The sequence below is a fragment of the Halomonas sediminis genome, assembly GCF_044871105.1.
GTDB lineage: Bacteria > Pseudomonadota > Gammaproteobacteria > Pseudomonadales > Halomonadaceae > Vreelandella > Vreelandella zhuhanensis.
In genome coordinates, this window is the sequence record NZ_CP085246.1 from 512,807 (window position 1) to 628,149 (window position 115,343).

General features: G+C 56.3%; 107 protein-coding genes and 2 tRNA genes (2 of these 109 running past the window's edge). 49 read left to right on the forward strand and 60 right to left on the reverse strand.

What is annotated here, in order from left to right:
* The 8 genes from LG290_RS02535 to LG290_RS02570 form a co-directional block, all read right to left on the reverse strand.
* Positions 1-1,676, reverse strand: partial view of a CocE/NonD family hydrolase gene (locus LG290_RS02535; protein ID WP_499836114.1) — the 5' portion only. It extends 367 nt beyond the left edge of the window; the window shows 1,676 of its 2,043 coding nt (coding positions 1-1,676); its start codon is at positions 1,674-1,676; its stop codon lies beyond the left edge, outside the window.
* Between the two features lie 16 nt (positions 1,677-1,692).
* A complete protein-coding gene (locus tag LG290_RS02540; RefSeq protein ID WP_499836115.1) occupies positions 1,693-2,121 on the reverse strand; it encodes a hypothetical protein in 429 nt (142 codons plus the stop codon).
* A gap of 372 nt (positions 2,122-2,493) precedes the next feature.
* The gene (locus LG290_RS02545; RefSeq protein WP_499836116.1) at positions 2,494-5,355 is read right to left on the reverse strand and encodes a valine--tRNA ligase; all 2,862 of its coding nucleotides are present in this window, start codon (positions 5,353-5,355) and stop codon (positions 2,494-2,496) included.
* 190 nt (positions 5,356-5,545) lie between these two features.
* A complete protein-coding gene (locus LG290_RS02550; RefSeq protein ID WP_499836117.1) occupies positions 5,546-6,745 on the reverse strand; it encodes an MFS transporter in 1,200 nt (399 codons plus the stop codon).
* Positions 6,746-6,912: 167 nt separating this feature from the next.
* Positions 6,913-7,248 (reverse strand): hypothetical protein, encoded by a 336-nt coding sequence (locus LG290_RS02555; RefSeq protein WP_499836118.1) that lies wholly within the window; start codon positions 7,246-7,248, stop codon positions 6,913-6,915.
* Positions 7,249-7,359: 111 nt separating this feature from the next.
* On the reverse strand, positions 7,360-7,794 hold the full coding sequence (locus LG290_RS02560) for a DNA polymerase III subunit chi (protein WP_499836119.1): 435 nt from the start codon (positions 7,792-7,794) through the stop codon (positions 7,360-7,362).
* A 99-nt stretch (positions 7,795-7,893) separates the two neighbouring features.
* Positions 7,894-8,991, reverse strand: coding sequence for a branched-chain amino acid aminotransferase (locus tag LG290_RS02565; protein ID WP_499836120.1), 1,098 nt, complete (start codon positions 8,989-8,991; stop codon positions 7,894-7,896).
* 138 nt (positions 8,992-9,129) lie between these two features.
* Complete coding sequence (locus tag LG290_RS02570) at positions 9,130-10,650, reverse strand: leucyl aminopeptidase (protein ID WP_499836121.1); 1,521 nt, start codon at positions 10,648-10,650, stop codon at positions 9,130-9,132.
* A gap of 134 nt (positions 10,651-10,784) precedes the next feature.
* Here LG290_RS02570 and lptF point away from each other — a divergent pair, with 134 nt between their 5' ends.
* The 5 genes from lptF to bfr all read left to right on the forward strand — a co-directional run bounded on the left by lptF (position 10,785) and on the right by bfr (position 14,502).
* Positions 10,785-11,864, forward strand: coding sequence for an LPS export ABC transporter permease LptF (gene lptF / locus LG290_RS02575; protein WP_499837006.1), 1,080 nt, complete (start codon positions 10,785-10,787; stop codon positions 11,862-11,864).
* A complete protein-coding gene (lptG, locus tag LG290_RS02580) occupies positions 11,864-12,934 on the forward strand; it encodes an LPS export ABC transporter permease LptG (RefSeq protein WP_499836122.1) in 1,071 nt (356 codons plus the stop codon). The genes lptF and lptG overlap by 1 nt, the downstream gene beginning before the upstream one ends.
* 32 nt (positions 12,935-12,966) lie before the next feature.
* Positions 12,967-13,446 (forward strand): RDD family protein, encoded by a 480-nt coding sequence (locus LG290_RS02585; protein WP_499836123.1) that lies wholly within the window; start codon positions 12,967-12,969, stop codon positions 13,444-13,446.
* A gap of 163 nt (positions 13,447-13,609) precedes the next feature.
* Positions 13,610-13,816, forward strand: coding sequence for a bacterioferritin-associated ferredoxin (locus LG290_RS02590; protein ID WP_114485920.1), 207 nt, complete (start codon positions 13,610-13,612; stop codon positions 13,814-13,816).
* A 203-nt stretch (positions 13,817-14,019) separates the two neighbouring features.
* Positions 14,020-14,502 carry a bacterioferritin gene (gene bfr / locus LG290_RS02595; RefSeq protein WP_160417501.1) on the forward strand — a complete coding sequence of 161 codons (483 nt, stop codon included), beginning with the start codon at positions 14,020-14,022 and terminating at the stop codon, positions 14,500-14,502.
* Positions 14,503-14,569: 67 nt separating this feature from the next.
* Here the strand turns inward: bfr and LG290_RS02600 are convergent, their stop codons facing one another.
* From LG290_RS02600 to LG290_RS02615, 4 genes are all read right to left on the reverse strand, one after another.
* On the reverse strand, positions 14,570-14,809 hold the full coding sequence (locus LG290_RS02600) for a DUF1653 domain-containing protein (protein WP_499836124.1): 240 nt from the start codon (positions 14,807-14,809) through the stop codon (positions 14,570-14,572).
* A complete protein-coding gene (gene tcdA, locus LG290_RS02605) occupies positions 14,806-15,639 on the reverse strand; it encodes a tRNA cyclic N6-threonylcarbamoyladenosine(37) synthase TcdA (RefSeq protein ID WP_499836125.1) in 834 nt (277 codons plus the stop codon). Before tcdA ends, LG290_RS02600 begins: the two co-directional genes overlap by 4 nt.
* 75 nt (positions 15,640-15,714) lie before the next feature.
* Complete coding sequence (locus LG290_RS02610) at positions 15,715-16,497, reverse strand: pseudouridine synthase (RefSeq protein WP_499836126.1); 783 nt, start codon at positions 16,495-16,497, stop codon at positions 15,715-15,717.
* Positions 16,498-16,659: 162 nt separating this feature from the next.
* Positions 16,660-17,280: a class I SAM-dependent methyltransferase gene (locus LG290_RS02615; RefSeq protein ID WP_499836127.1), complete on the reverse strand. Its 621-nt coding sequence runs from the start codon at positions 17,278-17,280 to the stop codon at positions 16,660-16,662.
* Between the two features lie 101 nt (positions 17,281-17,381).
* Between LG290_RS02615 and LG290_RS02620 the strand changes: the two genes are divergently transcribed.
* From LG290_RS02620 to LG290_RS02630, 3 genes are all read left to right on the forward strand, one after another.
* Entirely contained in the window at positions 17,382-17,888 is a 507-nt protein-coding gene (locus LG290_RS02620) for a CIA30 family protein (protein ID WP_499836128.1), read from the forward strand.
* A 72-nt stretch (positions 17,889-17,960) separates the two neighbouring features.
* Positions 17,961-19,730, forward strand: coding sequence for a bifunctional isocitrate dehydrogenase kinase/phosphatase (gene aceK / locus LG290_RS02625; protein WP_499836129.1), 1,770 nt, complete (start codon positions 17,961-17,963; stop codon positions 19,728-19,730).
* A gap of 23 nt (positions 19,731-19,753) precedes the next feature.
* On the forward strand, positions 19,754-20,467 hold the full coding sequence (locus tag LG290_RS02630) for an SIR2 family NAD-dependent protein deacylase (RefSeq protein WP_499836130.1): 714 nt from the start codon (positions 19,754-19,756) through the stop codon (positions 20,465-20,467).
* 4 nt (positions 20,468-20,471) lie between these two features.
* Here the strand turns inward: LG290_RS02630 and LG290_RS02635 are convergent, their stop codons facing one another.
* Both LG290_RS02635 and LG290_RS02640 read right to left on the reverse strand, forming a co-directional pair.
* The gene (locus LG290_RS02635) at positions 20,472-20,681 is read right to left on the reverse strand and encodes a hypothetical protein (RefSeq protein ID WP_499836131.1); all 210 of its coding nucleotides are present in this window, start codon (positions 20,679-20,681) and stop codon (positions 20,472-20,474) included.
* A gap of 82 nt (positions 20,682-20,763) precedes the next feature.
* The gene (locus tag LG290_RS02640; protein WP_499836132.1) at positions 20,764-22,074 is read right to left on the reverse strand and encodes a TonB-dependent receptor domain-containing protein; all 1,311 of its coding nucleotides are present in this window, start codon (positions 22,072-22,074) and stop codon (positions 20,764-20,766) included.
* Positions 22,075-22,512: 438 nt separating this feature from the next.
* On the opposite strand from LG290_RS02640, the gene LG290_RS02645 reads away from it, so the two are divergent.
* Positions 22,513-23,208, forward strand: a complete 696-nt coding sequence (locus LG290_RS02645) for a c-type cytochrome (protein WP_499836133.1) — start codon at positions 22,513-22,515, stop codon at positions 23,206-23,208.
* Here the strand turns inward: LG290_RS02645 and bioA are convergent.
* The 6 genes from bioA to bioB are packed head-to-tail and all read right to left on the reverse strand — an operon-like array spanning position 23,205 to position 28,943.
* Positions 23,205-24,473 carry an adenosylmethionine--8-amino-7-oxononanoate transaminase gene (bioA, locus tag LG290_RS02650; protein WP_499836134.1) on the reverse strand — a complete coding sequence of 423 codons (1,269 nt, stop codon included), beginning with the start codon at positions 24,471-24,473 and terminating at the stop codon, positions 23,205-23,207. The two genes, LG290_RS02645 and bioA, sit on opposite strands and share 4 nt — an antisense overlap.
* Positions 24,470-25,207 (reverse strand): dethiobiotin synthase, encoded by a 738-nt coding sequence (bioD, locus tag LG290_RS02655; RefSeq protein WP_499836135.1) that lies wholly within the window; start codon positions 25,205-25,207, stop codon positions 24,470-24,472. The genes bioA and bioD overlap by 4 nt, the downstream gene beginning before the upstream one ends.
* The gene (locus tag LG290_RS02660) at positions 25,204-25,998 is read right to left on the reverse strand and encodes a methyltransferase domain-containing protein (protein ID WP_499836136.1); all 795 of its coding nucleotides are present in this window, start codon (positions 25,996-25,998) and stop codon (positions 25,204-25,206) included. The genes bioD and LG290_RS02660 overlap by 4 nt, the downstream gene beginning before the upstream one ends.
* Positions 25,995-26,726 carry an alpha/beta fold hydrolase gene (locus tag LG290_RS02665; protein WP_499836137.1) on the reverse strand — a complete coding sequence of 244 codons (732 nt, stop codon included), beginning with the start codon at positions 26,724-26,726 and terminating at the stop codon, positions 25,995-25,997. Before LG290_RS02665 ends, LG290_RS02660 begins: the two co-directional genes overlap by 4 nt.
* Positions 26,723-27,886, reverse strand: coding sequence for an 8-amino-7-oxononanoate synthase (bioF, locus tag LG290_RS02670; protein ID WP_499836138.1), 1,164 nt, complete (start codon positions 27,884-27,886; stop codon positions 26,723-26,725). The genes LG290_RS02665 and bioF overlap by 4 nt, the downstream gene beginning before the upstream one ends.
* Complete coding sequence (gene bioB / locus LG290_RS02675) at positions 27,870-28,943, reverse strand: biotin synthase BioB (protein WP_499836139.1); 1,074 nt, start codon at positions 28,941-28,943, stop codon at positions 27,870-27,872. The genes bioF and bioB overlap by 17 nt, the downstream gene beginning before the upstream one ends.
* A gap of 189 nt (positions 28,944-29,132) precedes the next feature.
* Here bioB and LG290_RS02680 point away from each other — a divergent pair, with 189 nt between their 5' ends.
* Positions 29,133-29,888 carry a tRNA-uridine aminocarboxypropyltransferase gene (locus LG290_RS02680; RefSeq protein WP_499836140.1) on the forward strand — a complete coding sequence of 252 codons (756 nt, stop codon included), beginning with the start codon at positions 29,133-29,135 and terminating at the stop codon, positions 29,886-29,888.
* Between the two features lie 42 nt (positions 29,889-29,930).
* On the opposite strand, the gene LG290_RS02685 is transcribed toward LG290_RS02680, so the two are convergent.
* The 7 genes from LG290_RS02685 to def all read right to left on the reverse strand — a co-directional run bounded on the left by LG290_RS02685 (position 29,931) and on the right by def (position 37,501).
* On the reverse strand, positions 29,931-31,181 hold the full coding sequence (locus LG290_RS02685; RefSeq protein WP_499836141.1) for a TraB/GumN family protein: 1,251 nt from the start codon (positions 31,179-31,181) through the stop codon (positions 29,931-29,933).
* A gap of 39 nt (positions 31,182-31,220) precedes the next feature.
* Complete coding sequence (locus LG290_RS02690) at positions 31,221-32,669, reverse strand: TrkH family potassium uptake protein (RefSeq protein ID WP_160417485.1); 1,449 nt, start codon at positions 32,667-32,669, stop codon at positions 31,221-31,223.
* Between the two features lie 43 nt (positions 32,670-32,712).
* Positions 32,713-34,086 (reverse strand): Trk system potassium transporter TrkA, encoded by a 1,374-nt coding sequence (gene trkA, locus LG290_RS02695; RefSeq protein WP_160417484.1) that lies wholly within the window; start codon positions 34,084-34,086, stop codon positions 32,713-32,715.
* Positions 34,087-34,188: 102 nt separating this feature from the next.
* Positions 34,189-34,395: a dodecin gene (locus tag LG290_RS02700; RefSeq protein ID WP_160417483.1), complete on the reverse strand. Its 207-nt coding sequence runs from the start codon at positions 34,393-34,395 to the stop codon at positions 34,189-34,191.
* A 109-nt stretch (positions 34,396-34,504) separates the two neighbouring features.
* Complete coding sequence (rsmB, locus tag LG290_RS02705) at positions 34,505-35,863, reverse strand: 16S rRNA (cytosine(967)-C(5))-methyltransferase RsmB (RefSeq protein WP_499836142.1); 1,359 nt, start codon at positions 35,861-35,863, stop codon at positions 34,505-34,507.
* Complete coding sequence (gene fmt / locus LG290_RS02710) at positions 35,860-36,843, reverse strand: methionyl-tRNA formyltransferase (protein WP_499836143.1); 984 nt, start codon at positions 36,841-36,843, stop codon at positions 35,860-35,862. The genes rsmB and fmt overlap by 4 nt, the downstream gene beginning before the upstream one ends.
* Before the next feature lie 145 nt (positions 36,844-36,988).
* A complete protein-coding gene (gene def, locus LG290_RS02715; protein ID WP_499836144.1) occupies positions 36,989-37,501 on the reverse strand; it encodes a peptide deformylase in 513 nt (170 codons plus the stop codon).
* 230 nt (positions 37,502-37,731) lie between these two features.
* On the opposite strand from def, the gene LG290_RS02720 reads away from it, so the two are divergent.
* The 6 genes from LG290_RS02720 (at position 37,732) to LG290_RS02745 (ending at position 43,165) form a co-directional block, all read left to right on the forward strand.
* On the forward strand, positions 37,732-38,733 hold the full coding sequence (locus tag LG290_RS02720; protein ID WP_499837007.1) for a LysM peptidoglycan-binding domain-containing protein: 1,002 nt from the start codon (positions 37,732-37,734) through the stop codon (positions 38,731-38,733).
* 65 nt (positions 38,734-38,798) lie between these two features.
* On the forward strand, positions 38,799-39,953 hold the full coding sequence (gene dprA / locus LG290_RS02725) for a DNA-processing protein DprA (RefSeq protein ID WP_499836146.1): 1,155 nt from the start codon (positions 38,799-38,801) through the stop codon (positions 39,951-39,953).
* Positions 39,954-39,994: 41 nt separating this feature from the next.
* Positions 39,995-40,552: an L-threonylcarbamoyladenylate synthase type 1 TsaC gene (gene tsaC, locus LG290_RS02730; RefSeq protein WP_160417478.1), complete on the forward strand. Its 558-nt coding sequence runs from the start codon at positions 39,995-39,997 to the stop codon at positions 40,550-40,552.
* Positions 40,553-40,594: 42 nt separating this feature from the next.
* On the forward strand, positions 40,595-41,533 hold the full coding sequence (gene hemF / locus LG290_RS02735; RefSeq protein ID WP_499836147.1) for an oxygen-dependent coproporphyrinogen oxidase: 939 nt from the start codon (positions 40,595-40,597) through the stop codon (positions 41,531-41,533).
* An 11-nt stretch (positions 41,534-41,544) separates the two neighbouring features.
* Entirely contained in the window at positions 41,545-42,363 is an 819-nt protein-coding gene (aroE, locus tag LG290_RS02740; RefSeq protein WP_499836148.1) for a shikimate dehydrogenase, read from the forward strand.
* Between the two features lie 28 nt (positions 42,364-42,391).
* Positions 42,392-43,165, forward strand: coding sequence for an alpha/beta fold hydrolase (locus LG290_RS02745; protein ID WP_499836149.1), 774 nt, complete (start codon positions 42,392-42,394; stop codon positions 43,163-43,165).
* Between the two features lie 22 nt (positions 43,166-43,187).
* Here LG290_RS02745 and LG290_RS02750 read toward each other — a convergent pair whose 3' ends face one another.
* On the reverse strand, positions 43,188-43,445 hold the full coding sequence (locus LG290_RS02750; RefSeq protein ID WP_499836150.1) for a hypothetical protein: 258 nt from the start codon (positions 43,443-43,445) through the stop codon (positions 43,188-43,190).
* 111 nt (positions 43,446-43,556) lie between these two features.
* Positions 43,557-44,357, reverse strand: coding sequence for a M48 family metallopeptidase (locus tag LG290_RS02755; RefSeq protein ID WP_499836151.1), 801 nt, complete (start codon positions 44,355-44,357; stop codon positions 43,557-43,559).
* A gap of 135 nt (positions 44,358-44,492) precedes the next feature.
* Here LG290_RS02755 and LG290_RS02760 point away from each other — a divergent pair, with 135 nt between their 5' ends.
* Positions 44,493-45,365: an ATP-binding protein gene (locus LG290_RS02760; RefSeq protein ID WP_499836152.1), complete on the forward strand. Its 873-nt coding sequence runs from the start codon at positions 44,493-44,495 to the stop codon at positions 45,363-45,365.
* A 49-nt stretch (positions 45,366-45,414) separates the two neighbouring features.
* Here the strand turns inward: LG290_RS02760 and der are convergent, their stop codons facing one another.
* The 14 genes from der to LG290_RS02830 form a co-directional block, all read right to left on the reverse strand.
* Positions 45,415-46,818 (reverse strand): ribosome biogenesis GTPase Der, encoded by a 1,404-nt coding sequence (der, locus tag LG290_RS02765; protein ID WP_499836153.1) that lies wholly within the window; start codon positions 46,816-46,818, stop codon positions 45,415-45,417.
* Positions 46,815-47,984 (reverse strand): outer membrane protein assembly factor BamB, encoded by a 1,170-nt coding sequence (gene bamB, locus LG290_RS02770; protein WP_499836154.1) that lies wholly within the window; start codon positions 47,982-47,984, stop codon positions 46,815-46,817. The genes der and bamB overlap by 4 nt, the downstream gene beginning before the upstream one ends.
* Entirely contained in the window at positions 47,981-48,640 is a 660-nt protein-coding gene (locus LG290_RS02775; protein WP_499836155.1) for a YfgM family protein, read from the reverse strand. The genes bamB and LG290_RS02775 overlap by 4 nt, the downstream gene beginning before the upstream one ends.
* 80 nt (positions 48,641-48,720) lie before the next feature.
* Positions 48,721-49,995 carry a histidine--tRNA ligase gene (hisS, locus tag LG290_RS02780; protein WP_499837008.1) on the reverse strand — a complete coding sequence of 425 codons (1,275 nt, stop codon included), beginning with the start codon at positions 49,993-49,995 and terminating at the stop codon, positions 48,721-48,723.
* Positions 49,996-50,106: 111 nt separating this feature from the next.
* Entirely contained in the window at positions 50,107-51,222 is a 1,116-nt protein-coding gene (gene ispG / locus LG290_RS02785; RefSeq protein ID WP_499836156.1) for a flavodoxin-dependent (E)-4-hydroxy-3-methylbut-2-enyl-diphosphate synthase, read from the reverse strand.
* Positions 51,223-51,230: 8 nt separating this feature from the next.
* Entirely contained in the window at positions 51,231-52,262 is a 1,032-nt protein-coding gene (locus tag LG290_RS02790; RefSeq protein ID WP_499836157.1) for a RodZ domain-containing protein, read from the reverse strand.
* 56 nt (positions 52,263-52,318) lie between these two features.
* Positions 52,319-53,056 carry a type IV pilus biogenesis/stability protein PilW gene (gene pilW, locus LG290_RS02795; RefSeq protein WP_499836158.1) on the reverse strand — a complete coding sequence of 246 codons (738 nt, stop codon included), beginning with the start codon at positions 53,054-53,056 and terminating at the stop codon, positions 52,319-52,321.
* A gap of 101 nt (positions 53,057-53,157) precedes the next feature.
* Positions 53,158-54,294: a dual-specificity RNA methyltransferase RlmN gene (gene rlmN, locus LG290_RS02800; protein ID WP_160417465.1), complete on the reverse strand. Its 1,137-nt coding sequence runs from the start codon at positions 54,292-54,294 to the stop codon at positions 53,158-53,160.
* 78 nt (positions 54,295-54,372) lie between these two features.
* Positions 54,373-54,798, reverse strand: a complete 426-nt coding sequence (ndk, locus tag LG290_RS02805) for a nucleoside-diphosphate kinase (RefSeq protein ID WP_499836160.1) — start codon at positions 54,796-54,798, stop codon at positions 54,373-54,375.
* Positions 54,799-54,973: 175 nt separating this feature from the next.
* Positions 54,974-55,300, reverse strand: a complete 327-nt coding sequence (locus tag LG290_RS02810) for a HesB/IscA family protein (RefSeq protein WP_499836161.1) — start codon at positions 55,298-55,300, stop codon at positions 54,974-54,976.
* Positions 55,301-55,374: 74 nt separating this feature from the next.
* Positions 55,375-56,553 (reverse strand): aminotransferase class V-fold PLP-dependent enzyme, encoded by a 1,179-nt coding sequence (locus tag LG290_RS02815; protein WP_499836162.1) that lies wholly within the window; start codon positions 56,551-56,553, stop codon positions 55,375-55,377.
* 78 nt (positions 56,554-56,631) lie between these two features.
* Positions 56,632-57,096 carry a Fe-S cluster assembly transcriptional regulator IscR gene (iscR, locus tag LG290_RS02820; protein WP_499836163.1) on the reverse strand — a complete coding sequence of 155 codons (465 nt, stop codon included), beginning with the start codon at positions 57,094-57,096 and terminating at the stop codon, positions 56,632-56,634.
* 80 nt (positions 57,097-57,176) lie between these two features.
* On the reverse strand, positions 57,177-58,016 hold the full coding sequence (gene cysE / locus LG290_RS02825) for a serine O-acetyltransferase (protein WP_499836164.1): 840 nt from the start codon (positions 58,014-58,016) through the stop codon (positions 57,177-57,179).
* 62 nt (positions 58,017-58,078) lie between these two features.
* Positions 58,079-58,855 carry an RNA methyltransferase gene (locus tag LG290_RS02830; RefSeq protein WP_499836165.1) on the reverse strand — a complete coding sequence of 259 codons (777 nt, stop codon included), beginning with the start codon at positions 58,853-58,855 and terminating at the stop codon, positions 58,079-58,081.
* A gap of 270 nt (positions 58,856-59,125) precedes the next feature.
* Here LG290_RS02830 and LG290_RS02835 point away from each other — a divergent pair, with 270 nt between their 5' ends.
* Positions 59,126-59,920 (forward strand): inositol monophosphatase family protein, encoded by a 795-nt coding sequence (locus LG290_RS02835; RefSeq protein ID WP_499836166.1) that lies wholly within the window; start codon positions 59,126-59,128, stop codon positions 59,918-59,920.
* Between the two features lie 103 nt (positions 59,921-60,023).
* On the opposite strand, the gene secF is transcribed toward LG290_RS02835, so the two are convergent.
* The 5 genes from secF to queA form a co-directional block, all read right to left on the reverse strand.
* A complete protein-coding gene (gene secF / locus LG290_RS02840) occupies positions 60,024-60,950 on the reverse strand; it encodes a protein translocase subunit SecF (protein WP_499836167.1) in 927 nt (308 codons plus the stop codon).
* 9 nt (positions 60,951-60,959) lie between these two features.
* Positions 60,960-62,801, reverse strand: coding sequence for a protein translocase subunit SecD (gene secD / locus LG290_RS02845; RefSeq protein ID WP_499836168.1), 1,842 nt, complete (start codon positions 62,799-62,801; stop codon positions 60,960-60,962).
* 135 nt (positions 62,802-62,936) lie between these two features.
* A complete protein-coding gene (gene yajC, locus LG290_RS02850) occupies positions 62,937-63,263 on the reverse strand; it encodes a preprotein translocase subunit YajC (RefSeq protein WP_160417455.1) in 327 nt (108 codons plus the stop codon).
* Positions 63,264-63,319: 56 nt separating this feature from the next.
* Positions 63,320-64,438 (reverse strand): tRNA guanosine(34) transglycosylase Tgt, encoded by a 1,119-nt coding sequence (gene tgt / locus LG290_RS02855; protein ID WP_499837009.1) that lies wholly within the window; start codon positions 64,436-64,438, stop codon positions 63,320-63,322.
* 110 nt (positions 64,439-64,548) lie between these two features.
* Complete coding sequence (gene queA, locus LG290_RS02860; RefSeq protein ID WP_499836169.1) at positions 64,549-65,583, reverse strand: tRNA preQ1(34) S-adenosylmethionine ribosyltransferase-isomerase QueA; 1,035 nt, start codon at positions 65,581-65,583, stop codon at positions 64,549-64,551.
* Between the two features lie 112 nt (positions 65,584-65,695).
* On the opposite strand from queA, the gene LG290_RS02865 reads away from it, so the two are divergent.
* The 3 genes from LG290_RS02865 to LG290_RS02875 all read left to right on the forward strand — a co-directional run bounded on the left by LG290_RS02865 (position 65,696) and on the right by LG290_RS02875 (position 67,720).
* Positions 65,696-65,782: transfer RNA gene (locus LG290_RS02865), tRNA-Leu, on the forward strand.
* A 99-nt stretch (positions 65,783-65,881) separates the two neighbouring features.
* Positions 65,882-67,432, forward strand: a complete 1,551-nt coding sequence (locus LG290_RS02870) for a DUF6538 domain-containing protein (protein ID WP_499836170.1) — start codon at positions 65,882-65,884, stop codon at positions 67,430-67,432.
* A gap of 141 nt (positions 67,433-67,573) precedes the next feature.
* Entirely contained in the window at positions 67,574-67,720 is a 147-nt protein-coding gene (locus LG290_RS02875) for a hypothetical protein (RefSeq protein ID WP_499836171.1), read from the forward strand.
* A 2,586-nt stretch (positions 67,721-70,306) separates the two neighbouring features.
* On the opposite strand, the gene LG290_RS02880 is transcribed toward LG290_RS02875, so the two are convergent.
* Entirely contained in the window at positions 70,307-71,917 is a 1,611-nt protein-coding gene (locus LG290_RS02880; protein WP_499836172.1) for a hypothetical protein, read from the reverse strand.
* A 1,137-nt stretch (positions 71,918-73,054) separates the two neighbouring features.
* On the opposite strand from LG290_RS02880, the gene LG290_RS02885 reads away from it, so the two are divergent.
* The 17 genes from LG290_RS02885 (at position 73,055) to LG290_RS02965 (ending at position 94,896) form a co-directional block, all read left to right on the forward strand.
* Complete coding sequence (locus LG290_RS02885) at positions 73,055-73,519, forward strand: hypothetical protein (protein WP_499836173.1); 465 nt, start codon at positions 73,055-73,057, stop codon at positions 73,517-73,519.
* 231 nt (positions 73,520-73,750) lie between these two features.
* Positions 73,751-73,927 (forward strand): helix-turn-helix domain-containing protein, encoded by a 177-nt coding sequence (locus LG290_RS02890; RefSeq protein WP_499837010.1) that lies wholly within the window; start codon positions 73,751-73,753, stop codon positions 73,925-73,927.
* A gap of 1 nt (position 73,928) precedes the next feature.
* Entirely contained in the window at positions 73,929-77,168 is a 3,240-nt protein-coding gene (locus LG290_RS02895) for a helicase-related protein (protein WP_499836174.1), read from the forward strand.
* Positions 77,165-77,983 carry a DUF4391 domain-containing protein gene (locus LG290_RS02900; RefSeq protein WP_499836175.1) on the forward strand — a complete coding sequence of 273 codons (819 nt, stop codon included), beginning with the start codon at positions 77,165-77,167 and terminating at the stop codon, positions 77,981-77,983. The genes LG290_RS02895 and LG290_RS02900 overlap by 4 nt, the downstream gene beginning before the upstream one ends.
* 41 nt (positions 77,984-78,024) lie before the next feature.
* On the forward strand, positions 78,025-79,974 hold the full coding sequence (locus tag LG290_RS02905) for a site-specific DNA-methyltransferase (protein WP_499836176.1): 1,950 nt from the start codon (positions 78,025-78,027) through the stop codon (positions 79,972-79,974).
* A 1-nt stretch (position 79,975) separates the two neighbouring features.
* The gene (locus tag LG290_RS02910) at positions 79,976-83,008 is read left to right on the forward strand and encodes a type III restriction-modification system endonuclease (RefSeq protein WP_499836177.1); all 3,033 of its coding nucleotides are present in this window, start codon (positions 79,976-79,978) and stop codon (positions 83,006-83,008) included.
* Between the two features lie 69 nt (positions 83,009-83,077).
* Positions 83,078-83,518, forward strand: a complete 441-nt coding sequence (locus tag LG290_RS02915; protein ID WP_499836178.1) for an HsdM family class I SAM-dependent methyltransferase — start codon at positions 83,078-83,080, stop codon at positions 83,516-83,518.
* 5 nt (positions 83,519-83,523) lie between these two features.
* Entirely contained in the window at positions 83,524-84,072 is a 549-nt protein-coding gene (locus LG290_RS02920; RefSeq protein WP_499836179.1) for an N-6 DNA methylase, read from the forward strand.
* Positions 84,062-85,291, forward strand: a complete 1,230-nt coding sequence (locus tag LG290_RS02925) for a restriction endonuclease subunit S (RefSeq protein WP_499836180.1) — start codon at positions 84,062-84,064, stop codon at positions 85,289-85,291. The genes LG290_RS02920 and LG290_RS02925 overlap by 11 nt, the downstream gene beginning before the upstream one ends.
* On the forward strand, positions 85,281-88,241 hold the full coding sequence (locus LG290_RS02930; RefSeq protein WP_499836181.1) for a type I restriction endonuclease subunit R: 2,961 nt from the start codon (positions 85,281-85,283) through the stop codon (positions 88,239-88,241). The genes LG290_RS02925 and LG290_RS02930 overlap by 11 nt, the downstream gene beginning before the upstream one ends.
* 96 nt (positions 88,242-88,337) lie before the next feature.
* On the forward strand, positions 88,338-89,300 hold the full coding sequence (locus LG290_RS02935; protein ID WP_499836182.1) for a class I SAM-dependent methyltransferase: 963 nt from the start codon (positions 88,338-88,340) through the stop codon (positions 89,298-89,300).
* A 323-nt stretch (positions 89,301-89,623) separates the two neighbouring features.
* On the forward strand, positions 89,624-91,015 hold the full coding sequence (locus LG290_RS02940; RefSeq protein ID WP_499836183.1) for an LAGLIDADG family homing endonuclease: 1,392 nt from the start codon (positions 89,624-89,626) through the stop codon (positions 91,013-91,015).
* Between the two features lie 208 nt (positions 91,016-91,223).
* Entirely contained in the window at positions 91,224-91,856 is a 633-nt protein-coding gene (locus LG290_RS02945) for an SHOCT domain-containing protein (protein WP_499836185.1), read from the forward strand.
* A 321-nt stretch (positions 91,857-92,177) separates the two neighbouring features.
* Positions 92,178-92,381 (forward strand): hypothetical protein, encoded by a 204-nt coding sequence (locus LG290_RS02950; RefSeq protein WP_499837011.1) that lies wholly within the window; start codon positions 92,178-92,180, stop codon positions 92,379-92,381.
* A gap of 281 nt (positions 92,382-92,662) precedes the next feature.
* A complete protein-coding gene (locus LG290_RS02955) occupies positions 92,663-93,715 on the forward strand; it encodes a helix-hairpin-helix domain-containing protein (RefSeq protein WP_499836186.1) in 1,053 nt (350 codons plus the stop codon).
* Between the two features lie 369 nt (positions 93,716-94,084).
* The gene (locus tag LG290_RS02960; protein WP_499836187.1) at positions 94,085-94,360 is read left to right on the forward strand and encodes a hypothetical protein; all 276 of its coding nucleotides are present in this window, start codon (positions 94,085-94,087) and stop codon (positions 94,358-94,360) included.
* Positions 94,361-94,449: 89 nt separating this feature from the next.
* Positions 94,450-94,896 (forward strand): DUF2846 domain-containing protein, encoded by a 447-nt coding sequence (locus LG290_RS02965; RefSeq protein ID WP_499836188.1) that lies wholly within the window; start codon positions 94,450-94,452, stop codon positions 94,894-94,896.
* A 508-nt stretch (positions 94,897-95,404) separates the two neighbouring features.
* Here LG290_RS02965 and LG290_RS02970 read toward each other — a convergent pair.
* From LG290_RS02970 to LG290_RS02995, 6 genes are all read right to left on the reverse strand, one after another.
* Entirely contained in the window at positions 95,405-95,839 is a 435-nt protein-coding gene (locus LG290_RS02970; protein ID WP_499836189.1) for a hypothetical protein, read from the reverse strand.
* On the reverse strand, positions 95,806-96,723 hold the full coding sequence (locus LG290_RS02975; protein WP_499836190.1) for an HNH endonuclease: 918 nt from the start codon (positions 96,721-96,723) through the stop codon (positions 95,806-95,808). The genes LG290_RS02970 and LG290_RS02975 overlap by 34 nt, the downstream gene beginning before the upstream one ends.
* Before the next feature lie 46 nt (positions 96,724-96,769).
* Complete coding sequence (locus LG290_RS02980; protein ID WP_499836191.1) at positions 96,770-97,771, reverse strand: restriction endonuclease; 1,002 nt, start codon at positions 97,769-97,771, stop codon at positions 96,770-96,772.
* Between the two features lie 71 nt (positions 97,772-97,842).
* A complete protein-coding gene (locus LG290_RS02985) occupies positions 97,843-99,195 on the reverse strand; it encodes a peptidoglycan-binding domain-containing protein (RefSeq protein ID WP_499836192.1) in 1,353 nt (450 codons plus the stop codon).
* 233 nt (positions 99,196-99,428) lie between these two features.
* Complete coding sequence (locus LG290_RS02990; protein WP_499836193.1) at positions 99,429-99,620, reverse strand: hypothetical protein; 192 nt, start codon at positions 99,618-99,620, stop codon at positions 99,429-99,431.
* 136 nt (positions 99,621-99,756) lie between these two features.
* Positions 99,757-100,665 carry a 3'-5' exonuclease gene (locus tag LG290_RS02995; protein ID WP_499836194.1) on the reverse strand — a complete coding sequence of 303 codons (909 nt, stop codon included), beginning with the start codon at positions 100,663-100,665 and terminating at the stop codon, positions 99,757-99,759.
* A 685-nt stretch (positions 100,666-101,350) separates the two neighbouring features.
* Between LG290_RS02995 and LG290_RS03000 the strand changes: the two genes are divergently transcribed.
* Positions 101,351-101,429, forward strand: a tRNA-OTHER gene (locus LG290_RS03000).
* 277 nt (positions 101,430-101,706) lie between these two features.
* A complete protein-coding gene (locus tag LG290_RS03005; protein WP_499836195.1) occupies positions 101,707-102,213 on the forward strand; it encodes a DUF6647 family protein in 507 nt (168 codons plus the stop codon).
* 132 nt (positions 102,214-102,345) lie between these two features.
* Here the strand turns inward: LG290_RS03005 and LG290_RS03010 are convergent, their stop codons facing one another.
* Positions 102,346-102,693, reverse strand: a complete 348-nt coding sequence (locus tag LG290_RS03010) for a c-type cytochrome (protein WP_499836196.1) — start codon at positions 102,691-102,693, stop codon at positions 102,346-102,348.
* A 551-nt stretch (positions 102,694-103,244) separates the two neighbouring features.
* On the opposite strand from LG290_RS03010, the gene dctP (LG290_RS03015) reads away from it, so the two are divergent.
* The 9 genes from dctP (LG290_RS03015) (at position 103,245) to LG290_RS03055 (ending at position 113,240) form a co-directional block, all read left to right on the forward strand.
* Positions 103,245-104,408 carry a TRAP transporter substrate-binding protein DctP gene (dctP, locus tag LG290_RS03015; protein WP_499836197.1) on the forward strand — a complete coding sequence of 388 codons (1,164 nt, stop codon included), beginning with the start codon at positions 103,245-103,247 and terminating at the stop codon, positions 104,406-104,408.
* Positions 104,409-104,554: 146 nt separating this feature from the next.
* On the forward strand, positions 104,555-106,744 hold the full coding sequence (locus tag LG290_RS03020; RefSeq protein ID WP_499836198.1) for a TRAP transporter large permease subunit: 2,190 nt from the start codon (positions 104,555-104,557) through the stop codon (positions 106,742-106,744).
* A 179-nt stretch (positions 106,745-106,923) separates the two neighbouring features.
* Positions 106,924-107,709 (forward strand): helix-turn-helix domain-containing protein, encoded by a 786-nt coding sequence (locus LG290_RS03025; protein ID WP_499836199.1) that lies wholly within the window; start codon positions 106,924-106,926, stop codon positions 107,707-107,709.
* Positions 107,710-107,810: 101 nt separating this feature from the next.
* Positions 107,811-108,167 (forward strand): RidA family protein, encoded by a 357-nt coding sequence (locus LG290_RS03030; protein WP_499836200.1) that lies wholly within the window; start codon positions 107,811-107,813, stop codon positions 108,165-108,167.
* A gap of 1 nt (position 108,168) precedes the next feature.
* Positions 108,169-109,110, forward strand: a complete 942-nt coding sequence (gene lhpI, locus LG290_RS03035; protein ID WP_499836201.1) for a bifunctional Delta(1)-pyrroline-2-carboxylate/Delta(1)-piperideine-2-carboxylate reductase — start codon at positions 108,169-108,171, stop codon at positions 109,108-109,110.
* Between the two features lie 79 nt (positions 109,111-109,189).
* The gene (dctP, locus tag LG290_RS03040; protein WP_499836202.1) at positions 109,190-110,266 is read left to right on the forward strand and encodes a TRAP transporter substrate-binding protein DctP; all 1,077 of its coding nucleotides are present in this window, start codon (positions 109,190-109,192) and stop codon (positions 110,264-110,266) included.
* 82 nt (positions 110,267-110,348) lie between these two features.
* Positions 110,349-110,894, forward strand: a complete 546-nt coding sequence (locus LG290_RS03045; RefSeq protein ID WP_499836203.1) for a TRAP transporter small permease — start codon at positions 110,349-110,351, stop codon at positions 110,892-110,894.
* Entirely contained in the window at positions 110,891-112,168 is a 1,278-nt protein-coding gene (locus tag LG290_RS03050) for a TRAP transporter large permease (RefSeq protein WP_160417443.1), read from the forward strand. The genes LG290_RS03045 and LG290_RS03050 overlap by 4 nt, the downstream gene beginning before the upstream one ends.
* A 25-nt stretch (positions 112,169-112,193) precedes the next feature.
* The gene (locus tag LG290_RS03055; RefSeq protein WP_499836204.1) at positions 112,194-113,240 is read left to right on the forward strand and encodes a histone deacetylase family protein; all 1,047 of its coding nucleotides are present in this window, start codon (positions 112,194-112,196) and stop codon (positions 113,238-113,240) included.
* A 112-nt stretch (positions 113,241-113,352) separates the two neighbouring features.
* On the opposite strand, the gene LG290_RS03060 is transcribed toward LG290_RS03055, so the two are convergent.
* The 4 genes in view from LG290_RS03060 to LG290_RS03075 are tightly spaced (each overlapping or abutting the next) and all read right to left on the reverse strand, a layout consistent with a single transcriptional unit that may run on beyond the window.
* Positions 113,353-113,697, reverse strand: a complete 345-nt coding sequence (locus LG290_RS03060; protein ID WP_227842113.1) for a Na+/H+ antiporter subunit G — start codon at positions 113,695-113,697, stop codon at positions 113,353-113,355.
* Positions 113,694-113,963, reverse strand: coding sequence for a K+/H+ antiporter subunit F (locus tag LG290_RS03065; protein WP_114486265.1), 270 nt, complete (start codon positions 113,961-113,963; stop codon positions 113,694-113,696). Before LG290_RS03065 ends, LG290_RS03060 begins: the two co-directional genes overlap by 4 nt.
* Entirely contained in the window at positions 113,960-114,466 is a 507-nt protein-coding gene (locus LG290_RS03070) for a Na+/H+ antiporter subunit E (RefSeq protein WP_499836205.1), read from the reverse strand. Before LG290_RS03070 ends, LG290_RS03065 begins: the two co-directional genes overlap by 4 nt.
* A protein-coding gene (locus tag LG290_RS03075; protein WP_499836206.1) for a monovalent cation/H+ antiporter subunit D crosses the window boundary here: on the reverse strand, positions 114,463-115,343 show its 3' portion. The gene runs 643 nt beyond the window's last position; the window shows 881 of its 1,524 coding nt (coding positions 644-1,524); its start codon lies off the right edge, out of view — the gene reads right to left on this strand; the stop codon is at positions 114,463-114,465. Before LG290_RS03075 ends, LG290_RS03070 begins: the two co-directional genes overlap by 4 nt.

Below are 115,343 nucleotides of genomic sequence, written 5' to 3' on the forward strand. Positions count from 1 at the left end.
GAAATCGGCTGCCCACCTTCTGGTTCAGCGAATTCCACCAAGGATTCGTCCTCTTTTCTTGGAGGCCGTATGGGTAACGTTAAGGTGCTGCTTTCGGGATAGATGTTAAGTTTGACCTGTTCGGGAGGAAGCCATGCCAAGGGCCAATAAGAGGTGGAGACCGACACTCTTAGTTGATGACCGACCGGGAAGCGTTGGGCTATTCCATTCAAGGAAACGTTGACGCGATAGCGGTGATGCGGTGTCATCGGTTGAGGGTCGGAGTCGCTGTCACGGTGCGATAAATTGAGCAGCCCATAGGTGACGCGGGTGGCTGTTCCGCTAGGCGCGACATCGGAAAGACGAACCGCCACCATACCTTGAGGTTTGTCCGCGGAAAGTTCCAGCGTCAGCGATGGCATACCGAATATTTCGAGGGGTTCTTCAAGAGGTGCGCTAGTAAAGACAAGCGCCCCCCCATCTTCTTCCCGCTGATCGCCCGGTAAATCAGGGGTAGCAGCATAAGAACACCATTTTCCGGCAAATTGTCCTACGCTCAATGGGGATTGCACCGTCAGTATTTTTTCTTGTGGACCTTCTTTTCCAAGGGCGACGTGGCTTTCACAGCGTGTCAGGGTAGCGTCCCCCAAGGTGTAGTTCGTCTCGTGAATATTAGTCGAGGGCCAGCCGGGCTCACTAATCCACCTGCCTGGACGTTCTTCATATGACGTATCGGGAGGAATACTATCCTGCAGCCAGGCACGTAGCGGTGGCTCCTCCATGATGCCGTTCTCTTTTCCCTTCAGCCAATAGTCCCACCATCTCAACGCTTCCTGGAGAAAACCAATAGCCGGACCGGGTATTCCTTGGTGAGGGTATTTGTGTCCCCAAGGGCCAATAAGCCCTTTGCGGGGCACTTCCAGGTGTTCAAGCAAGCGCAAGACGGTATTGGTGAAGCCGTCGGCCCAGCCACCAATGGCATATACCGGGCATTGAATGGCATCGTAATGCTCACAAAGGGAGGCGCTCGACCAATAATCATTACGCCGCTGATTTTTCAGCCAGGATTCAAGCCATAAACCGCTGGATTCCATCCGCTCGAACCACATGTCGCGCCACCGGTCTCCGACGATATGCGGGTCGGGTGGGAGAGAGTTGAAAGCGAACATGACCGTCGCTTCGGATAAGTTATCGCCGAGAAGACAGCCTCCCATGTAATGCATGTTATCCGCATATAGATCGTCGCTGGAGCAGATACTGATAATCGCTTTTAACTCGGGTGGTTGCTTCGCCGCTACTTGCAGGCTATTGAAGCCGCCCCAGGAAATGCCCATCATCCCGACATTTCCGTTGCACCAAGGCTGCTTGGCGAGCCAGGCGATCGCATCCACCCCGTCCTCTCTTTCCTGCAAGGTATATTCATCCGTGACGATGCCGTCCGAGTCGCCACTGCCACGAAGATCCACCCTGACGCATACATAGCCATGGCCTGCCATATAGCTATGGTTAGTGGCATCCCGAGCTCGGGTAACGTCCCGCTTACGGTAGGGGATATATTCCATTATCGCCGGTAATGGTTCAGCCTGGGCGTTTTCCGGCAACCATATGCGTGCAGCGAGCTGTGCGCCATCCCGCATGGGGATAAAGACGTTTTCTATGATTTCCGTCTTATAGGGATAGGAAGAAACAATCTTCATTATGCCTCCTCGGGATTCATTGATGAATGGGGTCGATCTTGAACTCAAGTGCATCCAGACAAGCCATATAGCGCTCATGAAGTTGTTCATGGCTTTCTGCAGGGACAAATAATGTGCCTAACTGATAACAAAAGGCATTTTGATTAATGAGCACGCTAAGTCGGGTGCCTTTCTTGTCAAGGGCTTCATTAAAGGGGTCACCGAAATGATGAATATGATCATGTATGGGCTTTAACGTTTCGTCGAATTGTTGCTTTTTTTCTATCTTGAAATCCAGCTGTGACGAGAAGGCTTTGATGGGTTTTAACCAGAAAGGGTAGTCTAGGGTGACCTGGGTAAAGGGGTGGTTCGCAACAGGGTTAACGCTGCAGAAGGCAGGCAGGCATTCAGGAATCACCTTGCTCTGCTGCTCTTGCAAGGCGATGATAAATACATTGCGTTTCATCCCTCTATGCTCCTTGAGCAGAATAAACTCCTGAATAAATTAACCTCGTTTTGGTTAATTAATCCTATGCTTATGCAATGCATTGCGAAATAGGCCAAGTAGCTCAAGGTAAAGCAGCTAAGCTGAACCCTGCTCCATTAACGTAGTAAAAGAGGGAGGGGCTTCCAAGCAAAAGAAAGAAAAATCAACCGTTATGCTTGGAAGAAACCCACTACATGCCGAGCATGGCGTAGTTAATTTGCTGTTTTTAAATGGACTATACGCAGGCAAGAGGGAAGGAGGCCTAGCGGTTCAGCGATATGGGTCCATCCAGACCAATACGCCCGCACCAAGGGTGCGAGCGTAAATGCAAGGACAAGGCTGCTGCTGGCTTTACAACGCCTGGATCTTTTCGTGCTGCTCCAACAGTAGCTTACGGGCAGCCTGGAAGTCCTTGAGCTTGCCACGCTCCTTTTCCACTACCGCTTCCGGGGCCTTGGCAAGAAAGGCTTCGTTACCTAGTTTCTTTTCAATGCCACCAATCAACTTGTCCTGCTTGTCGATTTCCTTGACCAGACGTTTGAGCTCAACGTCCTTGTCGATCAGGTCGGCCATGGGCACCAAGACTTCCATCTCACCCACCAGCTGGGTGGCGCAAAGCGGAGCGTCATCCGGGTTGGCAAGCCAGGTCACACTTTCCAGCTTGGCGAGCTTGGACAGGAACATACGGTTGCTCTCGAGCCGTGACTGATCTTCGGGTCTTCCCTTGGTCAACATCACATCCAACGGCTTGCCGGGGGCGATGTTCATTTCGGCACGAATGTTGCGCACTGCGATGATCACGCCCTTGAGCCATTCAATGTCCCGACTGGCCTGTTCATCGATCTTGGCCTGTTCGGCCTGCGGCCAGGGCTGGACCATGATCGAGTCATTTTCGCCTTTGAAGGTACCAGCCATGGGCGCCACGCGCTGCCAGATTTCTTCGGAAATATACGGCATCATCGGATGGGCCAGGCGCAGAATGGCTTCCAATACACGTACTAATGTGCGGCGTGTTCCTCTTTTGGCGGCGTCACTGGCCTCTGCATCCCACAGCACCGGCTTGGAAAGCTCCAGATACCAGTCGCAGTACTCGTTCCAGACGAAGTCGTAGAGCGCCTGGGAGGCGTGGTCGAAGCGGTACTCCTCCATTGCCTTGGTTACTTGGGCCTCGGTTTTCTGCAGCTGGGAAATGATCCAGCGGTCGGCCAGGGAAAGTTCGACTTCACCGCTCTTGTCGTTATCAAGTTCAGCACCGCAATCTTCGCCTTCGGCATTCATCAGCACGTAGCGTGAGGCGTTCCACAGCTTGTTGCAGAAGTTGCGGTAGCCATCCAGGCGGCTCATGTCGAACTTGATGTCACGGCCGGTGGTGGCCTGGGAAAGGAAGGTGAAGCGCAGCGCATCGGTGCCGTGGGCTTCGATGCCGCCGTCGAACTCCTGGCGAGTGACCTTGGCGATCGCCTTGGCTTTCTGCGGCTGCATCATGTTGCCGGTGCGTTTTTCGACCAGCGTTTCAATCTCGATACCGTCGATCAAGTCGATGGGGTCGATCACGTTACCCTTGGACTTGGACATCTTCTGACCTTGGGCATCACGCACCAGGCCATGCACATAGACGGTCTTGAACGGCACTTCGTCCATGAACTTCAGGGTCATCATGATCATGCGCGCCACCCAGAAGAAGATGATGTCGAAACCCGTGACCAGCACACTCGAAGGATGGAAGGTGTTCAGTTCTGGGGTCTTCTCCGGCCAACCTAAAGTGCCGAAGGTCCAGAGGCCCGAGCTGAACCAGGTATCCAGCACATCTTCATCCTGGGTAAGCGTCACGTCGACGCCAAGACCGTGCTTCTCGCGAGCCTCTTGCTCGGTGCGGGCAACAAATATATTGCCCTCGGCGTCGTACCAGGCGGGAATGCGATGTCCCCACCACAGCTGGCGCGAAATACACCAATCCTGAAGGTCGCGCATCCAGGCGAAGTACATGTTCTCGTAGTTCTTGGGCACGAACTGAATGTCGCCGTTTTCCACTGCCTCAATGGCCGGTTTGGCCAGGCTCTCGACGGCCACGAACCATTGGTCGGTAAGCAGCGGCTCGATGACGTCGCCGCTGCGGTCGCCATAGGGCAGGGTATTGTTGACCGCTTCCACTTGCTCCAGCAGGCCGAGTGCGTCCATGTCGGCGACGATCTGCTTGCGTGCTTCAAAGCGGTCAAGACCTGCGTACATGGCGGGCAGGGTGGGGTCGGCGTCCGGTTGCGGCTGGCCCTTGAAGTTGTAAACCTCGGCTCGCTCGAGAATCGCCGCATCCTTGGAGAAGACGTTGATCAGCATGTGATCCTGGCGCTTGCCGACCTCGTAGTCATTGAAGTCATGCGCGGGAGTGATCTTCACGCAACCCGAGCCTTTTTCCATGTCGGCGTGTTCGTCGGCCACAATGGGAATCCGGCGGCCGACCAAAGGCAGTTCGATGAACTTGCCCACCAGCGAGGCGTAACGCGGGTCCGCCGGGTTGACCGCCACGCCGGTATCGCCCAGCAGGGTTTCCGGACGGGTGGTGGCGACCACCAGATAGTCTTTGCCATCGTCGGTGGTGACGCCGTCGGCCAAGGGATAGCGGAAGTGCCAGAAGCTACCCTGCTGGTCACGGTTTTCGACTTCCAGATCGGAAATCGCGGTATGCAGGGTGGGATCCCAGTTAACCAGACGCTTGCCGCGATAGATCAGGCCTTCTTCGTGAAGACGCACGAAGACTTCCTGAACCGCCTTGTAAAAGCCTTCGTCCATGGTGAAGCGTTCGCGGGACCAGTCGACACTGGCGCCCATGCGGCGCAGTTGGCGGGTGATATGGTCGCCCGATTCGTGCTTCCATTCCCATACTTTGTCGATGAATGCCTCGCGCCCCAGGTCATGGCGGGTCTTGCCTTCTTCGGCGGCCACCTTGCGTTCCACCAACATTTGCGTGGCGATGCCCGCATGGTCGGTACCTACCTGCCACAGGGTGTTGCGCCCCTGCATGCGCTTCCAGCGCGTCAGCGTATCCATGATGGTGTCCTGGAACGCATGGCCCATGTGCAGGCTGCCGGTAACGTTGGGCGGCGGAATCATGATCGAGAAAGGTTCACCTTCGCCGCTGGGCGCGAAGCGGCCATCGGCTTCCCAGCGTTCGTACCAGCGGGTTTCGATCTGTTCGGGTTGGTAGGTCTTTTCCATGAATAGCGGCTCGCAACAAAGATACCCCGCGCCAACGGAGCATCGAATCGAATGGGCGGAAACGTTCCGAAAAATGGCGCCAAGTATAGCGCGTGAGAGGTGGCGGCGTCAGGTGGCAAAGCCCAACAGGGGCTTAGGTATGTAGTAAGTAACAGGAGTGCCGATGAGCCAAAGTAAACTTAATCGTCAATCAAGTGCTTGAGATTTCGATTATGCGATTGGAATTGTAAAAGCGCATGGCGATCAGTCCCAGCACTGGACCGGGAAACAGCCACCACAGAACCGTCAGTTGCTGGCTTGACCAGAGCGTGGTGGTGAGGGCAATGGCGGGAATGGTCAGGGCAAAACCGATGGCATTCATGATCGCCAGCGCCGCCCCTAGGCGCTCACGGGGCGCGGTGATAGAGGCCAAAGCAGAAAACTGGGGGGAGTCGGCAATCACACAAAGCCCCCAAATGGCCAATAGCCCAAGCAACAGCAGGGGCGAAGAGCCGCCGAGGAAGGGGTAGGTCAGACATAGAGTGCCGGAAACCGCTAGGGCACTGACGGCCACGCGGTCACTGCCCATGCGACGGCTCAGCCAGCCGCCGCCGACACAGCCGGGAAGGCCAAGCGCGATCACCAGAAACGCAAGCCAGGGCAGCCAGGAAGTGTTCCAGCCTAACCGTGCGACTTCACGACTGACCAGGTAAGGCACCAGCGCCCAGAAGGCATACAGTTCCCAGCAATGGCCGAAATAACCCAAGGCCGTAGCGCGAAAATTGTTGACTCGAAACGCTGCAAGCCCCACCCAGGGGCGTCCTCCCTTGGCGGGACCGGGAAGGTGTGGGCCATCGCCAAGGCGAAAGATCAACACGGCGGCAATCAATGCCAGAAGAGAGGCCAACAGCAGCGGCCACTGCCAGGGTAGTGCCAGGGTGAGACCGCGCAACAAGTGAGGTGAAGCGGTGCCCAGGGTCAACATGCCCACCAGCCAGCCGAGTGCCGCTCCGGCGTGGCTGGGGGTCCAGCTGACCACCAGTTTCATGCCCAAGGGATAAATGCCGGCCAGGCACAGGCCGGTAAAAAATCGCGCAACCACCGCAAGAGAAAGCGATTCGGCCATACCGATGAAAGCGGCATTGCATAAGGCACCGGCCACGGCGGAACAGGCGAACAACCGGCTGGCGTGTATTCTGTCGGCAAACCCGGTAGTGGCGATCATCAAGGTACCGCTGATGAAACCCGCCTGGACGGCGATGGTAAGCAGCCCCAGGCCCCGTTCGGTCAAGCCGACGGCCTCGCTCAAGGCCAACCCCACACCATTGACGCTGAACCACAATGAAGTACCGAAAAGTTGCGCAATGACGATGGTGGCAAGAGGACGGCGCGCGAACAAAGAAACATGCATGGAGTGATGCCTTGAAGCGGGTAGGTCTCACCAGTCTACCCTTCGCCACTTTCGAGAAACACTAAGTCCTTCGAAAACAGGGCCTTCGAAATAGCTATCTTCGAAAACATAAAGCCCGGCAGATAGAACCTGCCAGGCTTGTAGATGAATCAGGCGGCATTCAGCTTTCAGCTGACTTCGAGAGGCTGATGGCCTTTCATCTTTTCGATGACATTGCCTGCAATGTCGTCATTGATGGATGCAATCACCAAGGTGCGGCCCTGGTCGATATGCTGTTTCCACTTCTGGTAGGTATCGGTGGATTCATTCTCGTTGATGACGGCTTCGGGAACCTCATCCAGCGTCAATTCCTTGCCCATCAATCCAGCATGAAGCTCATGAGTCTTCTTTTCCTGACCGATAAGATGAACCTTTTCGCTAGGAATACCCCAAGAAACCAGGTCGCGCAGAGCACCTAGCGCTTGATCGACCGATTCATATACGCCGGCAATATGTCTAACCATAATAGCAGTCTCCTTACAGGTGTCAGCGCCGATTGGCGTCTGTTGAATCACTTGGGTCAGGTGTTTTCCTAACTATAGTCAATCATTCAGCTTTTGCCTGAAGGTAAGGACTCAAGACTTCAGCTGATGGGGAACAACCTCATGGCCGAGCTGCTTGTAACGTTGCCAGCAGGCACGCTTGGTGAGCAATACTTCCTGGTGCTGGTTGATGATTTCCGCAACACGCGCGTAATTACTAACGCCTTCGGGAATTTCCGGATGCAAGTTAAGCAGCGCCGTGGGTTTGGTGGGGGTGGGCAGTGATGCCCAGCCGAGTGTCACGGGGACGCTCCCGGCCATGTCGCTTTCGAGTACCGCATGGGGAAGGTAGGCGTCCGGGCGAAACGTCCATAGCATGTTATCGAGCTGTTCGGCCATGCTGCGGTCTGCGCAATGCAGATGCAGGCGGTAACCTTTGCCATGGATGGTTTCGGCCAGACGGCATGCAAAGGTCAGGCGTGCCTCAAGGGTCGTGTCGGGCAGGATGTAGAAGTCGATACGGGTCATGGGCGCTGGCTTGGCATGAGCTGTCCTGGTAGAGGAGCTTGGAAAATAAATGTCGCCGCCCGCAGGCGGCGATGCCACTGTCATCGCCTCAATGAAGCGTTAGATCAGTTGGGTTAGCCAGCCGCGGGTGTCTTCGCTGCGCCCGTACTGCAGGTCGAGCAGCTTGGTACGCAGGCGCTTGGCGATATCATTGTCACCGCCGGCAGTCAGACGAATGCGTTCGTTTTCACCCACCAGTTCGCCCACCGGTGTGATCACCGCCGCGGTACCGCAGGCAAATATTTCCGTGATTTCGCCGGATGCCGCGCCGTTACGCCACTCATCGATGCTGATATGGCGTTCTTCCGGAGTCAGGCCTTCATCCTTGGCCAAGGTCAGGACGGAATCACGGGTCACCCCTTCAAGAATGGTGCCGGTGAGCTTGGGCGTGACGATGCGACCGTCCTTGAAGACGAAGAACAGGTTCATGCCGCCGAGTTCCTCCACCCATTTGTTTTCCGTGGCATCCAGAAAGGCTACCTGGCCACAGCCGTGGGCTTCGGCTTCTTTCTGTGCCGCCAACGAAGCGGCGTAGTTGCCGCCGCACTTGGCAAAACCGGTGCCGCCGGGTGCTGCCCGGTTGTAGTTGGTCGACAACCAGATCGATACCGGTTCAATGCCGCCCTTGAAGTAGGCTGCTGCCGGTGAGGCGATCACGTAATAATCCACTTCATGCGCTGGGCGTACCCCGAGAAATTTCTCGCTGGCGATCATGAAGGGGCGCAGATAAAGGCTGCATTCGTCGGCGTCACTGGACGGCGTGGGCACCCAGGCGTGATCTTGGGCCAGCAGCGCTTTCAGGGAGCCGATAAAGTCGTCATCGGAAAGCTCCGGCAGTGCCAGGCGGCGGGCGCTGCGGCGAAAGCGCTCGGCATTCTTTTCCGGGCGGAAGGTCCACACCGAACCGTCAGCATGGCGATACGCCTTGACGCCTTCGAAAATTTCCTGGCCGTAATGCAGCACGGCGGCAGCTGGGTCAAGGGTCAGCGGGCCGTAAGGCCGTACTTCATGGCCGTGCCAACCGTTATCCACCGTCCAGCGAACGTGGGCCATATGGTCGGTGAAATAACGGCCGAAGCCTGGATTTTCGAGAATATTGTCACGAATGTGGTCTGCCGTGGGTTGAGTCGACGGCAAGGGATCAAAGCGAGTGGACACGACTGATAATCTCCGCTGTAATCAAACGCCCTTGGGCGTTTTATTATGGAATCCGGGAACACCGAAGGATAATCTTCGGTGTTTGTTTAATTACGCAGGTTTTAAAGGTTGCGGTGCCGAAAGGCAACCTCTAGTGGATCAGGTGCCACTATTTTCTACCTGTACATCGTTTTCCCGGTCCATCAGGTACTGAGTCAACAGCCCGACGGGACGTCCCGTCGCTCCCTTTTGTTTGCCGGAGTGCCAGGCGGTGCCGGCAATATCCAGATGAGCCCAGGGGAAGCTATCGGCAAAGCGCGACAGGAAGCAGGCGGCGGTAATGGTACCCGCCGGGCGTCCACCGATATTGGCCAGGTCGGCGAAATTGGACTCCAGTTGCTGCTGGTATTCGTCCCACAGCGGCAAGTGCCAGGCACGATCCCAGGCGGTTTCCCCGGCATCCAGAAGATCCAGCGCCAGGTCATCATCATTGGACAGAAGCCCGGTGGCATGATGGCCGAGCGCGATGATGGCAGCGCCGGTGAGCGTGGCGATATCCACGACACTTGCCGGCTTGAAACGTTCGGTATAGGTCAGGGCGTCACACAGGACCAGACGGCCTTCGGCATCGGTGTTGAGCACTTCGACGGTCAAGCCTTTCAGTGTGGTGATGATATCGCCGGGCTTGGTGGCGTGGCCGTCAGGCATGTTTTCCGCGGCAGCCACGACGAACACCAGGTTGAGCTTGGGCTTGATGCCGAGGATTGCCTTGGTGGTACCCAGCACGCTGGCGGCACCGCACATGTCGAATTTCATTTCGTCCATACCTTCGCCGGGCTTGAGCGAAATGCCCCCGCTGTCGAAGGTAATACCCTTGCCCACCAGCACATGCGGCGCCTCTTCGCTGTCATCGGCGCCGAAATACTTCATCACGATCAGGCGTGTCGGCTCGGCGCTTCCCCGGCCTACGGAAAGCAGGGAGTTTGCGCCGAGCGCTTCCAACGCTTCCTCGTCGAGAATCTCGACTTCCAAGTCACCCTTGGCGCTCTTGCCGAGTTCCTGAGCTTGTTCGGCCAGATAGCTTGGCGTGCAGACATTGCCCGGCAGGTTGCCGAGGGTACGGGCCAGGCTGGCGCCTTCACCGATGGCATTGCCTATTCGGGCGCCTGCCTGAGCGGCCTCGGTGTTAGCGGATTCGCTGACGACCAGGGTAATGTGCTTGAGCGAAGGCGCTGGGGCCGGGTCGGACTTGAAATGGTCAAACCGGTAAATGCCGCGTTGGCTCGCTTCAAGCACCATGCGTGCTTTCCAGGCACAATCGCGGTTTTCCACCGGCACGTCGGTAAAGGCGATGGTGATATCATCCAGAGGAAGCTTGACCAGAGCGCTGAAGGCACTGTCCAATGCCTTGATAAAGGCGGCTTCCTGACACTTGTCGCGCTTGCCCAGCCCTACCAGCATCAGGCGCTCTGCGCCAAGACCCGGGGCGAAGGGAATCATCTGTACATTACCCAAGGCGGCGTCGAAGTCGCCGCGCTCAAGCAGCTGGCCGATCAGCCGTTCGCTGGCATCATCCAGCTTGGCGACAGCGGGCAGCAATTCACTGTCCTTGAATACCGGTACCACTAAACAGGCAGTTTCGGCTTTGGCCGGATTGGCTGTCTGAACGGAAAATTCCATGACGTCTCCAACAAGACAAGCATCGAGGGATTCAGGATAATGTCGGTTCGGCGATACGCCTTGCCGCATAGCCTCAGTGTACCCAAGGCATGCTTGTATTGCATGGCATCCTGCACGACAAGCCGGAGAGTGCGTTGATTTTATTTCGTTACCTGACTCGTGAAGTCCTGCTGACCATGGCGGCAGTGACAGGTATTCTGTTGCTGGTCATCATGGGTAGCCGTTTTATCCGCTATTTCGGTAGTGCGGCGGAAGGCGATATCCCGGTGACAATACTCGGCAACCTGATGCTGTTTCACCTCCCGGGGTTTCTCGAACTGATCCTGCCGTTGGCGTTTTTCCTCGGCATTCTGCTGGCCTACGGGCAGCTTTACATGAACAGCGAAATCACCGTGATGGTGGCCTGTGGCATCAGCCCTTCCCGGCTGCTGCGAGTCACGTTATTGCCGGCAGCGGTGGTAGCGGTTCTGGTAGGCCTATGCAGCCTGTGGCTAACTCCGGCCGGGGCCTTGCATAATGCGGCGACACTGGAAGAGCAACGTAGCCGCCTGGATGTCTCGTTACTCTCCCCCGGGCGCTTCCAGGATTTCGGGGGCGGGCGTACCGCTTACATCGGCAGTTTCAGTGACGACGGCACGCTCATGCAGGACGTGTTCGTGCATCAACAGGGGCGGCGCGGAGACAACTTCGTTCACAACTATGTTACCCGTGCCCAACGTGGTTACCAGGAAACCAGCCCGCAAACCGGCAGCCGCTTTCTGGTGCTGGAGGAGGGCGAGCGTTACGGCGTCACGCCCGGAAGACAGGAAGCCGAGTACTTGGCATTCGAACGGTATACCCTGCGCCTGGGGCTGAGCCGTGACCGGCGCGAGCTGGACTCGTTGGAATACGCCACCACGGTGGAACTATGGCATGACGACAACCCGCGTGCCCAGGCGCAATGGCAATGGCGAGCCGGTTTGCCGTTGATGGTCTTTGTGCTGGCATTGATCGCTCAACCTCTGTCTCGGGTCAACCCACGCCAAGGACGCTTCGCCAAGTTATTACCCGCGGTATTTCTGTATGTCGCCTATTTGAGCTTGCTGTTGGCGGTGGTGGATGCCGTGGGTAGCGGTGCCTGGCCCATAGCGGCGGGCGTCTGGCCTGTACATGCAGTATTTCTGCTGGTCGGCCTTGGGCTGCTGTGGCACTCGCAACGCAAGGGGATGCGCTGATGCTGACAATAGCTGACCGGCTTGATCGCTATATCGCCCGTAATGTGCTGGTGGCGATCATCGTCGTGCAGATAGTCCTGCTGGGGCTGGACCTGACGATTGCCTACATCGGCGACCTCGGCCATGTCGAGGCGGGTTACAGTGCATTCGACGTGCTGCTGTATCTGTTCATGCGCATGCCCTGGCGCTTTTATCAGTATGCGCCGGTGGCGGTGTTGATCGGCGCCTTGATCGGCCTGGGGGGAATGGCCTCAAGCAATGAACTGACCGTGATGCGCGTCGCCGGGCGCTCCCTGACCCGTATCTTGTGGGGCGTGATGAAGCCGGTGCTGCTGGTGGTGGTCGTGGTCTTGCTGGTGGCAGAATACGTAAGTCCCCGCACCGAACAGTTCGCCGAAGCCTGGCGGCTAGAAAAGCGCCAGGGAGAAGGGGCGTTATTGGTCAGCCGGAGCGGCTGGCAGCTCGAAGGCGACAGCGTTTATCGTTTTGGCGCGATTCGTGCCGATAACGTGGTGCTCGACCTGACGCGTTACCGTTTCGAAGGCCAACGCTTGACCGAGACCTTGTATGCGGAACGTGGCGTATGGGAGCAAGGTCGCTGGACGCTGGAAAATGTCTCGATCACTCAGCTTTCCGATACCCGAACCCAGTCTGAACAGCATGCCAGAATAGACTGGGATACCGCTTTCACACCCATGCAACTTGAACGCCTGCTGCGCAACATCGAAAGCCAGGCGCCCAGCGAACTCTGGGCTTACGCGCAATTTTTGCAGGCCCAGGGCTTACAGGCCGACCAGCCGCTTTTGCATTTCTGGCAGAAAATGTTGATGCCGTTAACCATGGCCTCGCTGGTGTTGATCGCCGCTTCATTCGTGTTCGGCCCGCTGCGCACTGTGGCGGCGGGCACGCGGGTCTTTTACGGCGTAGTGACGGGCCTGGTGTTTAAATACACCCAGGATCTGTTGGCGCCGGCATCGACGATTTTCGGTTTTTCACCCGTCTGGGCGGTACTGGTGCCTACCCTGAGCGTTGCGCTGGTCGGCTTGTATTTACTGCGCCGCAATGGGTAGCGGCGCGCAACTCTCTTGATGGTGTGATGTTAATGATGCAACGACGATTTTCACAGCTGGACAGCGTATGGCCTGCCGGGCTGGCACGACGCTTGGGCGCCATGCTCTACGACGGCTTTCTGGTGGCGGGCATCTGGTTTGTGGTGACCGTGGCCCATGTGGTCTTTGTCCGCTTCGTGCTGGGGTTGGAGGCGGAGCAGGTGGGCCAAGGGCCTTTTCAGGTAGCTAGCTTGCGCCTGTTGCTGGTGCTTTCCGCGATGGCGTTTTTTACCTATTCATGGACGCGTGGCGGCATGACGCTGGGCATGCAGGCCTGGCGGTTACGCGTCCAGACCCCCGATGGCTTTTCAATCAGTGTGATGCAAAGCCTCATTCGTTGCCTGACTGCCTGGGTATCGTTGGCGGCCCTGGGCCTGGGCTATTGGTGGGTGCTGTTCGATGGTGAGCGACGCAGCTGGCCGGACATCGTTTCCGGCACACGCACGGTGGTATTGCCCAAACGCAACAAATGAGCCCAAAGAATAAGGAAAACCAAAAAAGCAGTGACGGCCAGCACATACGCAATATCTTGGATTGGGGCGCTTTATCCGGACGATAAAAAAAATACAATCCCACTTGCAAAGATGCATGCGAATCATTTACATTCACCTTAATGTCTTTTGTGAGGTGAACCACATGTATGTATGCGTGTGCAAGGGCGTAACCGACCACCAGATTCGTCGCCATGTCAGCGATGGGGCCCGCAGTTGGCGCGAAGTGCGTGAAACCACGGGGTGTGCCACCCAGTGTGGTAAATGCGCCTGTGTAGCCAAGAGCGTGACCCGTGAAGCGATCAAGTCGGAAATGCAACAGGCCGATATGGGACTCGCTTACGCCGTGTGATGTTAATCATTTTCACTTGGATTAACATTAACAACCTTATGATTTAATTTGATTTTTCTCTCAATTGTCTATAGTTTTCCTCACGCTGGGAGAGTGGGCCATATTGGCTTATACTCGATCTCTCCATAAATTTTTCTATTGCGTAATGGGCTTCGCCGGCAAAGGCAATCCATCCCTGCAATAGCGCAACGTGAGGTGCCATTATGAAAGGTGATCCGAAGGTTATTGCTTATCTCAACACAGCGTTGGGAAACGAGCTGGTTGCCATCAACCAATATTTTCTGCATGCCAAGATGTACAAGGACTGGGGTCTGAAAGCACTGGCCAAGTGGGAATATGAAGAATCCATTGAAGAAATGAACCATGCGGATAAGCTGATCGAGCGCATCTTGTTTCTTGAAGGGATGCCCAATCTCCAGGATCTCGGCAAGCTCCACATTGGGGAAAACGTCAAGGAAATGCTGGAAAGCGATCTCAAGATCGAGCATGACGGCCGCAATGATTACATCGAAGCCATCACCTACTGCGAACAGGTCAAGGACTATGTCACGCGTGACATCTTCCGCGATATTCTGGCCGATGAAGAAGACCACATCGACCACATCGAAACCGAGCTGGGCTTGATCGATAAGGTCGGCCTTCAGAACTATCTCCAGACCCAGATGCAGACCGCCGGCGACGAATAATCCATCGTCGCGGCAACTGATCAAAGGCAGCCAATTTGGCTGCCTTTTTTATAACACCGCTTGGCAGTCAACCTTTCAGAAAAGGTTTTTCCAGGGCAAAGCGGGCGACTGGTTCCCCTTGAACTTCCGCGCTTTGCATGAACATCTCAAGAGGCCGCACCCAAAGGCCATATTCGCCATATAACGCCCGGTAAACGACTAGGGTTTCCCCGGTTTCGCTATGCTGTGCGCTGCCTATCACTTCATAAAGATTACCCTTGTAGTGCCGGTAGATGCCGGGCACCGGGTATTGAACGGTAGCTTTCATGGGCTGCTTTCCTGTGACTCAAGAGGGGAGAGGGCCTGCGCTTTTTGAGCAAGCCGTGCCAGAACGCGCGAAGCGGCAGTGAAGCCGAAGCTGCCGGTCAAAAACGTCGCCGCGCCAAACCCTTCGGCACAATCCAGCCGGGTGACCTCGCCGGTGCCGGGCTTTTGCAGGCAAACTTCGCCGTCATTTCCCGGGTAAATCAGTTGTTCATCCGAGTAGACGCACTCCACGGAGAAGCGCCGCTTGGGGTTGCGCGAAAAGCCGTAATCGCGGCGCAGCCGAGAACGTACCTTGGCCAGCAGAGGATCGTGTTCGGTACGCGTCAGGTCGGCTATGCGAATGCGCGTGGGGTCGGTTTGTCCACCGGCGGCACCGGTAACGGTAATCGGCAGTTTGCGCCGCTTGCACCAGGCGATCAACGCTGCCTTGGCGATAACGCTATCGATCGCATCGACCACATGGTCGGCGTTTTCGGGAATACGCTCGGCAAGGTTGGTGGGAGTGACGAAAGCCGCATCGGCGACCACGTCGATTCCCGGCTGAATCAAGCGGCAACGCTCAGCCAGTACCTCGACCTTGGGGCGGCCGATGGTGCCGTCCAGGGCGTGGAGTTGCCGGTTGATATTGGAAACGCAGACATCGTCGAGATCGATCAGCGTCAGTTTGCCGATGCCCGAGCGTGCCAGCGCCTCCACCGTCCAGCTACCCACGCCGCCAACGCCCACCACCACGACATGAGCGTGGCGTAAGCGTTCGAAGGCCCGCGCCCCGTACAGGCGACGAATGCCACCAAAGCGAAAAGCATAATCATCGGAATTCACATCAGACATGGCAGCGCGTCTCGCGGAAATCATCAGGGGTTGGAAGAGTTCTGGCGTTAGAAAGTACTGGCGATAGCATTGGCGTTAGATGGCACTGGCGTTGGAAAGCACCTTGGGAGGCTCGAGCGGCGGTGTGCGAACACTATCCAGCGGGAGATGACCAGCCCAGCCGAAATGCTGGAAAAGCTGGGTCATGGTGTCATCCAGGGCGCAGCTCAGCATGACGCGCTTGGCGAGCACCGGGTGGTCAAATGCCAGGCCAGTGGCGGCTAACAACAAACGGGGGGCCTTGAGCTGTTCGGCAAAGAAACGGTTGTGGTTCCCCTTGCCGTGCTTGGCATCGCCGATAATCGGATAGCCGCGTTGCGAAAGGTGGCGGCGAATCTGATGGCGGCGGCCGGTCAGGGGGCGTGCTTCCACCAGGGAATAACGCGCTTGGGGGTAACGGTCCACTCGCACCGGCAATTCGACGCTATCCAGACGGCGAATATCGGTCATCGCTGGCATGGGGGGCATCTGCGCCTTGGGACGGCTACCATCTTCCTCGCGCAGCGGATAATCCAGACGATCCTGCTCCGGCGCCATGCCGCGCACCACCGCCAGGTAACGTTTTTCCACCTGACGCTCGGTGAAGCTTTCCGACAGGGCGCGCGCCACCTCGGGGGTTAAGCCGAACACGATGAGGCCGGAGGTCGGCCGGTCAAGGCGATGCATGGGATAGACACGCCGTTGCAGCTGGTCGCGTAACTGCTGGAGAAGAAACTCGGTTTCTCCGCGAGCGAGCACCGTGCGGTGCACCAGCAAGCCGGAGGGCTTGTGTACGGCAACCAGGCATTCATCCTGATACACAATTCTCAGTGGTGGCATACCGCTCCCCGACGAAAAAAACGAGGCGCCATTGTCGCGGCTTGAGCGTTCGGTGTCATCCCACCTGGGGTACTTATCGCATCGGCAACCCGACTTTGCTGGATACCGACCTCCTCCGGTAATGATTCATAACGTAGGCCGTTACTCTTCGGGACCCAACACCTAGGATGGCTTGTAAGCCAGCAAAGCGCGGAACAGTGTTCCCATCATGACCGGTTGATCTGCGTGAATAATAAACCCGGCGTCTTCCAGAAGTGGCTGGGCCTGGCGGGTAATGTCTGTGGCCAAGGCGGAGGTTAGGGCGTTGAGTGCTCGCCGACCCGCCCCCGCGGGGTGGTCATCCGCCTGAAACTTATCCATCACGCATAGCTGGCCGCCGGGTTTAAGGACGCGGTAGGCTTCCTGGAGCCCCTGTACCGGGTCCGGCATGACCGCAACAATCAGGTGCATGACCACTACATCGAAATATTCATCGGGGTAATCGAGAGACTGAGCATCCATCACGCGACATTCAACGTCACGCGCCATGGCATCGGCGCGTGCTTGTGTGCGTCTTACCATGGCCGGGGAAAGGTCAGTGGCATGCAGTTCGATATCCTTGGGCAGCCAGGGCAAATCCAGCCCTGTTCCGGCACCTACCAGCAGCACCTGCATGCCAGGTTGCCATGCCACTTGGGCAAGCGCTCGGCGGCGGGCCTGGCGAAACGCACGCTCGACAACGATGTCATACAGTGGTGCATAGCAGCTATAACGCAATCGGTTCCAGGCGGTCGTGTTGAACATATAAGCACTCTTGAGGAAAGTGACTAGAGAGTATCTTTAGCCATGAGTCTTTCGATTTCCTTGGATCAGTGCAACGCTATCTCAACGAATTAGGAGACGATATGCAACCAATCGAATTTCAAGACCCAGCGGAAGCCACGCATTGGCAGGCGGTGAATGACGATGTGATGGGCGGTGTTTCGCAAAGTGATTTCCAGGTGGAAAATGGCAAAGGGATATTTCATGGCGAACTCTCTTTGGAAAATGGTGGCGGCTTTGCCTCGGTGCGGCGAGCACCTCATCCACCGCTACAGCAGGCCTTGGCAGGGGCTGTCGGGGTGCGTCTCAGGGTGAGCGGCGATGGGCGCACCTACCAGCTACGCTTGAAAAGCCATGATCTGGATGACAGCAGTGTCTATCGCGCGCGTTTTACACCGAAAGCGGATGCCTGGGAAACCATCGACTTGCCTTGGCAGGCGTTCGAGGCCGTGTGCCGCGGCCGTCTGCTGAGCGATGCCCCCACGCTTGATCCCGCACGTATTCATCAGCTGGGCTTTTTGATTGCCGATCGTCGGGCGGGCACGTTTCGCCTCCAAGTAGCCTGTATCGAGGCACTGAATAGCCATTGAGCGCCACCATGGTCGTCTCGCTTTTGGCTTGCACATGAGGGAAGCTGAGCCGAAATTGCCGGAGTTTTCACTGTGAAATTGACCCCCGCCTATCGCCTGGCAATCACCATTCTGCATGGCTTTGATGAATACCGTGCTCGCTTCAAGGAAATCACCCACGATGCCAGCCGTCGTTTTCGTGAAGCGGCCTGGCGTGAAGCCCAACAGGCTTCCGCCGAGCGGATCAACCTATATGAAGAAAAGGTGCTGGATACCTTAGCGCGACTCAAGCGTAGCTTCGATGACGACGAGATGCTTTCTCACTGTGAGCATTGGCGCGAAGCGCGTAACCACTATGCCGACCTGATCAGCCAGCGGCTGGATTACGAGTTGGCGGAAACGTTCTTCAATTCGCTGTTCTGCTCGATCTTTCATCATCGCCACATCCGTAACGACTGGATGTTCGTTTACAGCTCACGCGAAAGTGCCGCCCATCACTCGGGTATCGAGTTGTGCCGCTCGCGTCCGGTCAATGGCAATTGGCAGGAAGCGTTGAAATGGGCCTTGCTCGAAGCGCCGCTGGATAATCCTTTCGACGATATCGAACGTGATACCCAGCTGGGCACCGACTTCCTGCAGGAACATTTGCCGGCAGTGATTCGCGATGCGCAAGATGCCGAGATCGAACTGCTCAATAGTGTGTTCTACCGCAACAAGGGCGCCTACCTGGTGGGTCGGATTCGCGGAGGGGGGGAGCAGGTGCCGCTAGTGCTGCCGGTGCTGCATGGTGAAGGTTTCGGCGAAAAGGAAGGCGCCAGTGCCGGGCTGCATCTGGATACGGTATTGATAGAGTCGGATGAAGTCTCGATCATCTTTTCCTTTACCCGGGCTTACTTCCAGGTGGAAGTGGTGGTGCCAGGCGAGTTCGTCGATTATCTCCAGCAATTGATGCCGAGCAAGCCGGAGGGGGAGCTTTATGCCTCCATCGGTTTCTTCAAACACGGCAAGACCGAATTTTTCCGGGGGTTGAATTATCAGGTGGCCAAGCGGGAGGATCAGTTCATCATCGCCCCTGGTGTGCGCGGCATGGTGATGGCGGTTTTTGTGCTTCCTTCTTACCGCACGGTATTCAAGATCATCAAGGACAAGTTCGATCCCACCAAAGACATGAGCCGGGAAAATGTGCGCGAGAAGTATCGCCTGGTCAAACGCCACGACCGGGTAGGGCGCATGGCCGACACCCAGGAGTTTTCCAACTTCATCGCCCGCAAGGATCACTTCTCACCCGAATGCCTGGAACATTTGCTGGAAGTCGCTCCTTCCACGGTTTACCTCAAGGGTGACAAGGTAATCATCAAGCACTGCTATACCGAGCGCATGATGATCCCGCTGAACATTTATTTGGAACAGTGCGACGAAGAAGAAACCACGATGGTCCTTAAGGATTACGGCAATGCCATCAAGCAGCTGGCAGCGGCCAATATATTCCCCGGTGACATGCTGTTGAAGAATTTCGGAGTGACGCGCCACGGACGGGTCATCTTCTATGATTACGACGAGATCTGTTACCTCACCGAATGCAACTTTCGCCACATTCCCGAAGCCATGTACCCGGAGCAGGAATTGGCTGACGAGCCTTGGTATTCCGTCGGCCCCAACGATATTTTCCCCGAGGAATTCGGTCCCTTCCTGTTTGCCAACATCCAGTTGCGCAAGTTGTTCTATCAACTTCATCCGGAATTGTTCGAAGCCGCCTACTGGAAAGGGCTCCAGCAGGCGATTCTCGATGGCCGAGTGATCGACGTTTACCCCTATCGCAACAAGCAACGCTTCAGTGGCGCGGGCGAGGAATTGGTATATTGATAGGTACCGACTGAGGAGGGCTAATGACCAGGACACCGCATCTTGTGGTCTTTACCGGCTCCGGCATCAGTGCCGAAAGCGGTATCAAGACCTTTCGCGCCAGCGATGGGCTATGGGACGAACACCCGGTTGAAGATGTCGCGACACCCAGTGCCTGGCGGCGCGATCCCGAGCGGGTATTGGACTTTTATAACGCCCGCCGCGAGCAAATTCGCCGCGCCAGGCCCAATGCCGCCCACAAGGCATTGGCGGGGTTGGAGAAGGCCGGTTTCCAGGTGAGCGTGATTACCCAGAATATCGATGACCTTCACGAACGGGCGGGATCACGTCAGGTACTGCATCTGCATGGCGAAATCCTCAAGGCGCGATCCAGCGTGGATATTCGCATGCAATACCGCCTGGCCAAAGGCGGCATCGCACTGGGCGATCTGTGCGACAAGGGCAGCCAGTTGCGCCCGGATGTGGTCTGGTTCGGTGAGTCGGTGCCGTTATTCGCCGATGCCTGCGATCTGGTCGGCGAAGCGGATTTCCTGCTGGTGGTCGGCACGTCGCTGGCGGTGATGCCCGCCGCCTCGCTGTTGAACCATGTCGCCTACGACACCCCTTGCGCGGTGGTCGACCCCAACGCCACTGAACTCAGCCCAGCCGGCGTGCTGGCGATCAACGACACCGCGGGGAAAGGGGTGCCTGCCCTGGTCAAGCACTGGAAACAGCAGGGTGTCCTCTCGTTGCCGTAAGTGGTCAAAAGGTGTAATTCACACCTAACCAGAAGCTGCGCCCCGGCTCGTTAAGCGGCAGGTTGAGCGTTTCCGGCGCGTCAGCCAGGAAAGGGTCGCTGGCGCTGCGGTTGCGATTCAAGAAGTCGCTATAGGTTTTATCGAGCAGGTTCTTCGCACCAGCGCTCAGCGTCAGCGTGTTCCAGTGCCAGGCAGCTTCGGCGTCCAATACCACGTAACCGGCGGTAGCGACTTCGCTTGGACCCAGGCGGTTTTGGCTGTCGGAGAAACGCGCGGTAAGGCCGGTTTCCCAGTCGTCACGTTGATAAAATTGCCCCAGCTGCTGCGCGCGAAATAGCGCTCGGTAGCGTCGGCGTCACGCTCTGCTCGACTAAGGCTGGTATAGAGTGTCTCTCGGTGGGGCTTAGTCGCACGTCGCCGCGTACAAAGCCGCCCACCAGCCAGGCATCATGATCCAGGTCGCCATCGATTCCGTAGGTATTACGGTAGAAATCCGCCGCTACATTCCCCGTCTCGCTGGATGCATAGGCAGCCTCGGCGTTGGCTTCGGAATAGTCCAGACGTAAACCGCCGCTCAGGATAATGCGCTCGGTCAGGTAGTGGTCCAGCTCGGCGAACACGCCGGACTGGCGGGTGGTGACATCTGGCCAAGAGAGGAACGCCACCTTGCCGGATGTGTCGTTGATGATCCGGGCATTACGCTCATTCTGGAGTACATTGACCCCCAGGCGCGGGTCGCTATCGGCTAGCTGCTGCACGAACATGCTCTTCAAGGTGAAAGTGTCGGATTCGGTGGGCGAGCGCATCTTCATGAGCATCCCCATCGTTACGGGGGGCTTGCGCAGCGAGTAATTGTCCATCACATGATCGATGGTGGTGTATTGCAGTCGGTTTTCCACGCGCCGCGTATCCAAGAAGGCGTGGTCGAGGCGCAGCCGCACGGTGTCGTTGTCACTTTCCGGGGAGTCCATGCCGGCTCCGGCGAACTTGACGTCGCGCTCGCGCACCGCTTCGTAACCCAGCGCCAGCTCGGTGTTCTCGCCGGGTGTCAGGCCAAGGGTCAGCCCGCCGCTGGTGGTCTCGAAGCCACTGTGAATGCGCCGATCGTCGCCGTCTTCGTAGTCGTTGGCCTCCTGGCGCTCGCCGAACACCCGTAGATAGCCTTGCCGATTGCCGGTTTCCAGGCTGCCGTAGAGGCCGACGCGTTCGCCGTTGTCATCGTAGCTGGCACCCACGCTGCCCTGCTTGTCAATCGCCTTGCCCTCAAAGTCCGGTGCGCTACGCTCAAACAGCACCGTTCCACCACTGCCGCCTGGGCCGTGCTGTAGTGTAGTGACGCCCTTGCTGACGATGACTCGGTCAAAGCTGTGTAGTGGGGCGTAGGCGGTGGGCGGGTCCATGCGGTTGGGACAGCCACCGAATACGTAGCCGCCGTCGATCAGGATGTTGAGTGCATTACCTTGCTGGCCGCGAATGACCGGATCGAGACCATGTCCGCCCATGCGTACTGCTTCAACACCGTTAAAACGCCGCAGCCAGTCCGCGGCATCCGCTGCCGGTGCTGGAGAATGCTGAGGCGAAGTGTTGATATCTCCTGGCAGCATCATTTCAGCCTCGACAATCATCGTATCTGACTGAGCATGAGAGGAAGGAGCCGCAGGTCGCTAGTGGCATGCCAAGGAGGCGCGATCGATGCATGGCAATATCCTTGTAACGATTAGTTATTAGATAAGTGCCGGAATCATACGGGTAGCCTTGCTGGTTAACGCGGGACAAAGTGCCGCACTTCGACCAAAGTCACCCACCGCTAGATCAATTTTCTCACATGTTCCTCGTGGGAAATTGATCTAGTGATTCACCCATCAATCGCTATGCTGGATTGAAAGATCTCACACAAACGATCAAGCATCACTTGAGTGTGTAAGGAAAGCGCCGGTTAGCTCACTAACACAGTGCTGCTATAAAGCGGCCTCTGTAAAACAAGGCAACGTGGCGAGGCGCTAATCGCTTTTCTTCAGAACAATAGCTATCCAGGGGTGAATACCATGTCGCTACATAATGAAAAACGCCGGGATTTATTGGCTAAGCTGCGCCGCCAAATGAGCTACACCGCGCCGGTGCTGGCCCTGGTGGCGAGCGGGATTGCGCTAGACGTGACAGCGAATGGCGGTACGCTGTATGTCAATGACGACAGCACACAGTCCAGCACCCTACTGCTGGCAAGCAACCACGCTGAGGCAGAGGCGCAACCTGAAGCACAAGCCGAGGGAGAGGCTGAAGGCGAAGCAGAAGGTGAGGCCGAGGGAGAAGCAGAAGGTGAGGCCGATGGCGGTGCCCAGTCCAGTGCGCGCACCCAAGCAGTCTCTCGCCCGGAAAACTACGTCCCCGGCTACGATGAGAACGGTGACAATCCCACTGAACTGGTCGAGCGGGGCGAGGCGCTATTCAACGATGCTTCGCTGAGTACCAATGGCCTTGCCTGCGCGAGCTGCCATGGCGCCGATGGGCAGTCGGGCTATCAAGCCTCGTTCAACCAACCCTATCCCCATGAAGTGAATATGGGCGTGAATCAATTCGGTATGGATACCGTCCACGCCGATGAAATGGTGCAGCTGTGCATGGTCGCGCCGATGGCGGCCGAACCGCTGGGTTGGGAATCCAATACGTTAGCGGCACTCGCTGCCTATGTGGTAGATGCCAGGCAGCGTTTCGTCGGCGAAGCGGACATCCCTGCTGATTAACGCTGAAACCACGCCTTCATCGTCGAGGTAATCCAGCGGATCTGTTCTTCGGTGGTGATGTAGGCGGGCATGGTGTAAAGCCAGCGGCCGATGGGGCGCAGCCATACGCCGTGCCGGCGGGCGAACTCTCCCACCCCTTCCAGGTTATCGGCGCAACGCGTCTCGATCACGGCGGCGGCACCCAACACCCTCACATCCACCACCTCCGGGTGTCGGCGAAGCTCCGCATCATCACACAGCTCGCGGCGCAATAGCTCGCTTAGCCGGGTGATCTTGTCCAGGTAGTTTTCCTGCTCGAAGACCGCCAGGCTTTCCAGCGCCACGCGACAGGCCAGGGGGTTGCCCATGAAGGTAGGGCCGTGCATGAAGGCGTGCTCAGGGGAATCACCGATGAAAGCGTCGTGAACGCGATCCGTGGCCAGGGTGGCCGCATGCCCCAGGTAGCCGCCGGTCAGACCCTTGGAAAGCACCATGATGTCCGGCATCACCTCGGCGTGGTCGGCGGCGAACATCTTGCCGGTGCGTCCGAACCCAGTGGCGACTTCATCGAAGATCAGCAACACATCGAATTCGTCACACAGCTGCCTGGCGCCTTTCACATAGTGTGGCGAGGTCATGTTCAGGCCACCGGCCGCCTGTAGCAGCGGCTCCATCAACAGGGCCGCTATCTCATGATGATGCCGTTCGAGCACGGCACGCAGCGCTTGCAGGTCGTGGTGTACATCCGCCTTGTCGGCATCGAAGGCGGCAGTGGGCGCCGGGGCGAAATGATGCTGGGGTAGGTAGCCGGAAAATAGCCCGTGCATGCCTTCTTCCGGGTCGCATACCGCCATGCAGCCTGCGGTGTCACCGTGATAGGCCTTCATCAGCGCGAGCATGCGGTGCTTGTGTGGCTTGTCCTGAAGGCGGTGATACTGCACGGCCATTTTCATGGCCACTTCCATGCCCACCGAGCCGCTGTCGGAATAGAACACATGGTTCAGCCCGGCCGGGGTGATGCGTACCAGTTCCCGGGCCAGACGGTCGGCGGGCTCATGGCTGAGCCCGCCGAGCATCACATGGCAGAGTTCTCCGGCCTGGTCGCGAATGGCCTGGATCAGACGTGGATGGCCGTAGCCGTGAATCATGCACCACCAGGAACAGGTGGCATCCAACAGCTGTTCGCCGGTTTCCAGGGTGAAGCAGGCGCCTTGGCCACCGCTGACCTTGGGCGCCGGTGTCTGGGTTTTCAGATGGGCATAAGGATGCCAGATAGGCGACTTCATGGCGACTCCATGGAAGGGGAAGTGGCCTGCCGAGGAAGGTTGAGATAGGCGGCGGCCTTGGCGATGCGCAGCACCTCGGTTGACTCGGCAAGAGGCGGAATTACGCCCAGGCAGGCTGTCGTTGCAGACGCACCCAGCGTCCGCGAAAGCGTCGCCATGTTGGCGTCGAACAGAGCGCTATCCGCGGCAAACGCCGGATCGATGACCGTACCCACCCAACCGACCAGCGTCAGGCCGTCGGCGCGGATGGCCTCGGCGGTCAAGCGCGCATGATTGAGACACCCCAGTTTCAGTCCCACGACCAGAATCACCGGAAGCTCAAGCGCCCGAGGCAGGTCGCTCAGGTCTTCCCGATCATTGAGTGGCACCCGCCAGCCGCCCGCGCCCTCTATAAGGGTGACATCAGGCTGGCTTGCCAGCGTCGGCTCAATCGCCTGGAGTATCCCGGCCACGCTCAGTTCGGCTCCCGCCTGCTGTGCTGCCAGATGCGGGGCAATGGCTGGGGCGAAGGCGAAGGGGTTGATCTGAGCGTACTCAAGTGGCGGGTAGCTCTGGGCTTGAAGGCTCAGCGCATCGCTGTTGCGAAGCCCTTCGGGGGTTGAATGGCTGCCGGAAGCGACAGGTTTCAGCCCCAGGGTACTCAGCCCCTGGGCACGGGCGCGGGCCAAAAGGGCTGCGGCGACCAGGGTCTTGCCGGCATCGGTATCGGTGCCGGTGATAAAATATCGGCTCATGAACGCGGCTTCTCCAGTCTCAGGGTCAAGCGTTGGTAACTGACCGGCAGGCCCTGGGACTCGCGCTGCTCTTCATAGCGTTGGGTGGCTTGGTTCAACGCTTGGCGGGTCAGCCGCTTGCCGGGTCGCGCGACCTGTGCCCCGACCCCTTTGATCGAGGCCATCACTGCGGCCATGTTCGGGTAGAAAAATCGTTCGGCCTGCGTCTGGTGGTGCCCCAGGGCAAGTCCCGCCTCTCGGGCGGCATTCAGGTAGTCCTGCCGGGAATGAAATTGCAGCAAGGCTTGCGGGCGTTGCCAGGCGTCGGCGACTTCCTGGAGAGTGCCGGGCAGCAGGGTATTGATCAGCGCGAGGCCGCCGGGGCGCAATACCCGCTGTATTTCCTGCATTACCGGGAGGAGTGACTTACACCACTGAATGGCCAGGTTGGAAAACACCAGATCGATGGCGTTATCGACCAAGGGCAGCTCGGCGGCATCCCCCTCTTGCCACTGCGCCTGGTTGCCGTAGCGTTGCCGGGCAACTCGTAGCATGCCAGGGGAGATATCCATGCCGGTGACCTGGCTGTGTGCGCCGTAATGCTGTGCTAGCCGTGCGCTCCAGAGGCCGGGGCCACAACCCAGGTCCAGCACCTGCGATGCCGAGACAGGTAGCTGCCCCCAGAGTCTTTCACCCATTGCAAGTTGCGCCATGGCTCGGGTCTCGTAATGCGGCGCGGCGCGGGAAAAGGCGTGAGCCACTTGCTGGTGCCAAGTACAGGCGGAAAACGGCAAGGGGGTCGCGGCACTCATGAATGCGCTTCCAGGGCGGATGAATTAAGCATTGAAGCCTTGGCCAGGCGAGCCAAGGTGAAGGCGAGCCGAGCGGGCTGGGAGACCATGGGGCAATGTCCGACCCCTTCAAGCAACATGCCGTGCTGGCGCTGTTCGGGGCTCACCAGGCGATCACGTCCGCCATAGACACGCTGCACCGGGCATGGTGGCTGTTCGAGTATTCGGGTGGCATCCAGCATGGCCAAGTGGCCGAGACCGGCACGCAGCGTGGCGATATCGGCGCTGGGGCGACTGCCCAGTAATTCCCGCAACCGGCGGTGGGCGTCGCCTGGCTTGGGCTCGCCTTGAGTTTGCCAGCGTAGAAAATGCCGCCAGGTAGCCTCGGGGTCGCGCGCGAAAGCCTCCTGGAAGGCACTCAGCTCAGCGTTGCTTACCCCGCCCGGCTGGCAGAATTTCGGCCCTGTTCCCAAGAGTATCAACGCCTTGGGTGCAGGGAGATGGTTCAATAAACAAGCCGCCAGCAAGCCCCCCAGCGACCAACCGACCCAGATGCTCTCGGCGGATAAGGTATCGCGCATGGCTTCGGCCAGCGCCGCTAGGTCGTGCGCTTGAGGGGCGGCCTCGTGCTCCGCGTAGCCCGGCCACTCCACGGCATTTACCTGGCAGTCGCCGGGCCAATGAGGCGCCAATGGCTGCCACACCCGGGCGTTCACACCCCAGCCGGAAAGCAACGTCAGATGGATCATGAACCGCTTTCGCAAGCTTGGCACTCGATCAGCGCACTGACCAAGCGGTCGATCTCGTGGCGCTGATGGGTGGCTTTCAAGGTGATACGCAGGCGAGCCTGCCCCTTGGGCACGGTGGGCTCGCGGATGGCACCTACCGCTATATGATGCGAGTTCAACCGCTCGGCCCAGCGCATGACCCGCTCACTATCGTGCAACATCAGCGGTTGGATGGGTGTAAATGACGCCGCGAGAGGCAAGTCGGCTTGCGCGGCGGCTTGGCGAAAATAGGCAATGGTGGCGTGCAGGCGAGTACGGCGTTCGGGCTCCTGCTCAAGTATCGTCAAGGCTTCCAGGGTAGCGGCGGCAATGGCCGGCGGTTGCGCGGTGGTATACACGTAACCCCGGGCGTACTGAATCAGGTGTTCGATCAGTGCCTGGCTGCCGGCGACGAAAGCTCCCGCCGTGCCTAGCGCCTTGCCCAGCGTGCCCACCAGAATGGGCACCTGGTCGCAATCGTAGGCCCGGCCCACGCAACCATCGCCGTCGCTACCCAATACGCCGAGGCCATGGGCATCATCGATCATCAGCCAGGCCCGATGCGAAGCGGCGGTGGCGGCAAGCCCGGCAATGTCGGCGCTATCGCCATCCATGCTGAATACACCGTCGCTTACCACCAGCTTGCGTTCTTCTTGGCTGCGAGCGAGCAGCCGGTGCAGATCAGTCAGATCGCGATGATGAAAGCGCCGTGAACGAGCCCCAGCCATGCGTGCGCCATCGAGCAGCGAGGCGTGATTCAGGCGATCTTGAAACACCGCGGTATGCGAATCGCAGAGTGCCTGGAGCACGCCCAGGTTGGCCATGTAGCCGGTGGAAAACAGCAGTGCCCGTGGGCGTCCCACCAGGGCGGCGAGACGCTGTTCGAGCTCCTCGTGCACGGCGAGATGCCCGCTGACCAGGTGCGACGCCCCTGCTCCGGCACCCCAGCGCCTAGCGCCTTCGGCCTGGGTGGCGATCACCCGGGGATCAAGGGCCAGGCCGAGATAATCATTACCGGCAAAATCCAGGTAGCCCTTGCCCATCACCCGGCGTTGACGCCATAGGCCCTGTTCACGCCGGCTGAGTGCCTGCTGATCGAGCCAATGCCGCCAAGGGGAGTCGACGTCAGGCGCCACTGACATCCACCGCCAAGGCCGCCGCGCGTTGCTGGGTTTCCTGCTGGGCGATGGTCTGAGCGAGTTGTGCCTGGTGAAGGTCGTCACTCCGGCAGGTATCGCGACGCTCCGGGTGCAGGCCAAGTTTGGCGAACAATGCCTTGTCGCGATCGACCTGAGGGTTGCCGGTGGTGAGCAGCTTATCGCCGTAGAAAATCGAATTGGCACCGGCCATGAACGCCAGGGCCTGGGTGGATTCGCTCATTTGCTCGCGTCCGGCGGAAAGGCGTACGTGGCTTTGCGGCATGAGAATACGCGCCACGGCAATGGCGCGGATGAATTCGATGGGGTCGAGGTCCTCGACGTCTTCCAGTGGTGTACCGGGTACCTTGACCAGCATGTTGATGGGCACCGATTCCGGATGCGGTTCCAGTTTGGCCAGCTGTTGCAGCAAGGCGCTACGGTCACGGGGAGCTTCACCCATGCCCAGAATGCCGCCGGAGCAGACCTTCATGCCCGCTTCGCGCACATTGGTCAGGGTATCCAGGCGGTCGGCGAAAGTACGAGTGGTGATAATTTCGGCGTAATATTCCGGAGAGGTGTCCAGGTTATGGTTGTAGTAATCCAACCCTGCCTCGGAGAGACGTTTTGCCTGGGCGGTATCCACCATTCCCAGCGTCATGCAGGTTTCAAGCCCCAGCGCCTTGACCCGGCTGACCATCTCCAACACCACGTTCAGGTCTTTTTCCCGCGGGCTTTTCCAGGCCGCTCCCATGCAGAAACGGCTGGCACCGGCATCGATCGCCGCCTGGGCCTGCTCCACGACTTTCTCGATTTCCAGCAGTTTTTCCTTGTCCAGCTTGGTGTTGTAATGGCCGGACTGGGGGCAGTATTTGCAGTCTTCCGGGCAAGCACCGGTCTTGATCGAGAGCAGCGTCGAGATCTGGACCGCATTAGGATCGAAATGCGCACGATGCACCTGCTGAGCGTGAAACAGCAAGTCGTTGAACGGCAGGGCGAAGAGCACATCGATCTCGTCCAGCGTCCAGTCGTGGCGGGGTTGGGTGGCTGCAATGACCGGCATCTGGTAAACCTTTTATTTCTTGGTAGTTGACGGCACCTTAAAACCTGACGGCTTTTCGAGTCAACCTGATTTTTATTTTTGGTTTACGCGATGTGGCCGATTTCTTTCAAACCTGGTCGTCATGGTCTGTTCGTCACGCTCGGGCGTCTGCTTTATACTCGGCGGCCTTTCCTTATGGCTGGAGCCAGGATGCCGGATTCAGAAACCTCGTCAGCAATGTCAAGCGAACGCGACCCCGCCACCGGGCATCCGAAACCGCCAAGCCGAGAGTTCAGGGCGCGGGGCAGCTTTGTCAAGCGTTGCACCGGGTGCAACTTGCCGGTCTTGAACTGCCTGTGTCCTTATCGGGTGGAGGCGCAAAGCGTTGCCCAGGTATGGCTGCTGACCCATTCATTGGAACATAACAAACCCACCAATACCGGGCGCTTGATTAGCGATGTGCTGCCCGAGACCCAGGTATTCACCTGGTATCGCACCACACCGGATGAAGGGCTTCTGGCATTGCTGGCCGATGAGCGTTATGCACCTTTTGTGATTTTCCCGGATGATCAACCAGATTATGCCGATCGGGTGGTTAATATCGAGGCGGCACTAGAGGCCAAGGTCCAGACTAGAATTCCGGTATTCATCATTCTGGACGGCACTTGGCGCCAGGCCCGGCGGATCTTTCGCAAAAGCCCTTATCTGGAAAACCTGCCGGTATTACCGCTTTGTACCCAACGGGAAACCCGCTATCGGCTACGCAAGCCGGCTTCCAGTGCGCACCTGTGTACGGCGGAAGTGGCCATAGAACTCTTGCGACAAAGTGGCGATGTGAACGCAGCGGAAGTGCTGGATGATTATTTTGAAGTGTTCAATGCAAGCTACGCGGCCAGCCGGGGACATCACAAGCTCCATGAGCTTTCCCCGGCGATGCGGCGCCTGCTTGAGCGCCGAGAAGCCTAGTTTTCAAAGCCCAGGCTTTTCAGGCAAGCGCCCAAGGGAGCGCTACCCGAACAGGGCGCCGGCAATGCGGAAGCCTGCGATCCAGGTACCGGCGGCAGACCCCAGCGTTGCCAGCAGGAACACCAGCAGAGTGCGCGAGACCCGGTTGGTCCACCACCCCTTGAGGGCGGTGACATCATGGCGCAGAGACGAGAAATCGCGCACCTTGGGCTTGCGCATGTAGAGCTCGACCCCGGCCGCAACGAAGCCGGCACCCACGGTGGGGTTGAGTGAGGTCAGCGGCGCAGCAAAGAAAGTTGCAATGACCGTGAACGGATGCGCCAGAGCCACTAACGTCGCCGCTGCCGAGAGCACACCGTTGATCAGGAACCATTCGATGACCAGCTGCCAGCCCAGGTCGGTGTCGCGGGAAAAGCCGATGAGAAAGCCGGTGAGCACCAGGGCGGTGATCAGCCAGGGCAGGGCTTTCCAAAGTTTTGACGGCGGCGGCGTTGCCTCGAGGGACTCACGCTCAACGGTAGGACTTTCCGGCAGCGGCGCTTCCAGGTGCTCGCCGGTACCTTTTAAATGTCCGGCACCGAGTACCACCAGAACATTACGATAACGCCCGGGCGGTGCTTCCTCGGCCAGGCGCAGCGCCATGTAACGGTCACGCTCGCTGATCAAGGGAATGTAGAGCGCTTCGGACTGTTCGGCAAACTCGTTGAAGGTGGCTTCGAGCATATCGCCTTCCTTAAGCTTCTCGATGTCGGCACTGGAGATTTCCTGGCGCGAAAGCACGCTGCCCAGCAGGCCGGAAAACAGCGAAAATCGCTGCCACCAAGGCACGTTGCTGTAAATGCGCTTGAGCGTAATGCCCACGTCCCGGTCGATCAGCAGCAGCGGCAGTTCATGGCGGCGAGCCTCTTCCACCGCCGCCCGCATTTCCGCACCGGGTTGAATGCCGGACTGCTCGGCGATGCGCTGCTGAAAGGCGCCCAGCGCCAGGCTGGCCGCGACCATGCCTGCCTTGCCTGCGCGAAAGATCTGAAACAGGTCCTGCTCACCCAGGGCGTCGGGGTTTTCCAGGCTGTGATGCCGGGCATCACACAGCTCGATGGCCACGGCATCGAAGGCGCCGCCTTGAATCAAACCGCGAACGTCATCGGCGCTCTGGGCCGAGACGTGGGCGGTACCCAACAGGGTGTAGCGAGTGTTGCCTACCGTGACCACCTGAAGGGGGCCGCTGATAGTCGGCGTCTGGGTGGTGGCGTCCTGGGCATCGAAAGCCGGCGTTTGGGATTCGTCAGTCATTAACAAGCTCTCAATTCAATACGGGGAATACCGGCCCGTTCAGCGCCGCCAGAAGGCGGGAGTAAACAGCACCAATACGGTAAAAATTTCCAGGCGACCCAGCAGCATGGCAACGACCAGAATCCATTTGGCCAGTGCCGGCAGATTGCCGTAATGGCTGGTGGCATCGCCCAGGGCGGGGCCGAGGTTGTTGAGGGCCGACCCCACGGTCGACCAGGCGGTCACCTGATCCACGCCGGTCGCCATCACCCCAACCAGCATCAAGAAAAACAGTAATACATACACCGAGAAAAAGCCCCAAACGGCCTGAGCGATGCCGTCGGGCACGCTGACCTTGCCTATTTTTACCGCAATCACGGCGTTTGGGTGAATCAGTCGCATCACTTCGCGCATGCCCTGCTTGACGATCAACAGAATGCGGATGACTTTCATGCCGCCACCGGTGGAGCCGGAACAGCCCCCCACGAATGCCGCCATGAACAGCAGAAAGGGCAAGGCGCCCGGCCAGGCGGCGAAGTCGGCTACCCCGAAGCCTGCGGTGGTCGCCACAGAGACTACCTGAAACAGGCCGTGGCGTAGGCCGCGCACGGTGTCATAGGTGTTAGTCAACCATAGCGAAACGACTGTAATAACAGTCAAACTGAGCAGAAACAGCATCAGGAAACGCGCTTCGGGGTCCTGGAAATAATGTGTCAGACGTTTTTCGCGCCAGGCGATGAAGTGCAGGCTGAAACTGAAGGCGGAAATCAGCATGAACCCCACGCAGATTAGCTCGATAAGGGCGCTATCGAAGTAACCGATACTCGCATCGTAAGTAGAGAAGCCCCCAATCGCCACGGTGGAAAAACTGTGGCCCAAAGCATCGAACCAGCTCATGCCGGCGGCCATGTAGGCCAGCATGCAAGTGATGGTCAAGGTGGCATAGATATACCATAGCGCCTTGGCGGTTTCGGTGATGCGCGGGGTGAGCTTGGAGTCTTTCAGCGGGCCGGGGATTTCGGTGCGGTACAAGGCCATGCCACCGACACCGAGGGTGGGCAGAATTGCCACCGCCAGCACCACGATCCCCATTCCGCCCAGCCACTGTAGCTGCTGGCGATAATAGAGAATCGATTCGGGCAAGAAATCGATACCGGTAATCACCGTGGCGCCGGTGGTGGTCAGGCCGGAAAAGGATTCGAAGACCGCATCGGTGATCGTCAGCGAGCCCTCGCCGAACAGCATCAGCGGCAAGGAGCCGAACAGGGCCAGCACCGTCCAGAACATGGCAGCGATCAAGAAGCCGTCGCGGATGCGCAGTTCCTTGTGCTCGTTGCGATTGGGCAGAAACAGCAGCAGCCCGGTCGTCACGGTGATCACCACACCGATAGCGAAGGCATCCCAGACGCCGTCACGAAACCATAATGAAATCAGTATCGGGGGCAACAAGGTCAGGCTGAACAGCATCAGCAGCAGCCCAAGAATGCGCAGAATTACCCGCAGACTCATGGCCTAGGCCTTCTAGCCAGCTGTCTTGAATCAATATCACTCATCAGAAGAAGCTCAATCCGACCTGAAAAAGCCGTTCCACGTCGCGAATTCGGCGTTTATCGATGACGAACAGGATGACGTGGTCGCCGGATTCCACGACCACGTCATCATGGGCGATCAGCACTTCCTTGCCACGCACGATGGCGCCGATAGTGGTGCCTTCCGGCAGATCGATCTCGCCGATGGCCCGGCCGACCACTTTTGATGACTGCTTGTCGCCGTGAGCAATGGCTTCGATGGCTTCCGCCGCGCCCCGTCGCAGGGAGTGGACGTTGACGATATCGCCGCGACGCACATGGGTAAGCAGACTGCCGATGGTGGCCTGTTGCGGCGAGATGGCGATATCGATTTCGCCGCCCTGAACCAGGTCCACGTAGGCGGCGTTATTGATCAGGGTAAGGACTTTTTTGGCCCCCAGACGTTTGGCTAAAAGCGACGACATGATGTTGACTTCGTCGTCGTTGGTCAGGGCACAGAAGATATCGCAGTCTTCGATATTCTCTTCTTCGAGCAGGCGCTTGCTGGTGGCGCTGCCGTGGAGCACCACGGTGCGGTCAAGGCGCTCGGAAAGCTGCGTGCAGCGCTCCAGGCTGTGTTCGATGATCTTGACCTGGTGGCTGTGTTCGAGGTGTTCGGCCAGGCGTTCGCCGATATTGCCACCGCCGGCAATCACCACGCGGCGAAAGTCACGCTCGACGCGGCGCAGTTCGCTCATTACCGCGCGAATATCGCGCCGGGCGGCGAGAAAGAACACTTCGTCATCGGACTCGATCACCGTGCTGCCGCGCGGAATGATCGGGCGGTTACGCCGATAGATGGCGGCCACCCGGGTGTCCACGTTGGGCATGTGACGGCGCAGAAAGGCTAGGTCCTGACCTACCAGCGGCCCGCCGTAAAATGCCTTGACCGCGACCAGCTGGACCAGCCCTCCGGCGAACTCCAGCACCTGAAGAGCACCCGGGTGCTCGATCAGGCGGCGTACATGGTCGGTGACCACTTGCTCCGGGCTGATCAGGACGTCGATTGGCACCGCTTCATGCGCGAATAACCCCTTGCGAGTGAGGTAGGCGGTGGCGCGTACCCGGGCGATCTTGGTGGGGGTGCGAAACAGGGTGTGGGCTACCTGGCAGGCGATCATGTTGACTTCGTCGGAGTTGGTGACGGCTATCAGCATGTCGGCATCGGCGCAGCCGGCCTGGCGCAATACCATGGGGTAGGAACCGGCCCCGGTGACGGTACGAATATCCAGCTTGGTATGCAGCTCACGCAGCCGGGCACCGTCGGTATCCACCACGGTAATGTCGTTTTCCTCGCGGGCCAGGTGCTCCGCCAAGGTGCCGCCGACCTGGCCGGCGCCGAGAATGATGATTTTCATCGTGTCACCCTATCCGTCGCTAAGCACCGACGCGAATTGTGCGGCGCAATAAATCGGCGGCTAGTGTAAACCAGCCGCCGATAAAAAGCAGGTGGGCGACGCTTACTCCAGCGTGAAACCGACCTTGAGGGTGACTTGCCAGTGGGCCACCTGGCCGTCTTCGATATGGCCTCGGGTGTCGGTCACTTCAAACCAGCGCATGTGCTTGAGTGATTGCGAGGCCTTGGCCAAGGCACTTTTTACCGCCTCATCCGAGCTGACTTCAGAGGTGCCGGTAAGCTCTACATGCTTGTAGGTATGATGACTCATGAGCTCTCCCTATTTTGCTAGTGAAATAAGCGCTAGTGAGATAAGCACTTGAACCTACCCTCGAAATGACGCTGTCATAAAGCTCATTTCTGGGCGTTCAAGTCGTCTATCACGCAGGGCGCTTCTCTAGTCTGGCATAGAAGAAGCCATCGTGGCTGCCCTCTACGGGAAACAATTGGCGCCCGCTGCCGCTTGCCTGGCCCCAGGCGACATCCTCGGGTGTGGTGGTCGCAGCATCAGGGGTGCGCTCAAGAAAAGCGCTGATCTGATCGCAGTTCTCCTGCGGCAATACCGAACAAGTGGCGTACAGCAGTGTGCCACCTGGGCGGAGCATCGGCCAGAGGGTATCCAGAAGCTCCGCCTGTAGCTTGGCCAGAGAACGGATGTCTTCCTTGCGCCGCAAGCGTTTGATATCCGGATGGCGACGAATCACCCCGGTCCCTGAGCAGGGCGCGTCCAGCAGGATGGCGTCAAACGGCGTGGCGTCCCACCAATCGTTCTGGGTGGCATCGGCATGGATCAGCTGCGCCTTGAGGCCTAACCTCTCCAGGGTGTCTTCCACTCGAGCCAGGCGGGTGTTGTCGCTGTCGATAGCGGTCAAGGCGCTGTCGAATTGCTCCAACAGGTGCGCCGTCTTGCCACCGGGGGCGCAGCAGGCATCCAGCACGCGTGCGCCGGGGCGCGGCGCCAGGGCCGGGCCGAGCAGGTTGGCGCTAAGCTGAGCCGCTTCATCCTGAACGCTGACATGCCCCTGGGCAAAGCCGGGCAGAGCGCTGACGTCGCAGGGCGTGTGCAAGGTGATGCCGTCCGGTGCATGAGGACATAGCGTGCCGGAGAAACCGTTTTCGGTGAGCATCTCGATATAGGCTTCGCGATCCAGGTGACGGCGATTGACGCGCAAGGTCATCGGTCCCGGCTGGTTATTGGCCTGGGCTATTTCGCGCCATTGTTGCGGCCAAGCATGACGCAATGCATCGAGCAGCCAGGCGGGATGTTCCAGCGCCACGTTTGGGTCCTGGTCGACCTCTTCCTGCAGGGCTTCCGCCTCGCGTTGCAGCCGGCGTAAACAGCCATTGAGCACCCGAGTGGCCCAGCTCTTGCCTAAAAGGCGGGCGGCACCGGCAGTTTCTCCCACGGCGGCGTGAGCGGGAATGCGCAGATACAACAGCTGATAGATGCCCAGCAATAGCAGCGCCTGGACATCACTATCCCGGCGCTTGAGCGGTTGCTTGAGAAGCAGGGAGGCAAGCGCTTCGAGTCGTGGCAGGCTGCGGCAGGTACCGAAACACAGGGCCTTGAGCAGGCTACGGTCGCGAGCGACCACGCTGAATTCATCCAGGGCCGCAAGCGAGCCTTGATCGGTGATCACCGGCACCAGGGCGCGAGCGGCGGCGGCGCGGACTTCCTGGCCGCTGCCCGCCGCAGGAGCGTTATGACGTGAGCTATTATGCGAGCTGTTACGGCTCATGGGGTAACTCCTTGGTCGCTAGCGCCCAGGCGTGAGCCTGGTACCAGCCGTGGATGCCGGGCATTGAGTAAGTCGCGAACAGCCATGGCTTTGCCACCGGACAGTTGGGCGCGGCTGATTTCGAGGGTTTCCTCGCCCTGCGCTCCGCAGGCAACCCGCAGGCAATCGTCGCCGGGTGTCAGCAGCGTTCCTGGTGGAGTGGCTTCCTGGGCAGGCTCCCCCGCTTGCGCCATCAACAGGCGCAAGCGTTCTTCACCCAAGGCGCACCAGGCCACCGGCCAGGGGTTGAAGGCGCGCACCTTGGCGGCCAGGGTGGCGGCGCCTTGGCTGAAGTCCAACTCGGCTTCGGCCTTGGAAAGCTTGGCCGCGTAGGTCACGCCATCCTCAGACTGGGGGCTGGGGGTTATCTTGCCTTCAGCGACGCCTTCCAGGGCATCTATCAGCGCGGTGGCTCCCAAGGTGGCCAGGGATTCGTGGAGCTCGCCACCGGTGGTGGTCGCGGTGATCGGGGTGCGTGCCTCCAGTAGCACCGCGCCGGTATCCAGGCCTTCATCCATCTGCATGATGGCGACACCCGATTGCGGGTCGCCGGCTTCAATGGCCCGCTGAATGGGCGCGGCCCCACGCCAGCGAGGCAGAAGCGACGCATGCACATTGAGGCACCCCAGCCGGGGAATTTCCAGCACCGCCTTGGGTAGCAACAGCCCATAGGCCACCACGACCATGATGTCGGGTTGCAGATCGGCGAGTTGTGACTGGGCTTCGGCGGCCTTGAGCGAGGCGGGCTGATACACCGGTAGTTTATGCTCAAGGGCCAATTGCTTGACCGGGCTGGGCGTCAGCTTACGCCCACGCCCGGCGGGTCGATCGGGCTGAGTGTACACCGCGATGACCTGATGGCGGCTTTCCAGCAAAGCAGCAAGACTGGCGGCGGCGAAATCCGGGGTGCCGGCAAAGACAATGCGCAACGGTCGAGACATGAAAACAAGCACCTGAGGAGTGTGAGCGTGATTATAACGCCTAACTTAACGACAAAGGCCGAGAAAACAAGCTTGAAAGCAGTTTTCTCGGCCCGACAAGAGTCGCGCTTGTTGGATTGGACAGCCTGACGGGTAAACGAAGGGGTCAGGCGTCCTGCAGTTGCTTGTGACGTTTCTGCATTTTTTTCATGATCCGGTCGCGCTTGAGTGGCGATAGATAGTCGACGAACAGCACGCCTTCGAGATGGTCATGCTCATGTTGAATGCAGTGGGCCAGCAGTCCGTCGGCTTCCAGTTCAAACGGCTCGCCGTGACGATCCAGCGCAGTGACATGCACTTTCAATGCGCGGGAAACGTCAGCGTAGTATTCGGGAATCGACAGGCAGCCTTCCTGCAGCGGCTCACGTTCTTCACCCAAAGGGGTGTAAACCGGGTTGATGAAGACCAAAGGGCTGGTGTGGTTGTCGCTGACATCCATCACGATCACGCGTCGATGGGTGTTCACCTGGGTGGCGGCAAGGCCGATACCGTTGGCGTCGTACATCGTTTCCAGCATATCGTCGACCAGCCGGCGTACGTCGTCGTCCACGCTTTCCACGGCAACCGCCTTGGTGCGCAGGCGCTCATCGGGGAATTCAAGAATGGGTAATTTGGCCATGGCGTTGGAATCACCGTTATGCTGATGTCTGTAAGGCATATTCTAGGCAGCGGGGACGTTCAGGGGAACCACCCGATACCTATCATCATGATAGCGTGAGACTATACCATGCCGAGAATGTTCCTTGGAGGCAGGTGCGAGTGAATACATACAGCAAATATTCCATCACAAGGTGCCGGGCGCAGCGCCGGTTGTGCCGGCTGACGGCCTGTCTGATTGCCGTCATCGGCGTGGTGGGAGGAGCCGGTTCGGCGGCGGCGCAAGCTCTCGATTGGGATAACCTGCATCACTCCGCCCCTGAGCGCTATACCGTGGTATCTGGCGATACGTTATGGGACATCGCCGGGCGTTTTCTGGAAAGTCCCTGGCAGTGGCCTGAGTTATGGCAGGATAACTCGCAGATTGGCAATCCTCATCGTATCTATCCCGGTGATCGCCTGACCTTGCATGACTGCGAGGGTAGCCCTTGCGTGAAGCTCGAACGAGGCCGCAATGTCGTCAAGCTGTCACCTCAAATGCGCACGACTCCCGCACGCGAAGCCATCGAACCGATCCCGTTGAATATCACACGCGCCTTCCTGAATGACCATCGGGTGGTGAATGATCCGGAAAGCCTCGATGAACTGGCGTATGTGGTAGCGGGCGAAGATCGGCGCTTGATCAGCGGTGCCGGGGATCGCCTCTATGCCCGAGGCCGTGTCAGCGGTAGCGGGCGCTTCGGTATCTATCGCATGGGGGAGGCCTTTCTGTCCCCGGAAGGTGACTTTCTGGGTCAGGAGCTCGAAGGCATCGGTGAGGCGCGGCATGTACGCACTGAAGGCGATATCGTCCAGCTGGAAGTGCTCAAGGCCCGCCGCGAAGTTCGCAACAACGATATTGTCCTGCCGCTGGAAAGCCGTGCGCTGATAAGCGAATTTCAGCCGCGCCCGCCCCTCAATGACATCGAAGGGCGTATTATCGCCGCCCCGGGCGGGGTGCGCTTCATCGGGCGGCTACAGATAGTCACCTTGAATCGCGGCACTCTGCACGGCTTGCAGCCGGGGCATGTGTTGCGGGTGGAGCAGCAAGGCGAACGGGTGAATGACCCTCGTACACAGGAAGTGCTGCAATTGCCCGGCGAAGAGGCCGGGGTAGTACTGGTATTTCGGCCTTACGATCAAGTGAGTTATGCCTTGGTGATGCGTGCCTCGCACCCGCTCGAAGTGGGCGACCGTGTGCACCGGCCGGATTGATATTGGCATTAGAAGTGAACCCGGCATTGAAGTGGGCTTGGACAAAAACAAATCAAGGAGGACGTATGGATGCCAGGGAATGGTTGGTGGTGGCCTCGCTACCCGGGATGGGGCCATTGCGCATTGCCGAGCTTGCCGCCCGCGAACCCAAATGGCCACAAGGTTGGCTTGCCGGGATGCCCCACAAAGCCGCCCAGGCTCTTCGGCTATGGCTTGAACATCCCGCGCGCAGCCCGCTGAGAGACATCCTCGAACACACCCAAGCCTGGCTGGATGGCGCACCCGGGCGCCATTTGCTGCATCCGGATCACCCGGATTGGCCGACATTGCTCAGGCAGCTGCCCGACCCGCCGGCGGTGCTATGGGCGCAAGGTGATCTCCAGGCACTAGGCCCGCCCACCCTTGCCATGGTGGGTACGCGTCGGCCTACCCAGGAAGGGGCGGGCAACGCTCGGGCTTTCGCCGGGGAGCTTTCCCGACGTGGCTGGTGCATCGTCAGCGGCATGGCATTGGGTATAGATGGCATCGCACAACAGGCGGCACTGGATGCTGGTGGCGCCAGCGTGGCGGTACTGGGGTGTGGTACGGATGTGGTCTATCCGCCGCGCCACCGTGAACTGCATCAACGCCTGGCTGAAACCCCCGGTGGACTGTTGCTTTCCGAGCACCCGCCGGGCACCCAGGCCCGCCCGGCATTTTTTCCTCGCCGTAACCGGATCGTCACCGGCCTGTCTCTGGGCGTGCTGGTGGTGGAAGCGGCGGAGAAAAGCGGTTCGCTGGTCAGCGCGCGCCTGGCGCTGGAGCAGGACCGTGAGTTGTTTGCGCTGCCGGGCTCGATTCATAACGTTCAAGCGCGTGGTTGTCTCAAGCTTATCCGTGAAGGCAATGCCCATCTGGTGCGCGATGCCCAGGATATTCTGGGCGAGCTTGGGCACTGGGCCTCCAGCTTTCTTCCGCATGATGCTCTGACGGCCGCTGGCGAGGCGGGCTCATTATTGACGGCTGAGTCCGTACCGGCCGAAAATTCCGCCGCTGGCGGGGAAGGGCCGCTGCCCGACGATCTGCTGCGGTGGTTGGGAGCCTCGCCGACACCCATCGATGCGCTGGTACAGGCATCCGAAGTGTCGGTCAGCGACTGCCAGCAACGCCTGTTGATGCTTGAACTGGATGGCTGGGTCACGCAGCAAGCCGGTGGCTGGGTGCGTCTGCTGCGTGCGTGATACCATGCCAAAGCGCTTGATTCCAACCCTCAGGAGAAGTGATGAACCAGGCTGTCGACCTTGAAACCGCTGTTCGCACCCTGCGTGGCGGGGGGGTGATTGCTTGCCCCACCGAAGCAGTATGGGGGCTTAGCTGTGACCCGGATAACGATGCCGCCCTGGCTCGGCTGATGCGCCTTAAAGAGCGAGACCCGGCCAAGGGCGTGATACTGGTGGCGGCCCATATTGACCAGTTTCAGCCCTGGCTTGAAGGGTTGCCGCTAGAACTGCATGCACCTCTGGTGGCCAGCTGGCCGGGGCCGAATACCTGGCTGGTGCCCGATAACGGCCGCAGCCACGGACTGGTGCGTGGCGGCCATAGCCGGGTGGCGTTGCGCGTGACCGACCACCCCGGCATGGCTGCCTTGTGCGACGCCTTCGGTGGGCCGCTGGTCTCGACCTCAGCCAACCGTAGCGACGAGCCACCGGCCATGAGCCCTGATGAGGTTCTGGAAATTTTCGGCGACCAACTGGATGGTATCCTGGATGGCAACCTGGGCGGGAACCCTCGCCCCAGCTGCATTCGTGACCTGGTCAGCGGCCAGGTGTTGCGCGAATGATGGGCGCTATTTTGACTAACGGACACTAAGCGAGGAGGCAGCGTGGCTCATGAGCGTCTCGATGATGTAAAACACTACCTGCTGGACTTGCAGGATCGTCTCTGTGAAGGCCTGGCAGCGGCGGATGGTGTGGGGCATTTCAAGGAAGACAATTGGCAGCGTGAAGACGGTGGAGGCGGTCGCTCCAGAGTGATCGAGAACGGTGTCGTATTCGAAAAGGGCGGCATCAATTTCTCGCATGTGTACGGTGCCACCTTGCCGCCCTCCGCGACGGCCGCCCGACCGGAATTGGCCGGGCGCAGTTTTCATGCGGTGGGCGTCTCCTGGGTGATGCACCCCCATAACCCCCATGTGCCTACCAGCCACGGCAATGTGCGCTTTTTTATCGCCGAGAAGGAAGGCGAGCCACCGGTATGGTGGTTCGGTGGCGGTTTCGACCTGACGCCGTTCTATCCGGTGCTCGACGATGTGTTGCATTGGCACCGCGTATCGCGAGCCGCCTGCCTGCCGTTCGGCGAAGAGGTTTATCCACGCTTCAAGGCCTGGTGCGACGAGTACTTCTTTCTCAAGCACCGCAATGAAACGCGGGGCGTGGGTGGTCTGTTCTTCGATGACCTGAACGATTGGGAGTTTGAAACCTGCTTCGCCTTCCAGCGCGCCGTGGGCGACAGCTTTCTGGACGCCTACCTGCCGATTGTCGAGCGGCGGCGTCATGATGAATGGAGCGAGCGCGAACGTGATTTTCAGCTTTATCGGCGTGGGCGTTATGTCGAATTCAACCTGGTATGGGATCGTGGCACCCTGTTTGGACTGCAAAGCGGTGGGCGCACTGAATCCATCCTGATGTCGTTGCCGCCACTGGCTCGGTGGGAATACGACTGGCAACCTGACCCCGAGAGCCCTGAAGCCGTGCTTACCCGAGACTACCTCATTCCCCGCGACTGGCTCGATGAAGCCGCTCAGGGGGAAAAATCAGCCTAGGAGCCTTCAATATGACGGACCGTTACTGCGTATTCGGCCATCCGGTCGAGCACTCCAAGTCACCGTTGATTCATGAGGAATTCGCCCACCAGACAGGCCAGTCCATTGAGTATTCCGCCATTGAGGCACCGCTGGATGGCTTTGTCGACGCTTGGCGGCAATTTGTGGCCGAAGGTGGGCGGGGCGCCAACGTGACCCTGCCGTTCAAGCAAACCGCCTTTGAAATGTGCGATACCCTGAGTCATCGCGCCAAGCGTGCCGGGGCGGTAAATACCTTGATCCTGGGCGGCAACGGGCGCACTTACGGCGATACGACCGATGGCGTGGGGCTGGTGCGGGATCTGGCCTACCACCGGCTGGAACTGGCCGGCAAGCGGATACTGGTGCTGGGCGCGGGGGGGGCGGTGCGCGGCCTTCTCGAGCCACTGTTGCAGAAAGCGCCGAGCGAGGTAGTCATCGCCAACCGCACGGCCGCGAAGGCGCAGCAATTGGCCGATGACTTCACCGATCTGGGCAAGCTTCAGGGCGGTGGGTATGAAGATATCCAAGGTACATTCGATCTGGTGATCAACGGCACCAGCGCCAGCCTTGCAGGCGACTTGCCGCCCTTGCCGGAGCAACTTTTCACCAAGGGTGGCTGGGCCTACGACATGATGTACGGTGTAGAGCCGACGGTGTTTCTGCAATGGGCCGGGCCGCGAGGCGCCAAGCTGCTCGATGGATTGGGAATGCTGGTAGAACAGGCCGCGGAATCGTTTTTTCTGTGGCGCAACGTTCACCCGGATACCAGCATGGTGCGCGACACCTTGCGCCAGTCGCTGAATTACTGAAGCTTTGATATCCAAGGAGTCTTGTGTGGTGAAAGAGCATTGGATCGATGTGCCCCAGGGCCTCGTCTATGCGGTTAGCTGGCATCCGGTCGAGCCTGTCGAAGTCGGCCTTTCTCCCATCGTGCTTTTCCACGACTCCTTGGGGTGTGTCGCACTATGGCGAGACTTTCCGGCACGGCTATCCCAGGCAACCGGGCGTGAGGTGGTGGCTTATGACCGGCTGGGCTTCGGGCGCTCCGACCCCTTTCCGGGGCAACTGTCGTTGAGCTTTGTAAGTGACGAAGCGAAAGGCACCTTTGCCGCCCTGCGCAAGCAGTTGACGCTAGATCGTTTTGTGGTGTTTGGGCATAGCGTGGGAGGCGGAATGGCCGCCGTGACCGCAGGCATTTATTCGGATAAGTGTGATGCGCTGATCACCGAGGCCGCCCAGGCATTTGTCGAAGACCGCACGCTCGCAGGGATTCTCGACGCCAAGCAGGCTTTTTCCGAGGTGAACCAGCGGGAGCGCCTGAAAAAATATCACGCTGAAAAGGCCGAATGGGTGCTGAGTGCCTGGATTGATACCTGGCTGTCGGAAGATTTCCGGACCTGGAATCTGGACTCGATGCTACCTAGGGTGACCTGCCCCACGCTTGCCATCCATGGCGAGCATGACGAATACGGCTCGACCCGGCACCCCGAGCGCATTGCTGGCCTCACGACGGGGCCTGCCGTCACTGAGATAATCGAGGGTTGTGGGCATGTGCCGCATCGTGAAAACGAAGCTTGCGTTATGTCTTTAGTAAAAAGCTTTCTGCGGTGAAAAACTTTATTTTTGCCCCAACTTAACGCTTCTTGACGTAAAACCCGACCATGCACAGGCCGAGACCCACCACTGACAACAGCATGCCGCCATTGACCAGCCACGGATAACGCTCCAGCCAGGACACGAATGGCTGGGGTGTGTCGCTACAAACGCCCACCACATAGTCCCAGTAACCACCTCCCAGCTGACACTCACGCACGTCGCCGAGCTCCCAGAAATATACTCCCAGTAGAATGAAAATCGGCAGTATCAACAGCAATAAACCCATTCGAATCATATAATTACATCTCTTGCGAATGCTTGCGTGTTCACGAAAGCGTTGATGCTTTCGTGAACACTGAAAGGCACTGAGCCCTTGAATAGGCTCAGTGCCGGGAGATACGCGGATTTACGGGCGTGGACAGTTGGGGGTGCGACCGCTGTTGCGCGCCTGATCATACATCTCCAGGGCGCGATCCATATCTGCCTGCAAGCCATCGATGCGTTGGCCCTGGCTGGGGTGGGTCGACAACCAAGCCGGGGGAGAGCCATCGGAAGCGGCCTGCATGTTTTGCCACAGGGTAACGCTGGCACGTGGATCGAAACCCGCTTGGGCCATCAAGTGCAGGCCGATGGTATCCGCTTCGCTTTCATGGCGCCGCGAGAAGGGCAGGATGATGCCGTATTGCGCGCCCATTCCCAGGACGCCCATCAATTGCTGGCCGCCGGGGCCTTGCAAGCCGGAAGCACTGGAAATGACCGACAAGCCCAGTTGGGTAGCGCTCTGAGTGGAGGCGCGTTCGTTGGCGTGGTTGGCTAGCACATGAGCGATTTCATGGGCGATGACCGAGGCCAGTTGATCCTGGTTCTCGGCAATGTCGAACATCCCGGTGTTGACCCCCATATAGCCACCGGGCAAAGCGAACGCATTAGGCTGTTCGGATTCGAAGACCTGAATCTCCCAGCCCTGTTCGCGCTCCTGGGGAGGCAATTCGGCTACCACCGCATCGGCAATGCACTGCACGTAACGCTGTCTGGCGCCACCTGCCGTGGGAAGGTCCTGCTGGTATTGAATGAAGGCCTCACGCCCCATTTCATTGAGCTGTTGATCGGAGAGCAAAAGTAATTGCGAGCGGCCTGTGGGTGAGGTGGTGCAGGCGGCAAGAACAGCGCATAAGGCGCCAATGGCGAGTGGGCGGAACCAGCGCATGGAGAAAATCCTTGGTAGCAAAGTAAAATGCATCAACCGCACCAATGAAAGGCAAGGCGATACGGAATATTCCCCACAAGATACCCGGAAGCGTTGTAAGGTCAACTATCGTTTTATAGTCATGAGGAGATAGTCATGGATGCCGAGTTAAGCCACCGGTTGGCAAAGGTGCTGGAACAGGTCGAGCATTGGTTGCCACCGATACCCGAGGCGATGGATTGGGATATCCATGTGGCGGCGTTATGGCAACGCCACCCCTTGGGTGGGCGGTTGCTCCCGGTGCCGCCGCGTGACGCCCTGAGTCTGGATGATCTACTGGGCATCGAACGTCAGAAGCTGGCGCTGGTGGACAATACCCGGGCGTTTCTCGAAGGCTACCCGGCCAATCATGCGCTTTTGTGGGGATCACGTGGGAGTGGTAAATCGTCGTTGATTCGGGCGTTACTCAACACTCTTGCTCCGCAAGGGTTACGTATCATTCAGGTGGACCGCCATGATCTTGCCGGCTTACCGATGCTGGTGGAACAGCTTCGCCATCAACCTCACCGCTTTGTGGTGTACTGCGATGATCTTTCCTTCGAGGGACATGACGATGCCTACAAGGCATTGAAAAGCGTGTTGGATGGGGCGCTCACGGGGCCGCCGGCCAATATGCTGTTGTACGCCACCTCGAACCGCCGGCATTTGCTGCCGGAATCCATGGATGACAACCAGGACTCGCGCCTGGTGGGCAACGAGCTGCATCACGGCGATGCGGTGGAGGAGAAAATCTCGCTATCGGATCGTTTCGGCCTGTGGCTGGGCTTTTATCCCTTTGATCAGGATGTCTATCTTGAAGCCTGTTGCCATTGGGTGTCGCAATTGGGCGAGCCCCAGGATTGGGGGCCTGAGGCACGTGCCGAAGCGATTCGCTTTGCCACCCTGAGGGGCGGGCGCAGCGGCCGCGCGGCATGGCAGTTTGCGGCACAGTGGGTGGGTCGCAAACGCCTGCATGGACACAAGACCTGATATTGAAACGCCCCGGCATCCCGTGACGTTACCCTTGGGGTATCAGGCATCAGCGACGGCTCTTGCGCGCCTCCTTGGTGCGGTTGAGTTCGCGCTTCTTGGCTTTTTCCTTGTCGCTGGCGCCGGCCATCTGATCGAAGGGGTTTGCACCGGAACGGAACTCGAAACGCATGGGCGTACCGCGCACCTTGAGCACCTTGCGAAAGATGTTGATCAGGTAACGTCGGTACGACTCAGGGACCGAGCCGGTCTGGTTGCCGTGCACCACGATGATCGGCGGATTGCTGCCGCCCTGGTGAGCCATGCGCAGCTTGATACGCCGGCCATGCACCATAGGGGGCGGGTTCTGGCTTACCGCATCCTGCAGCAAGGTGGTCAGGCGATTGGTCGACCAATGGGCATTGGCAGCCTCGAAGGCGCGCTCGATGGACGGATAAAGATCGCCCACCGCCGTGCCGTGCAGAGCTGAAATGAAATGCATCTCGGCATAGTCGGCAAAGCCCAGACGGCGCTTGATCTCACTGCGCATCTTGTCCTTGGCTTCGCTTTCCAGGCCATCCCATTTGTTGACTGCCAGCACCAGGGCACGGCCGGAGGTAAGGACGTAATCCAGCAGGTGCATGTCCTGCTCGACCAGGCCCGTGCGGGCATCGAGCACCATGACGGCAACGTGGCATTCCTTGATTGCCTCGAGGGTCTTGATGATCGAGAACTTTTCCGTGATTTCGCTGACATTCTTGCGTCGCCGAACCCCAGCAGTATCGATCAGCACGAAAGGCTTGCCGCGGCGTTCGAAAGGAATCTCGATGGCATCGCGGGTGGTGCCGGCTTCATCGAACACCACCACCCGTTCTTCGCCGAGCAGACGATTGACCAGGGTCGACTTGCCTACGTTGGGGCGACCGATCACGCCGATACGAATGCCCTTGCTGCCGGTGTCGGCGGGAATGCTTTCATCACGCTCGGGGAAAGGCTCCAGCACGATGTCGATCAAGCTGGAGACATTGCGTCCATGGGCAGCGGCAATCGGGAAGGGGTCTCCCAGGCCGAGTTTCCAGAAGTCGGCCATTGCCGAATGCTCTTCCAGGCCGTCTGTCTTGTTGACCACTACCCAGGTCTTTTTCTGGTTGACGCGCAAATGGTTGGCAATCGCTTCATCAGCCACGTTGAGTCCGGCCCGCGCATCGACCATGAACAGCACGATATCGGCTTCATCGATCGCCGCCAGCGACTGCTCGGCCATGGCGGCATTGATGCCTTCCTCGTCACCGCTGATGCCGCCGGTGTCGATGACTGTATAGGCCTTGCCGCCCAACATGCCGTTGCCGTACTTGCGATCCCGGGTCAGCCCCGGAAAGTCGGCGACCAGCGCATCGCGTGAGCGGGTCAGGCGGTTGAAAAGGGTTGACTTGCCCACATTGGGGCGGCCGACCAGGGCAATGACTGGGGTCATGGTGTTACTTCCAGAGTTTCCAGGCGACCATTATTGGCCAGCACATGAATGATATTACCTTCGGTCACCGGACGTACGCTGATGCCGGACTTGTGAATGCGGGTACGGCCCACTACTTCACCTTCCCGGGCATCGAGTAAATGCAGGTAGCCTTCGAAATCGCCGAATACCAGGCGTCCGTCAGCAAAGGCCGGAGCGGTGAGCCAGCGACCTTCCAATGACTCGTTACGCCAGATTTCGCGGCCGTTTTCGGCATCGAGCGCCAGCACATGGCTGGCATCGTTGACCGTGAACAGGAAGTCGCCCACCAGAATCGGAGTGTGGCGGCTGGAGTGTTCGCGCTCCCAGATCACTTCACCTCGAGTGGCTTCGAGTGCGACCAGGCGCCCGTTGTAGCTGGTGACGTACAAACGGCCATCCGGGGTCAGAACCGGCTGGCTGGTGACATCCACCAAACGGTCGATTTCGCTGCGGCCTTGGGGCGTGGCGATTTGCATGTCCCACAGCGGCTGACCGCTGCGGTTGTCCAGCGTTACCAGGCGGCCATTGGCTAAGCCGGTAAAGGTGACCGGGTCAATGACTTGAGGAGTGGCGGTACCGCGTAACGTTAGCGCAGGCTGTGAGCTGGTATACACCCAGCGTTCTGCCCCGCTTTGCCGATCCATCGCGGTGACGTTGCCATCGACGCTTTGCACGACCAACAACTGCTGGTTGGCCTGAGGCGCTGCCAGTATTTCGCTGGAGACGCGCGAGCGCCAGGTGACGCTGCCGTCCTGCTGGGAAAGTGCCAGCACTTCACCATTGCGGGTGCCCAGGTACAGCTGGCCGGCAACCGCCGTGAGCCCGCTGGAAACGGGAACATCGAGGTCGACCTGCCATTGGCGTGAACCATCATCGGCGTCCAGCGCCACCACTTGGCCTTCAACATCGGCGGCGAACAGGGTGTCGCCCTCGCGTGCCGGGGCGATGGGATAACGCGCCCGACCCAGGCCGCTGTCCATGCCGTAGCGCCACTGGGTATCCAGTTGGGAGGTTGCCTCGATGCTGGTCAGTTCCGCCGGGGTATATACCGGTGCGCCTTTGCTGGCACAGCCGGCAATAAGTCCCAGGGCCAGCATGCCAGCGGTCAGGGTGGCGAAACGGCGGGAAAGACGAAAATCTCTCATAGCGCAGTCTCCTGAGTGCCGAGGTCATCCAGCTTGAGCTGGACACCGTAAAGAGGCTGCTCCTGGTTTTCAGCCAGGTTCAGGGCTTCGTTCCAAGCGTTGCGCGCCTCGTCTTCACGGTTCAGGGCGAAGTAAGCGTCGCCACGCACGTTGGCACGTTGGGCGGCCAGGGAATCACTGATGGGTTCATCAAGTGATTCAAGCGCACGCTCCGGGTTGCCATCAGCCACTTCCACTCGGGCTAGACGCAGCCAGGCCAGACTTTTCACATAAGGCCGTGAGGAGACGGCGAGTACCTGCTCAAGCGTGGCCCGGGTTGTTTCCAGGTCCCCTTGCTGGGCGGCCATGTCGGCCTCCAACAGCAGCGCCATCTCGGCATAGAGGGTGTCCGCGTGGTTATCGGTGATGTCGCTGACCAGACTGCGAGCCTCGCCAAGCGCCTCTTCATCGAGCTCGTCGGTCGTGCTCAGATTGGTCAACTGCTGATAGCGCAATGAGGCAGCTTCGGCCTGGTTTTCCTGATGGGTCTCCCAGGCATTCCAGCCGAAAATACCCGCGGCAGCGAGTGCCGCGCCAACGATCAGGGAGGTGCCGTTTTCCTTCCACCAGCGCTTGATCGCATCCAGCTGTTCTTCTTCGGTTCTCAGCTCCGCCACGGGCGGTCTCCTGTCTTGTCTTATCGTTGGACGTTGAGCGTAGGGTTACGCGACTTCTGTGTGTTGCCGGCGGGCGTACGTTACGCCGGTCGGGTCGCCGTAGCCAGGTTCAACAGCTCTGCCAGGGTCGCGGAAAGCGCTGCCTGTGGCAGGTTTTGCTGATCGCGTTCCTGGCGCAAAAACTTAAGCGTTATGGCGTCGCTGGCCAGTTCGTCGGGTCCTAGCAGCAACGCCAGGGTGGCGCCGCTCTTGTCGGCCTTTTTCATGCGGCTCTTGAAACTGCCGCCACCACAGTGCAACTGCAGGCGCAGACCTGGCACTGCCGAACGCAGCGTTTCCGCCAGGGTAAGGGCAGGAATCGTGGCGCTTTCATCCATCGGCAGCAGGTAGACATCACAGCCGCCAAGCGCCTCTTCCGGTACCAGGTCGAGGGTTTCGAGCAATAGAATCAGGCGTTCGATACCCATGGCGAACCCCACTGCGGGGGTCGGCTTGCCACCGAGTTGTTCGACCAAGCCATCATAGCGGCCACCGGCACAGACAGTGCCCTGGCTGCCAAGGGCGGTGGTGGTCCATTCGAAGACGGTACGACAGTAGTAATCCAGCCCTCGCACTAGACGTGGGTTGAGAACGTAGGCAATGCCAGCGGCATCGAGCATGGCGGTGAGCTGCTCGAAATGGGTACGCGACTCCTCGTCCAGATGATCGAACAACCGGGGAGCACCGTTGAGCATCTCCGCCATGGCGGGGTTCTTGGAGTCGAGAATCCGCAGCGGGTTGCTGGCAAGGCGGCGCAGGGAATCTTCATCGAGCAGCTCACGGTGGGCCTCGAAGTAGCTCAGCAGCGTTTCACGGTAGGCCGCCCTGGCTTCGGAAGAGCCCAGCGAATTCAACTCCAGGGTCACGTGTTCGGTCAAGCCCAGCTCTTGCCACAGGCGGGCTGAAAGCAGGATAACTTCGGCGTCAATATCCGGGCCCTCGAAGCCGTAAGCTTCCACACCGACCTGATGAAACTGACGGTAGCGGCCTTTTTGTGGGCGCTCGTGACGAAACATGGGGCCTTGATACCACAGCCGCTGGGTCTGGTTGTATAAAAGTCCGTGCTCCAGAGCCGCCCGCACACAGCTGGCGGTGCCTTCCGGACGCAGCGTCAGGCTATCGCCGTTGCGGTCCTCGAAGGTATACATTTCCTTTTCGACGATGTCTGTGACTTCGCCGATGGAGCGGGCAAAAAGCGCTGTCTGTTCGACGATCGGCATGCGGATCTCGTCGAACGTGTAGCGCTGCATCAGGTCGCGCACCCGAGACTCGAAGAACTGCCAGCGCGGGCTGACGTCGGGAAGCAGGTCGTTCATGCCACGAATGGCCTGGATTTTCTTGCTCAATGCAAACTCCTTGACGAGCAGGGCTGGGACCTCAATGGCCGGCTAGGCGTGATTCGCTTGCAAGCGGGCCATCGAGAGAAGCTAGACACTGCGGGCTATCGTATCTTGTTGCTTCAACTGTTTTTCGCGCACTTTGTCCCGAATCAAGGCTTCCAGATCATCCACCAGATTGTCATTGCGCAACTTGCTGGCCGGTTTGCCGTCGATATACACCAGATTGGCGGGGCTGCCGCCGGTCAGGCCGATATCGGTCTCCTTGGCTTCGCCGGGACCGTTGACCACACAGCCGATCACCGAGACGTTGAGAGGCGTCATGACGTCTTCCAGACGCTCTTCGAGGGCATTCATGGTACTGATGACGTCGAAGTTCTGGCGCGAGCAGCTGGGACAGGCAATGAAGTTGATGCCCTTGGCACGCAGCTTGAGGCTCTTGAGCATGTCGTAACCGACCTTGATCTCTTCGACCGGGTCGGCGGCCAGCGACACGCGAATGGTATCGCCGATGCCATCCATCAGCAGCATGCCCAGACCGATCGATGACTTGACCGTGCCGGAACGCAGCCCACCCGCCTCGGTGATCCCCAGGTGCAGGGGTTGTTCGATTCGTGTCGCCAGCAATCGATAGGCGGCGACCGCCATGAACACATCCGAGGCCTTGACGCTGACCTTGAACTCGGGGAAGTCGAGCCGTTCGAGATGGTCGATATGGCGCATGGCGGATTCGACCAGGGCTTCCGGCGTGGGCTCGCCGTATTTCTTCTGCAGGTCCTTTTCCAAGGAGCCTGCGTTGACGCCGATCCGGATCGGAATGCCGTTGTCGCGGGCGGCATTGACCACTGCTCGCACGCGATCCTCGCGGCCGATGTTGCCGGGGTTGATGCGCAGGCAGTCCACCCCCAGCTCGGCCACGCGCAGGGCGATCTTGTAGTCGAAGTGAATATCGGCGACCAGCGGCACGTTTGCTTCACGCTTGATCTTGCCGAATGCTTCGGCGGCGTCCATGTCAGGCACGGAAACGCGCACGATATCGGCACCGGCCATTTCCAGCTGCTGAATCTGAGCCACGGTGGCTGCCACATCCAGAGTGTTGGTGTTGGTCATGCTCTGCACGGAAATCGGGGCATCACCGCCGACAGCAACGTTGCCCACATGGATCTGACGTGAGAGACGGCGTTTGATCGGAGAAGGAGCGTGCATAGGAGGGATTACTCTTCCAAGGTGAAACGGGCGACGTTATTGGCGCCGGCGCGGGCAGGCAGATCGACCGGTTCGCCCTGATAACGCAGCTCGACACCGGTGGCGTTGCCTATGGTCAGACGAAACGGCGGTTGACCTTCCACACTGACTTGAGTGTCGGGTGACTGCAAGCCAACTAGGATGCGCTGGTTCGTGGCATCGAAGATCTCCGTCCAGGACTGCTCGTTGAAACTCAGCTCCAAGGTGTTGGCGTTGGTGGCAGGCGCGGTCTCTTGCTCTTCGACGGCCTGGTTAGTTGCCGTCTCAGTCGTTGCCTCGGCGTCAGTTGACGCAATTCCCTGGGTCGGCTCCTTCTCTGCCTGAGGCACGATGGGATCTACCTCGGCGGAGTCGCGGCTTGCCATGGCATCAGGCGAGGTTGGCTGTGTGCCTTGCGACATACCGGTCGCTTCTTCTTCAGCCAGAGCGTTGCTGCGTTCGGCCAACGCTTGCGCTGTTTCGGGCTGCGTTGCCGAAGAGCTTTCTGAAAGACTTTCCGGCACCTCGCTGCCGGTTTGCGAGCCGGTTTCTTCATACTCCGAAGAAGTGCCGCCGAAACCGGGTGGCTCGTTGCCGCCACGGCTTTGCCACCACATCGCAGTGACCACAATAAGCCCAACTATCACCAGTAAGGTGACTAGCTTGAATAACCAGGCGCCCAGGCGTGACGGAGGTCTGGACGCCTGGATCGAGGTCACCTTGCGTTCCGGCTCGCTACTTCCAGCCTGGGCCTTGTAGGCATCGAGCACTTCCTGTTCGTCCATCCCCAAGTGCCTGGCGTAGGCGCGTAAATAGCCGCGCCGGTAGGCAGGAACGGGAATCTCGTCGTAATTGTCGCGTTCGAGACCATCCACGACGGCGGGGCGTAGATTGAGCGCTTCGGCCACATCGCTAAGCGGCAGGCCCAGCTGAGCGCGTTCGCGGCGCAATAGCTCGCCGGGAGAGGGAGACACGCGGCTCACGCTGTTCTCGGGCGTTTCATGGTTGTGAGTCTCGCTCATGGCTGAGCATCCTTCATTATAATAAGCAGTGGTCAGGGCGTAAGCCGTATGCCGGTTCAGCGCAAGGCATCAAGCTGGCGCTGATAGTCGGCCGCCTGGGCGTGTTCGCCCTCGGCGTGAGCGATATCGATAGCCATCGATAATGCCATCTGATTAGGGCCGGCAAGGCGTAAAAAAGTTTCCAGCGGTTGCCGGGCACGTTGGTAGTGGCCCTGAGAATATTCCAGTTCGGCTAACATCAAATAACTACGCGGGTTACGCGGGTCAATCTGTTGGGCACGCTGCAAACTGGTGCGCGCCGCTTCTGTTTCGCCCAGCGCCAGGTAACATTGGCCTAGATTGGTAAATAGCTGGGTGCGATTGGCATATTGAGCGTCTTGCGACGCTTTTTCCAGTTGCTCGCAGGCTTGCTTGAAACGTGCCTGATCATACAGGAAGGCGGCATAGTTGTTGCGTGCTCGGGTAAAATTCGGGTCGGCGCGTAGTGCTTGTTGAAAGTACTCATCAGCCAAGGCGCTTTCCCCCTGGCGCTGGTACACCAGTGCAATCGCTTGCAAGGCTTCGCTATGGGTGGGGGCTATCTGCAAGGCGCGATCCAAGGCATTCAAGGCACGCGAGAGGTTGTCGCGCTCCAGGTAAGCCACCCCTAGTTGCGTGTAGGCTTCGACTGCATTGTTGTTGGCGCCTGGAGAAGGTGTCGCCTGAGCAGCGCATCCACTCAGCCACAGGGCACTCAACAGCGTGAACAGCAAAGGCATCCGCTTGCAGCGCTCAGCGTTATAGCGACGATGCATGATGTAAATCCTCACGGCGTTGGAAGCAAACTGTCGGCCTGATATAAAAAGCCTGTTCAATCAAAGCGCCGTGCCTTGCGCAAGTCAAGGCGGTGACCGATTTAGTCGGCATCGAGTTGAATGGACTGAATATAACGCGCATTGCGCTTGGTGCGGTCCTTGACCCGCCCCACCAATTGGCCGCAAGCAGCATCGATATCGTCACCCCGGGTAGAGCGAATCGTAGCGTTAAGACCCAAATCATATAGCCATTGCTGAAAACGCATGGTCTGGTTACGCGAAGGCTTTTCATAGCCTGAGTGCGGAAAGGGGTTGAACGGAATCAGGTTGATCTTGCTGGGCAACTCCTTGAGCAATGCCGCCAGTTGTTCGGCATGCTCCTGTTGATCGTTAATGTCCTTGATCAGGGTGTACTCGATGGTGATCAGGCGAGCATCGCCACATTTGGCCAGGTAACGATGGCAAGCATCCAACAGCGCACGGATGTTGTATTTGCGATTGAGCGGCACCAGCTCGGTGCGCAGATCGTCGGTGGCGGCATGCAGGGAAATAGCCAGGCTCACGTCGATGTCGTCGCCGAGTTTGTCGATCATGGGCACGACGCCTGAGGTAGAAAGCGTCACCCGACGTTTGGAAAGTCCGTAACCATTATCGTCAAGCATCAGCTTCATCGCAGGCAGGACGTTGTCATAGTTCATCAACGGCTCGCCCATGCCCATCATCACCACGTTGGTCACGGCGCGATTGGCCGAATCCTTCTGCGGACCTGAACTGCGCTGGGCGACCCACACCTGGCCGATGATCTCGGCGGCGGTCAGGTTGCGCTGAAAACCCTGCTTGCCGGTGGAGCAGAAGCTGCAGTCCAGTGAACAACCCACCTGGGAGGACACGCAAAGGGTGCGGCGCTTGCCGTTCTCCGCAGGAATCAATACGGTTTCCACGTAGCTGCCGTCTTCGACTTCGAGTACCCATTTGCGGGTGCCGTCGTTGGAGGTGCCTTCGTAGACGACGCCCGGGCCGCGAATTTCAGCCACCTCTTCCAGGCGCTCACGCAGTGGCTTGGACAGGTTGGTCATGGCGGAAAAATCATCGCAACCTTCGTGATGGATCCATTTCATGAGCTGGGCGGCGCGGAATTTCTTCTCGCCGATGGAAAGAAAAAAAGCTTCCATGCCTTCGCGAGAAAGACCCAGTAGGTTAGTCCTTTCGGGTTGAGTACTTACGGAAACAGTGGTCATGGTGATTAGCGATTCGAAGAGGCGGGGGTGTCAACCCCCGCAAAAGTGGCCGGCAAGACTGCCTTGGCGCGGGCAGTATTAACGCGGGCAGATTTCGTCATTGGTAAAGAAATAAGCAATTTCACGCTCGGCACTGGCAGGTGCATCGGAACCATGGACAGCATTGGCATCGATAGATTCAGCGAAATCGGCGCGAATGGTGCCGGGTTCGGCTTCTTTGGGGTTGGTGGCACCCATCAGATCGCGGTTCTTGGCGATGGCGTCTTCGCCTTCGAGTGTTTGCACCATGACCGGGCCGGAGATCATGAAGCCGACCAGGTCACCGAAGAAAGGACGTTCCTTGTGCTCGGCGTAGAAGCCTTCGGCCTTTTCACGCGAGAGGTGCATCATTTTAGCCGCGACGATTTTCAGGCCGGCCTTTTCAAAACGCGTGTAGATTTCGCCGATGACATTTTTGGCGACGGCATCGGGCTTGATAATTGACAGGGTGCGTTGAGTTGCCATGGTAAAGGCTCTCCTTGAATGGATTTAAACAGAAGGTGCCGCCCGGGGAAATGCCTGGGCGGCACGCAAGACAAGCGGTTCGGGAGCCGGCGCGATATTAGTTGCGGCGGCAGGCATGCCGAGTGGGCGCGATTATAGCGCCTCGTCAAGGCATTGAATACCGGTGTGACGCTGGTTAAACGGTGAAGCTTTCGCCGCAGCCGCATTCATCCTTGACGTTAGGGTTGTTGAAACGGAAAAAACGGTTCAAGCCTTCGTTGACAAAGTCCACTTCGCTGCCGTCGAGCATTTCCAGCGCATTAGGCGTGACGAACACCTGAGCCCCGTGATCCTCGAAAGAGATGTCGTCGGGGTTGGCTTCATCGGCAAAATCCAGCACGTAACTATAACCCGAGCAGCCGCTGGGCTTGACTGAGACGCGAAGCCCCAAGCCTTGGCCGCGTTCAGCGAGCACATGTTGGATCTGATTTGCCGCAGCGGTAGTAATATTGAGAGTCGCCATGGTGGTTCTCCTGCAAAAATAAGTGACAGCGGTAACCGCTTGACGTCCATCGATAAGTCTTTGTATAGATAGCGCTATGTCTGGCTTGCTGTGCTGCGCAGCCCTTGCAACGCATGGCGCAGCACGGTCAGGGCGTGGTCGATTTCGGTATCGGTGGTGAAGCGACCAAAGCTGAAACGCAGCGATGCCAGCGCCAATGCCCGGGGCGTCTTGATCCCCAATAATACATAAGACGGGTCAACGCTTGCGGAGTTGCATGCCGAACCGGTGGAAATGGCAATATCCCGCAACGCCATCAGCAATGACTCACCGTCGACATCGGCAAATGCCAAATTGAGAATGTTGGGCACCGACACTTCAATGGCCGTGTTGGCATGCACGCCGGGTAGATCCGCCAGCCCTTGCAGCATCCTGTCGCGCAGAGCGGTAATGCGGGTTTGATCTTCCAGGCCTTCGTTCTGTATCAAGGCAAAGGCTTGGCCCATGCCGGCAATCTGGTGGGTGGGTAAGGTGCCCGAGCGCATGCCGCGCTCATGGCCGCCACCGTGAATCAATGCTTCCAGGCGGATGTCTGGATGGCGTTTGACGTAAAGCGCGCCGACACCCTTGGGGCCGTAAGCCTTGTGGCCAGAGAGCGACATCAAGTCGACGCCCAGTGCCTCGACGTCAAGCCCGATACGGCCAACCGCCTGAGCGGCGTCGCTATGGAAGGCGGCGCCGTGTTCATGGGCCACCGCCGCCAAGGCTTCAATGTCGTTGATGCTGCCCAGTTCGTTGTTTACCGCCATCAGCGATACCAGCACGGTATCTTCGCGCATGGCCTCGCGCAGTTGCCCGGGTTGAATCCGTCCGTCGCGTTGCGGTGTTAGCCAGGTCACCTCGAACCCTTCCCGCTCCAATGCCTTGGCGGTATCCACCACGGCTTTATGCTCGATAATGGAGGTTACCAGGTGGCGGCCGCGTGCCTGATTGGCCCGCATGAAGCCTGTCAGCGCCAGGTTGTCGGCTTCCGTGGCGCCGCTGGTCCAGACGATCTCACGCGGGTCGGCGTGGATGACATCGGCCACTTGGCGCCGGGCCTGCTCGACTACCTGTTCCGCCTGCCAGCCGAGCATGTGGCTACGTGACGCGGGGTTGGCGAACAGTTGGTCCACCGTCAGATAGCGGTGCATCACTTCAGCCACGCGGGCATCCACTGGCGTGGTGGCAGCGTAATCCAGATAGATCGGTAGGGTGGGAGCGGTTGCGTTCATTTAAGGATGTCTACGCTTGAAGGGTGCAAGTTGAACAAGCCAACGGCTAATGGATAAACACTATCGAGGAGGCGAGGCTCAGGAAGACGCCAGGATATTGCCCGTGACTCTCTGATCTTGGCGTGTAGCGATTTGTTGAACGTCGTGGCGGTGCATCAATTTCTCGAGGGTGACGTCGTCCAGAAAATCACGGATACGCGTCGAGAGTTCGCTCCACAGATAGTGCGTCAGGCAGGTGTCACCTTGCTGACAGTCGGACAGGCCCTGACAGCGAGTGGCATCGACACTTTCATCCACCGCATCGATCACTCGCGATACCGAAATGTCTTCAGGCGCCATGGCCAGAAGGTAGCCGCCGCCGGGGCCGCGTACGCTGCTGACCAGCTTTGCCCGGCGTAACCGGGCGAAAAGCTGCTCAAGATACGGCAACGATATTTGCTGTCGCTGGGAAATATCGGCCAGGCTGGTCGGGCCTTGGCCGCTGTGCATCGCCATGTCGAGCATGGCGGTTACCGCGTAGCGACCTTTGGTGGTCAAGCGCATGACAAGCACCTCGGTGCCGGCAAGGCCGGCGAACAATCAGCAAATGTAATAGCCATTATGGGAAAGCCTGAGTGCTAAGGTCAACCATTGTGCTGTTCATCCTGTGATCGAAAGCGGCCGGTGCCAGAACTGCCGGTGGGTTTTTCATCGAGTATCTCGGCGAAATCCTCATCGCGCAATTCCGGCAGGCTACCGTCACGGTAGCTGGCATCGAGCTTGCGCAAGGTAGTGCATATATGCTCGATACGCTCATCCACGGCATGCATATGGTCGAGCATGGCCTGCATCGAGCGGGCCATGGGATCGGGCATGTCCTGGCTGACGCCGTAGGCGTCAAAGCCGAATTTCTGGCACATGGCTTCGCGGCGTGCCGGGTCGACGTCAAGCGCTTCCTCCGCGTCCGGCTCCAGGCGCTTGACGATCTTGCCGGGGATGCCGACCACCGTGGCGCCGGGGGGTACTTCCTTGGTGACCACGGCATTCGAGCCTATCTTGGCTCCGGCCCCTACAATGAAAGGGCCGAGTATCTTGGCGCCGGCGCCGACGATCACGCCATCCTCCAGGGTGGGATGACGCTTGCCCTTGTTCCAGCTGGTACCCCCCAACGTGACGCCCTGATACAGCGTAACATCGTTACCCACTTGAGCGGTTTCACCGATCACGACACCCATGCCGTGGTCGATGAAAAAGCGTCGCCCTATCGTGGCACCAGGGTGAATTTCGATGCCGGTCAACCAGCGGGAAAACGTCGAAAGCGTACGCGACAGCCATTTCAGGTTCTTGCCCCACAACCAGTGGTTCAAACGGTGCAGCAGCAAGGCATGCAGGCCGGGGTAATTGGTCAGCACTTCAAAAAAATTGCGTGCGGCGGGGTCGCGGTCGAACACGCTATTGATGTCTTCACGAAGAAGTTGAAACATGCGGCGTTCCTTGAGGGAGTGGAGCCGTGCCTTTCATATAGTGAGGGCGTAAGCAGTGGGCTTCAAGGGTGTTCCGAAGGCGGCATCTCGGCTGACTTGGCGGTTTTTTCTGTAGCGGAAAGTATCCCGCGCAAGATGTTGAGTTCCATGCGTTCCGGCCGGGCGCGCAGGTACAAACGACGCAACCGGGCCATCAGTTGGCGCGGTTGGGCGGGATCATGAAACTCGATGGCGATCAGGGTGCGCTCCAGGTGAGCAAAAAAGTGCTCCAGTTCGGCATGGGTCGCCAAGGCTTGCGCCACGGAGTCTTCCGCCTTTTGCGGCTGTGGCGCATTTTCAAGCTGGTCAAGCCAAGTCATGCGACATTCGTAAGCCAGCACCTGTACCGCCGCCGCCAGGTTGAGCGAGCTGAAATCAGCATTGGTCGGGATGTGCACATGGGCATGGCAGCGCTGGAGTTCGGCATTGGTCAGGCCGCTGTCCTCGCGGCCGAACACCAAGGCGATTCGTGCCTGGGGGTCGCGACATTCCTCGGGTAGCCGTTGGCCCAGTTCACGAGGTGAAATCATCGGCCAGGGCAGGGTGCGCGAACGCGCGCTGGCGCCCACCACCAGGGTGCAATCGTTTACCGCCGCCTCCAGAGTGGGGTGGCTTAGCGAGCGGTGCAGAAGGTGGTCGGCACCGGACGCGCGGGAAATGCTGTCCTGGGTGATCACCTCACAGCGCGGTGCGACCAGGGCAAGGTCGGCAAGCCCCATATTGTGCATGGCACGGGCGACGCCGCCGATATTGCCGGGATGGCTGGTGCCGATAAGGACGATGCGAATGCGCTCAAGCATGAAGAAAAACTCAAAAGTCGAAAATACGGGCAAGGAAATACGGTCAAGATAGATAAGCCGCACCGAAGCGGAGCCTGTCTGAGTACAAACGTCGAGTTTAGCACGGCTGCGTGGCGTGCCGGAGGGGGATCTGCTAGGATTGCGCGCCAACAAGATACGCAATGTGCTTGCCGCTGTCTGCTGCTCTTTATTTGGTTGTCTTCAACAACCGTTTTTTAGCGTTTGTTTTTCAATACCCGTTCTTTAACATATTCGTAAAAAGGCTTGATCATGCATCCGATGGTCCAATTCACACTGCGTGCTGCGCGCAGTGCCTCCGAACAGTTCTTGCGTGTGCGTGAACGCATCGAAAACGCTCATGATGAGTTCAACCTCGACCGCCTGTTGGAAGAGACCGCCCACAAGGCGGAAGCCACCATTGTGCAACAGCTGGAACGCGGCTATCCCCAGCACGGGCTCATGGGGCGCTTTACGCCTCACAAGCCAGGTGAGGGGGAAAGCGAGGAGATTCTCTGGAAAATCGAGCCGATACACGGCTATTCCAATCTTGCGGTAGCGGGCAAGGGATTTGCGATCTCGGTAGTCTGCCTGGTCAAGGGCCGCCCGGAACATGGCGTCGTGGTCTGTCCTTTCAGCGATGACGAATACATCACCAGCCGTGGCCGGGGTGCTCAGCATAACGACAAGCGTATCCGGGTAAGCAAGCCTACCGCGGTCGAAGCCACTCGAATGGCGATGAGCTTGCCTGAACTCTTTCTACGTAGTCGTCATCTGCCGGCCTACCTCACTCTGACCCAGCAGCTTGGACCTCAGGTGAATACCCTGCTGGCCAGCGGCAGTGGCTTGTTGGATATCTGTGAACTGGCCAGCGGCCGAGTCGATAGTGCTTTCGTGTTGGGGTTGGAAGAACAGGATATGCATGTGGGTAGCCTGATGCTCAAGGAAGCCGGGGCCTTGATGGGAACGCCGGACGGCCGACCCTCGGTCACGGTCGAAGGCCAGTTGATGGCCGCCGGGCCGCGTCTCTACAAGGCCTTGGTCAAGCAACTGACACCGCACTTCTGAGTCGGATTTTGCGTTTCTGATCAATGAAAAAGCCCCCTGTCGGTTACCGACAGGGGGCTTTTTGCGTTGCGGCCGAGTCAGCGCCGCTTGAGTAACGCGGTCTTCAAGGCAGTTCTTCCTCGGCGTCTTCGTCTTCTTTCTTCGCCGGGATCAAGTCTTCGCGCTTGAGCTTGAGCGGTAGGAGCAGCGCACCGGAGATATAGATCGACGAAAAGGTGCCTACCACTACACCGATGATAAGCGCGATGGAGAAGTGATAGATCATGTCGCCGCCCAGCACCAGCAATGCCAGCAATACCAGCAGGGTGGTGCCGGATGTCGCCAGGGTGCGTGCCAGGGTGGCGTTGATCGCTTCATTGAAAATGGCCGGCATGTCATTCAGCAGAGACTTGCGAATGGTTTCGCGTATCCGGTCATACACCACGATGGTGTCATTCAATGAATAGCCGATCACTGCCAATAGGGCGGCCAGTACGGTGAGATCGAAATCAAGCCGAAACAGCGAAAAGACACCCAGCACGATAATCACATCGTGTAGCAGCGCCAACAGCGCACCGATGGCGAATTTGTACTGGAAGCGCAGCGCGACATAGAGCATTACCACGCCTAGGGCGACAAGCATGCCCAGCCCACTCTGGTCGCGTAGCTGGTCACCGACCTGGGCGCCGACAAACTCGGCCCGGATCAGCTCCACCGTCGCTCCATCGTCACGTAACAGATTGACGACTTCGGTGCCGACTTCCGGGTCGAAGGCTTGCTGCAAACGAATCAACACCTCGGTAGAGGCGCCGAAGGTTTGCACCGAGACATCCTGAAAGCCGGCGTTTTCGAGCAGCTGGCGGATGGCGTCGAGTGACGGCGCGACCGCGAAGCGGACTTCCACCAAGGTTCCGCCAGTGAAGTCCAGCCCCAGGCTCAATTGCTGAAAGAGAATAGACAATATCGAGACGCTGAGCAGTATCGCCGAGACGATAAACGCCAGGCGGCGTTTGCCCATGAAGTCGAGTTGTCGATGTGTTATGGGTTTCATTACCACCTCTTAAATCCAGAGCTTCTTCACCGGCTTGGTGCCGTAAAGCAAGTTGACCATGGCGCGGGTGACCAGCAGGGCGGTGAACATCGACGAGATAATGCCCAGCGAGAGGGTTACCGCGAAGCCCTTGACCGGCCCGGTGCCGATCGAAAATAGAATCACCGCCACCAGCAGCGTGGTGATGTTGGCATCCAGAATCGAGGTGAAGGCACGCTCGTAACCGGCATGAATGGCCTGTTGTATCGAGAGGCCGTTACGTAGTTCCTCGCGTATCCGTTCAAATATCAAGACATTGGCATCCACCGCCATGCCCAGGGTCAATACGATACCCGCAATCCCCGGAAGCGTGAGTGTGGCACCCAGCATCGACATGGCCGCCACCAGCAGCGTCAGGTTCAGCGCCAGTGCGACATTGGCGATTATCCCGAATACCTTGTAGCGAATCAGCATGAAGGCGACCACCAGCAACAGGCCGACGATCACCGACATCACGCCGCGCTCGATGTTTTCCTGCCCAAGGCTCGGGCCGATGGTGCGTTCCTGGACAAAGTAAATCGGCGCGGCCAATGAGCCGGAACGCAGCAATAGCGCCAGTTCCCCCGCTTCGGTGGGGGAGTCCAGCCCGGTGATACGGAAACTGTTGCCCAGCGCACTTTGGATGGTGGCCAGGCTGATCAGTCCGCGTTCCACGTAGGGGTCACGCACCACGGTTTCTTCACCATCTTCCATGACCACCCGGTCTTCGGTCTTGTGCTCGATGAACAGCACCGCCATGTTGCGCCCGATATTGGTGCGAGTGGCGCGATTCATCAGGGTGCCGCCGGTGCCGTCCAGGTTGATATTGACCTGGGGGCGACCATTTTCATCGAAGCTATGACTGGCGCTGGAGACGCTGTCCCCGGTGATGATCACATCGCGCATCAGCTCAGCGGTGCGCGAAGGCTCATTGCGAAAGCTGAAGGTTTCGGTTTCGGTGCTGGGTGTGTCCGGGCGGGCTTCCAGACGGAATTCCAGGTTGGCCGTGGCGCCGACGATGCGCTTGGCGGCGACGGTATCCTGCACACCGGGAAGTTCCACCACGATGCGATCCGGTCCTTGACGCTGTACCAGCGGTTCGGATACGCCCAGCTCATTCACTCGGTTACGCAGAGTGGTCAAGTTCTGGTTGATGGCGTAATCCTGGATTTCGTTGATGGATTGCTCCGTCAACGTCATTGCCAGACTGGCGCTACGGTCCTCACCGGGACTTTCATAGTCGAAGTCGGGAAATTCCTGGCTGATCAAGCGCCGCGCGGCATCGCGATCTTCACTGCTGGCAAAGTCGAACGATAGGCGACGCTCGTCGATTTCAGTGTTGCGGTAGCGTATACGTTCGCTGCGTAGCATTTCACGCATGGCACTGGCGTTAACTTCCAGGCGCTGGGTGAGGGCGGCTTCCATATCCACTTCGAGCAAGAAGTGCACGCCGCCGCGTAGGTCGAGCCCCAGGGTCATTGGTGAGGCGGACAGTGCCTGGAGCCAGCCCGGCGTGGCTTCGGCGAGGTTAAGCGCCACCGTGGCATCTTGTTCCAGCATATCGCTGAGGATGTCGCGCGCTTTAAGCTGATCGTCGGGATGTTTCAGGCGGATTAGCCATTGGCCGTTTTGCTCTTCGAAAGCCTTGATCTGGATATCGGCATCGGACAGTGCATTTTCGATCTGCGTGATACGGCGTACATCCAGCGCGAGATCGCTGCTGACTTGTACCGCAGGATCTTCGGGGTACAGATTGGGAAGCGAGTAGATCAGCCCGGTCACCAGAATGACCAGAATCAGCAGATACTTCCACAGGGGGTAACGGTTGAGCATGCAAGCCCTGCCTTCAATAACGGACGGAACGTTGCACGTCACTTATGCGACGTGCAACGGAAGGTCACCATCTTTCAGACCATTTCCACCCCTGCCGGGGTGGCTGGCACTAGGTTCGGCAGGGGGAAGAGGTGCTTAGATGGACTTGATGGTGCCTTTGGGCAATACGGCGGCCACGGCATTCTTCTGCACGTTGACTTCGGTACCCTCGGCGATTTCCAGCGTAATGAACTCATCGCCCACCTTGGTGACACGACCCACAAGGCCGCCGCCGATAACGATTTCATCGCCTTTGGCCAAACCGCTGATCAGCTGCTTGTGTTGCTTGGCCCGCTTGGCCTGAGGGCGCCACAGCAGGAAGTAGAAGATCGCCACGAAACCGACCAGCATGACAATTTGCGCAATGCCGCCGCCGCCGGGGGCATCCTGGGCAAGGGCTGGGGAAATGAAGAAATCCAGCATTGAAACGAGCTCCTGATTGAGGGAATGAAATGATGCGATAAAGTGAGTGGCTGTGGTCAATTCGGGGCGGGGGGCACAGGCATGCCGCGCCGAGCGTAGAAGCCTTCCACGAAGTTCGTCAATGTACCCGCTTCGATAGCCGCGCGCAAATCAGCCATGACGCGTTGATAGTAGCGCAAATTGTGAACGGTATTGAGCATCGAACCGAGCATTTCGTTGCAGCGGTCCAGATGATGGAGGTAGGCACGGGAAAAATGCTGGCAGGTATGGCAGTCGCATCCCTCTTCAAGCGGTCGGATATCAAAGCGATGCTTGGCGTTGCGAATCTTGACGGTGCCTTCGGCGGTGAACAAATGACCATTGCGGGCGTTGCGTGTCGGCATGACGCAATCGAACATGTCGATACCACGCCGCACACCTTCTACCAGGTCTTCAGGCTTGCCCACGCCCATCAGGTAGCGCGGCATTTCGTCGGGCATCCAGTCGGGCAAATAGTCGAGCACCTTGATCATCTCTTCCTTGGGCTCGCCCACGGAAAGCCCGCCAATCGCCAGGCCGTCAAAGCCAATATCGAGAAGGCCTTTCAGCGAACGTTCACGTAACTCAGGATGCATGCCGCCTTGAATGATGCCGAACAATGCGGAAGGCGAGTTCCCATGTGCTTCGTAGGAGCGCTTGGCCCAGCGTAGTGAAAGCTCCATCGACTTTTCCGCTTCATCGAATGTCGCCGGATAGGGCGTGCATTCGTCGAAGATCATCACCACGTCCGAGCCCAGGGAGCGCTGTACGGCCATCGACTCTTCCGGCCCCATGAATACCTTGGCACCATCCACCGGAGAACGGAAGTGCACGCCTTGTTCGGTAATCTTGCGGGTTTCTCCCAGAGAAAAGACCTGAAAACCACCGGAATCGGTCAGAATCGGTTTGTCCCACTGGGCGAAGTCATGCAAGTCGCCGTGGGCTTCGATGACCTCGGTGCCGGGCCGCAACCAGAGGTGAAAGGTGTTGCCGAGAATGATCTCCGCGCCAATCTCTTTCACTGAGTCAGGCGTCATGCCCTTGACGGTACCGTAAGTGCCAACCGGCATGAATGCCGGGGTTTCTACGGTGCCGCGCGGAAAGTGCAGGCGGCCGCGACGCGCCCGGCCATCGTCGGCCAGGCGCTCGAAGCGCATAAAACAATCATTTCGCATGGGGGTCTCTTGCCCTCTGGGTCTAAAAGGGTCGTTAAAAGAAAATTGTTAAAAAGGATCGTGAAAATCTGGGAAAAGCGCTTGGAAAGTGCTCAACGGCGGCTAAGAAACATGGCGTCGCCATAACTGAAGAAGGCGTAGCGCTTGGCGACGGCTTCCCGGTAAGCGGCCATCATGCTGTCGTAACCGCTAAAGGCGGCGACCAGCATCAATAAGGTGGATTCAGGCAGGTGAAAGTTGGTGATCAGAGCATCCACGCAGCGCCATTCATAACCCGGATAAATGAAAATATCGGTATCGCCACTATAAGGCGCTATGTTCCCATCCGGGCTCTTCAGGCAGGCACTTTCCAGGCAACGCACGCTGGTGGTGCCCACGGCAACCACGCGTTTGCCACCCGCCTGGGCCGCTCTGACCTGGCGGCAAGCTTCCTCGTTCACCTCAATCCATTCGCTGTGCATGTGATGCTGGGTAATATCATCGGCGCGCACCGGCTGGAAGGTGCCGGCCCCCACATGCAGTGTGACGTAAGCGCTTTCGATGCCTTTTTTTTTCAACGCATCGAGCAGCGGTTGATCGAAATGCAGCCCTGCGGTGGGAGCGGCCACGGCGCCATCGCGTCGCGCATAGACGGTCTGGTATCGCTCGCGGTCGCTGAGCTCATCCTCGCGGGTAATATAAGGCGGCAACGGCATGTGGCCGTGGCGCTCCAGCAGGTCGATCAATGGCGTCTCGCCCAAAAAGCGCAGCTCGAACAGAGCGTCTTGGCGGCCCTCCACGATGGCATGGATATCGCCTTCGAAAATCAGCTCGGTCCCCGGCTTTGGCGACTTGCTCGAACGGATATGCGCAAGCCCTCGATGCGCATCCAGCGGGCGTTCAAGCAACATTTCCACCTTGCCGCCACTGGCCTTGTGGCCGTGCAGGCGCGCGGGGATCACGCGGGTGTCGTTGAACACCAGCAAGTCGCCCGGCGCCAGCAGTTCCAGTAGGTCGGGAAAGCGCCGATGGGCCAGCTCGCCTGAAGGGCCGTCCACACACAAAAGGCGGCAGTCACTGCGACTCTCAGAGGGATAGCGGGCAATCAGCTCCTCGGGAAGCGGGTAATCGAAATCGGCACGCTGCATGGAAAAAGGGACTCTTGGAATGAATCGGGCGGCATAGGATAGCGATTAACCTCGCCAAAGTCAGCATTTGTGATTGACCTCTCCGGCTGCCTACGTATAATACGCAACCGTTGCCGGTGTGGCGGAATTGGTAGACGCAGCGGATTCAAAATCCGCCGCTGGAAACAGTGTGTCGGTTCGAGTCCGACCACCGGCACCAACAAACTCATGAAGCCCATAACCATGGGATTCAAAAGGGTTACGGACTAGATCAGACCCTGAGGTGTGACACTTTGGTGATCCACTCTCGAGATCTGACATGCCCTACGGAACCTATCTGACGCGCAGCCGTCACCGCACGAACTGGTATGCCCGAATTGTCATTCCCCATGACCTCCGCCATGCCTATCATCAAAGACGTGAAATCCGTAAGACACTCGATACTCCTTGCAAGATAACTGCTCGTCGCCGTGCCATGCTGCTGTGGCTGGCTTATCAGCAGGTATTCGAGTCACTCCGAAACGGTCAGGTTGAGAGTAGCGTCACCCCTGAGTGGAATGCCTTGGCCTCACTGGCTTCCACGCTACCGACTGACATCGCCCCTCAAGCCCGCCTTGCTTATCAGATACTGCATATCATCCCGTTGATCGCTATCAATCAGAGTGGCGAGAAGTGTGCTTGCTATAAGGTTAGGATCAACGCGGTAACCGGAGAGTTTGGATTCGACCAGCCTTCGCAGGCTGCCCTGGAAGGAGCGGAGGGGTTTCTCAAGCCCTGGTGGCGGGGAAAGCCTAAGGTTGAGCAGGGCAGGGCATCAGAGAGCTTACAGACTGTTCTGGCACAGGTGTCCCCACCCGATAAGGTGTCTCCGTGTATGAGTGTGCTGTTTGAACAGTTCGCTGCGGAGCGTCTCGCAGAAGCCCGTGAGAAGACCATAGAGACGATGAGGCAGCATCTTCATGTCTTCATCGAACTGATGGGAGACCTTCCTACCGACAAGCTGACGAAGTCAGTCGTGCGGGCATTCATCAGGCTGCTCAAGACTTATCCTGCCCACCGTAACCACGGCCGCTGGAAGACGATGACGCTGGCTGAGATCCGTGCCGTGGGTAAGCAGTCAATCGGCGATACGACCCAGCACAACATCATCGGTAACCTGCATACATTTGCGGGCTGGTTGGTAGAGGTCGATGAGCTCGAAAGCAATCCATTCAAGATCAAACTGAGAAAGAAGCCAAAGGTTCCTGATCCAGATCGGACGTGGACGGAGGAAGAGCTGTCTCGATGGTTTCATTCGGACTTGCTGCACAGGCACCGAGGAAGCAATAAGTATGCCTGGAAGTACTGGTTGCCACTCATTGCCATCTACTCGGGGGCGAGGCTGGAAGAACTGGCTGCTCTCTCTCCTGAAGATTTCTTTGAATACTCGGGAGTGCAGGCGTTCAAGATTCATGCTGAGGACGGCAGGTTCGTCAAGAATGCTTCCTCTTGGCGAGTGGTACCGGTTCACTCACAGCTGCTCAGGATGGGTCTTTTGGAATACGTGGCAAGCCGGAAGGGCAATGAACGGCTCTTCACCATTGAACCCTACAAGGGACAGTATGGGAAGCGTGCCTCGAAGGCGTTCGGCTATCTGAGGGAGAAACTCGAGATCAGCCCTGACTTTCATGGCTACCGACATACCATGATAGAGGCACTGAAGATGAAGGGCGTTCCTCTGACACATGTTGAGTGGTTGGTGGGCCATACAGGGGCTTCTATGTCAGACCACTACGGCAGTGCCACCGATAAGCGCAAGTGGCTGCCGGTACTGCAGGAGGTGGTGGAACTGCTGGACTGGTCCCATGTGATGCCAAGAGATGGGTACTGACATGCTGAAATCTGCTACCGGAGGTGGTTTCATCGGATAAGACACAACCTGACTCACAGAAGAGACAACTGGACTCATGACCCAATGTGAGGGGCCATGCGACGTACCGAAAAGGCAAGGGTAACCAGGAGCCACCCACCGATGAGTAGACAGACCAAACTTACTTACCTACCCGTGATCCTTCTTCTACTGCAGCGAGAGGAGCTGCGCCTCGAGGAGAGCATTCCGCCACTGCTGCGTTATGAGCTGGATCTCGATCAGCTGCGTGGGCTGCGTGATAGGTGGTAGGCGACCTGGCTCATTTCCTTGGCTTGAGATGAGGTATCTGATGGATGGCTATGACTTGCCACGACATGAGCTTTGCCCTGATGGAGCAGGCTGGAGGCTGGTCTATGATACCGCTCGTCCAGTAGAACAATGCCAGGTGATTGATCTGGCACTGGCCAGAAGACGAAGAAACCAGTGATAACTCCTCTATCTCTGCCGTTACCGGAGCCGGGAGTATGTCCGTGAGTCGTGGGATAGGAAGGGGATACCGTCCTCCGGGCGGTCAATGGGCAAACCAGGAAGTAAAAGACGTTTCTTACTACTATAGGTATTTTTCAGAAACTGCTCTGGAATGCGGGTTACAGCCCGAAGAGTGTTTCACAATCTCCAGCTTTTGAAACACTTCGAGACCAGGGAAACCAACCATCCTCCTTCCCTGGATTGCCCTCGTCTACCCAGGCCCTGTTGCAATACTGCACCGATCCAGTGGTTCAGTCCCCCCAGTAGCGCTGTACTACAACAAAGCATCCATCGCAGTACCCGGCCATTTGGATGAGGAGGATCGTCCTGTTGGCCTTGCTAAGCGTTACAGGCATGGCTTCCCACAGGAGGAAACCTATCCCCTGGTTCAGCACGGAACCCACCTGTGGAGCCTGTGAGGCCGTCTCGTCCGTGAGACAGCAGGCTTGGCTGAGAGAGGTAGGAACCCTGAGGGAAGCCAGGCAAACCCAAGCCATTACGCTCAAGGGTAACGCGATGGGTGGAGCTCGCTGGTTACCCCCTGGTACGGAGAAGGCGCCTGAGAGCCGCGGCTTGGCTGCATGGTGGTAGATCCGCAAGGGACTCAGGTGGCTGGCAATGGAGTGTGAGGGTGTAACGGGGCTGACGTCGAAGGGTGACATTGGTTTTGTCCTGATAGGGTTGATGGAATGGGAGCCCAATGAGCAAGGCCCTGGTGGTGTGTGTTTGAGGGTGACGATGCCGGGATCCTTCCCGTGGGTGGTTGAGCCCTTCCTGGGGAATCTGCCAGCAATCAAGCTGGGCTTTCATCCGGTACGTCCATGGCTCTATCACGTCCTATGCGGGCCGATGGGCCAAGGCAATACCAGAGTGGCGCTCCGGTCCTTGAACAGGCGTATGAAGCCAATTGAAGGCTCTCGGTGCCCTTTGCTGCTTGGCTTACTCAAGGGTGGCAGTTCCTTCCAGCAGGGGGTCAAAATGAGACCCCTAGTCTCACCAGCTATGAGACTCACTGGTTCCCCTTGGAGGCATGACCACAAGGTATTGGATTGCTTGTGTAGTGGGGCAAGAAGAGTAAGGGGTTCCCCTCCAGGTGATCGAAGGGAATGCAAGCCATGATGCGAAGCCAATCAAATCAATCACAGCAAGCAGCTAACCCAGGGCAGTGACATAGCTGAAGAGGGTTACCGATGCATCGTGGTAGAGAAGCAGTGTCGTGGTGAGGTGGCTCAAGAGAGAGATCCTGTAGTAAGGAATGGGATAGTGGTTCATGACGTCAGTTTTGTGAGAAGGGTTAAAGGAATAGCCGATGTTGGCTGCCGTAGAAGTAGGGTTCCTGTTTCTGGATGGTTTGGTCAGTTCACCTCCTTGCGTTGCATTTGGATGGGTTGGGCACGTGGTCGGTGACGTCGCGGGTTAACGCTGTGCTGTGCTACGGATGTTGCGGTTGAGGTATGCATGGGTCGAGTGCTCTCGTTTCAGGTAGTGGAGTAATGGATGAAGCCAATAACCCTATGGTTGAGTCATTCATTGTGTCGGTAGTGGATCATGGCATGGTGGTCTGACTGGCTTGAGGTAGTGGGGGAATGGTTCATTGGTTACGTCATTCATCAAGTCAGTCATGCGGTGCTTCATTGGTTCATGAATGCTGTGATTGCTGAATGTCCTAATCCAGTAATGCAATCAAGACTTCATGGGAGTCAGTAGACACCTCCCTGTCATTCAAGACGTGATGGTACTTGCGGACACTGTGACGCCGATGGAGCGTAGTGAAGTGCAGTGGATACGGGAGATGAGTGGGACATCAGCTCAAAATGTCTGGTGCTCCTTCGAGATTCCTTTATAGCTTTTCAATTAAGGGCACGGAGTGCCCCTGTGATCACTCATGTCTTGATCAAGAGAAGGACACTGGTTCAGCGTCTGGATTGGCAAGAGCAAACCAGGAAGGGAAGCGCTAAGGAAACTGTCTGCGTGTGTGTTGTGTGGTGTTCCCTTCGGGGAGCCACCACTATGGGGGTGCGCTTGGATTTTCTGGGCCGGCTAGGTGGGGGGGGGGGTACCTTTTGAATGAAGCCAGGCAGTCCTATGTACTGCCCTCGTAGGCAGATGAGGTATCTCGAGAAAACCTGAAACCAATAGAAGAAGAGTGGCCATAGGTAACCCCGTTAATGGGGCAATTGGTGGGATGATTGCGCATGGATAGGATATCGGCTGTGTACCCCCCCGTTGGGCTCAGGGGAGACCACTTAGTATATCGTAGAGAACTTCTATAGAAGTCTGGGAGAAGTTCTCCAACCCTTGAACCATGCGGGATTGGAGAACGTACTGGAGCGGAAGGGAATGGGTGAACTATCGGCTAGGTATCGGTCAGGCTGCTTTGCGTTTAGGTTGTAGTAAACCAGACTTCTCTAGCTCATCTCGGAATTCTTCCTTGTACCGTTTGTAAGTTGACATTGAGATGCCTGCCTTCTTGATAAGGACTTGCAGCTTTTCTTTCTTCTTCGCCTTTTCCGACAAGATGTGTGTGACGATCATTCGACGATTTTCTTCTGCTATTTTCTGGCTATCTTCGTACTGAGTAATGTAGGAAAATTGAGTGTCGATGGTGACGCACCCTGGCTCGAACCAATTGGCGATATAAGTTGCGTAATGCATGTCGGGGACAACGAAAACATGCTCCTTAGTCGGGTCATGATGTTCGTTACGAATACTTGTGCGTGCCACGCACTGATAGGCAGCCTCATGACATCGCTCTACGATAACTGAGTCGATTAGGTCTTCCCCATTCAGGCCATGGTCTTTGGCAAACATGAGGAGCGCCTTGATGTCGAAAGGCGTCGGATTACTGGAGGCAAGGTAGACGGCATGATCAAGGTGTCGATAAGAATTCATTCCGTGTACAGCGATCGTGGTGCTCACTATTCCTCTCTGTTCCAAGCTTTCGATCAGCTTGTCTTTGGAGTTCAGAGTGATGAGGAAGTCTCTGTTTCCCAGCACTGTTTCAGAAAACTCCTGAGCCAATATTCTCACCGATAGTATTGATGGTTCTGGCTTCCCATCTCGTATCAGGCATTCATTGGCTGGCTTCATTCTCAATGTGGTAGACCATTTTCCATTCTTGAGGAATGGAATAATTCGCACCTTATTCTTGTGCTTCATCTGAAGGTTTGCGGTGTCGTTGATCGGCTTGCGAACGATCTTGAGGTTGAGATGCTTTTCAGCGACGTACCCAAAGAGGGTTTCTTTAAGCTGAGCGCTGAGGATGGCCAGGAAGTCTACATTGTCGGCCAGCTCTTTTAACCTGTGGTAGTGAATGGCCTGATACAAACGGTAGAGAGGTCCGTCCATTTTTGTGGTTGTTGTGTACACGACCTCGTAATCCGCAAGCAGAAACTCCAGCAAGTCAGCCACATTTTCTGTTGTAACGTTGTCCCTACCCTTTCTCAGGTTGTCGATGTATCGACGTATGTCATCCCGATCAGCTTGCGGATCAATTCGAGTTTTCATGTAGCCGGTGTGACTGGAGGCTTCGTTAACGAGGTACTTCTCCCAAGGATAATCTTGGTCTTTGGCTTCGTGCCGTACAACGAGGCAACCGGCGAGTTCCTGCGGTACTTCATCCACAACGACTCTTGTCTTGCCTAGTAGGCTTGGGGCAATAGTGGCAAGCGTACTATGCGAGATGAAAATGACGCCTTGAAAATTGGTGATAAGACGTTCCGTGAGTCCCTGAATGACGGTTCCTTTGCTGGTTTCTGAATCGATCCTTTCGACAGGTATCGCATGCTGGGGAAACAGTTTGGCAGTACTTACAAACATTTCGTAGTTCTGCCGACTCAGGTCGTTGGTTTTGGACGCGAACAGGTAGGTCTCTCGGACAGGGTACTTGTTCAGAATGTTGTCTACGAGTTCCTTGATCGTTTCGCGGCTCTTTCCTCCACCGCAACGACTACTAACGTGCAGAATCTCTCTGGTCATTTAATGAACCCTTTTTAATTTAATTTAGGTTCATTGTTTCAGGTTCCTCACCTGCGTGCTGAGTTTTTTACATGCCTTGAATTTAAATTTGGAGTATATGAAAAAAGGGGTCACCCCCCTTAAAAGACCTTTAAGGGGGGTGACCCCTTTTTTATCTTCGGTCTTGGGAGCAGAGGTAGGTTGCTCTTTCCCCCTCACACCTCCTTCGCCAGCCGTGCCGGAACTAACGCAGCAGATACTCCCCCGCTTCGCTGCGCTCGCGGGGGCTTCTACTGCTGGTTCCTTACGGCTGACTCGGAGCCTGACGTCATCTGGGTTCCTGGGGTACCCTCGAGGGGCCCGAAGGGCGCCTTGGGGGTGGGGTTTGGGTTTGGGGTGGGGTTTGGGGTTGGCAGTTTCCGTTGCTATCCCTGGGGCCAACGAGCCTGCTAGCGTGAGCGTAGCGCAGCGCAGCGCAGCGAAGCGAGCGCGACGCCAGGCGAGGCTGGTCTCGGGGATGGCAGCGTAATGAATAAAGAAGAATATAGGTAAGCTTACTTTCTGGGCTTGGAGGTTAAGCCAGCAAAGGATCTCTTTCGCCTAGATGGAAAGCCAGTACCTGGCCCTACCGATACCGGGCCTTTATCCCTGATTGCATCAATGAGTGTGGTGGGGGCCAACCTGATCTGCTGCCTGTGATGTTATTGGTTTCGATGGTTTCCGGAGAGGTCGGTACACCCTCGGTATCTCGAGGTGAATTGGGAACTGAGTGGTGGGGATTGGCTTGGTGTGTTTGGTTTCTGGTTTGGCTGGGTAGTGAGACGTTATAGAACCAAGCTTGCAGAAGGGGCGGGGCTGCATGCTCTGGTGAACCGCTGGCCTGGGGTCTGGAATGAGGTTGAGCAGAAAAGATCTTCTTGACTGGTTTGTGGTTTGAGAATGACGAGGTGTTGTTCGACAAGTTCTCTGGCCATCCGTAGCAATTGAATTCCTTGAAAACTATGGGGTATTGCGGGCTAGGAGGTGACCTCAGGTCAAAGACTTCCGATGATATTCAGCTTAAAGACGTTGCTACTCTTCAAATCAAGGAAGCAATGCCAGATTCCCCTTTACATGAGTCATTGCAGGCGCAGTTAGAGTCCGCGGAGCGAGCGATCAATGTCATCGAAAACAGTTGAACCAAGAAAAATCAGCAAGGCGGAGCTGAAGTTCCGGGAAGCCTTTGAGCGTCTAAAGGCGGGCAAACCTGACATCCTGCCAAAGGGAACACCCCTGAGTCAGAACAATGTCGCCAAAGAAGCCGGTAAAGAAGCCGGTGTAGACCCTTCTGCCCTTCGTCGAGCCCGCTTTCCAGAGCTGGTTGCAGATATTCAGGCCTGGATTGAAGCCCATAAGGATGAAGCTCCCCATAAATCCCCAAGACAGATGATGCTTGCCCAAAGGTCAAGAAACCGTGATCTGAAGGAGAAGGTTGAAGCTCTTGAGGATCAGCGTGACAAAGCGCTCGGCCAATTACTGGGCGCCCAATCACAGATACTTGACCTCGCGCTGGAAAACCAGCGCCTCCGAGTGCATCTGCCGGAGAGCAATGTTAGGTACCTCTCCGATTCGCCAAAAAAATAACGAATGACCTCCTGTCTAAGGCCCTGCTGTAATGGAGTTATGCTCAATTATACTAATGGCCAACGGTGCGGACATTGGTAATTACCACTCCCATCATCCACCTAGCCTCTCACGCATCAGAAGACTGACATTTAGTAGCTTTGTTGTCCCTGGATAGACACCCTTGTACTATTCTGACATATTGATAAAATCCTGCACCAACTCAGGGCTATAAACATGGCTGAACAAATAATGACCGTTAGGGATGTTGCGTCGTACCTAAAGCTCAACGAACGCACTGTCTATCGCATGGCAATATCGGCGAAGATTCCTGCTTTCAAAGTAGGCACATCCTGGAGATTCAAACGTGAAGACATTGAGAGATGGATAGAAGAACAAAAAATAACAAGCAGTAATAGGGACATTTGAGGTGCTACTAGATAACAAAGCCAGCGGTCACGTTGGAAGCGAGCTAAAAAACCACTTTTTCGATGGAGCCAAGCTGTCCGTTCTGTCTAGCCTGTTCACCCTTTACGGTTTTGCCAGCCTCAAGCAAGAACTCAAGCAACTACAGTCAGCAAGGTTCCTGCTAACCGGATGGGAAGTGCTGTCCCTACAGCCCCTCATCGGCTCTGAAAGTGAGGTGCGATTACTGAACCAGCTGCAACAAAAGCAGATCGCTGCCGAATTCTCGCAATGGCTGGCGAACAAGGCTAACGTCAAAGCCAGCGTGATCCGTCAGCCTGGTCAAAACATTATCCACCTTGATTCAGGTGACCAAAGCTTCGCTGTTCACGGCAGTGCCACATTCTCTCCGACGGGGCTAGGCGAAGTACGTTCAGAGACCTTGCAGATGAATATGGGGCTTTCAGATCGGGAAAGCACCCAGCAGCTCTTGTCTTGGTTTGATAGCGTCTGGGCTGATGCTCAAAGTGTCGGAGATATCAAAAAAGAGCTAATCGCAAAGCTCGACTACATCGCAGCCGATCAACCGGCCAGCCTTATCTATTTCCTGACGTTGTTTCATCTCTTCAAGAACTTTCTCGGAGACATCGACGAAGAAAATATCATTCGCAGCAAAACCGGATTCAAAGACACTCTGGTATGGAACAAGCTGTATAAGTTTCAGAAAGATGGAGTTCTTGGTTCGATTGATAAGCTTGAAAAACACAACGGCTGCATCATCGCCGACAGTGTGGGCTTGGGTAAGACCTTTGAAGCCTTGGCGGTGATCAAATATTACGAGCTACGCAACGACCGTGTTCTAGTCCTGTGCCCTAAAAAGCTCCGTGATAACTGGACCATGTACACCATCAACGACAAGCGTAACCTGCTTGCCGCCGACCGATTCAATTACGATGTGCTCAACCACACGGATCTCACCCGTCCGAAAGGCTACTCCGGCGAAATCAATCTGGAGACACTGAACTGGGCAAATTACGATCTCGTAGTTATCGACGAGTCCCATAATTTTCGCAATTCCCCCAGCAAAGCTGAGGGCAAAAGTCGTTACGAACGACTAATGAACGACATCATCCGTTCCGGTGTGAAAACCAAAGTCTTGATGCTATCGGCAACGCCGGTGAACAACCGCTTGAATGATTTGAAAAATCAGGTCGCGTTCATCACCGAAGGGCGAGAAGATGCGTTCGTGGACGAAGGGATCAAGAACATTGAGTCCACACTGCGTCATGCACAAAAGCAGTTTAATCAGTGGGTAAAAGAGCCCGCTGAAAATCGCACGACCGCGACACTGCTCGACACCATGAACTTCGATTATTTCAAGCTTCTGGATGTTGTCACTATTGCGCGCTCACGCAAGCATGTTGAAAAATACTACGGCACGGCTGATATCGGCCGCTTTCCCACACGACTACCGCCCAAGAATATTTATGCTGATATTGATGCCACAGGTGAGTTTCCAGCGCTGAAAGAGGTGAACAAAACCATACGGCGTTTATCTTTGGCGGGATACTCGCCCCTCAAGTTTGTTCGTGAAGCCAAAAAAACTGAATACGCACGTCGCTATGACCAGGCAGTCGGTGGCGGCAAGGGGGTATTCAAGCAGGTAGACCGCGAAGAAAGCCTGATTCACCTCATGCGGGTGAACCTGCTAAAACGTATGGAAAGCTCCATACACTCCTTCACACTGACAGCTTCCAAGCTGGCACAGCAAGTGGACCGCCTGCTGGCAAAAATAGATGCCCACGAATCCGATGAGGTCGATGAACTAAGCATTGAGGACATTCACGATTTCGAGCTGGAATCCACCGAGTTGGAAGCCTTCATGGTGGGGAATAAAACCAAGGTGCTGCTGCAGGACATGGATCTGATCCGCTTCCGCCAGGAACTGGAAGCCGATCGAGTATTCTTGACCAGCATTGCCGAAACAGCTCAACGTGTAACCGCTCAACGTGATGCCAAGCTTGCACTGCTTAAACAAGCGATTGCGAACAAATTTGAGAACCCGCTCAATCCCGGTAACAGAAAGGTCGTTGTCTTTACCGCCTTTGCCGACACCGCACAGTACCTCTACGCCAACTTGGCCCAGTGGGCGCAGAACGAGCTGGGTATTCACAGCGCACTGGTGACCGGCGGTGGAACCAACAAAACCACCATTACCGGGTTGGGCTCTGATCTGAACAACATTCTCACCGCTTTTTCTCCCATCTCAAAAGAGCGGCAGAAGGTCGACCCAACCGCTACAACCGAGCTCGATTTGCTCATAGCGACCGACTGTATCAGTGAGGGGCAGAACCTTCAGGATTGTGACACCCTCATCAACTACGACATCCACTGGAACCCGGTGCGTATCATTCAGCGTTTTGGTCGAATCGACCGCCTGGGTAGCAAGAACACGCAGATTCAATTGATCAACTTCTGGCCCAACATGGAACTGGATGAATACATCAACCTGGAGGCAAGGGTTTCAGGACGTATGGTGTTACTGGATATCTCCGCGACCGGTGAAGAGAACGTCATCGATGAAAGCGCCAAAGAGATGAACGATCTTGAATACCGGCGTAAACAGCTCCAGCAGCTTAAAGATGCCGTGGTGGATCTTGAGGATATGAGCGGCGGCGTCTCCATCACCGATCTCACGCTCAATGACTTCCGTATGGACCTATCCGGCTATATGAACGATAAAGCCAATCTGGCCATGCTGGAGCAGTCACCGCTCGGTCTGTACTCAGCCGTTACCATTGATGCGGATTTGGCAGCCGATGGCATTAAACCGGGCGTCATCTTCTGTCTCAAGAATATTCGCTCAGGCAAAGAGGCTGTTCAGGTCGATGAAAACTACGCCCTGGCGCCATACTTTCTGGTGTACGTGGCAGACGCTGAGGCCCAAGGCAGCACCGCTGTAGAGCTCAATTTTACCCAAAGCAAGAAGATACTCGACCTGCTTAAACGGCAAGCATTTACGCACACCACGCTGGACCTGTCTGCCATCGAGTCACTGAACGCCCGTACTCGCAAGGGGCGAGATATGACCCACTACCAACACCTACTCGCAGTTGCTGTAGACAGCATCGCAGGCAAAAGTGAAGAAAAAGGCATCGAGAGCCTCTTCAGCAAAGGCGGCACGGTGCTGACCGCGACGTCCAGCCAAGGTATTGAGGATTTCGTGGTTGTGTCTTATCTGGTGCTGACCGGAGGTTCCGAATGAAAGACTTGAACCTTGGGCTACCTCAGTTTGAAACCTTTCTCGATGCTCTGGGCGTGCCGGATAGCTGCCTGCTGAACAAACCGCTCTATAAGAAGATGTTCCAGGAGCATGCTGCACTCGACGCCAGAGACAAAAAGGCGCTCAAAGACGATGTGGAAAAGGTTCGCTGGCTCTACACCCTTAAACCCAGCACCATCAACATCGCGCCTTACCGTGACGAACTGCGGGACTTTGGCGAACTGGCAGTTTTGCATATCGAACTCAAAGTGACCAAGCAAGCCGAGCGCATCGGCCACTTTATCAATGGTGCTATTCCCTATCCGCTGATTATCCTCTTTACCCATCCCATTGACGGAGAAGGCTCAGACAATAACGACGAGCTGGCCCTTTGCCTAGCCGATAAACGCATAAACAAGGCCGATAAAGAGAAATGGGTGATAGAGGACCTACAATTATCCCCTTGGATTCCGTTGCAACAGCCATCGGCCGACGAACCCACTGAGGCGAACCAGAACTTTTTGAAGAGCCTCAATATTTCAGGACTGCCATCAGCTAATTTTTGGGAGCTCTATCAGGCCCTGAGTAGTCGGCTGATCGCACGCAAATGTGCCGAGGTCACGGGTACTTATCGCCTGATAAACAACGTCGACGCGAGCCAGCAGCATGAATACCTGCGCCAATACCAGCAAACAGAGTTGGCTATTAAAAAACTACGAGCCCAGATCAAAAAGGCCGAATTTAGTCAACAGGTCACATTAAACACTCAGATCAAACAGCAGGAGCTAAGGCTTAAGCAACTAGCCGAGCACCTGTAAAAGAATTCTCACTGGACACCAAGAGTTTAAGAGGACGCATTGTGAGCAAAGTCATCCCGGAAATGGATAGCAAAACCCTGGATATCGTCGCCGAAAACGTAAACAAACTAAAAGAGCTTTTCCCCGAGGCCTTTACCGAGGGCAAAGTAGACTTTGACGCGTTAAAAGAAGTGTTGGGTGAATACGTGGATGGCCGGGACGAGCGCTACAGCTTCACCTGGAATGGTAAAAGCAAGGCGCGCATGCTGGCGCAAACGCCCAGCACTGGCACGCTGCGCCCCTGTAAAGAGGAGTCAGCTGACTGGAATACTACCCAAAACCTGTTTATCGAGGGTGATAACCTTGAGGTGCTCAAGCTCCTGCAGAAGAGCTATCACAAAAAAATAAAAATTATTTATATAGACCCACCATACAATACGGGTAATGATTTTATTTATAAAGATAATTTCAAAGATAATATAAATAATTACAAAGAAATCACTGGTCAAATAGACAGTGAGGGCAGAAATTTTTCGAATAACCCGGAAACCAGCGGGCGTTATCATACCGATTGGTTGAACATGATGTATCCGCGCTTGAAGTTAGCGAGAAATCTGTTGTCCGATGCAGGGGTTATATTCATATCAATCGACGACAATGAAGTATCAAACCTTCGAAAAGTTTGTGATGAGATTTATGGTGAAGAAAACTTTGTTGGCTTGATTGCCTTGGAAAACAATCCCAAAGGACGAAAAAACTCAAGGTTTGTTTCGGTTTGTAGTGAATCCCTAATGATTTTTGCCAAGGATAAGGCTAATGTAGACGCTGGATTTGTTGAAAATATACCAAAAGATCCTGATTCAATTCACACCGATCAGAATGGTAAAAGTTACACACCTGGTAAGAGAGTTATAGTCGGTGAAAGTACCAATCCAATAGTTTCTGAGAAAGTCTCAAGGAAACACTACTCAGTCTATTGGCATCCTGAATCCCATGACTTGGTGCTTGAGTCGGAAGACAATATTGAAGATAAAAATATATGCTTGATATCAAGTGGATACAAGAGATATATTTCTTTTCGTGATGGTTTTTTTATTCAAAACACATACACTTTAGAAGAATTTAGAAGGCTTCATGAATCTAATTCTCTTATCTATAAAGATAAAAATATATACGAAAAAGACTTTAATTTTAATGTTAGAGTAAAGTCTTTGATTGTCAATGACAACAAAAAAGGAATTGATGTAAAAACAGAAACGGCAAAGAAAGCGATTGATAAAGATTTGCGGGATTTGTTTGATAACCCTAAAAATATTGGATTACTAAAGCTGCTTTTAACGCTGCCGAAGTTTCAAAAAGGTGACATCGTCCTCGATTTCTTCGCAGGTTCAGCCACTACGGCCCATGCAGTCATGCAGCTAAACACTGAAGACTATGGGAATCGAAAATTCATCATGGTTCAGCTTCCCGAAGTCATTGATGAAAAATCCGAAGCCTTCAAGGCTGGCTACAAAACCATCGCTGGAATCAGCAAAGAACGAATTAAGCGCGCTGCTGCAAAGCTCAAAGAACAAAATACAAAATACCAAGGCGACCTTGGCTTCAAAGTATTTAAGCTCGACTCGACCAATATCAAGCCTTGGGAACTGAATTTCGAATTTACCGAACAGGACCTAGAACATCAAATTTCCAATATCAAGCCCGGCCGCGAACAAGAGGATGTTCTTTATGAAGTACTGCTCAAGTACGGTCTGGACCTGACGCTACCGATCACCGAACACTGTATTGCCGGGCATAAGGTTTTTGATATCGGTAAGGGTGCTCTAATGATCTGTCTGTCAGACGATATTTCTCTGGAGGTAGTAGAGGGAATCGCCAAGCTGAAAGATGAGCTGGCTCCGGAAATTATGCGTGTGGTCTTCAAGGACGCTGGTTTTGCAGACGATGTGGTGAAAACCAATGCGGTGCAGATTCTAAAACAGGCTGGCATCCAAGATGTAAGGAGCCTGTAAGATGAAGATCCAATTTGATGCAAACCTAGACTATCAAAAGCAAGCTATCGAGTCTGTCACCGGCGTGTTCGCCGGGCAGGAGATCTGTCAGACCAACTTTACTGTAGCGCCTTTGCAGTCCTGGGAAGAAGACTCGCTGTTTTATGGCAAAGAGGATAACACCTTAGGAATTGGTAACCGGTTGCGGTTACTGGATGAGGATATTCATGCCAACATCCGCAAGACACAGCTGAAAAATGGCTTGGCTCCCTCTGAATCATTTGATTCCAAAAGCGGAATCCACCTTACCGTTGAGATGGAAACCGGCACCGGTAAAACCTACGTTTACCTGCGTACCATGTTCGAAATGAATCGCCTCTATGGCTTCACCAAGTTCATCATTGTGGTACCTTCCATTGCCATTAAAGAAGGGGTGCAGAAGTCGCTGGAGATCACGGCTACCCATTTCAAAGAGCTCTATGAAAACGTCGCCTTTGATCATTTTACCTATGATTCCAGCAAACTATCCGATGTAAGAAGCTTTGCCACCAGTCCTGATATTCAGATCATGGTCATCAACATTGACGCTTTCCGTAAGAGCTTCAGTGACCCTGAAAAGGAAAATAAAGCCAACATCATCCACCGGGCTCACGACCGCATGACTGGGGCTAAACCGATTGAGTTTATCCAACAGACCAATCCCATCGTGATCGTGGATGAACCGCAAAGCGTTGATACCACCGCTAAGAGTAATGATGCCATCTCATCGCTGAATCCGATGTGCACCTTGCGCTACTCGGCGACGCACGTCGAAAAGCATCACATGCTCTACAAACTGGACTCGGTGGATGCCTATGATCAGAAGCTGGTCAAACAGATTGAAGTGGCAGGAATTGAGGTTAAAGACGGTCACAACAAAGCTTATATCAAGCTGCTGAGTGTGAATAACAAGAAGAGTCCCATTACAGCCAAGATTGAGATCGATAGCCGAAACAAGAGCGGTGGCATCCAACGTAAAGAAGTCACGGTAACGGGTGGTGCTGACCTGCTAGATAGCAAATACAGCGGTAGTCGCGATGTCTACGATGGCTACATCATCGAAGATATCTACTGCGAACTAGGCAACGAATACATCAGCTTTACCAGCAAGCCAGAGATCTTGAAGCTGGGCCAGGCTATTGGCGAAGTTGATCCGGACGAGTACAAACGTCTGCAAATCCGCAAAACCATTGAAGAGCACCTCGACAAAGAGATGCGTTTGCGCCCGCAGGGCATCAAGGTGCTGAGCCTTTTCTTCATCGACAAGGTGGTCAACTACCGCTGGTACGATAAAGAGGGTAACTCCCAGAAAGGCAAATTCGCGTTGATGTTCGAAGAGGAATACAACAAAGCGATTCACAAGCCAAAATACAGCCAGCTGTTTGAAGGGGCTGACCTGGATACTGCCGCTGAGGGCGTCCACAACGGCTACTTCGCCATTGATAAGAAGAAAGACTCATCCGGTAAGGAAATACTGAAAGAGTCAAAATTGGGTAAAGATGGAAAAGCGGCGAGTGCTGAATCCGACGGCAGTGCCTATAGCCTGATCATGAAACACAAGGAAAAGCTGCTCAGTTTTGATTCAAAACTAAAGTTCATTTTTTCACACTCGGCTCTGAAAGAGGGCTGGGACAACCCCAATGTGTTCCAGATCTGTACGCTGAATGAAACCAACTCCGTGATCAAAAAGCGTCAGGAGATCGGCCGTGGCTTGCGTATCTGTGTAAACCAGGATGGTGAGCGCGTTCATGGCTTTGAGGTAAACACCCTGACGGTCATGGCCAATGAATCCTACGAGCAGTTTGCTGAGCAACTTCAGAAGGAGATCGAACAGGAAGAAGGCATTAAGTTTGGTGTGGTTGAGAAGCACCTGTTTGCCAACATCGTTGTCCCGTTCGATGACTACAGCCATGAATACCTGGGTGTGGAGGCTTCTACGAAGCTATGGGACCATCTGGAAAACGCTGGTCACATCGATTCCAAGGGCAAAGTTCAGGACTCGCTTAAAACGGCTCTGAAGAGTGGCGACCTAGAATTGCCGGAAGAGTTTAAAGCGCATGCGCCACAGATTGCTGCGCTGCTGAAGAAGGTGTCAGGCAGTCTTAACATCAAAAATCGTGATGACAAGGAAAAGGTAACGCTCAATAAAGCCGTATTTCTGAGCCCTGAGTTCAAAGCACTGTGGGATCGTATAAAGTATAAAACCACCTTCCGGGTCGACTTTGATGCCGATGCGCTGATCGCAACATGCGCAGAAGAGATCAAGGCCAACCTTCAGGTAGGGAAAGCTCGGTTTATCTACCGCAAATCCAAGGTCAATATTGACCGTGGCGGTGTGCATGTTGAGGAAGATGCGGGGGTTGCGAGCACCTATGATTCGAAGTCATTTGAACTGCCGGATTTGATCACCTACCTGCAGAACGAAACCAATCTGACCCGACGCGCCATCGTCAAGATCATCAACGGCAGCGGTCGCCTAGAATCGTTTAAGAATAACCCACAAAAGTTTATCGAGCAGGTGTCCAACATCATCCAGAAGCAGATGCGCCTGTTTGTGGTCGATGGCATTCAGTACCACAAAATTGGTGATGATCAGTTCTATGCCCAAGAGCTATTCAGCGACAATGAACTTTTCGGCTACCTGCACAAAAACATGGTCGTGAGTCAAAAGTCGGTATTTGACCATGTGGTTTACGACTCTGATGTTGAGCTGGAGTTTGCTAAGGCATTCGAGGACAGTGAAGATATCAAGCTGTACGCAAAGCTGCCTGGCTGGTTCAAGATTGAGACACCGTTGGGAACCTATAACCCGGACTGGGCAGTTCTGATCGAAGCAGACGGCAAAGAGAAGCTGTATTTCGTTGTGGAGACCAAGGGCTCCCTCTTCACCGATGCGCTACGTCCAACTGAGAAAGCCAAGATCGCGTGTGGCAAAGAGCACTTCAAAGCACTAGGGAGTGACGTTGGGTTTACGGTGACTAATTCGTTTGAAGAGTTTTCTGGCACGTATGTGTGAAACAATAAATATCGTATCCATGGGTGGTGACAAAACCATTGGAAATGTCACCACTCATAGTGGGAACCCATGGACATTTTTGGAATCGCCTACAATGCAGGAAAATCGTGGCCTACAACCATTGTCACCAGTAGGCAACGTTACGGGTGGATGGGCACGGGGGGCATGCTGATCTCGTGCATTGCCGAGGTGAAACGACGGGGCGGCGACATCCGCACCACAGGGTTGTATGGGCAGGAACTGATCACGATTACCGCAGCCATCGCCCGGATGAATCTGGTTATCCATGGCGTGGAAGACTTCCATATCGCAAGTGGTAACACCCTGCAGAGCCCTGCCTTTATACAGGGGGACCAGCCACGCACTTACGATGTGGTACTTGCCAATCCGCCCTATTCGATCAAGAAGTGGAACCGCGAGGCGTGGAAGGATGATCCGTGGGGACGTAACTTCCTCGGCACTCCACCACAGGGCCGGGCAGACTACGCATTCTTTTTCAGCACATCCTGAAGTGCATGGATCCTGTGATCGGGCGTTGTGCGGTGCTGTTTCCGCATGGGGTGCTGTTCCGTAACGAAGAAGCCGAGATGCGGCGCAAGCTCATCGAAGCCGATCAAGTAGAGTGCGTGCTGGGGCTTGGAGCAGGATTATTTTACAACTCACCCATGGAGGCCTGTGTCGTCATCTGTCGTAGCCGAAAGCCAGAAGAGCGGCAGGGAAAAATCCTGTTCATTGATGCAGTGAACGAGACCGCTCGGGAGCGTGCTCAGAGTTTCCTCCGGCCAGAAAATCAGGAACGCATCCTGTCTGCCTATCAAGCCTTCGATGAAGAGCCTGGCTTTGCAGCGGTCGTCAGCACTGCTGATGTGTTGGCAGCTGAAGGCAACCTCTCCATTGTCCGTTATGTGAAGAAGTCGAAACCTGAGATAGCCGACGGTGAGGCCGTGACGCTGAAGACTGCTTGGGAGGCTTTTGAAACAGAAGGGCGAGACTTCTGGACGGGTATGGATAAGCTGGTCGATATGCTTGATGGCTTGGAGCAAGAGGAGAGTAATGATGTCTGAACAAGCCGCTCTGAATATCCTGCAGGAGACATCGAATCAGCTGGGCTGGACGCGTGTTGCTTTTGGTGACGTGGTTCGAAAGGTTAGCAACAAGGTTGACCCATGGGAGTCAGGACTAGAACGATATGTGGCTGGCGAGCATCTTGATACCGATGACCTACGCATTCGTCGCTGGGGGGTGATCGGTGATGACTACCTTGGACCGGCATTTCACATGCGTTTTAAGTCAGGACAGGTACTGTATGGATCACGTAGGACATACCTAAGGAAGGTGGCGCTGGCTGATTTTGAGGGGATTACGGCGAACACGACGTATGTGCTCGAGACCAAGGACCCATCACTACTGCTGCCTGAACTTCTACCGTTCATCATGCAGACGGAAGCTTTTCACGATCACTCCATTGCAAATTCAAAGGGATCAGTTAACCCTTATGTAAATTTCTCAGACATCGCTTCTTTTGTTTTTCTTTTGCCGCCAATCCAAGAACAGTCGCGACTTGTAGAGGTCCTGAGTGGGAATCAGCAATTACTAGAAAAACTTGAGGGCATGCTCTCGTCATTGCTTGATCTCGAGCACGCCATGCTCAAGAAAAATTTCGGGGGGAAGTATGGTGTCAATCCCCATGGTTACCCAGCCTCAAAGCTAAGCGAAATTGCCCTCATTAATTCAGGCCTAGCCAAAGGAAAGAAAGCCTCTGAGGCTACAGTTGAAATGCTGTATTTGCGAGTTGCAAATGTTAAGGATGGTGAGCTTGATTTAAAGGATGTTAAAAAAATCGTTGTCGACCGAGAGAAGATTTCTCGGTACGCACTCCAATATGGCGATGTATTGATGACTGAGGGTGGCGACCTCGACAAGCTTGGTCGCGGAACTGTTTGGCAAAATGAAGTAAATGGCTGTCTTCATCAGAATCATGTTTTTGCAGTTAGAGTCGATCCCGAGAAACTAGACCCTTGGTACCTTGCAGCGCTTGCTCGAAGTCCTTACGGAAGATCCTATTTTCGTCAAAGTGCAAAGCGGTCAAGTAATCTCGCCTCAATCAATAAGGGGCAGGTCTCTCAAATGATTGTTCCACACCCAGCGCTCGATGAGCAAAGGGAGTGGCTGAAAGGCTACAGTCATATCCGGAGGCAGCAGGACGAGACCCGACAGCGCATTCAAGCCTGCAAGGCATTCGGTGCACAAGTTCTGAGAAAGGGTCTAAATCGTGACATTTAACGAATCCAACACCGTCAAAGCTTTCATCCGTGACCGTCTCGCCGGCGGTGCTGGTCCAACTACAATCGCAGTCGGCCTTGCGCGGCAGGGTGATGTGATCGCTGGGCTTGGCTGGCACTACCTCGGTCCTAGTGATCTTCCACGCCAGCCTCAAGAAGCACTGGTAGAGCCTTACCTACGAGATGCTCTGGTTCGGCTGAATCCAGACATTGAGGCGAAACCATCCCGTGTCGACGATGTGCTCTACAGACTGCGTGCGATCATCATGGGGGTTCGCTCTGACGGGCTGGTGAAGGCTAACGAGGAATTCGCTGCCTGGGTGTTAGGGGAGCGCTCCATGCCCTTCGGCCCGAATGGTGAGCATGTCACCGTTCGATTGATCGACTTCGACGATCTTGAGCAAAACACCTACGTTGTCACCCAGCAATTCATCTTCCGTGCGGGCAAGGCCGAGAAACGTGCGGATCTTATTTTGTTGGTCAATGGCTTGCCTCTTGTGCTGATCGAGGCCAAGACGCCGGTACGGTCCAGCCAGAGCTGGCTTGATGGGGCGCTCCAGGTCCACGAGGACTATGAGCAGAACGTGCCCGAGCTGTTCGTGCCCAACGTCTTCTCAGTGACCACCGAAGGCAAGGAGTACCGCTACGGCTCCGTGCGTATGCCAGTGGGCCTGTGGGGGCCTTGGCGGACAGATGCGGAAGGTCTGCAGTCTCTGGGGGAGGTCGAGAAGTCGATCATCTCAATGCTGCGCCCCGCTATGGTGCTGGACCTCCTTGCCAACTTCACCGCCTTTGCAACCCAGAAGGGCAAGCAGCGGATCAAGACCATTGCCCGCTATCAACAGGTCGAAGGGGTGAACAAGATCGTTGAGCGGGTGGTGGCTGGGCAGCCTCGCAAGGGCCTGATCTGGCATTTTCAGGGCTCCGGCAAGTCACTGCTGATGCTGTTCGCTGCCCGTAAGCTGCGCCTGCATCCGACGCTGAAGAACCCTACCGTGCTGGTGGTGGTCGATCGGATCGACTTGGACAGCCAGATCGCGGGCACCTTCTACGCCGCGGATATGGCCAACCTGGTACGGACGGACAGCCGGAAGGAGCTTTCTGAATTGCTGGGCAATGACGTGCGCAAGGTGGTCATTACTACCATTCACAAGTTCGGCGAGGCGGAAGGGGTCCTCAACGACCGTGACAACATCATCGTCATGGTGGATGAGGCTCACCGCACCCAGGAGGGTGACCTTGGCCGCAAGATGCGTGATGCCCTTCCGAATGCTTTCCTCTTTGGTTTGACCGGAACGCCGATCAACCGCGCCGACCGGAACACCTTCTATGCCTTCGGTACGGAGGTGGACGAGAACGGCTACATGAGCCGCTACGGGCTCAACGACTCGATACGTGACGGGGCGACCAAGGAGCTGCACTTTGAGCCACGTCTGGTTGATCTACACATTGATCAGCAGGCCATTGAGGATGCCTACGCCGAGATTACCAAAGGACTGACCGACGAGGACAGGGACAAGGTTGGCCGTGCTGCTGCCAAGATGGGGGTTCTGGTGAAGGCTCCCAAACGTGTCAGTGCGATCTGTGCCGACATTGCCAAGCACTTCCAGGAGAAGGTGGCACCAAATGGTTTCGGTGCTCAGGTCGTTACTTTCGATCGGGAGAGCTGCCTGCTTTATAAGCAGGAACTGGACAAGCACTTCCCCCCGGAGACCTCGGATATCGTCATGTCGGTGAAGAGTGTGGAGGATAAGTACGCTGACTATCGACGTGACCGAGATGCCGAAGAGAAGCTCCTGGATCGATTCCGTGATCCCAAGGATCCGCTCAAGATCATCATCGTCACCTCAAAGCTATTGACTGGCTTCGATGCCCCAATCCTGCAGACAATGTATCTCGACAAGCCCCTGCGGGATCACACCTTGTTGCAGGCGATCTGTCGTACCAACCGGCCCTATGGTGAGCAGAAGACCCATGGCCTGATCGTGGACTACCTTGGGGTGTTTGATGATGTTGCCCAGGCGTTGAAGTTTGATGAAGAGAGTGTACAGAAGGCAGTGTCCAACATCGCTGAACTTGCAGCGATGCTACCGACAGTGCTTCAGAAGTGTCTGGAATACTTCGCAGGGGTTGATCGAACTTTGACCGGCTATGAGGGGCTGATTGCTGCGCAGGATTGCCTTCCCAACGATGAAAGGCGGGATGCATTTGCGTCGGATTTCAGCATCCTCAGCCGTATCTGGGAGGCGCTGTCGCCAGACCCGGTACTGACCCCTTACGAGAACGATTACCGCTGGCTGGTTCAGGTGTACGAGTCACTGAAGCCCTCCACGGGGACAGGCAAGCTGCTGTGGCATCGTCTCGGTGCCAAGACCATCGAGATGATCCATGAGAATGTGCATGTCGATACGGTACGCGACGATCTGGACAAGCTTGTTCTGGATGCCGAGCTCCTGGAGGCGGTTTTAGGAAGCCCTGACTCGGAGAAGAAAGCCAAGGAGGTTACGGTCAAGCTCACTGGACGCCTTCGCAAGCACTCTCACGATCCTAAGTACAAGGCCTTGGCTGAACGCCTGGAAGATCTCAAGAAGCGCCACGAGAACGGTCTTCTGGTCAGCATCGATTTCTTGAAGAAGTTGCTGGAGCTAGCCAAGGATGTCGTCAGGCTTGAACGGGAGACCCCTGTCGAGGAGGATCTTGATAGAGGTAAAACGGCACTGACGGGACTGTTCGAGGAAGCCAAGTGCGGTGATACACCGGTCATGGTCAAGCGGATTGTCGATGATATCGACGAGATCGTACGTGCGGTTCGCTTCGATGGCTGGCAAGAAACGCATGCAGGGGAGAGAGAGGTCAAGTTGGCCCTGAGAAAGACGCTGTTCAAGTACAAGCTCCATCAAGACAGTGAGTTTTTCGAGCGCTCGTATGAGTACATTCGGGAGTATTATTGATGCCGGAACTGGGTTCTGCTGGGGTCGTTCGAGTGAACTACACCTCAACTTTGATTGTGCAAATAGGATGTTTCGCAGCAGGTATGGGAGGTTGATATGCAAGGTATTGCTCAGCAGCTAGCTAGGATGGCTGAGGATAAAAACTCACTTTCCCTTACTCTTAGTGAAGTTTCAACAATCGATTCGCACCTTACCGAACGGTGGGAGGTGGATTTTATTAGGACCGATGAAGATTTTAAGGAAGTGGTGCTGGGGTCTATCCCTATGAGCGATAGGACCTTGTTTGAAGCCGAGTATGAAAAGGCTGTTAAGCATTTTGAAAAGCATGGGACGGAGCATACTGGCTTCTACGACATGATGAGCAATCAGCCACTTCTTGGTATATCGACTTCAAAGCGGCGAGGATTAGTAATCGATGCTATCTCGTTGGCAGCCTCCATCATCAAAAGCATGAATATTAACGGCGATGTAGTAGATGTGGGCTGTCACGCTGGCGTGATACCTGAAACCTTGTCAAAGCTAGTTGAGAATAATATTGATGGCATCGATCCTTCTAAGGATTCTATCAAAGTAGCTCGTGAAGAGACCCTTGAAAATCAGAGGCTTAACTTCTTTTTCGGAAGTGTGCCTTTTCCAATTAAAAAGCAATACTCGTTCTTGCTCGCAGTCTCGAGCATGCCGAAGAAAAAGGCTCCACGGCGCGATTTTCTTCAGGGAGTTTCTGATCTCCTTGAGGAAGGCGGCGTTGCCATGATTGTCTCAAGTCACTGGCTTGGTCATGATGGGAACCTTGATAAGGTGCTTCTTAAACAACTGCAAAAATTTCGTCTTGGCTTCGCGTTTGCTGACGTTCTGGGTGGATATGAAGACATGCCTACAAAGTTCGTGGCTGAAGGCTGTGTTGTGCTTGTAAAAGGAGGTGGTGATATCTTGCCTACTGATCTGCAAGACAGGATGGAAAGCGATTGGCCTGGCTTCCAAGAGTATGCCAATACTCCGAGTACGCCAGCGCGAGATAAGACTCAGGCTTTCAAAAGGGCTTTCGGGAAGCTCGTGTGATGATTCTTGAAATGAGTAGCTACAAGTTCTCCCGATACGCTGAGGATGTCTGGCCTCAGTGGGGAGGGGGTGAGCAAGCTGTCCAGGTTAGGCTCATTGATCTTTAAAGTGAAACTGGTCGGGGCTACTCACCTAAGGAAACGCTGCATAAATACTACCGGAGCTGTCCAAGCGTCACCGGTGAGATAAAATGTGGCTTTCTTACCACTGTCTGACAGAGGCTTGGTGAAGCAGATCTCGTTTGCTCAGGCTGAGTACCAGAACAAAAAGAAGGTCACCTATCGCGAGTGCATTCTTGGCCGACTACCGAAGGAAGCAAAGGCATGAAACGTCATGACGACGCTGTGAATGAAGTCTTGCTGTCAACCTTAAAGCGTGCGGTGAACGGAGAAGCCAATCATTGCAGCGGCAAACTGAGCGTGAGGTATCCGTGCTTTACCATCAAACCAACTGGTTGCCGTCCGTGGAATGCCCTCACTACAACCACAAAAGGGTTATTGACGCTTCAGGAGCTGTTTGAGGATCACGAGGACGAGGCCACCTGGAGTAATGTTGTGGCGGACGTGGCTGCTACTCAGGACTGGGGAGTCAAACCACTGACAAGGACTTTCGTTAATGGCGTGGCCGAGGTGTTCCAAGTACGGCTTGCCTATGGCTTGTCTGTTGAGAGCACTGGTAATCATCCATGGTTCGTCAAGGCACACCACACCAAAGGTAACTTGGAACCTTCCAATCTCTGGGTAGCAACCGAAAATCTAACCCCTGGTGACGTACTTGATATCAAGGTGGGGGTTTATACATCTATCGAACACGCTGCGCTCAAGCCCCTGAAGACAACGGCTCTGCGTATGCGTGGTGCAGCAAACCCGATCACACAACCTACCAACATGAATCCGGACTTAGCCTGGCTTCTTGGTTATTTGTGGGGTGATGGAAGCATGTCCCCACTCAAGTACCGCCTGCGCTGGCTTGACCGCAACACGGAGAATTTGGACAAGGCAAATCAGATCTTCAAGGAGCAGTTCGGTATTTGCGGCAATATCTTCAAAGACCCGAAAAAGGATGCCCATTCTTTGGAAATAGGTAATGCCGAACTCTGGCACTGGTTGATCAAAAACGGTGTGTTTAAATACCACGCCGATGAGATCGATCTGATTCCCCAAGTAGTACGAGCATCGGCACAGGAAGACATCATCGCTTTCCTCGCTGGTCTTATCGATGCAGATGGTTCGATTTCTCGGCAAAAAGATAAGACGGTTAGCCTGGCTGCTGCACAAGAAAGTTTTGCCCGACATGTACAGAATATTGGCTGGGCGGTAGGGGTTGCTTTTGGGTTGTCCCATAACACTGTTGGTGAGAACTGGCAGCAGGTCCGTAAATCCATGTTTCTTATGACTATAAGCTCAGCCACCCGGCCTGAGGCCATTGAGCTTCTTGTGAAACACAGCAATAAGATGGCGGCTGCCGATGCAGAGCCACGGCAGTGGCGCTGTGATCGTGAAGGTCGTGCGGTTCGCCGTATTGTGGGCAAGGTGGAATCTGTCGAGAGTATCGGTGAAATGCCAACCTTCGATGTGGAAGTGGCTGACAATCACTGGTTCTACGCCGGTGCGGTGAAGTCCCACAACACCTCCAAACTGTTCGTTCTTACCGAAAGAAGCGCACCCGCCCTCTATGTGTGTTTACCTTTGCTGGCTTCAGTTCAGGAACGATGATCTCTTAAAAGCCCAAACCTACCGTCGCCTGACTACTTGGTGCGCGAGCTGAAAGCCTATAAGGAATACTATTATTATTGGTTTCCCTCCTTCTCTTCGGGAGGTGCACTTGGTGCATTGAGACCGTACACCTAGTTGCGTTGCTCCTGTTAGGCTATGCCCAGGCTGGCCCACCACCGAGGCCGACCGCCTAGAGAGGGAACGTCACATGCAAGACAAGCCATTAAGTAGCGGTCAACAAACCGGCATGCTGATTTTTATACTCATGATGATCCCCGCCGTTGGCTTTTTCGGTGGGATCATCCCCGCACTGCTGATGGTATGGGGCGTGACCATGGCCAAGCGTAACCAAGATTTCAGCTACATTCGCAACTCCATGATCGCCATCAGGTGGTATCTGTACCTGTTCGCCGTCGGACTATTCGCCACAGCAGTTATCCTGTGGGTTGCCAGCTACACGCCTGGCATAGAGCAACTAGGGCTTTTCCTCACCCCGCTGATTCCGTTGATCTCCCTGGTCTTGATTAGGGTCATGTTTTACGAACCATTGCTTGAGCATAGGGAGTGGGTGATTAAGCACGGAATCTTTAGCAACGAACACTCGGTGCAACGCGGGAACACGTCTACCGGCCAGCACCTCATCAGTCGGCTCTTCTCCCGTAAGACACCCACGGCCCAACCGTCAGCCCCCGCACAGCCGGCGACTGCGGCAATCAACGCCGAGACCTCCCCGGTCGATGAGTTGGAGCGCTGGGTGAGACTGCGTGACGCCAATGCCATTTCGGAAGAAGAGTACCTCCAGGCGAAACAGGCTTTGATGCAGCGGATGATGAACAGGTGATCTCGGACACCTATCCTATCGTGCAGCAGAAGTGCCTCCATCGCTGAGGAGTTGATGGTGCTGGTGGAGGTTACCGTCTGAGAATCCCTGTTCATGCCAGTTTCACGAGCTGAACCGGACAAAGCAAGCTAGGTAGTTTTAGCCGTCCGAGGGAACCGGCTGCTTGCTGCCCCTGGTAAACGAAGTGAACGGTATGGATAGGGGCGATGGCTGACACTACGGTCGCCTGGCCCTCGGCAGTGCCAAGGTCTTTTGTGGTGAATGCTTGATGACCCCAATCACCCGGAGGTGATGTTCCTTCGCTGGTTTCGAGATGAGGTCATGCGGCCCCACCGGGTCGGCTATTTGCTCATTGCGTTGTACTGGCGAGTTGGCCCTCGCCTGGCTAGAGGGGTACGACGCTTACCCAGAGTAAAGAGAGGCTGCCGTGTCGGCATCAGCTGGCTTGTGAAGCAGTTGAGTCAGCGTTATGAAGCCGAGGCCCTGGAAATCGATCGCGCCCATCAGGAGCGGTTGGGACGCTAGTTCCTAGCCTTCCCGACGCAGCACCCGGACTCAGAAGGTATTGCGGTCAAATGAGCAAGTGCAACACCTGACTCATCAGGTATCGTATCGCCATGCCTCATGGAGACCCCTGTGTCATGACAGATTTTTCACTAACTGAGGACTTACCCCTGTCCGTCAAGCATCCGAGTCAACAAGTCCATCGAGAACGATTCGAGCAGATCGATCGCCATCTCTGACCGGAGTTGATCTTTACTCATGCACCCATGACGATGGGGCATTTTAAGGTGGGAACACACTGCATGGTTATTCGTTTTTTCGTGGCCTGGTTGGCCATGACGCCATTGATGGCCTGGGGTGATGTTCTGGTAGGAAGTTGGAATATCAGGCATTTGGGCTGGGACAACGACAAGGCCATTCCACAGGTCGCCCATATCGCCAACCACTTCGACCTGCTGGCCGTGCAGGAGCTGATGGATACTTCCGCTCTGGCGCGTCTCGAATCCTCCTTGGAGACGCTGTCCGGTGAAGCATGGTCCTCTATGGCCAGCCATGACCTAGGCCGCTCCTCGTACACCGAGCACTATGCATTCCTTTGGCGACAGAGTGAGGTTGCCTACGAGGATGGCGCCGTGGTGTTTCTGGATCACGGTGATATATTTGCGCGAGAACCGTACTCAGCGCGGTTTCGAGATATTGATACCAACCAGGTGTTTACAGTGGCGACGATACATGTGGTCTACGGAGATAGTCTTAGCGACCGGCTCCCAGAAATCGAGGCCCTGGCCGACTATTGGGAGTGGCTCGAGGAGACTGCGGCAGGCACGTTACGCCTGCTGGTGGGTGATTTCAATCTAGCGCCGAATCACGCCGGCTGGGCACCGTTACGGGAACATGGTGCTGTCCCGGTGATTACCCAAGGTAAAACGACCCTCGCAATGACAGAGGAGTCCTACGCCAATCTCTACGACAACATCTGGTACGACGCTGCTCTCTTAGATCCAACTGATAGTGGAATCTTGCGCTTCCCTGATCTGCTCTTCATGGACCACCTGGAGGCTCGGAAGAGGGTGTCCGACCATGCTCCGGTCTACGTCGGCCTCAATGGCGCGGGATTGCAGCCGATTCGCATAACCGGTGGGAAGCCAATTCCTAATACATCGACAACCGATTGCATCGATCTCAATACCAGTGATGTTACCCATCTTGATGAACTGCCGCAGGTTGGGCCCACACGTGCCGCGGACATCGTGGAAGGACGCCCTTGGCAGTCTCCTGAGCATCTCACGCGTATCAGCGGTCTCGGTGTAGCCAGGGTGCAGGCGATCCATGCCAGTGGATTGCTGTGTGAATGAGCAAAGATGCGGACCTGTGGCAGCTCGTCTCAGCGTGTCGTTCTGCTTTGTTCTGTCATCATGAGGATGGCAAGGTGTCATCGACATCGTAGAAGCCAGGCAAGGCAGCGTATCCGTATGACTGACTTCATCAGGATTGGAATTGAGTGAGTTCCAAGGATAGCTCACTGGTTGGCTGGTCTAAGTTCTTAATCCATTGGTTGTACTGACGAAATGTGTCAGAGATCCCCTACATACATCCTAGCTTATATAGGGTAGCTTTCCGGCGGCAGGTACCTGCCAATGCCAGAAGACGTATTTGCCCTCATTTCCTAAATATAAGGTAGCCATATTGTGAAGAAGACATGTATTGCCGCAGGGGTGGGAGTCGTGTTGGCTTCGCTGACATTTGGTGCGGTGGCGTATGAGCCCATTACTTTTGGAAGCAGTAACGACGACAGCAGTACGTCTAGTTCTGTCTATGGCGATACCAACAGTGGCGGCTACGAAAGTAGCTCAGGCAACCGCTACGAATACGATCTCAACGACCCAGCCGATCGTGTACGTTACGGTTCCGATCCGTCTGCACAGATTCGGGATCGCACCAACCCTCGGGTAGGTATTGATCGTGATATGGATCAGTACGGTGGCGGCATCTACGATTAGACCCATCCAAACCAGCATGATGATCAGCTCTTTTCCCCTGGCTTGTGCTGGCTTGCTAGAACCATTAATGAGTAGTAAGGACACGTTGCATGAAAGTAGTCTTGGCTTTGCTGGCAGCTGTATCCCTCGCGGGTTGTTCGATGACGCCCTACCAGGACCTCAACCTGGATACCACTTCAAACTTTCGCAAGCCTTCCAACACCATGGCAGGTGTCTATGTCTACCAATGGAAAACCGGTGTTCTTGGTGCAATGCTGGATGTTGATTTTGAAATTAAAGACGGCCCTACCGTTTCATTGAACACCGGAGAATATGGCTATTTTGAAATCGAACCAGGGCAATATGAGTACAAATACAAGGGAGGCTTATGGAAGATGCACGCACCCATAGAATTCCAGGCCAACCAGAACTACTTCTTTCGAGCAGCCTTCGCTAACCTAAGTGACCATGCTTTCCTGGTCAGAAGCCAGCAAGAGATCAATGAAGCCAAGCAAAACATCCACTCAGGCCGGTATGAGTGGCATGAGGATGATTAACTTTCTACCTTCAGCATCGTAGCAGTAGCTGTGCAGCCAACCCTACATATGGGTAACTAGTCTGCCCCCGAGCTGGCAATACGGAAGGTAGCGGTGGAGTGCCTGCTGCACCCATTCCGGTATCGCTGAGGAGAGAGGTAAGGAAGAGGAAACCAACTACATTGGATTGGACACCTGGTTTCTTGATTCACGATATTGCGGCAGTAGAAGCTGTGGTGATCACTTGTATGGCAGGCCAGCCCCAAAAGCACACCCCTTCTTAAAGAGCTTTTAAGAGGAGGTGTACTTTTTCAGGCCGCCCGCTTCTTGCGTTGGCAAGGCCCATTCAAGTGTTCTACCGCTTGCTGTGTCTGCCGGCCTGACATTCTGCGAGGTCAATCACAGCGATACCTCAGTAGCGGAACAGCAGCACTAGCTCCCTACACTTTGTCAGATGCTCCCTACAGTGTAGCCTTTTGCCCCCTACACAAAGGGTACGAGCCCCCTACACTTCTAGCTCAACCTTCTTTCATTGGCTTGGCTTATGCAGCCATTCCTTAATACGTTTCATCATGCGCTGGGTTAACCCGGTCAAGCAATTAGGATGGCCTTTAGTGAAGGCACCATCCTGGTAGGCGGCCTCAATGTCTTCTCGGCTGTGGAAACCAAGCTCTTCCATCAGCACTCTGCTTTTACTGGATAAGCCATACCACCAGGGAGATTCTGGCGGCACAGGTTGAAGTTGCTGGAAATAGGCAATGAACTGCGAGGCTCGATCATCGCTAATGTCCAGACACTCAGCGATTTCCTCAAGACTATGGCCACTCTGATGGAGCTCGAAAGCGTTGCGAGATTGGTCGTGGGCTCGGGTCATGAGTGGCCCTCCTTGGCTACTGATTTCGGCGATTTTGGCTTTAATGAGGAGATTGACTATGAAGCCTGGAAACAATTCTGCAAATGCCAATCTAGCTTTTCCCGATCTGGTTGTTGCTCAACATCGTTGGGCAATACAGTGAGTTTTTGGCCATCTAGCCGGTAGTAAGCTTTACCGTTGAAATACATCTCGTGAATTTTGGGACTGATGCGGATTCGGTAGTCAGGATCTACGCCTACCAACCCGATATCAAAAAGCCGGTGGAAATCAGCTCTGAGCAACAAGCCGTTGCGCACATCGTGCTTTTTCTCCTGAGCGAAAGGCACGATATGAGCGGCTTCAAGTGCAACCAATGTATTTTCGCCGGTCATGGCACAGCGACGCTGGTAAGCATCCGTGACCATCACTCGAAAAGACGACTGGCCTATACGTGGCCGGTAAATCTTTTCTTCACCATAGCCGCTAGAAACGCCACTGCCACCTTGGATGTCCGCTTCCACATGGGCTTCCATAGCTTCACGAAAATATCGCCAAATGAAGGCACCATCAAAGCTACCGGTATCATAGTGCTTGCCGCGCACAATGTTGCGTGACCATTCCGGTGGGTTCTCCAGCCATTCATTCTGCGGAAAGAAAAATGGGTTAGAGAGCACCGTGCATCCAACATCGCGGGATAAGTCATCACCCTTTAACGCGCCAACTATCTTGCTAAACTCTTCCAGAGAACTGGCACCATTTTTCTCGCCAAACACCTCCCAAGCTAGGTGAACAGGAAGAACTGAGGTTGTGACGTAAAAACCACCACCTGCGATGTGATTGTGAGGGCTTTTCAGCTTGAAAAGGAACGGCATCCCCGCTGGAGGCTGCCTAAATAATGGCTTAGCGCTTGGCTGCCAAAAATTGACTTCATCAAGTCCCTTCCGCTGAAGATGTGAAAACCAGCGATTATCAGTAACGCCAACCCAAAACTTCATAGGCCTTCTCCATTAGGCGCTTCACTGTATTTAGCAGCGCTATTAGCTACTCAGCAGGCCAGTAGACTTGCATCAGTGGCAGTAGTGCTCGCCCTTCCGTATCGAAGTTCGGGTAGTTCTCTACCGCCAGGTTCGCCAAATCATCGAGATCTACCAACGTTACTGGGTTCGGTGCTCGCTCTGCTTCATATCTGGCTTCACGGGTGAAACCACCGGTACTGACGAATAGGCCGTTTTGCCCGCTTCTTACGACAGTGATGAAGCTGCGTAATACAGTCGACCCCATGCTGCCGGCACGGTGTTTGATCTCGACTTTTATGTGTGGCTTGGTCAGACCCAACCCATCCGGTGAGGCTTCAACATCGACGCCGCGATCAGGACCACGAGGAGAAACTTTTGTGCGGTACCCCATCGCACGAAGGATAGCAGCAGCGAAGTGCTCCATCTCTTCTGGGGTGAGCTGCAGAATACGGTCTTTGATCAGCTCATGGCTTTGCGCACGGATGCTTTCACTCAGCTCTACAAAGTCTGCTTCTACCTCTTCTGGTTCTTGCACTGGTGCAGCTTGCTTACCCTCCAAGACAGCACGCATATCCTTGATCACAGACTCGGAAAGGCTGAACACCGCAAGCGTAGAGCCAAGTGAACTACGCGTAGTTTGCGTTAGCGCGTCACGCGATACTTTGCCCTCCCATTTCACCCAACGAACATGAGCATAGTCTTCTACCTGCTGGTCTTTGCTCAGGAATTCGTACTGGCCTTGATCGAGACCTACCAAGTATTGCCGGATTTCAGGACTGTAGGTGATGACGGTATCGTCTGCTTGAATGACATTGCAGAACTTGCGGATCATACCTACAGCGTTACCTGTTCTTCCTGGTTTGGCATTGCCATAGTGTTCGATATACGCTTGCCGTAATTCGGCATCGGCACTGTACTGACGAAGATCACCAAGGGAATTCCACCCGACGGCGACACAGTTGCGGGCTTCAAAGTGTTCAAAAAGCCGGCCACCTTCGCCGGCTCTGATCATCCATCCCTGGGGCATGATGGCTCCTATTATTTGTTAAGATGCGTTCAGAGACATTACTGCCACCGCTGAGCTGAGACTTGAAAGAATTAGTAGCTTTCTTGAGCACCAAGCGCGTTTAAGGTTGCTCTATCGGGGGCGCCAGTGACAGGCAGTCCGTTCTGCTCCTGAAAAGCACGCATTGCGTTTCGTGAACCACCTCCCCAGATTCCGTCGGTTGCTCCAGCCTCAAAGCCACCAACATTCAGCATTGTTTGTATTGCTCTATAGTCATCCTGTGAAAGATCAAGTGTCGACCACCCACAGGCACTTGCCACAGCTCCTATTGCATCCTGCACGCCTGCGAGATCGAATTCAGCATCATGCTGTTGACCATTTCTTTCCGTCAGACGAATAAAGAAAAGCTCAGCATCGTACAGCTTGCGCAGGAAAGACTCGGCACTTGATCCAAAAATTCCTGCGCCTTTATTGGATGTCAGTTCGTTCCAGCGAGACGACTGGGCAGGATTTTCATCGATACGGTAGATGATATCGAATGAGTTGCGACGTAATTCACTCATCAAGAAATCGTCTTGTACAAAGATAAGAGATGTTTCTCCTTCACTGCACCTTGTGATGAGTCCGGTGAAATTACTGAAGCTGTGATCGTTATATTCAGAATAATTAATAGCAAATATCTTCAGACTATCATCAATAGCAGCCTGCTTTTCCTCGATCACCCACCAGCCAGAAATCTGGTTCCCTTCGTTATGCGCTTGCTCGAATGGAATCAAACTGTAGTCGATTTCCGGATAGTCAGGGTCAGCCCATGACAAGTCGGTGCCTGAAAGCTCATCCATCGAGCTAGCAGCATTTTCATCAGGCATGTCTCCATTCGACGTAAAAGAAGTTGTCGAGCTGAAGTCAAACTTCATCGGAAAAGCGATACCATAGCGGGCTTGCAAATAGGCCATCTGCAGCTGAGCCAGTGTAAATTTCTCAGTTTCAACGCGGCTTAGTGCCATCGCACGGATAAGGCCACCCACAGAAGCAGCCTCTTTCTCGGCCTCCTCGATTTTCTTTTTCTGTGCAACCATTTCGCCAAGAAGCTGCTCTGCCCGTTCGGGGCTAGGTTCTACGGCCGGAACTGTAACCTCAATCTGCGCACCGCCCGCTTCAGCTTGTTGTCGGTTTTTTACGACTGTGCGTAGCAGCAAAAGCGCTTCCCGCCGTGTTTCAGCAAGGACTCTTATCAGGCCTCCTTCGTAGGAGGAAATAGTCGCCTCAACATCGGCAATTTGCTCATTAATCGCATTGATCTCAGCGTCAAGCGGGGAAACATCTTGAGCAAAAGCAAAGCCAATACAGCTAGAGCTAATTAAAAAAGCTGAAGCAAGTGTGCAAGCCCTGTTCATTATTTTTACTCCTTTAAAAAAGTCACCATCAATGGTTTTGATTATCATTATTCTATGTCTAGGGCTGGCAACGCCCGCACGACCTTCATGGTTTCCAGGCTGACCGTGATCACCCGCTGGAAGAGCTTGAGCGGGTAAGCAGGGTCTTTCATGGGCCAATGGCGATGTACAGCGTGCTAGCGAAATACTATCAAAGGGACAGCCAATAAGCTGTTAGCTATAAAGATAATTTTTCAGATGTGTAGGCTCTTCACTGACACGCACTACAGGCGTAATTACCATCAAAGGCTATGCAGCTGATGATTGATCTCATAACTGCCTGCATTGCTCGTCACTTGCTGTTGAGCAAACGCCTCTACGATGTCACGTGTATGGTCTGGCCGTAGGTGAGCATAGTGCTGAACCGTGGTTTGAATATCCGAGTGGGCCATCAGTTTGGAGACAGCGAGCAAATCCGCCCCGGACATCACCATCTGAGAGGCAAAGTTGTGGCGCAGGCTATAGTGATCTTAACCAGCATTTGTGGACACCGATCTAAGCAATTACTCAGGTCTCCAAGGCCGCTAGGCTGATCTTTCCTGTAGCCCTCCAGACTTCGCATCTCCTGGCTTATGAGATATCTCCCTTAAAGCGCGTGCGAGCGGTTTGCGGTTGATAGTGAGCCTGCTGCGCCCCGTCATGGTAAGTCTTGTTAAGGAACTCTTGTTCGGCCTGAAGGTTCGACTCGGCAACGACCGTCCACCAGCATTTTTTGCTGCCTTGGACGCCGGGATGCCACCGGTAGCCGCGGGACTTGAACGTTTCCCTAATATCGTAGGGAGCACCAAGCGCCCGCACGACGACCGTTTTTTGACGGACACTTGCCAGCAGAAGAGGGAAGGATTCGGGCTGGCAATGTAGTAGCCAAGTGGTCGCTAGACAGTCAACCTCAGCCCTGTGACCTTGATAAAAGTACCCTTGTTTGAGGAGTAGGTATTCCAGCTTGCGTGCTTCGAAACCTAAGCTTTTCCAATCCACCTCGCTCAGGCTGCAAGCCCAGATTTGCTTGTCGCAGGCGGGGAAACGCGCTTCCATGAAGCCCCTATCGAACTGGGCGTTATGAGCGACCACCAGAGGGTCGCCTTGGAGCATCATGGCGAGCCATGCGTCATCGATATACTTCCCTGCTACGTCCTGATCGGTGATGCCGGTGAGGCTGGTGATCACTTCGGGAATCGGGATCCCTGGGTCTTCGAATTGTGAATGAGACTCCAGAATCGAGGTGATGCGTTCTTCTGAGGGGCTGAAGGTTCCACGTACCAGCCCCAACTCGATGATCTTGTCAGCTGAGGGATCGAGCCCTGTGGTCTCGACATCCACGACAACCAAGGGTCGTTCGTCCCCTACGGGGGGATTCAGCTCGATGGGAAAAGTGGCATCTGACCGCGTAATAGGGACGCGTTGGATCAGGCGGTAATCCTCTGGTGTAGCCTCTATTTCAGGGATAGCTTCTAAGGGGAAAGAAGAAGGCGTGCTCATGATGGTCGCTCCTGGGGATCGAGACTGAGGTGGCGTGGTTTTCGTCTAACATATCCTTTTCGATACTGCTGGTAGCTAAGTCGCGATACCGATCAGAAGGCCGCTCACATGCCTCTGCAATATTGGGAATGATGGCAAGACATATTTCATTATAACCCTCGGGTGAGTAACACGATAATCACGGCAAATTGCCACACTGTTCTCTATCGACGCCGCCTAGGACGTGGAAGACGTAGCGCAATGCCGCCTTGCTCAGGTATCAGTTTACCAAGGGTTGGATGGCACTCTCACTCGAGGTGCCTCAGATCATGGTGCGTTCAGTCAGCTTCCCCATCAGCTATCGAGAGACCACCAGCGGATAAATGGTTCGATGATATAACCGCTGTGCGGAAGCCGTATGAGAGTGTCCGCCACGTGGATGTAATTGGTTGTGGCTCGTAGTCTGGAGCCGGTGGGGTTGGTTGGTGATTGTTTCATTGGAGGATGGAGCTAACCGTCAAGCGGCTCGAGAGGGGGGAGGGCAGCATGTCTATTCACCGTCTTCAGCACAACGCCAGCGTCGAGACATGCTTCATCTACTTAAGTAGTAGAGGGTGGCTGGTGGTTGTGAAGCCAGGCGACGGGCACTAAACTGCAAACAGTTCCACAGTTAGGTGTCACACTTTAGGTAAATCTGATTCTGCATGCCGATGGTAAGTTGTTGATAGGATTCAAAATCCGCCGCTGGAAACAGTGTGTCGGTTCGAGTCCGACCACCGGCACCACCTTCAAAATCAGACGCTTAAGCGTCTTTTTTTGTGCCTGAAATTCCTGTTTTCCTTTCTGAATATCTGAATCTGTCCACTTTTTGTCCATCTCGATTTTCAGCGCCTACTTGTAGCCTCTGTAAAGTTCAGAGCGGGGTCTGGCAAGGAGTGGGTTAAGCTTTCCGTTTGATATTCCAGAGTTGCCTGTATAGCTTGAAATGGACAGGCGCATGCATGTGGAGCCGTTAGTGATAATGAAGGGTCTTCTTGTGGATGCCAAGTTGAGGTGCGTGCCATGCTTCGTAATCTACTGCTGTGTATTCCGCTCGTGCTATCGCTCAGCACAGTGGAGGCGGAGGATGTCCGAGCCGGTCGGGTAGTGGGTCTCGCAACAACCATGACGGCATGGGTGGCTGCGCATACCGACTACGCTGCGCCTGAGCCGCCACCTGTCGAGTTCCAAGATCAGGAGACCCTTCGGCAACGCTGTTATCCGGGTTTCGCCTCGCATCAGGTACCGCTGATTCGTGGTATCTACGACCCCGAGAAGCCAATCATTTACTTGGACAGTGACTGTGACCTCGATAATCTCGTTGACGCCAGCTATCTCCTGCACGAGGTCGTTCACCATGTCCAGCTCGCTAACAATGCCCACCTGCAGGTGCAATGTCGCGACCGGCTTGAGGGAGAAGCGGTGACACTCCAGGCCCTATGGTTAAAGGAAAAAGGTATCTCCGAACCGCTGGAAGCGCTCGGTATCGACGAGCGCACCTTGCGCATTATTGGCTCGTGTCAGCGCTAAGGGCCAGCTGTTTGGTCACGCAAAGAGGCTCAACCAACCCTGCTGGGCGAGATCGGTGAGCCCTTGTACGCTTGAATTTCAGCCAAAGCGTCTATCGGTTGTTTGTCGGAACAGGTCTCTCGGGCTGAATGGTTAGTCGTCGCTTTTGTGCATGCTCAGGATCCAGTCGACCAGTTGCTCGGCTTCTTCCTCGCTCACTTCAGCGCGTTCACCGGCTTCCGGCATGGCAGCAGATCCCCAATGCGCTTCGCCTCCAGTCAGTACGACTTCGACCAGATAGCTCTTCATCTCAGTTCCTGAATATTTTGCCGCGATGCTGCTGAAACCAGGCGCCCTCGGTGTATCGTCCTTACTGGCGTGGCAGCTCAGGCACTGTTTCTCCTCCGCCAGTTGTTGCATGTCAGCATGCATGTCTGCCGATGCCGAGAGAGAACCCAAGAAAAGTCCACTTAATGCCAATGTAATCAATGCTGTTTTCATGTCTTTATCCTCACCTTGCCAAACAGGGTCAGCGGTTATTGTTTGATAATATTCAACCGCATTGCATTGCCACCTATTGAAACTTAGACCAGTCCTATGACTCCTTCAATTTAAGAACCATTGTTTATGTTGTCTGTGCCTGGGATGCGTGAGTCTATTCGTGAGGGGCGGTCTCCAACTCTTTCTTGGGAATATCTTAGTTGCGCTTTAGTCGTAGATTTTTGCCTTGGGAATATTGGTAATACCAAGGTTTTCTCAGCATTCGCACGGATTTACCTGTTAACAAAAATTGGTCTTACCATTGACTGACAAGGGGTTGCGTTGAATGTTTCGATTGGCCAGTTTGGGGCTTTTCGTTAACCTTGGTTGTGGAAGCATTTTCCAGTGCTCATGATATTTCTATCAGCCCAGCACGGAGATACGCTTTATTGTGTGACGGCCACAATGGGCAATCGCACATACCGATGGTCTACGGACGATAACAACAAGATTTAGCCGCCACTTGCCATCTATTGTATCGAGGGCGTGCTTTTCCATTAGGAGTCTCTGTCATGCCAAACGACAAGAAACCGTCAGATATTTCCGTTAATAACACCACAAACCCTCTCGACGCGCTCAAGACCCCCAGCCGACGTAATTTCCTCAAGACCGCGGCTATCGGCTCCGCTGCTGCAGTCGCCGCGCCCTGGATTGGCAATGTTCAGGCACAGGAAGGAATTCGGATTCGAATGCAGTCTTCCTGGCAGCCAGGCACCACGGGGTATCAAATATTCGAGAAGTGGGCGGCCGGTGTTGCCGAAGCCACGGGTGGCGAAGTGCGAATAGAGCCGTTTCCCGCTGGGGCCGTGGCGGGGGCTTTTGAGGTTGCCGATGCAGTGCGCAACGGTGTAATCGACGGTCAGAACTGGTTCACCGTCTACTGGCCCGGCAAGATGCCGGCTGGCGTATTCCTGACCGCCTATCCGATGGGGCTCTCTGTGCCTCACCAGTGGGACATGATGTTCGGTGCCTACGGAGGCTTCGGCATTGCCAAGGATCTCTATCGCAAGCAGGGCCAGGAACTGCTCGGTTATGTCCATCATGACATGAACCTGATCCACTCCAAGAAACCGCTGCGCAGCTTTGATGATTTTAAGGGAATCAAGTTACGCATGCCGGGGGGCATCGTGGCCGAGACGTTTGCCGCCATAGGGGCGCGTACCACGCTGCTCCCAGGGTCCGAGGTTTATCCGGCACTGGAGAAAGGCACTATCGATGCTGCCGATTACGTCGGCGCCGCAGTGAACTACGAACTGGGTTTCTGGCAAGTGGCCGACTACATCATCATGGGGCCGCCCTCGACACCTTGCCTGCACCAGGCCGTCGACCTCATGGACATTTCCGTCAACCGCCGCATCTTCGAGCGGATGTCGCCGCAGACTCAGGACCTGATGCATGATCTGGTGGCGGCTTACTCGCGCGAACATTACGCCGCCATTCAGAAAGCCAACGCCGAAGCATGGCCCAAATACCGCGAGAAGGGCGTGGAGATCATCCACCTCACGGAAGAAGATGCCACTCGCTTCCGCGAAGCGGCTATTCCCTTGTGGTTCAAGTGGGCCAACAAGGATCCCGATGCCGCCCGGCTTTTCAAAGCCCATCTGGATACCATGATGGACCCGGCGGTAGGCTTGGTAACGGAAGAGGATATCAAGGGCTACCAGTTGAACATCTGACCTGCCGAGAGCTTGTGCGAGAGCTCATGAATGTTGCCATCTGCGGATGGCAACGTTTGTGTCTAACCCGACCCAATCGAGCATCCCCCTCGATTCGTTGATCCGTGGTTATTGCCCAAAGGCGATGGCCTCTCGGAGGAGTGTCCATGAATCTTGAGATCAATTTCATCTTGCCGCATTGGCTCTACTGGTCGGTGCTGATATTGCTTCCTTTGGTGGTGATGTTTTTCGTCGAGCGAAGCTTTCGCCGCGGAGAAACCGTCAGCGGCGGCGATACGGCGGAAGTTCCACGAACCGATATTGGCTACAAGGCGCCGGGTAATTTTTTCACCACCGGGATTGACGGCATTTCCGGGTTTTTCGGGCGCTATGTCGCTTACTGGTCATTGATTGCGCCTTTTGTCTTCGCTTATGAAGTGTTGATGCGCTATGCGTTCAACTCGCCGACCAATTGGGCACATGAGTCGATGACATTGATGTTCGGCATGCAGTACCTGCTGGCGGGGGCCTTTGCCCTGCGCGAAGGTGGGCATGTACGAGTGGACATCCTCTACAGCCGGGCCAAGCCCTTGAACAAAACGGCACTGGATCTGTTGACCTCGGTGTTCTTTTTCATCTTCACGATTGCCTTGTTGACGACGGGTTGGAAGTTTTTCTCTCAGTCGGTCAGTGATGCCTATTTCTTTGGGTCGAGCTATGCCAATGAAGTGTCTTTCACGGAATGGGCTGTGCAGTATTACCCAGTGAAATTCATGCTGTTCTTTGGGGGCTTGTTGCTGTTGCTCCAAGGCATTGCGCAATTGATCCGTGATATTCAGGCCTTTTTTCATCATCGCAAGCGCCACGAGGGCAGCCAGACCTTTGCCAATGTCTTGGTGATCAGTGGGGTGATCATTGCCGCCTGGGCGTTGTTCGAAATGGTCAATATTGCCGTTACCGACTATGAAAGTTTGGCGCTAAGCCTGGAAAACAGCCTCTCTAACGTAGGCATCGGCGGTTTGACGTTGGTGATGTTCGGCACGCTGATGGTGGTGCTGGTGGCCGGGCTGCCTTTGGCCTTCGTCACCGGCGGCCTGGGGGTGTGCTTTTTGTATCTGGTGGGTGACCAGAACATGCTTAACCTGATGCCGTCGCGCATCTTTCCCATGATGACCAACTATCAGTTATCGGCGATTCCGTTGTTCATCTTCATGGCCACGGTGCTGGAAAAGGCCGGTATCATCGAAGAGCTGTTCGATGTGGTCTACAAATGGATGGGGGGGCTCAAGGCGGGTCTGGCGATTGCCACCATCGTCGCTTCCACGCTGCTGGCGGCGATGGTCGGGGTGATCGGCGCTGCCGTGGTGACCATGGGGTTGATCGCGCTTCCGGCGATGCTCAAACGCCATTACGACCCGGAAATCGCGATCGGCTCGATCATGGCGGGGGGCACCTTGGGGATTTTGATTCCGCCTTCCATTCTGGCCATCATCTATGGCGTTATCGCCCAGCAATCGGTGGGTGAGCTTTACCTAGGCTCGCTGATTCCCGGCCTGATGCTGGCGGGCATGTATGGTTTCTATGTGTGGATGCGTGGCACCTTGAACCCGAAACTGGCTCCGCCCATGCCGGTCGAGGATCGGGTGAGCATGACCGAAAAGCTGCGTCTGCTGCGCAACATGCTGGCACCGATCATTCTGGTGATGTTGGTGTTAGGGATCATCTTTACCGGGATCGCCACCCCGGTGGAAGCGGCGGGCATCGGTACCTTCGGTGCGCTGGTGGTAGCGGCGATGCACAAACGTCTCACTTGGCCTAACCTGCATGCCGCTTGCATGACTACCCTGGTGGCCACGGCCATGGTGATGTGGATTATTTTCGGGGCGAGCATCTTCGTGGGCTTTTACATCCTGCAGGGCGGCCAGACATTTGTTCAGGAGCTCATCTCCGGTGCGGGCCTGAGTCCCTACATGGTGCTGGCGTTGATGATGGTGCTGTTGGTGGCGCTGGGCATGTTCCTCGATTGGGTGGGTATCCTGCTGTTGGCGGTGCCGATCTTCGTGCCCCTGATCCAGGGGTTGAACTTCGATGGTCTGTTCGGGATGCCGGGCGTGGAGCCGATGAATGTGTCGCTGTGGTTCGGTGTCATTTATCTGGTCAACATGCAGATGTCATTTCTCAGCCCACCGTTCGGCTATGCGCTTTTCTATATCAAGGGGGTATGCCCGCCGCACATCACCATGGCGCAGATTTTCCGTTCCTCTTTTCCCTTCCTGGGCATTCAGGCACTGGGGCTGTTTCTGGTAATTGTATTCCCCAGCCTGGTCACGTGGTTGCCTAATCTCGTGTATCGCTGATCCATCCTGTCCACTGTGAAAAACGCCCGTTTCGCGGGCGTTTTGCTTGGCCATCGAGACAAAGAACGTTTGGTTCAAAGGACTTTTTAGTGACGTTAATTAAAGGTTTGTTGGCTAAACATTGAGAAGGTGCGAGCAGGCGTATAGTCAAAGGTTCCTGCCGCCAGGATGGAAAGACCATGCTTCCGCTTGAACTGCGCAGCTGCAATCTCGACCACGAACATGTCGCCCATAGCCATGACCACCATCAGTTGATTCTTGCCACCAGCGGGGTGACCGAACTCGCCCTGGAGGGGCGGGGCGGTGGCCAGGTGACGTCTCGGCGGGGCTGTTTGATTCCCTGTTCGCGCGCGCATGAATACCAGGGTGACGGCAGTAATTGCACCCTGGTGCTCGACATTCCTGTGACAAGGTTGACGCTGCTGGATAAAGACGCGGGTATCGAGCGATTGTTCGATACCCCGCGATTTTTTAATGTGCCCCCCGGTCTCAATCAATTGGCCCACAGCTTGGCTTACCAGCTGGAGCAGTGTCCGGCGTTGCAAAATGAAATTGCCATGCTGTTGCTGCGCGCATTGGAGGTGTATTTGCAAGGCTCGCCCGCTGGCTCTCAACCGACGGGTATAGGCTGTGTCACGCAACGTTTGGACATGGGGCGGCTGAATGCCTGGTTGGACCAGCATTTGGCTGATGAAGTGCGGGTTGAACAGTTAGCCGGGTTATGTGCCCTCAGCCTCGGCCATTTTCATGTCTGCTTTCGCGACATGGTCGGCATGACACCGCTCGCCTATGTGCAGCGCCGACGGCTGGAGCATGCACGTACTCTTGTTCAGCAACGCTCGTTGAGCCTTGGGCATGTTGCCGCCCTGGTAGGCTTTCGCGACCAAGGCAGTTTCTCGCGGGCGTACCGACGCTACTTTGACGTTTCTCCTTCCCGTGACCGCCAATCGCCCCTCGTAATCTGACTCGTGGGCAAATCTTTCGCAGCTTCGGGCAAGCGCAGTGCTTTACCTCGGTCTAGTCTTTAAAGATCACTTCTGTGTTTCTTTAATTTGCGAGACCGACGATGAGCATTAGCTACCACGACAGCAACTCCCGCATGAGCCAAGTGACTATCCACCAAGGAACCCTGTATCTGGCAGGCCAGGTGCCGACGGATACCGGGGCCGATATGCATGGCCAGACCGAGCAAGTACTGGCGCGTATCGATGAGTTGCTGGCCAAGGCGGGAACCTCCAAAGATCAGCTGCTTTCCGCCCAGATCTGGGTAACCAGCATGGATGAGTTCGCCGAGATGAACAGAGCCTGGGATGCCTGGGTAGCGCCCGGTCGGCCGCCGGTGCGTGCCGCCGTGGAAGCGAAACTCGCCAAGCCCGAATGGAAAGTGGAAATCATGGTGATAGCCGCGCTGCCGGAGGCGTGACATGCGAGTCGTCTCCGCTGATGAAGTCGCCGAATGCCTCGAGTGGCAAGGCCTGATAGAGCGCCTGGCGCTCACCTTTGCCCAGGGTGTCGAGTCGCCGCCCCGTCATCATCACGCCATGCATCGCCCGGATGGCGAAGCCACCATGCTGTTGATGCCGGCTTGGGAAAAGGCCGGTTACATTGGCGTGAAGGTGGTCAACGTCTTTCCGCAGAATGCAGACCACGGCATTCCGGCGATTTCCGGTCTGTACCTGCTCAGCGAAGGCGCCCACGGCCAACCGCTGGCCTGCATCGATGGCAGTGAACTGACCCGTCGCCGAACCGCGGCAGCCTCGGCCCTGGCCGCACGTGAACTGGCTCGCGAAGACGCTTCGACGCTGCTCGTCGTGGGTACCGGTAAGCTGGCGCCCATGGTGATTGAAGCCCACGCCAGTGTGCGCCCTATCAAGCGCGTGCTGGTGTGGGGGCGTAATCCCGAGAAAGCCGCCGCGATTGCCGAGATTTATGCCGACCGCTTCGATACCGCCGTAGCTGGAAATCTGGGAACCGCGGTGGCCCAGGCAGACATCGTCAGCTGCGTGACGCTCTCCACTCAGCCGCTGATCAAGGGGGAATGGCTCACGCCGGGAACTCATCTGGATCTGATCGGTGCGTTTCGTCCGCAAATGCGCGAAACCGATGCGCAATGCTTGCGCCGCGCCGAGGTGTTCGTGGATACCTACGCCGGTGCCAAGGGGGAAGCGGGCGATATCCTGCAGGCCATCGAGGAAGGAACTTTCCGTTTCGACCAGATTCAAGCGGAGCTGGCAGAAGTGCTCAAGGGTGAAAAGGCCGGTCGATCTTCGGCCGACTCGATTACGCTATTCAAGTCAGTAGGGGCGTCGCTGGAGGATCTGGCTGCCGCCATTGAAGTGTGGGAGGCGCTACCCGACGCTCACTGAGGGAGAGCGATCTCTTGAGCCAAGTGCCTTCCTGAAGGGTAATAACGCAAGTTCGACTCCACTTAGAATGAGGTGTGTTATGACAACAACAAAACGTTTACCATTCATCGCAGCAATGGCAACCTTGCCCTTGGCGATCGCCAGTACCCATGTCCAGGCACAATCCACGGAAATGGCCATCGCCACCATCCTGCCCGAGAACATGAGTAACAACGAAGTCTACCCGGCCTTGATGCACTTCAAGAATCTGGTCGAGATGCGTACCAACGGTGAAGTGGAAGTGAATATCTTCGGTAGTAGCCAGCTTGGCTCCGAAGTGGAAACCGCTTCCGAGGTGCAGGCTGGGCGCTCCCTGCAATCGACAATCATCACGACCGGTGCCATGTCGTCGTTTTACGATGATTACCAGCTAATGACGGCCCCTTTCCTGTTCGACAACTGGCGCCAGGCCTGGACGTTCTTTGATAGTGAATGGTTTGCCGACTTCATGTCCGGCACCATCGACGAAGCCAACATGCGTTATCTGGGCACCTTCGATGACGGCGGTGGCTTCGTGGCCTTCACCAACAACGAGCGACTGATCGAGACGGTGGAAGACCTCGAAGGGTTGAACATCCGCACCGAGGAAAACCCCGGCCATGTGGCGATCATGAAGGCGTTGGGCGCTTCGGCGACACCGCTGCCCTGGGGTGAGGTAATTACCGCCCTGGAAACCGGCCTGGCCGACGGTCAGTTCAACGCCCCGGTGCTCAACACTACCTTCAACTTCGATGAGGTAACCGATTACACCACTCTGACGGGGCACGTTTACAACAGCGCCGCCTGGCTGGTCAGCGAGGACTGGTTCCAGGGGCTGACCGAAGAGCAGCAAGAAGCGATTCTTACCTCAGCGAGAGAAGCCGTCGCGATCGGTCACGGCATGTCAGGCGCTCTGGCCACTGCCAGCTGGCAAGAGTCCTGTGAACGCTTCGAGGAGTGCTACATCATGCCTACCGAGGAGCGTCAGCGCATGGCCGATATCGCACGTCCGGAATGGCGGGACTGGATTGTCAATGACTTTGGTATCGAAGCTGACAAGGTCGATGCCTTCCTCGAGGAAGTGGCGCGTGTCGGTGAGCAAGTGAGCGAATCGGATGTGTCTATTTATGGCCGCTGAGGATTGATATCGATCCGCTACCCATCGACCGACCGACCGACCGACCGGGCCGGCCGGTCGATGTCGCCTGTGAGGTTATCTGATGCATTTACTTCAGCCACTTCGCCGCCTGAGCGATGCAGTCAATCAGGCGGCCATCGTGATGTGTGTGGGCTGCGTGCTGATCATGCTGGGCATCTCCTTTACGGCTTTCCTGTACAAGCTGGCAACCGGCAGTACCTTGAGCTGGACCTACTCACTGGCACGGCTTTTCCTGCCCTGGATTGGATTTCTCTCCATGACGATCTCGTTGCGCTATGGCGAGCATGTGGCCATGACCCTGCTGGTGCGTAGCTTGCCACGGGTACTGCTGACAGCAGCGGCGGTGGTCTGTCTGGCGGTGATTGCGTTATTCGCATTGATGTTGGTGTGGTATGGCTGGAGCTACTTCCAGGGCGCCACACAGGTCTACATGGTATCCGACCAGATTCAGATTCCCAGCAAGTTCACGGCTATCGTGATCCCGCTTTCCGGGGTGATCATCCTGTTACATCTGGTGCAGGGGTTCGATCTGCTGGAGCATTTCATCGATGACGAGACGCAACTCGATGAACTGATCAAGGCCAATGAAGGGGAGAAACGCTCATGATGCCGGCAATGGTGGCCTTTGTGGTGTTGTTATTGATCGGCGCACCCGTGGCCGTGGTCATGGCTATGTCCGGTCTGGCGGGTGGGTTTGCGATGGGTGGGGAGCGCATGCTGGGCATCATCGCTGATCGCATGTTTGCCGGTGTTTCGGGCTTTCTGCTCATCGCCGTGCCTTATTTCATCTTCACCGCCGAACTGATGAACCAGGGCGGGCTAACTCATAAGCTGATCGACTTCAATAATGCATTGTTCGGGCGGGTCCGCGGGGCGCTTTCCCATGTCAATGTCTCGGTGTCGGTGTTCTTCGCCGGCCTGACCGGCGCGGCGATTACCGATACCGTCGCCATCGGCAAGATCATGATTCCGGAGATGAAAAAACAGGGATACGACGCTGAGTATGCCGCGGCGATTACCGCCTGTTCATCGATAATCGGCCCCATCATTCCGCCAAGCGTGGTGATGGTGGTATATGCCACCCTGTTGCGCGATATTTCGGTGATCGACCTGTTCGCCGGCGGGATTATTCCCGGGTTATTGATGGCGGGCGCCTTGCTGGGCGTGAGCTTTTTCCTGGCCTGGAAACGTGGTTACCCCAAGCAGGCGCCGACACCCTTTAAGGTGGCGGTGATGTCGTTCGTGCTGGCGCTGCCCGCCATGATCGTGCCGTTGATCATTCTGGGCGGTATCCTGTCGGGCCTTACCACCATTACCGAAGCCTCGGGATTCGCCGCCGTCTACACCATCGTTATCGGCGTGGTGTTTTACCGCAACCTTACTTGGCGCAAGATATGGGATTCGTTAGTGGTGACCGTGCGCTTCTCGGGTGTGGTGTTCTTCCTGCTGGCGACCTCGGCGGTATTGGGCTGGTTCGTGACGCGTTCGGGTATCGCTCGGGATGCGTCGGGGCTCATCACCACCTTTAGTGATTCGGCTTTTCTGCAGTTGATGATGGTCTGCCTATTGTTGTTGCTGATCGGCACAGTGATGGATGTGCTGCCGGCGCTGGTGGTCGTGGCGCCGGTACTGGTGCCGGCGATGATTCAGTTGGGGTTTGATCCCTTGCACTTCGCCATCCTGATGATCGTGGTGCTCAATATCTCCAATGTGACGCCGCCGGTAGGCATGACATTGATGACGGCGGCACGTATTGCCGAGGTGCCCTATGAGCGGGCCATCATCGCTTCACTGCCATTTTATGTGGCCTTTATCGGGGTTATCTTGTTATTGGCGGCTTTTCCGGCCCTGTCGACCTGGATACCGTCGCTGCTAGGGTAGCGCCTCACTGCAAGGACATTATTCGATGAAGCTGTTTTACCATCCTGACCAGGAATATCACGCACCGCCCACCTTCTTGCTGCGTGGCCAACCGGTGCCTTCCCCGGAAGGGCCGCAACGCGCGGTACTGTTGTCCGAGGGGCTGGCCGAGGTTGGGTTATCGCTTACCGCGCCGACACAGATCGATAGTCCGCTGTTGCGCAGGCGGCTGGAATGTATCCATACACCGCGCTATCTCACTTTCCTGGAAACCATCCATGCGCGCTGGCAGGCATTGCCACAAGCCTCGGAAATGGTAATGCCCAACGTGCATCCATGCGGAGGCGGATGGCATTATCCCGACCATCCTATCGGCCAGGCAGGTTGGCACCTGCATGACATGGCCTGTCCGATCAGTGCCGGAAGCTTCAAGGGTATTCTAGCCAGTGCGGTCAGTGCCCAGGCCGCGGCGGAGGCGGTGCTGAGCGGTGACCGCCACGCTTATGCGTTGTGCCGCCCGCCGGGTCATCATGCCGGGCCGGACCGCGCTGGCGGCTTCTGTTTCGTGAACAACTCGGCACTGGCGGCCACGGTGCTGCGCGAACGTTTTGAGCGCGTGGCGATTGTCGATGTGGATCTGCATCACGGCAACGGCACTCAGGACATCTTCTATGCCCGTGGCGATGTATGGACGGGCTCGCTACACGCCGACCCGGCACAGTTCTATCCATTCTTCTGGGGCGGGGCGGCAGAAATTGGTAGCGGCGAAGGCGACGGAAGCAATCTCAACTTGCCGTTACCCTTGGGCAGCGACGGTGCGCTGTTCCTGGCCACTCTGGAAACGCTGCTGGAAGCATTGGCGGCCTATCGCCCCGAGGCGGTGGTGGTGGCCCTGGGCCTGGACGCTCACAAGGATGACCCTTTGGCCGGTTTTGTTCTGGAAACCGAGGCCTTTTTCCAGATCGGCCAACGTCTGGCGGCCTTGGATCTGCCCATGGTATTGGTCCAGGAAGGCGGCTATCCCACCGAACATCTGAGTGCCAACCTGGCGGCTTTCATGCGTGGGTTCCAGCAAGGCGCAGCTGTAGGTTGATGTCCACGTCGCCTAGGTGAAAAAGCTTTTATTTCAAGGCGTTTTCCAGTATTGCAAGCCGCCCCGGCTGCATGCGTCCTCCACTGCAAGTCGGCGCGCAGGCGGCGGATATCTACCTGTCGGGCATGTTGCGGGTGCCCTGTATGCCCTTGAGGCGTCGACGGAGGGCAGCCTTGCCCATCATGTGGGCACTGACCGGGGCGGTGGCAAACAGGAAAATTGTCACCAAGGCTTCCTGGACGGAGACGCCATCCTGCTGATGGCTGAAGTAGAGCAGCGAGCCGATCAGGGTGCAGCCGACGCCTAGGGTGCTGGCCTTGGTCGGGCCGTGGAGCCGGGTATAGAAGTCGGGTAGCTTGGCCAGTCCCCAAGAGCCAATCAGCGCCACCAAGGCACCGAATAGCAGGAAGGCGACAATGACAAGCTCCAGGTACCACGGCATGTCGATGCTGGTCATTCGATCACATCCCCCCGCAGCAGGTACTTGCTCATGGCCACGGTGCTGATGAAGCCCATCAGGGCGATCAGCAAGGCCAGTTCGAACAGCATGCCGAGTCCCATCCAGATGTCGGACAGTACGATCAGGGCGATGCTGTTGATCATCAGGGTGTCCAGCGCAAGGATCCGGTCGACAATGTCGGGACCGATGGTCAGTCGGTAGAGGTTGAGCAGAGCGGCGGTGGCGAAGAGTGCCATGGCCACCGGTATGACGGCAGCAATCATCGGAAGATCTCCTCGAGTGGTTTCTCGTAGCGTTCACGAATGTCAGCAATCATCCCGGCTTCGTTCTCCAGGTGCAGGGCGTGGACCAGCAGGGTGTTGGCCTCGGCGTCGTAGTGGATCGAAACGGTTCCGGGGGTCAGCGAGATGGTGCTGGCCAGGATGGTGATGGCGAAGTCGTCATCCAGGGCGAGCGGGTAGCTGAAGAAAGCCGGTTTCAGGTATCGGGCGGGGCGCAAAATGCGCAGGGCCACCACCAGATTCGAGCGCAGAATGTCCACCAGCAGCACCAGGAGATAGCGCACCAGCGGCAGGGGGCGCTTGATCTTCGCCTCCTCTGGCCAGAAGCCATGAGTCACGAAGGGAATGGCCACGCCCAGGGCCAGCCCCAGCAGGGCGTGAGCCGCGCTGAATTCGTTGACCATCAGCAACCACAGTAGCGCCAGGAACAGCGAGAACAGCGGGCGCGGCAGCCAGTATTGCCAGCGTCGGTAAGCAAGATTCATGGCGAGATTTCCTCCAGTGAGATGCCGGCCTCCGGCAGCACGGCGGCGATATAGCCGCCTGGTGCGCGAAGCTGCTCGGCGGTCAGCTCGAGATAGCCCATCACCGGGTCGCCGAAGATGGCCAGCAGACCGTTGAGACCGACCATGATGGACACCAGTGCCAGGGGGGCGCGCTCAAGCGGGTAGGGCTTGGCCATGTCGCCGGGGCGCCAGAACCAGCTGCTGCCGGTGCGGCTGGCGGCGATAATCACCAGCAGCGCCGAGGCCAGCAGCACCCCCCCTAGCCACAGCCCCTGGGCCGACTCGAGGCTGGCCTGGAGGATCCACGCCTTGCTGACGAAGCCGGCGAAGGGCGGCAGGCCCGCCATGGCGATGGCGGCGACGAAAAACAGCGTGCCCAGCACCCAGCGATGCCCGATGGGGCCGGTCGCCGAGAAGCGGTCGTAACCGGTCTCGCGCTGCTGGCCCAGGAGGTCGGCTAGAAGGAAGAAGACCGCGGCCATGAGGGTGCTGTGAATCAGGTAAAACAGGGCAGCGCCGAGGCTGGCTGCGGTGCCGAGGCTAATGGAGGCCAGCAGGGTGCCCACCGAGAGAATCACTAGGTAGGCGGTCAGGGTGCGCAGGCTGTCCGAACCCAGCACCCCGATGCCGCCCAATGCCAGGGTCAGCAGCGCCAGCGGCCACAGCCAGCCCCAGGCGGTCGCGGCGACCGGGGACTCGCCCAGCGCAAAGACCAGCAGGAAGATGCGCAGGATGGCATAGATGCCCACCTTGGTCATGATGGCAAAGAGCGCGGCCACCGGGGCGCTGGCGGCCGAGTAGGCGCGGGGCAGCCAGAACAGCAGCGGCAGAATGGCGGCCTTGATGCCGAAAACTA

Bases quoted from the DNA above. Each gene is read 5' to 3' on its own strand.
- LG290_RS02540 (WP_499836115.1), bottom strand. From the start codon at position 2,121: ATGAAACGCAATGTATTTATCATCGCCTTGCAAGAGCAGCAGAGCAAG.
- LG290_RS02545 (WP_499836116.1), bottom strand. From the start codon at position 5,355: ATGGAAAAGACCTACCAACCCGAACAGATCGAAACCCGCTGGTACGAA.
- LG290_RS02550 (WP_499836117.1), bottom strand. From the start codon at position 6,745: ATGCATGTTTCTTTGTTCGCGCGCCGTCCTCTTGCCACCATCGTCATT.
- LG290_RS02555 (WP_499836118.1), bottom strand. From the start codon at position 7,248: ATGGTTAGACATATTGCCGGCGTATATGAATCGGTCGATCAAGCGCTA.
- LG290_RS02560 (WP_499836119.1), bottom strand. From the start codon at position 7,794: ATGACCCGTATCGACTTCTACATCCTGCCCGACACGACCCTTGAGGCA.
- LG290_RS02570 (WP_499836121.1), bottom strand. From the start codon at position 10,650: ATGGAATTTTCCGTTCAGACAGCCAATCCGGCCAAAGCCGAAACTGCC.
- lptG (WP_499836122.1), top strand. From the start codon at position 11,864: ATGCTGACAATAGCTGACCGGCTTGATCGCTATATCGCCCGTAATGTG.
- LG290_RS02585 (WP_499836123.1), top strand. From the start codon at position 12,967: ATGATGCAACGACGATTTTCACAGCTGGACAGCGTATGGCCTGCCGGG.
- LG290_RS02590 (WP_114485920.1), top strand. From the start codon at position 13,610: ATGTATGTATGCGTGTGCAAGGGCGTAACCGACCACCAGATTCGTCGC.
- bfr (WP_160417501.1), top strand. From the start codon at position 14,020: ATGAAAGGTGATCCGAAGGTTATTGCTTATCTCAACACAGCGTTGGGA.
- LG290_RS02600 (WP_499836124.1), bottom strand. From the start codon at position 14,809: ATGAAAGCTACCGTTCAATACCCGGTGCCCGGCATCTACCGGCACTAC.
- tcdA (WP_499836125.1), bottom strand. From the start codon at position 15,639: ATGTCTGATGTGAATTCCGATGATTATGCTTTTCGCTTTGGTGGCATT.
- LG290_RS02610 (WP_499836126.1), bottom strand. From the start codon at position 16,497: ATGCCACCACTGAGAATTGTGTATCAGGATGAATGCCTGGTTGCCGTA.
- LG290_RS02615 (WP_499836127.1), bottom strand. From the start codon at position 17,280: ATGTTCAACACGACCGCCTGGAACCGATTGCGTTATAGCTGCTATGCA.
- LG290_RS02620 (WP_499836128.1), top strand. From the start codon at position 17,382: ATGCAACCAATCGAATTTCAAGACCCAGCGGAAGCCACGCATTGGCAG.
- LG290_RS02630 (WP_499836130.1), top strand. From the start codon at position 19,754: ATGACCAGGACACCGCATCTTGTGGTCTTTACCGGCTCCGGCATCAGT.
- LG290_RS02640 (WP_499836132.1), bottom strand. From the start codon at position 22,074: ATGATGCTGCCAGGAGATATCAACACTTCGCCTCAGCATTCTCCAGCA.
- LG290_RS02645 (WP_499836133.1), top strand. From the start codon at position 22,513: ATGTCGCTACATAATGAAAAACGCCGGGATTTATTGGCTAAGCTGCGC.
- bioA (WP_499836134.1), bottom strand. From the start codon at position 24,473: ATGAAGTCGCCTATCTGGCATCCTTATGCCCATCTGAAAACCCAGACA.
- bioD (WP_499836135.1), bottom strand. From the start codon at position 25,207: ATGAGCCGATATTTTATCACCGGCACCGATACCGATGCCGGCAAGACC.
- LG290_RS02660 (WP_499836136.1), bottom strand. From the start codon at position 25,998: ATGAGTGCCGCGACCCCCTTGCCGTTTTCCGCCTGTACTTGGCACCAG.
- LG290_RS02665 (WP_499836137.1), bottom strand. From the start codon at position 26,726: ATGATCCATCTGACGTTGCTTTCCGGCTGGGGTGTGAACGCCCGGGTG.
- bioF (WP_499836138.1), bottom strand. From the start codon at position 27,886: ATGTCAGTGGCGCCTGACGTCGACTCCCCTTGGCGGCATTGGCTCGAT.
- bioB (WP_499836139.1), bottom strand. From the start codon at position 28,943: ATGCCGGTCATTGCAGCCACCCAACCCCGCCACGACTGGACGCTGGAC.
- LG290_RS02680 (WP_499836140.1), top strand. From the start codon at position 29,133: ATGCCGGATTCAGAAACCTCGTCAGCAATGTCAAGCGAACGCGACCCC.
- LG290_RS02685 (WP_499836141.1), bottom strand. From the start codon at position 31,181: ATGACTGACGAATCCCAAACGCCGGCTTTCGATGCCCAGGACGCCACC.
- LG290_RS02690 (WP_160417485.1), bottom strand. From the start codon at position 32,669: ATGAGTCTGCGGGTAATTCTGCGCATTCTTGGGCTGCTGCTGATGCTG.
- trkA (WP_160417484.1), bottom strand. From the start codon at position 34,086: ATGAAAATCATCATTCTCGGCGCCGGCCAGGTCGGCGGCACCTTGGCG.
- LG290_RS02700 (WP_160417483.1), bottom strand. From the start codon at position 34,395: ATGAGTCATCATACCTACAAGCATGTAGAGCTTACCGGCACCTCTGAA.
- rsmB (WP_499836142.1), bottom strand. From the start codon at position 35,863: ATGAGCCGTAACAGCTCGCATAATAGCTCACGTCATAACGCTCCTGCG.
- fmt (WP_499836143.1), bottom strand. From the start codon at position 36,843: ATGTCTCGACCGTTGCGCATTGTCTTTGCCGGCACCCCGGATTTCGCC.
- def (WP_499836144.1), bottom strand. From the start codon at position 37,501: ATGGCCAAATTACCCATTCTTGAATTCCCCGATGAGCGCCTGCGCACC.
- dprA (WP_499836146.1), top strand. From the start codon at position 38,799: ATGGATGCCAGGGAATGGTTGGTGGTGGCCTCGCTACCCGGGATGGGG.
- tsaC (WP_160417478.1), top strand. From the start codon at position 39,995: ATGAACCAGGCTGTCGACCTTGAAACCGCTGTTCGCACCCTGCGTGGC.
- aroE (WP_499836148.1), top strand. From the start codon at position 41,545: ATGACGGACCGTTACTGCGTATTCGGCCATCCGGTCGAGCACTCCAAG.
- LG290_RS02750 (WP_499836150.1), bottom strand. From the start codon at position 43,445: ATGATTCGAATGGGTTTATTGCTGTTGATACTGCCGATTTTCATTCTA.
- LG290_RS02755 (WP_499836151.1), bottom strand. From the start codon at position 44,357: ATGCGCTGGTTCCGCCCACTCGCCATTGGCGCCTTATGCGCTGTTCTT.
- LG290_RS02760 (WP_499836152.1), top strand. From the start codon at position 44,493: ATGGATGCCGAGTTAAGCCACCGGTTGGCAAAGGTGCTGGAACAGGTC.
- der (WP_499836153.1), bottom strand. From the start codon at position 46,818: ATGACCCCAGTCATTGCCCTGGTCGGCCGCCCCAATGTGGGCAAGTCA.
- bamB (WP_499836154.1), bottom strand. From the start codon at position 47,984: ATGAGAGATTTTCGTCTTTCCCGCCGTTTCGCCACCCTGACCGCTGGC.
- hisS (WP_499837008.1), bottom strand. From the start codon at position 49,995: ATGAACGACCTGCTTCCCGACGTCAGCCCGCGCTGGCAGTTCTTCGAG.
- ispG (WP_499836156.1), bottom strand. From the start codon at position 51,222: ATGCACGCTCCTTCTCCGATCAAACGCCGTCTCTCACGTCAGATCCAT.
- LG290_RS02790 (WP_499836157.1), bottom strand. From the start codon at position 52,262: ATGAGCGAGACTCACAACCATGAAACGCCCGAGAACAGCGTGAGCCGC.
- pilW (WP_499836158.1), bottom strand. From the start codon at position 53,056: ATGCATCGTCGCTATAACGCTGAGCGCTGCAAGCGGATGCCTTTGCTG.
- rlmN (WP_160417465.1), bottom strand. From the start codon at position 54,294: ATGACCACTGTTTCCGTAAGTACTCAACCCGAAAGGACTAACCTACTG.
- ndk (WP_499836160.1), bottom strand. From the start codon at position 54,798: ATGGCAACTCAACGCACCCTGTCAATTATCAAGCCCGATGCCGTCGCC.
- LG290_RS02810 (WP_499836161.1), bottom strand. From the start codon at position 55,300: ATGGCGACTCTCAATATTACTACCGCTGCGGCAAATCAGATCCAACAT.
- LG290_RS02815 (WP_499836162.1), bottom strand. From the start codon at position 56,553: ATGAACGCAACCGCTCCCACCCTACCGATCTATCTGGATTACGCTGCC.
- iscR (WP_499836163.1), bottom strand. From the start codon at position 57,096: ATGCGCTTGACCACCAAAGGTCGCTACGCGGTAACCGCCATGCTCGAC.
- cysE (WP_499836164.1), bottom strand. From the start codon at position 58,016: ATGTTTCAACTTCTTCGTGAAGACATCAATAGCGTGTTCGACCGCGAC.
- LG290_RS02830 (WP_499836165.1), bottom strand. From the start codon at position 58,855: ATGCTTGAGCGCATTCGCATCGTCCTTATCGGCACCAGCCATCCCGGC.
- LG290_RS02835 (WP_499836166.1), top strand. From the start codon at position 59,126: ATGCATCCGATGGTCCAATTCACACTGCGTGCTGCGCGCAGTGCCTCC.
- secF (WP_499836167.1), bottom strand. From the start codon at position 60,950: ATGAAACCCATAACACATCGACAACTCGACTTCATGGGCAAACGCCGC.
- secD (WP_499836168.1), bottom strand. From the start codon at position 62,801: ATGCTCAACCGTTACCCCCTGTGGAAGTATCTGCTGATTCTGGTCATT.
- yajC (WP_160417455.1), bottom strand. From the start codon at position 63,263: ATGCTGGATTTCTTCATTTCCCCAGCCCTTGCCCAGGATGCCCCCGGC.
- tgt (WP_499837009.1), bottom strand. From the start codon at position 64,438: ATGCGCTTCGAGCGCCTGGCCGACGATGGCCGGGCGCGTCGCGGCCGC.
- queA (WP_499836169.1), bottom strand. From the start codon at position 65,583: ATGCAGCGTGCCGATTTCGATTACCCGCTTCCCGAGGAGCTGATTGCC.
- LG290_RS02870 (WP_499836170.1), top strand. From the start codon at position 65,882: ATGCCCTACGGAACCTATCTGACGCGCAGCCGTCACCGCACGAACTGG.
- LG290_RS02875 (WP_499836171.1), top strand. From the start codon at position 67,574: ATGAGTAGACAGACCAAACTTACTTACCTACCCGTGATCCTTCTTCTA.
- LG290_RS02880 (WP_499836172.1), bottom strand. From the start codon at position 71,917: ATGACCAGAGAGATTCTGCACGTTAGTAGTCGTTGCGGTGGAGGAAAG.
- LG290_RS02885 (WP_499836173.1), top strand. From the start codon at position 73,055: ATGTCATCGAAAACAGTTGAACCAAGAAAAATCAGCAAGGCGGAGCTG.
- LG290_RS02890 (WP_499837010.1), top strand. From the start codon at position 73,751: ATGACCGTTAGGGATGTTGCGTCGTACCTAAAGCTCAACGAACGCACT.
- LG290_RS02900 (WP_499836175.1), top strand. From the start codon at position 77,165: ATGAAAGACTTGAACCTTGGGCTACCTCAGTTTGAAACCTTTCTCGAT.
- LG290_RS02910 (WP_499836177.1), top strand. From the start codon at position 79,976: ATGAAGATCCAATTTGATGCAAACCTAGACTATCAAAAGCAAGCTATC.
- LG290_RS02915 (WP_499836178.1), top strand. From the start codon at position 83,078: ATGGACATTTTTGGAATCGCCTACAATGCAGGAAAATCGTGGCCTACA.
- LG290_RS02920 (WP_499836179.1), top strand. From the start codon at position 83,524: ATGGATCCTGTGATCGGGCGTTGTGCGGTGCTGTTTCCGCATGGGGTG.
- LG290_RS02925 (WP_499836180.1), top strand. From the start codon at position 84,062: ATGATGTCTGAACAAGCCGCTCTGAATATCCTGCAGGAGACATCGAAT.
- LG290_RS02935 (WP_499836182.1), top strand. From the start codon at position 88,338: ATGCAAGGTATTGCTCAGCAGCTAGCTAGGATGGCTGAGGATAAAAAC.
- LG290_RS02940 (WP_499836183.1), top strand. From the start codon at position 89,624: ATGAAACGTCATGACGACGCTGTGAATGAAGTCTTGCTGTCAACCTTA.
- LG290_RS02945 (WP_499836185.1), top strand. From the start codon at position 91,224: ATGCAAGACAAGCCATTAAGTAGCGGTCAACAAACCGGCATGCTGATT.
- LG290_RS02950 (WP_499837011.1), top strand. From the start codon at position 92,178: ATGCGGCCCCACCGGGTCGGCTATTTGCTCATTGCGTTGTACTGGCGA.
- LG290_RS02955 (WP_499836186.1), top strand. From the start codon at position 92,663: ATGGTTATTCGTTTTTTCGTGGCCTGGTTGGCCATGACGCCATTGATG.
- LG290_RS02965 (WP_499836188.1), top strand. From the start codon at position 94,450: ATGAAAGTAGTCTTGGCTTTGCTGGCAGCTGTATCCCTCGCGGGTTGT.
- LG290_RS02975 (WP_499836190.1), bottom strand. From the start codon at position 96,723: ATGAAGTTTTGGGTTGGCGTTACTGATAATCGCTGGTTTTCACATCTT.
- LG290_RS02980 (WP_499836191.1), bottom strand. From the start codon at position 97,771: ATGCCCCAGGGATGGATGATCAGAGCCGGCGAAGGTGGCCGGCTTTTT.
- LG290_RS02985 (WP_499836192.1), bottom strand. From the start codon at position 99,195: ATGATAATCAAAACCATTGATGGTGACTTTTTTAAAGGAGTAAAAATA.
- LG290_RS02990 (WP_499836193.1), bottom strand. From the start codon at position 99,620: ATGGTGATGTCCGGGGCGGATTTGCTCGCTGTCTCCAAACTGATGGCC.
- LG290_RS02995 (WP_499836194.1), bottom strand. From the start codon at position 100,665: ATGAGCACGCCTTCTTCTTTCCCCTTAGAAGCTATCCCTGAAATAGAG.
- LG290_RS03005 (WP_499836195.1), top strand. From the start codon at position 101,707: ATGCTTCGTAATCTACTGCTGTGTATTCCGCTCGTGCTATCGCTCAGC.
- LG290_RS03010 (WP_499836196.1), bottom strand. From the start codon at position 102,693: ATGAAAACAGCATTGATTACATTGGCATTAAGTGGACTTTTCTTGGGT.
- dctP (WP_499836197.1), top strand. From the start codon at position 103,245: ATGCCAAACGACAAGAAACCGTCAGATATTTCCGTTAATAACACCACA.
- LG290_RS03020 (WP_499836198.1), top strand. From the start codon at position 104,555: ATGAATCTTGAGATCAATTTCATCTTGCCGCATTGGCTCTACTGGTCG.
- LG290_RS03025 (WP_499836199.1), top strand. From the start codon at position 106,924: ATGCTTCCGCTTGAACTGCGCAGCTGCAATCTCGACCACGAACATGTC.
- LG290_RS03030 (WP_499836200.1), top strand. From the start codon at position 107,811: ATGAGCATTAGCTACCACGACAGCAACTCCCGCATGAGCCAAGTGACT.
- lhpI (WP_499836201.1), top strand. From the start codon at position 108,169: ATGCGAGTCGTCTCCGCTGATGAAGTCGCCGAATGCCTCGAGTGGCAA.
- dctP (WP_499836202.1), top strand. From the start codon at position 109,190: ATGACAACAACAAAACGTTTACCATTCATCGCAGCAATGGCAACCTTG.
- LG290_RS03045 (WP_499836203.1), top strand. From the start codon at position 110,349: ATGCATTTACTTCAGCCACTTCGCCGCCTGAGCGATGCAGTCAATCAG.
- LG290_RS03050 (WP_160417443.1), top strand. From the start codon at position 110,891: ATGATGCCGGCAATGGTGGCCTTTGTGGTGTTGTTATTGATCGGCGCA.
- LG290_RS03055 (WP_499836204.1), top strand. From the start codon at position 112,194: ATGAAGCTGTTTTACCATCCTGACCAGGAATATCACGCACCGCCCACC.
- LG290_RS03060 (WP_227842113.1), bottom strand. From the start codon at position 113,697: ATGACCAGCATCGACATGCCGTGGTACCTGGAGCTTGTCATTGTCGCC.
- LG290_RS03065 (WP_114486265.1), bottom strand. From the start codon at position 113,963: ATGATTGCTGCCGTCATACCGGTGGCCATGGCACTCTTCGCCACCGCC.
- LG290_RS03070 (WP_499836205.1), bottom strand. From the start codon at position 114,466: ATGAATCTTGCTTACCGACGCTGGCAATACTGGCTGCCGCGCCCGCTG.